Genomic DNA, 115,343 nt, shown 5'->3' on the forward strand with positions numbered 1-115,343 from the left:
GGTAGGGGAGCGTTCTAAGTGCAGTGAAGTCAGACCGGAAGGACTGGTGGAGCGCTTAGAAGTGAGAATGCCGGTATGAGTAGCGAAAGACGGGTGAGAATCCCGTCCACCGAATGCCTAAGGTTTCCTGAGGAAGGCTCGTCCGCTCAGGGTTAGTCAGGACCTAAGCCGAGGCCGACAGGCGTAGGCGATGGACAACAGGTTGATATTCCTGTACCACCTCTTTATCGTTTGAGCAATGGAGGGACGCAGAAGGATAGAAGAAGCGTGCGATTGGTTGTGCACGTCCAAGCAGTTAGGCTGATAAGTAGGCAAATCCGCTTATCGTGAAGGCTGAGCTGTGATGGGGAAGCTCCTTATGGAGCGAAGTCTTTGATTCCCCGCTGCCAAGAAAAGCTTCTAGCGAGATAAAAGGTGCCTGTACCGCAAACCGACACAGGTAGGCGAGGAGAGAATCCTAAGGTGTGCGAGAGAACTCTGGTTAAGGAACTCGGCAAAATGACCCCGTAACTTCGGGAGAAGGGGTGCTTTCTTAACGGAAAGCCGCAGTGAATAGGCCCAAGCGACTGTTTAGCAAAAACACAGGTCTCTGCGAAGCCGTAAGGCGAAGTATAGGGGCTGACACCTGCCCGGTGCTGGAAGGTTAAGGAGAGGGGTTAGCGTAAGCGAAGCTCTGAACTGAAGCCCCAGTAAACGGCGGCCGTAACTATAACGGTCCTAAGGTAGCGAAATTCCTTGTCGGGTAAGTTCCGACCCGCACGAAAGGTGTAACGATTTGGGCACTGTCTCAACCAGAGACTCGGTGAAATTATAGTACCTGTGAAGATGCAGGTTACCCGCGACAGGACGGAAAGACCCCGTGGAGCTTTACTGTAGCCTGATATTGAATTTTGGTACAGTTTGTACAGGATAGGCGGGAGCCATTGAAACCGGAGCGCTAGCTTCGGTGGAGGCGCTGGTGGGATACCGCCCTGACTGTATTGAAATTCTAACCTACGGGTCTTATCGACCCGGGAGACAGTGTCAGGTGGGCAGTTTGACTGGGGCGGTCGCCTCCTAAAGTGTAACGGAGGCGCCCAAAGGTTCCCTCAGAATGGTTGGAAATCATTCGTAGAGTGCAAAGGCATAAGGGAGCTTGACTGCGAGACCTACAAGTCGAGCAGGGACGAAAGTCGGGCTTAGTGATCCGGTGGTTCCGCATGGAAGGGCCATCGCTCAACGGATAAAAGCTACCCCGGGGATAACAGGCTTATCTCCCCCAAGAGTCCACATCGACGGGGAGGTTTGGCACCTCGATGTCGGCTCATCGCATCCTGGGGCTGTAGTCGGTCCCAAGGGTTGGGCTGTTCGCCCATTAAAGCGGTACGCGAGCTGGGTTCAGAACGTCGTGAGACAGTTCGGTCCCTATCCGTCGTGGGCGTAGGAAATTTGAGAGGAGCTGTCCTTAGTACGAGAGGACCGGGATGGACGCACCGCTGGTGTACCAGTTGTTCTGCCAAGGGCATAGCTGGGTAGCTATGTGCGGAAGGGATAAGTGCTGAAAGCATCTAAGCATGAAGCCCCCCTCAAGATGAGATTTCCCATAGCGTAAGCTAGTAAGATCCCTGAAAGATGATCAGGTTGATAGGTTCGAGGTGGAAGCATGGTGACATGTGGAGCTGACGAATACTAATAGATCGAGGACTTAACCATATAATATGAAGCAAATGTTATCTAGTTTTGAAGGAATATACCTTCATCAGTTTGGTGATGATGGCAGAGAGGTCACACCCGTTCCCATACCGAACACGGAAGTTAAGCTCTCTAGCGCCGATGGTAGTTGGGACCTTGTCCCTGTGAGAGTAGGACGTCGCCAAGCAAAAAACTAAGTCGATTCGACTTAGTTTTTTTGTGTTTATTTTTATTTACCAAATGTTAATATCTATAAGTTTAATGACCCTAAAGAAGAAAAAAGAATGAAAATGAGGCTATTTAAAGTAATAGCAATGATTTTTTGTTTTCTAGGTTTTCCGAGTGTTCCTAAAATAATCTTTATGATAGGAAACGTTATTTCTACCACAAGTATATATTTTAAAAAGTGGGATGATATAAATAAGTATTCAATCATTACAGCAATGACTGCGATACAAAGGAAGACAATAATGAAAAAGTGTAGTTCGTGTTTTCATTATTGTCTTCCTTATAAATAAAATGAATATAAACGATATGCTTTATATTAAAGCATACGGAATAAGTATACAAACCGTTATGTGTACAATAGATCTCTAGAAATATATATTCTAATTCCCCCTCCTTCTTGCATATAGTTGCAATTCTTCTTTTGAATATAACTAAAACACGAACGTTATTGGTGAGTAATAAAAAAACATTCGATTATTTGTTGACATTGTTTATGAAATATTGTTAATATAACCATAGAAAGAATAATATATAAGACCTCATATAATCGCGGGGATATGGCCTGCAAGTCTCTACCTAACGACCGTTATTCGTTAGACTATGAGGGAAAGTCACTCGGTATTTTTCTATTCACAAGGGATACGTATGCCTGAGTAGAGCGCTTTCTCTCATAGTAAAAGAGAAACTGTTCTATTTCAGGCTTTTTTTATTTGAATCGGGGGGATTCTAATATGAAATCACTAGTTGGAGTCATAATGGGAAGCACGTCAGACTGGAAAACAATGAAATATGCTTGTGACATTTTAGATGAATTAAATATACCGTATGAGAAAAAAGTTGTATCAGCTCATCGGACTCCGGATTATATGTTTGAATATGCAGAGACGGCTCGTGAACGTGGATTGAAAGTTATTATTGCTGGAGCTGGCGGGGCAGCACATTTACCAGGAATGGTTGCAGCGAAGACGAATCTTCCTGTAATCGGAGTCCCAGTTCAATCAAAAGCGTTAAACGGCTTAGATTCATTATTATCCATCGTCCAAATGCCAGGAGGGGTTCCTGTTGCAACTGTTGCAATTGGTAAGGCTGGTTCAACAAATGCTGGTTTACTTGCTGCACAAATACTTGGATCATTCCATGATGATATACATGATGCATTAGAATTGAGAAGAGAAGCAATTGAAAAAGATGTGCGCGAAGGTAGTGAGCTAGTATGACGAGAATCATTTTACCTGGAAAAACAATCGGCATTATTGGAGGCGGCCAGCTAGGAAGAATGATGGCATTGGCAGCTAAGGAGATGGGATATAAAATTGCTGTTTTAGATCCTACAAAAAATTCACCATGTGCACAAGTTGCTGATATTGAAATTGTTGCACCATATGACGATTTAAAAGCAATTCAGCATTTAGCAGAGATCAGTGATGTTGTCACATATGAATTTGAGAATATTGATTATAGATGTTTACAATGGCTAGAAAAACATGCTTACTTACCACAAGGCAGTCAGTTGTTAAGTAAAACACAAAATCGTTTTACAGAAAAGAATGCGATTGAAAAAGCAGGATTACCAGTAGCAACGTATAGATTGGTTCAAAATCAAGATCAGCTTACTGAAGCAATCGCCGAGTTATCATATCCTTCCGTCTTAAAAACGACGACAGGTGGATATGATGGGAAAGGGCAAGTTGTTTTAAGAAGTGAAGCTGACGTTGATAAAGCGCGAGAGCTTGCGAATGCAGCAGAGTGTATTTTAGAGAAATGGGTGCCTTTTGAAAAAGAAGTATCCGTTATTGTGATTCGTAGTGTAAGTGGTGAAACGAAAGTATTTCCGGTAGCGGAAAATATTCATGTAAATAACATTTTGCATGAATCTATCGTTCCAGCTCGCATTACAGAAGAACTTTCTCAAAAAGCAATTGCTTATGCAAAAGTGCTCGCGGATGAACTAGAACTTGTGGGAACACTAGCGGTAGAGATGTTTGCTACAGCTGATGGTGAGATTTATATTAATGAATTAGCACCAAGACCTCACAATTCAGGACACTATACACAGGATGCATGTGAAACGAGTCAATTTGGTCAACATATTCGAGCAATCTGTAATTTACCTCTTGGAGAAACAAATTTGTTAAAACCAGTTGTCATGGTAAACATTTTAGGCGAACATATAGAAGGGGTCCTAAGACAAGTGAATAGATTAACCGGGTGCTATTTACACTTGTATGGAAAAGAAGAAGCAAAAGCGCAGCGGAAAATGGGGCATGTTAATATTTTAAATGATAATATTGAAGTCGCTCTAGAAAAAGCGAAGAGTTTGCATATTTGGGACCATCAAGAACAACTGTTGGAGGGAAAAAGATGATTAGTCGTTATACACGCCCAGAAATGGGTGCAATTTGGACGGAAGAGAACAAATTTAAAGCGTGGTTAGAAGTTGAGATTTTAGCTTGTGAAGCATGGGCTGAGCTTGGCGATATTCCAAAAGAAGATGTTAAAAAAATTCGTGAGCATGCATCATTTGATATTGATCGTATTTATGAAATTGAAAAAGAGACACGTCATGACGTAGTTGCATTCACTCGTGCAGTATCAGAAACACCAACATTAGGTGAGGAACGTAAATGGGTTCATTACGGTTTAACATCTACAGACGTAGTAGATACAGCGTTATCTTACATCTTAAAACAAGCAAATGAAATCATATTAAAAGACTTAGAAAACTTTGTAAGCATTTTAGCTAACAAAGCGAAAGAGCATAAATACACGATCATGATGGGAAGAACACATGGTGTTCATGCAGAACCAACAACATTTGGTTTAAAACTTGGTCTTTGGTATGAAGAAATGAAACGTAACGTAGAGCGTTTCAAACAAGCTGCTGATACAGTTCGCGTCGGTAAATTATCTGGTGCGGTTGGTACATACGCAAATATCGATCCATTCGTAGAAAAGTATGTTTGTGAAAACTTAGGATTAGAAGCAGCACCAATTTCAACACAAACATTGCAACGTGATCGCCATGCTCATTACATGTCAACACTTGCACTAATTGCAACATCTATCGAAAAGATGGCAGTTGAGATTCGTGGTTTACAAAAGAGTGAAACACGTGAAGTTGAAGAAGCTTTCGCAAAAGGCCAAAAAGGTTCTTCTGCAATGCCACATAAACGTAATCCAATCGGATCTGAAAATATGACTGGTTTAGCTCGTGTTATCCGCGGTTATATGATGACAGCGTATGAGAATGTTCCATTATGGCATGAGCGTGATATTTCTCACTCTTCGGCGGAACGCGTAATTTTACCAGATGCTACAATCGCATTAAATTACATGTTAAATCGCTTTGGTAATATCGTTAAAAACTTAACTGTATACCCAGAGAATATGAAACGCAATATGACAAGAACATACGGCTTAATCTATTCTCAGCGTGTAATGCTTACATTAATCGACAAAGGTATGGTACGTGAAGAAGCTTATGATATCGTACAACCTAAAGCGATGGAAGCTTGGGAAACACAAGTACAATTTAAAGAGCTTGTAGAGGCTGATGAGCGTATTACGAGCAAGCTAACACAAGAAGAAATTAATGAATGCTTCAACTATGAGCATCATATGCAACACGTTGATACAATCTTTGAACGCCTAGGATTAAACGAAGCTTAAAATTTTATATGGCACAGAATAGAGTCATTCTGTGCCATTCTTTATAAAAATATTATTCACATTTTTCAAACTACAGGGGGCTTGCGAAATGCAAAAGCTAGAATTGCTGTATGAAGGTAAGGCAAAAAGAATTTATCGTACAGAATCAGCAGATATGGTTTGGGTAGAGTACAAAGATAGTGCGACTGCTTTCAATGGGGAGAAAAAAGAGACGATTACAGGAAAAGGTCGTTTGAACAATGAGATTACAATTTTATTGTTCAGAAAGTTACAAGAAGTAGGAATTAAAACACATTTTGTTGAGAAGTTATCTGAGACAGAGCAACTTGTTAAAAAAGTGAGTATTATTCCTTTAGAAGTTGTCACAAGAAATGTAATTGCAGGAAGTCTTTCAAAACGATTAGGAATGGAAGAGGGAACTGTACTTGCAGAACCCATCGTAGAATTTTACTTCAAAGATGATGATTTAGGAGATCCGCTTGTAACGGAAGATCATATTCGTGTATTAAAAGTTGCATCGCCAGAGCAAGTAAGTGTATTACGAGAAATGGCTCTACAAATCAATCAAGTGTTGATTGATCATTTCGCAAGCTGTCGTGTAAGACTAGTAGATTTCAAATTAGAGTTTGGTGTAACGGAAGAAGGAGAAATTATTTTAGCAGATGAAATTTCACCAGATACTTGCCGTTTATGGGATGAAACGAGCAATGAAAAGTTTGATAAAGACGTATTCCGTCGCGATCTTGGAAATTTAACAGATGCTTATGAAGAGATTTTAAAACGTTTAGGGGGAATTTCACATGTATAAAGTTAAGGTATATGTAACATTAAGAGAAAGCGTATTAGATCCACAAGGAACAGCAGTAAAAGGAGCACTTCATAGTCTTTCGTTCACAGAAGTACAAGACGTTCGAATCGGAAAATATATGGAATTAACAATTGATAAATCAGTATCTGACCTTGACGCAAAGGTAAAAGAAATGTGTGAAAAACTATTAACAAACGTTGTAATGGAAGACTTCCGTTATGAAGTTGAGGAGGTTGTCGCACAGTGAAATTTGCAGTCATAGTATTCCCAGGTTCGAACTGTGATGTCGATATGTTCCATGCAATTAAAGATGAGCTCGGTGAAGAAGTAGATTACGTTTGGCACGATAGAGAGAATTTAGATGAATATGATGCAATTTTACTACCTGGTGGATTCTCTTACGGTGACTATTTACGTTGTGGTGCTATTTCTCGCTTTGCTAACGCAATGAAAGCAGTGCAAAAAGCTGCTGAGCAAGGAAAGCCGATTTTAGGTGTATGTAATGGATTCCAGATTCTTGTTGAATCAGGATTACTACCAGGAGCGTTAATGAGAAACGAAAACTTAAAATTTATGTGCCGAACAGTTCAGCTGCGTGTTGAAAATAATGAAACGATGTTTACATCACAATATGAAAAAGATGAAGTAATCAATATTCCAATCGCGCATGGTGAGGGGAATTACTATTGTGATGAAGAAACGCTAAAAAGATTAGAAGAGAATAATCAAATCGCATTCCGTTACGTAGAAAATCCGAATGGAAGCGTTTCAGATATTGCTGGTATTGTAAACGAAAAAGGAAATGTACTTGGTATGATGCCACACCCAGAGCGTGCTGTAGATGAATTACTTGGCGGTGCTGAAGGGTTAAAAGTCTTTCAATCTATCTTAAAACAGTGGAGGGAAACATATGTCGTTAATGCTTGAACCAAATCCAACACAAATTAAAGAAGAGCGCATATATGCGGAAATGGGGCTAACAGACGAAGAGTTTGCCATGGTTGAAAAGATTTTAGGCCGTCTGCCAAATTATACAGAAACAGGATTATTCTCTGTTATGTGGTCTGAACATTGCAGTTATAAAAATTCAAAGCCAGTACTTCGAAAATTCCCAACGACAGGTGAGCGCGTTCTGCAAGGACCTGGGGAAGGTGCTGGAATTGTAGATATTGGTGATAATCAAGCGGTTGTATTTAAAATGGAAAGTCATAACCATCCTTCTGCTATTGAACCATATCAAGGAGCAGCAACAGGCGTTGGTGGTATCATCCGTGACGTATTCTCTATGGGAGCACGCCCGGTAGCTCTATTAAACTCACTCCGCTTCGGTGAATTACAGTCACCACGTGTGAAATATTTATTCGAAGAAGTAGTAGCAGGGATTGCAGGATACGGTAACTGTATCGGTATTCCGACTGTTGGCGGCGAAGTACAGTTTGATCCATGTTATGAAGGAAATCCACTTGTAAATGCAATGTGCGTAGGTTTAATTAATCATGAAGATATAAAAAAAGGGCAAGCGCACGGTGCTGGAAATACAGTAATGTACGTAGGAGCATCAACTGGTCGTGACGGTATTCACGGTGCAACATTCGCATCCGAAGAGTTATCTGAAAGCTCAGAAGCGAAGCGTCCAGCAGTTCAAGTAGGAGATCCATTTATGGAGAAACTTCTTATTGAAGCTTGCTTAGAACTTATTCAATCGGATGCACTTGTGGGAATTCAAGATATGGGTGCAGCTGGTTTAACATCATCTTCTGCAGAAATGGCAAGTAAAGCAGGTATGGGTATTGAAATGTACTTAGATGATGTACCACAGCGCGAAACAGGAATGACACCATATGAAATGATGCTATCTGAATCACAAGAACGTATGCTAATCGTCGTGAAAAAGGGTAGAGAGCAAGAAATAGTAGATTTATTTGAGAAGTATGGTCTTGCAGCCGTTACGATGGGGAAAGTAACGGAAGACAAAATGCTTCGCTTATTCCATAAAGGTGAAAAGGTAGCTGAAGTACCAGCAGATGCTCTTGCAGAAGAAGCACCAATTTATCATAAGCCATCAAAAGAAGCAGCATACTTTGCTGAATTCCAGGCAATGGAAATGGAAACACCAAAAGTAGAAAATTATAAAGAAACGTTATTCGCTCTATTACAACAACCGACGATTGCAAGCAAAGAGTGGGTTTATGATCAATATGATTATCAAGTTCGCACAAGCACAGTTGTTACACCAGGTTCAGATGCAGCAGTTGTACGTGTACGCGGTACAGAAAAAGGATTAGCAATGACGACAGATTGTAACTCTCGCTACATTTATTTAGATCCAGAAGTGGGCGGTAAAATTGCAGTAGCAGAGGCAGCACGTAATATCGTATGTTCTGGGGGAGAGCCACTTGCAATTACAGATTGCTTAAACTTTGGTAATCCAGAAAAACCAGAAATCTTCTGGCAAATTGAGAAATCAGTAGATGGTATGAGTGAAGCTTGCCGCACATTACAAACACCAGTTATTGGCGGAAACGTATCAATGTATAACGAACGTAGTGGTGAAGCGGTATATCCAACACCGACAGTTGGGATGGTTGGACTTGTACACGATTTAAAACATGTAACAACACAAGAGTTTAAGCAAGCTGGCGATTTAGTTTATGTAATTGGAGAGACGAAAGCTGAGTTCGGTGGAAGTGAATTACAGAAAATGATTTACGGCAAAATTTTCGGTCAATCACCAAGCATCGATCTAGATGTAGAATTAAAACGCCAAAAACAAGTACTAGAAGCGATTCAAGCTGGCCTTGTTCAATCTGCACATGATGTTGCAGAAGGTGGTTTAGCAGTTGCAATTACTGAAAGTGCAATTGGTGCACAAGGTTTAGGTGCTACTGTGAAATTAGATGGAGAAGCAACAGCAGCATTATTTGCAGAATCACAATCTCGCTTCGTTATAACTGTAAAACGTGAAAATAAGGAAGCATTCGAGAAAGCAGTAGAAGCAATTCAAGTTGGCGAAGTGACAAATACAAATGAAGTAACAATTCATAATGAAGAAAATGAAGTATTACTTACAGCAAATGTAGATGAAATGAGAAAGGCTTGGAAAGGGGCAATCCCATGCTTGCTGAAATAAAGGGGTTAAATGAAGAGTGTGGCGTTTTCGGAATTTGGGGGCATGAAAATGCAGCACAAGTTTCGTACTACGGATTGCATAGTTTACAGCACCGTGGACAAGAAGGCGCAGGCATCGTTGTAAATAATGGTGAGAAAATCGTCGGTCACAAGGGGTTAGGTTTAATATCAGAAGTGTTTTCAAGAGGTGAGCTAGAAGGCTTAAACGGAAAATCAGCAATTGGACACGTACGATATGCGACAGCTGGTGGAAGTGAAGTTGCTAACGTTCAACCATTATTATTCCGTTTTTCTGATCATAGTATGGCATTAGCTCATAACGGAAATTTAATTAACGCAAAGATGCTTCGTCGTGAGTTAGAGGCAGAGGGAAGTATTTTCCAAACAAGTTCAGATACAGAAGTACTTTTACATCTCATTAAACGTAGTACGAAAAATTCTTTAATTGAAAGTGTAAAAGAGGCCCTAAATAAAGTGAAAGGTGCGTTTGCATATCTTTTACTAACCGGAAATGAAATGATCGTTGCGCTAGATCCGAATGGATTCCGTCCTCTTTCAATTGGAAAGATGGGGGATGCTTACGTTGTAGCATCAGAAACATGTGCTTTCGATGTAGTAGGTGCAACATACATTCGTGATGTAGAACCAGGTGAATTACTGATCATCAATGATGAAGGAATTCACGTAGATCGTTTTACAAATGAAGTAGATCATGCAATTTGTAGTATGGAGTACATTTACTTTGCACGTCCGGATTCTAATATTGCAGGTATTAACGTCCATGCAGCACGTAAAAACATGGGAAAACGTTTGGCCGCAGAAGCTCCTATTGAAGCTGATGTTGTTACTGGTGTACCAGACTCTAGTATTTCAGCGGCAATTGGTTACGCGGAGGCGACAGGAATTCCATACGAGTTAGGATTAATTAAAAATCGTTATGTTGGACGTACGTTTATTCAACCTTCTCAAGAACTGCGTGAGCAAGGGGTTAAGATGAAGCTTTCAGCAGTAAGAGGCGTAGTTGAAGGAAAACGAGTTGTGATGATTGACGATTCTATCGTAAGAGGAACGACGAGTAAACGAATTGTTCGTATGCTTCGCGAGGCTGGAGCGACAGAAGTCCATGTAAGAATTGCTTCACCACCTCTTAAGTATCCATGTTTCTATGGCATTGATATTCAAACGAGAAAAGAATTAATCGCAGCAAATAATTCAATAGAAGAAATCCGTCAAATCATCGGAGCAGATTCTTTAACATTTTTAAGTGAAGATGGATTAGTAGATGCAATTGGACGTCCATATGAAGGGAAATATGGCGGTCTGTGTATGGCGTACTTCAATGGAGATTATCCAACAGCTCTTTATGATTATGAGCAAGAGCTTTTAGAAAGTATGAAATAAGAAGAAAAAAGCTTCTACTTCTTTTGATGTAGAAGCTAGCTTCTTTCTTAAAACGGCCGGCCCTGGATAGGGAGAAATTAAAAGACGAGGTGTAGATAACGATGGCGAATGCATATAAGCAAGCAGGAGTAGATATTGAAGCTGGATATGAAGCGGTATCTCGCATGAAAAAACACGTACAAACAACAATGAGAAAAGAAGTACTAGGCGGTCTAGGCGGTTTTGGAGGTATGTTTGATCTATCAAAATTTGCATTAGAAGAACCTGTATTAGTATCTGGAACAGATGGCGTGGGAACGAAATTGATGCTCGCTTTTATGGCAGATAAACATGACACAATAGGTATTGATGCAGTAGCAATGTGTGTAAATGATATTGTTGTCCAAGGAGCAGAGCCGCTTTTCTTCCTTGATTATATTGCTTGTGGTAAAGCTGAACCTAGTAAAATTGAAAACATCGTCAAAGGTATATCAGAGGGCTGTCGCCAAGCTGGTTGTGCATTAATTGGTGGAGAAACAGCTGAAATGCCAGGAATGTATTCTACGGAAGAATATGATTTAGCTGGTTTTACAGTTGGAATTGTTGATAAAAAGAAAATTGTAACAGGTGAAAAAATTGAAGCTGGTCAAGTATTAATTGGCTTAGCATCTAGCGGTATTCATAGTAATGGTTATTCTTTAGTACGAAAAGTATTACTAGAGGATGGAGAACTATCTTTAGATCGCATTTACGGACGCTTAGAACTACCTCTTGGTGAAGAATTATTAAAACCAACGAAAATTTATGTCAAACCTATTTTAGAACTATTGAAGAAATATGAAGTATACGGTATGGCGCATATTACAGGTGGCGGATTCATTGAAAATATTCCACGTATGTTACCAGAAGGAATCGGTGCAGAAATTGAATTAGGATCTTGGAAAATTCAACCGATTTTCAATTTACTTCAAGAAGTTGGAAAGCTAGAAGAGAAAGAAATGTTCAATATTTTTAACATGGGTATTGGTATGGTAGTAGCGGTGAAGGAAGAAGATGCAAAAGATGTTGTTCGTCTTCTTGAAGAGCAAGGAGAAACAGCTTGTATTATTGGACGTACTGTACAAGGCGCTGGTGTTACCTTTAATGGGGGCACAGCACTATGAGTAGATTAGCAGTTTTTGCTTCTGGAAGTGGATCTAACTTTCAATCTCTCATCAATGCGGTAGAAGAAAAAAGATTAGATGCAGATATTAGTTTATTAGTATGTGATAAACCAGAAGCACGCGCTGTTGGACGGGCACATTATCATCATATTCCATGTTTCGCTTTTTCAGCGAAAGCGTATGGATCAAAAGAAGCGTTTGAAAAAGAAATATTAAAGAAGCTAGAAGAGTATGAAATTGATTATGTTATTTTAGCTGGATATATGCGTTTAATTGGGCCGACATTACTAGAAGCTTACGGCGGAAGGATTATTAATATTCATCCATCACTACTACCGAGTTTTCCGGGTAAAGATGCTGTTGGTCAAGCGTTAGAAGCAGGTGTGAAAGTAACTGGAGTAACAATTCATTATGTAGATGCAGGTATGGATACAGGCCCAATTATTGCGCAAGAAGCAGTAGTTGTTTCTGAAGGGGATACGAGAGAAAACTTACAAAAGAAAATTCAACAAGTTGAACATAAATTATACGTAAATACAGTGAATCAAATTGTTCAGTCTGTGAAAGAACCAACTGTTAACTAACATACAACCAGGGGTGAAGGATAAATGAAAAAGCGTGCATTAGTAAGTGTTTCAGATAAAACAGGAGTAGTAGAATTTGTTAAAGGTTTACTAGAACAAGGGATCGAAGTTATATCAACAGGTGGTACGAAAAAATTACTAGAAGAAAACGGCTTACAAGTAATTGGTATTTCTGAAGTAACGGGGTTCCCAGAAATTATGGATGGCCGCGTAAAAACATTACATCCAAACATTCATGGTGGTCTATTAGCAGTTCGCGATAATGAAACGCATGTAGCGCAAATGAACGAGTTAGGTATTCAAGCAATTGACTTTGTTGTTGTTAACTTATACCCATTTAAAGAAACAATCGCTAAGCCTGATGTAACATTTGCTGATGCGATTGAAAATATTGATATCGGTGGCCCAACAATGATCCGCTCTGCTGCGAAAAATCATAAATTTGTATCGGTAATTGTAGATCCAGTAGATTATGATGTTGTATTAGCAGAGCTGAAAGAGAACGGTGAAGTAAAAGAAGAAACGAAACGTAAATTAGCAGCTAAAGTATTCCGCCATACAGCTGCATATGATGCGTTAATCTCTAACTACTTAACAGAGCAAATGGGTGAAGAAAGCCCAGAAACATTAACAGTGACATTTGAGAAAAAACAAGATTTACGCTATGGAGAAAATCCACATCAAAAAGCAACATTCTATAAAGCACCATTCGCTGTAACTTCTTCTGTTGCATACGCAGAACAATTACACGGTAAGGAATTATCTTATAACAATATTAACGATGCAGATGCAGCACTTAGTATCGTGAAAGAATTTACAGAGCCAGCAGTAGTAGCAGTAAAACATATGAATCCATGTGGTGTTGGAGTAGGAACTGATATTCATGAAGCATACACACGTGCTTATGAAGCAGATCCAGTATCAATTTTTGGAGGCATTATCGCAGCGAATCGCGAAATTGACAAAGCTACAGCAGAAAAGTTACATGAAATTTTCTTAGAAATTATTATTGCACCTTCTTTCTCAAAAGAAGCTTTAGAAGTGTTGCAAAGTAAGAAAAACTTACGTTTACTAACTGTAAATATTGAAAAGGCGACAAGTGCAAGCAAAAAACTAACTTCTGTACAAGGTGGTCTTCTTGTTCAAGAGGAAGATACGTTATCATTAGATGAAAGTACAATTTCAATTCCAACGAAACGTGAACCGTCAGAGCAAGAGTGGAAAGATTTAAAACTAGCTTGGAAAGTTGTAAAACATGTGAAATCAAACGCAATTGTTTTAGCGAATGATAACATGACAGTTGGTGTAGGTGCAGGACAGATGAACCGTGTAGGTTCTGCAAAAATCGCAATTACACAAGCTGGCGAAAAAGCACAAGGTAGCGCACTTGCATCTGATGCTTTCTTCCCAATGCCAGATACAGTAGAAGAAGCAGCAAAAGCAGGAATTACAGCAATCATTCAACCAGGCGGATCAATCCGTGACGAAGATTCTATTAAGATGGCAGATGCGTATGGGATTGCGATGGTGTTCACTGGCGTACGTCATTTCAAACATTAATAGAGGATGTTTAAAAAGTCCGGTCAAGATAACTGTCGCATGTCGTCGTTGCATGGCCAGTGCGGTACTCATGTAGGAAAACTACACTCCGTGTCCTCCTGTCAAATGCGCCTCGACCTGCTCGGTTCTCTAGATCCTCTTTTTTAAACTTTTATTGATATGAAAACAAACTAGGGGCATAGCTTCTAGTTTGTACTTATTTAATTATTGGGGGATGAAATATGAATGTTTTAGTAATTGGCCGCGGTGGTCGTGAGCATGCTTTAGCTTGGAAATTTGCACAATCTGAAAAGGTGGAGAAGGTGTATGTAGCACCAGGTAATGAAGGTATGCGAGATGTTGCAACACCAGTTGATATTGATGAAAATGATTTTGATGCATTAGTTTTATTTGCTAAAGAGAATAAGGTTGAATTAACTTTCGTTGGACCAGAAATTCCACTTATGAATGGAATTGTTGATCGTTTTAAAGAAGAGGGACTTCGTGTGTTTGGCCCAAATAAAGTGGCTGCTGTTATTGAAGGCAGTAAAGCTTTTACAAAAGAGCTTATGAAAAAGTATGATATTCCAACTGCAGCATATGAAACTTTTACAGACTATGAGGAAGCAGTACAGTACATTCAAAAAGTTGGTGCGCCAATCGTTATTAAGGCTGACGGCTTAGCTGCTGGTAAAGGTGTAACAGTAGCGATGACACTTGAAGAGGCATTGCAAGCTGCGAAAGAAATGCTACAAGATGTAAAGTTTGGCGAAGCAAGTAAGAAGGTTGTTATTGAAGAGTTTTTAGATGGACAAGAATTTTCATTAATGGCATTTGTGAATGGAACAACTGTGCATCCGATGGTAATTGCGCAAGATCATAAACGAGCTTTTGATGGTGATAAAGGTCCAAATACAGGCGGAATGGGTGCGTATTCTCCAGTACCACAAATTCCAGAATCAGCAGTTCAAGAGGCGATAAAAACGGTATTACATCCAACTGCTAAAGCGATGATTGCAGAAAACCGTTCGTTTACAGGAATTTTATATGCGGGACTTATTTTAACAAATGATGGCCCAAAGGTAATTGAATTTAATGCCCGCTTTGGCGATCCTGAAACAGAAGTAGTATTACCTCGCTTAGAAAATGATTTAGTTGACGTATGTAACGCTGTATTAGATGAAAGTGAGTTAACATTACAATGGTCAGAGGAAGCCGTAATTGGTGTTGTACTTGCTTCGAAAGGATATCCAGAAGCATATAAAAAAGGTGACATTATTAACGGATTAGATGCACTGCAAGATGTGATTGTTTTCCATGCTGGTACAGCAATGAAACATGGTGATTTTGTGACAAGCGGTGGCCGTGTACTATTTGTTGCTTGTAAGGCGAATAGTTTACAAGAAGCAAAAGATAAAGTATATAAAGAAATCGGTAAAATTGAGAGTGATGGTCTATTTTATCGAAGTGATATAGGATATCGTGCAATTGGGCATGAGATGACGAGAAGTTAATATGTAAAAAATCCCGCTGATTTCTCAGCGGGATTTTTTATGCATTGTTATCTTTTTTCAATTTTCCTTTTTGCTTTGCCATTTCTCGAAGTAAATACTCGATGTGTGCATTGACGCTACGAAACTCATCATTCGCCCATTTTTCGATGACTGCGTGTAATTCAGGATCAATACGTAATGGAAAGCTCTTCTTTTTAGCCATAATGATTTACAACCCTTTAGTATAGGCTTCCTGTATTAATAACTGGTTGCGCACCTTTATCTGAAACGATGGCAACTAATAAGTTGTTCACCATATTTGCTTTACGCTCGTCATCGAGTTCCAGTACGCCTTCCTCATCTAACATATGGATTGAATCTTTCGCCATCTTCACAGCACCTTCAACAATCTCTTTTCTAGCAGCTAATACTGCTTTTGCTTGTTGACGTTGGAGCATTGCATGGGCAATTTCTGTTGCGTAAGCTAAATGTGTTAAACGAGTTTCTAATACTTCTACGCCAGCGATTTCAAGGCGTGCTTCTAACTCACGTTTTAATTCTTCAGAGATTTCTTCCGTATTTCCGCGTAACGTGATGCAAGTTTCATCTTGGAAATTATCATAAGGATATTTTGTTGCAACGTGGCGGATTGCTGTTTCACTTTGAATTTCTACAAATCGATCGTAATGTTCAACGCCGAACATTGCTTTTGCAGAATCAACTACTTTATATACGATAACGGCTGCAATTTCAATCGGATTTCCCTCAATATCATTTACTTTTAATTTCTTACTATTAAAGTTTTCAACACGTAATGATACAGTTTGACGGAATGCGAACGGAATCGTTAAAAATAAACCATTTTGACGAATTGTTCCTAAGTAATTACCGAAAAACGTAATGACTTTCGCTTGGTTTGGTTGAACAATACCAATACCTGTAGCAAGAACCGCGGCTAAAATAATAGTTAATGCTGCTCCTATGAAAATTTCTTGTATAAGGAAAAATACACCGATAGCGGCTAAAATCAAAATTCCAATAATCCCAAGAAAACCATTAACATAAAATACTTGTTTTTTTTTCATATGATCGCCTCCTGATATAAAAATGATATCACTTTTATATCATTTTAAGCAAGGGGTTTACACCTAATTTTCTGAATTTTATTGATTGGACATCTCTTATGTATATTTTAAGGTCTGAAACGAGAATATATGTTCTGATTCATGGTAAAATAAAGAAGACTTAACCGCCCACTGCAGCAGCTAAGTCCCTTTGAGAGCATCTTGCATCGTGACAAATGATTCAAAGCGGTTTTGCCAGGATTATATCTTCAATCGCTGACTCAATCTCTTTGTCAGAAGCGTCAAAACTTCCATTTGACTGTGGTTTGTCGTGATTGGAAGTTTGATTCACTTCTTCTTTAGCATGTCCCTTTTCAGTAAAATTCATGCTAGGCATTTTAAATGCCCCCATATTCATGTATTTTCCGAATTTCCACATTTCAACAACAGGACAGAAACGAACAATTCCCTCTGCAATTTTCATTGCACCAATCCATAGCAAGACGTTAGATCGAGTGCACCACGGCTTGCGTACAAGTTTAGCGCTACTACAGCCGAAGAGGATAAGTCCGAGTGTAATTCGAATTAGGGCATTTATTGTACCGATGTTTTGCTTCATTAGAAAAACACTCCTTTTTATGAAAGTTGAAATAGATAATACTATTTCTCTTATTAGTATCCCGTGTGATTTTTGAGATATGTAATCCAACATTTGACGTTGAAAAAGATGTTGGAATGTGCGTGTGTGTAAGTAGCTTTTTTTGTTATAATGAAAGAATGCATAAAAGGAAGTTCAAAGTTAAATCCTCTCGTTTGAAAAACTATGGAAGAGGGAATTCCAAACTTAATTCTCCGTTTTAAACAAATATTTAAGATGAATTTAAAAAATCCTAATGAAAATAAACTGTTATTTTGAACAGAAATATATATAAATAGAGAAAAGAAAGGGTGTTTTCATGTACGATATTTCAGGGTGGAAACATGTATTTAAGCTTGATCCAAATAAGGAGCTAAGTGACGAACATTTAGAAATGATTTGTGAATCTGGAACAGATGCTGTTATTGTAGGCGGAAGTGATGGCATAACAATTGATAATGTACTACACATGCTAGTTAGCATTCGTAGATATGCAGTTCCTTGTGTGTTAGAGGTTTCTGATGTGGAAGCAATTACACCAGGATTTGATTTTTATTATATCCCAAGCGTTTTAAATAGCCGAAAGGTAGAATGGGTAACAGGCGTTCATCATGAGGCTTTGAAAGAATTTGGGGATATTATGGATTGGGACGAAATTTTCATGGAAGGGTACTGTGTTTTAAATCCTGAAGCGAAAGTAGCCCAGCTTACAGATGCGAAATGTGATGTAACAGAAGATGATGTGATTGCATACGCGCGTTTAGCAGACAAGCTATTACGTTTACCGATATTTTATTTAGAATATAGCGGTACGTATGGAGACAGTGAACTTGTTAAAAATGTAAAAGCAGAATTAAAACAAGCAAAGTTGTATTATGGTGGCGGTATTTCTAATGCAGAACAAGCGAAAGAAATGGCGCAGTATGCTGATACAATAGTTGTTGGAAATATTATTTATGATGATATAAAATCCGCGTTAAAAACAGTTAAAGCAGTAAAAGGAGAGTAGGTGCAGGCGTATATGAGTAGGACAGATAGGTTATTAAATGGTTTAAATCCGCAGCAACAAAAAGCAGTACAAACAACGAATGGCCCACTTCTATTAATGGCAGGTGCAGGTAGTGGTAAAACACGTGTGTTAACACATCGTATTGCGTATTTACTTGGTGAAAAAGGTGTAGCACCATGGAATGTACTAGCTATTACCTTTACAAATAAAGCTGCTCGTGAAATGCGCGAGCGTATTGATACACTTGTCGGACCAGAAGCAGAAGATATTTGGATTTCTACGTTCCACTCTATGTGTGTACGTATTTTACGACGTGATATAGACCGCATTGGTATTAATCGTAACTTTACAATCTTAGATTCAGGTGATCAGTTAACTGTAGTTAAAAAAATTATGAAAGAGCGCAATATTGATCCGAAGAAATTTGAGCCTCGTTCTATTTTAGCTGGTATTAGTAATGCAAAAAATGAATTGTTATCTGCAGATAAATATGCGAAAAAAATTACAATCGCTGATCCATATGAAAAATTAACGAGCGATGTATATACAGAATATCAAAAACGTCTTCTGAAAAATAATTCATTAGACTTTGATGATTTAATTATGACAACGATTCAGCTATTTGAACGTGTTCCAGAAGTACTAGAGTTCTATCAGCGTAAGTTCCAATACATTCACGTGGATGAGTATCAAGATACGAACAAAGCGCAGTACCTTCTTGTTAAACATTTAGCAGCACGTTTTAAAAATTTATGCGTTGTAGGTGACTCGGATCAGTCTATTTACCGCTGGCGCGGGGCTGACATTTCTAATATTTTGTCATTCGAAAAAGACTATGAGAATGCGCAAGTTATTCTATTAGAACAAAATTATCGTTCGTCACAAAATATTTTAAATGCAGCGAATGCTGTTATTGAAAAAAATTCAAACCGTAAACCGAAGAAATTATGGACAGATAATCAAGTTGGAAGCAAAATCTCATATTATCGTGCTGCGACGGAAAAAGACGAAGCGTATTTTGTTGCGAAAAAAATTCGTGACGATATTCAAATGGGAAAACGAAAATATACTGATTTTGCAGTGTTATATCGTACAAATGCGCAGTCTCGTATGGTCGAGGAAATTTTCCTGAAATCTAATATTCCTTACAAAATTGTCGGCGGTACGAAGTTCTACGATCGTAAAGAGATTAAAGACATTTTGGCGTATTTACGTTTAATTGGGAATCCAGATGATGAGATTAGTTTCGCACGTATTATAAACATGCCAAAGCGCGGAATTGGTGCGACTTCTATCGATAAAATTATTAATTACGGTGTACAAAATGGAATTTCATTAACGGCTGTATTTGATGAGATTGAGCATGTTGGAGTAAGTGCAAAAATTACAAAGGCAGTAAAAGAATTCGCAGGTTTATTACACAACTGGGTAAATATGCAAGAGTATTTATCTGTTACAGAGTTGGTAGAAGAAGTTATTGAAAAAACAGGCTATCGCGATATGTTGAAAAATGAGCGTACTTTAGAAGCAGAAGGTCGTCTAGAGAATTTAGATGAGTTTTTATCTGTTACGCAAACATTTGAATCTCAAAGCGAAGATAAGAGCCTTGTTGCCTTCTTAACAGACTTAGCACTTGTTGCTGATATTGATCGTGTAGATGAAGATCCAACGGCTGGTGAGGAAGTTATTTTAATGACGATGCACTCAGCGAAAGGATTAGAGTTCCCAGTTGTCTTTATTGTTGGGTTAGAGGAAGGAATATTCCCGCATACTCGTTCTCTAATGGAAGAAGATGAGATGCAAGAAGAGCGTCGCCTTGCTTATGTAGGTATTACTCGTGCAGAAGAAGAGTTATATTTATCCAATGCACAAATGCGTACTTTATTTGGTAGAACAAGTATGAATGCCGCATCGCGATTTATTACAGAAATCCCGGCAGAGCTAGTGGAATCGTTAAATGAAACAGCGCCAAAGCGTGAAACATCGTTTGGTGCAAAAGGAGGAATGGCGAGTAGCAGTAGAGCGACAACGACAACACGCTCTCGTTCAGCTTTCGCGCGTCCTGCAGCTAAGACGACAGGCGGCGAGCAAATCGGCTGGGCAGTAGGTGATAAAGCTTCCCACCAAAAATGGGGAGTCGGTACAGTTGTCAGTGTAAAAGGTGAAGGTGATGCAAAAGAATTAGATATTGCGTTCCCAAGCCCAATTGGTGTTAAGCGTTTATTAGCAAAATTTGCACCTGTGACGAAACAATAGGAAAGGAATGAGGATATGTCAAAAGAGATAGCAAAACAACGTATAGAAGAAATACGTGATTTGTTAAATACATTTAACTATCAGTATCACGTATTAGACAATCCTTCTGTTTCTGATGCGGAGTATGACCGTAATATGCAGGAGCTTATAAAATTAGAAGCAGAGAATCCAGAGTTTATGAGTGAAGACTCTCCCTCCATTCGCGTTGGGGGAACTGTTCTTGATATATTTGAAAAAGTAACACATAAGTCACCGATGTTAAGTCTAGGGAATGCATTTAACGAAGGAGATTTACGTGATTTCGACCGACGAGTACGCCAAGGAATTGATGATGTGAATGTAAGATATATATGCGAATTAAAAATTGACGGACTCGCTGTTTCACTTCATTATGAAAAAGGACGCTTTATTCAAGGGGCAACACGTGGTGATGGTGTAACAGGTGAAGATATTACCCAAAATTTAAAAACGATTAAAGCAATCCCACTTCGTTTAAATGAAGAAGTAACGTTAGAAGCACGAGGCGAAGCTTATATGCCGAAGCGTTCATTCGTTAAGTTAAATGAAGAAAAAGAGCAAAATGGTGAAGATGTATTTGCGAATCCGCGTAATGCAGCAGCAGGTTCAATTCGCCAACTTGATCCAAAAATTGCAGCGAAGCGTAACTTATCTATGTTTGTGTACGGTCTTGCGAATGTAGAAGAAAAAACAATTCCATCACATAGTGAATCGCTTGATTTCTTAGGGAAACTTGGATTTAAAACAAATCCAAATCGTCGCACATGTGAAACAATCGAAGAAGTTATAGCTTATGTAGAGGAATGGCAAGAAAAACGTCCGCACCTTGATTATGAGATTGATGGAATCGTTATAAAAGTAGATGATGTTGCTCTTCAAGAAAGTTTAGGAACTACAGCAAAGAGCCCAAGATGGGCAATTGCTTATAAATTCCCGGCTGAAGAAGTTGTAACAAGATTAACCGGTATTGAATTAAGTGTTGGTCGCACAGGAGTTGTAACACCGACCGCAGAGCTAGAGCCAGTGCGAGTGGCTGGTACTATCGTTCGTCGTGCTTCTTTACATAACGAAGATTTAATTCGTGAAAAGGACATTCGAATTGGTGACTACGTTGTTGTGAAGAAGGCCGGAGATATTATTCCTGAAGTTGTGAACGTTATTTTTGATAAGCGTACTGGTGAGGAAGAAGAATATCATATGCCAACGCATTGCCCAGCATGTGAGAGTGAACTAGTTCGTTTAGAAGAAGAGGTAGCACTTCGTTGTATAAATCCAACTTGTCCGGCTCAAATTCGAGAAGGATTAATCCATTTCGTTTCAAGAAATGCAATGAATATTGATGGACTTGGAGAACGTGTCATTACACAACTCTTTGATGCTGATTATATTCGTACATTTGCTGATTTATATTCATTGACGAAAGAGCAATTATTGCAGCTAGAACGGTTTGGTGAAAAATCAGCAACGAATTTAGTACAAGCAATTGAGAATTCTAAAGACAACTCATTAGAGAGATTATTATTTGGTCTTGGTATTCGCCATGTCGGAGCGAAAGCAGCACGTACATTTGCAGAGCATTTCGAAACGATGGATGCACTTGTGAAAGCGACGGAAGAAGAACTAAAAGCAATTAACGAGATTGGTGAAAAAATGGCTCAATCTATCGTGACATATTTTGATAATGAAGACGTATTAGAGCTATTACAACAATTTAAAGAGTATGGCGTGAACATGGCATACAAAGGGATAAAAATTGCTGATTTACAAAACGTTGAGTCGTACTTCGCAGGAAAAACTATCGTTTTAACAGGGAAATTAGAAGTTATGGGACGTAGTGAAGCGAAGAAGAAGATTGAGGCATTAGGTGGAAAAGTAACAGGAAGTGTTAGTAAAAGTACGGATTTAGTTGTTGCAGGTGAAGCGGCAGGTTCGAAATTAGCGCAAGCGGAGAAGCATAATGTTGAGGTTTGGAATGAAGAGAGGTTCTTACAAGAGCTAAATAAGTAAGAGGTGCAAACTTACCATGAAAAAAATAGCATTAGCGGTATTAAGCCTTGGCCTACTTATAAGTGGGTGTAGTGCAGGTGCCGATAAAGAGGAAAAAGTGGCTGAGAAATCGGGGAAAGCAAAAAATCAAGCAATCGTCCCAAAGTATTCTATTTCGGATGAATATTATAAGGCGACTATTCCATTTGAAGCAGGAGCTGCACGTGGGTTAGTTGTACAAGGAGTAAGTAATCGTCTTGATATAGATGAATTTGAAACAGGATTAATGCGTATTGCGAAAGAGTCCTTTAGTACGAAAGATCATTTCTTTAAAGGTGGAAGTGCTCTAGATGCTCAAAATTTGCAGATGCTTGTTAAAAGAAAGCGTACAGATGCTGAACAGAAGGAATTAGAGGACAAATTAAAAAAAGATGCAGTTAAATTTCCAAACATCGGGTTAAACCCAGCTTTAGGTGGAGGAACTGAATCATTAGAGGAAAAAAATAAAAAAAATCCAATATATATTTCAAATATTTTAGAGCATGATTATTATGTGAAAAAAGGCGAAAAAGATGAACTTCAAGGCATTGTAGTTGGTTTAGCGATGAATTCAGTTCATTATTACGAGGAAGAGCATGGTTATCCGCGTGAGGCTAAAATCGAGCAAGAGAAAATGTTAGCTGAAGGGAAAAAGATGGCGCAAGAAGTTTTGAAATTTATGCATCAAGAACAGCCTTACACAAAAACTGTCCCGATAACATTTGCGATTTATCGTCAGGCTCCAAAGTCTTCGCTCGTACCAGGTAACTTTGTCTCTTATGCGAATGTAGAAAAAGGTAGTGAAACGGTTGAAGATTGGAAACAAATTAATGAGAAATATTATTTGTTCCCATCTGAACAAGCGAAAACGGATAATAAACGTGAAGATCTGGCGAGAGTATCAAACTTTAAAGAGAAACTAAGCGATTATTTCCAAGGCGACTATACAGCTGTTATCGGTACTGGTATGTATAGAGACGATGAATTAAGAGAAATAAAGCTTGATATTCCTGTCCAATTTAATGGGAAAGCAGAAATAATTGGCTTTACACAATATGTAGCCGGACTTATTACGGAATACTTCCCGAATTATATGAAGGTGCAAGTAACGGTTAAATCTGTAGAACGCCCTGAAGCGATTATTATACGTGAAGCGAAGCAAGATGAACCATTTGTGAAAATTTTAGATTAAATAGAAAGGCCGTTCCTTTATGGAACGGCTTTTCTTCTCGAAGAATTTTGTTATAATTTAAAATGTTATAAACAATGGGGGTAAGGGGTAAAGCACATGGACGAATTAAGTTTTCAAGTCATTATTTTATTAATTGCATTCGGCTTTTTAGCAGCTTTTATTGATTCAGTTGTTGGCGGTGGAGGATTAATTTCGCTTCCTGCACTTATGTTTGTTGGTTTACCACCAGCTTCGGCAATTGCAACAAATAAATTAGCGGCAACGATGGGGACGTTTACGAGTGCAATTTATTTTATTCGATCAGGAAAGGTCGATTTTAAAATTGTAGGAAAGTTAATCCCGTTAACTATTATAGGGGCGGTCGCAGGCGCTTTAGTAGTAAAGTTTATTCCGCCGGATATTTTACGGCCGTTAGTGCTTGTAATGTTGGTGTTTATTGCCATTTATATTATTGCAAAAAAGGATTGGGGAAGTGCATCTACCTATAAGAAGATGACGAAAAGAAAAACATTAATATTTTTCTTTGTTATTTTAATGATAGGGTTTTACGATGGATTTTTTGGACCAGGGACAGGATCCTTTTTAATTTTTGCATTTTTATTAATTGGTTTGGATTTTATTCAAGCGGCAGCATCTGGAAAACTTTTGAACTTTGTTAGTAATATTGTATCTTTAATTACTTTTTTATTTTTAGACGTAATTCATTTTGAATACGGTATTATTATGGGATTGTCGATGATTTTTGGCGCTTATTTTGGATCGAAGTTTGCAGTCCAAAAAGGTGTTGGATATGTAAGGACTTTATTTTTGTTAGTAACTATTTTATTGATTGGAAAAAACATTTTGGAATATACTCATATTTTGTAGAGTTATACGTATGTATAACTCTATTTTTTTATTATATTTTAAAAATTAATTAATTTTTAAAATATAAGTCTAGGAATATTTGAATAAATCTAAATTATCGTGTAGAATAATGTTGTAAAATGTAAACGTTTTTCTAAGGGGAGGCTAAAAAGAATGGTAGTAGCATACAAACATGAGCCATTTACAGATTTTTCAGTGGAGGCTAACAAATTAGCGTTTGAAGAAGGTTTAAAGAAAGTAGAATCTTATCTTGGACAAGACTATCCATTAATTATTGGGGGAGAAAAAATCACTACAGAAGACAAAATTGTTTCTGTAAACCCTGCAAATAAAGAGGAACTTGTTGGTCGCGTTTCAAAAGCAAGCCGTGAGTTAGCTGAAAAAGCAATGCAAGTAGCGGATGAAACATTCCAAACTTGGAGAAAATCAAAGCCAGAAATGCGTGCAGACATTTTATTCCGCGCTGCAGCAATCGTTCGTCGCAGAAAGCATGAATTCTCTGCTATTCTTGTAAAAGAAGCAGGTAAACCATGGAATGAGGCAGATGCTGATACAGCGGAAGCAATCGATTTTATGGAATATTATGGTCGTCAAATGTTAAAATTAAAAGACGGTATTCCAGTAGAAAGCCGTCCAATTGAATATAATCGTTTCTCTTACATTCCATTAGGAGTAGGTGTTATCATTTCTCCTTGGAACTTCCCATTTGCAATTATGGCAGGTATGACAACAGCTGCTTTAGTTTCTGGTAACACAGTATTACTAAAACCAGCTAGTACAACTCCTGTAGTAGCAGCGAAATTCATGGAAGTATTAGAAGAAGCTGGCTTACCAGCTGGCGTAGTAAACTTCGTTCCAGGTAATGGTTCTGAAGTTGGTGACTACTTAGTAGATCACCCTCGTACACGTTTCGTGAGCTTCACTGGATCTCGTGATGTAGGTATCCGTATTTATGAGCGTGCAGCGAAAGTTAACCCAGGCCAAATTTGGTTAAAACGCGTTATTGCTGAAATGGGTGGTAAAGATACAATCGTTGTGGATAAAGAAGCAGATCTTGAATTAGCAGCTAAATCTATCGTTGCATCAGCATTCGGATTCTCAGGACAAAAATGTTCTGCATGTTCTCGTGCAGTAATCCATGAAGATGTATACGATTACGTATTAAATCGTGCTGTTGAATTAACGAAAGAATTAACAGTTGCTAACCCAGCTGTATTAGGTACAAACATGGGTCCTGTTAATGACCAAGCTGCATTCGATAAAGTAATGAGCTATGTTGCAATTGGTAAAGAAGAAGGTAGAATCTTAGCAGGTGGCGAAGGAGACGATTCTAAAGGCTGGTTCATCCAACCAACAATCGTTGCTGACGTTGCAGAAGATGCTCGCTTAATGAAAGAAGAAATCTTCGGGCCAGTAGTAGCATTCTGTAAAGCAAAAGACTTTGATCATGCACTAGCAATTGCAAATAATACAGAATACGGTTTAACAGGTGCTGTTGTTACTAATAACCGTGATCATATTGAAAAAGCACGTGAAGAATTCCATGTGGGTAACTTATACTTTAACCGTGGATGTACGGGTGCAATCGTAGGTTACCAACCATTCGGTGGCTTTAACATGTCTGGTACAGACTCTAAAGCTGGTGGCCCTGACTACTTAGCACTTCACATGCAAGCAAAAACTACTTCTGAAACTTTATAAGAAATAGTAGAAGAGATCTTCGCAGTCTGCGAAGATCTCTTTTTTTTTTTTTTTTGAAAAAATTTCTATATTTGGATCAAGATAGATATGAGTAGAAAAACTAATAAAGTAATAAGGTTTACTTCAGCAAATAAGATATATTATATTTGTTGAATAGATTCTCTTTAAGGACAAGAAAAGTAGGTGAACAAAGTGGGAAAATATCAATTGGATTACAAGAGTCAGGTAGCTGTGGCAAAGTTTCATGAAAAACAGACGCCTGCCAAATTTGATAAAAAGCAGCAAATTGAAAATTTGCGTGCGGAGTATTTGAAAAAGAAGCAAAAACAAACAGATAAATAATATGTTACGTTTTTGATAGGAGAAACTAGTTCTAAGTACCATATATTACTATTTGGTACTTAGAACTAGCTAAACCCTATTAATATCGGGATAAACATGTAAATAGAAACAAAACAACGAGAAAAATTGACTTATTAGTCATATTTTTTAGTATTCATTTTAAGAATTTCCTGTATAATACAATTTGAAAGAAAATCTATGGTTTGACAAGAAACACTCTTTTCGGTTTTGCTCACTGAAGGGAGTGTTTTTTTATAGCTAAAAACTCCTCTGTACTCATTACATTTGCATATACGCCATTTAAACTAGCTAAAATTGTGTTATGAATATAAACGGCTGGTATCGTAGCATTCTTAAAAGAAAGATCTTTTGTCGCACAAGCATCATGTATAACGGTACATGGAAAGCCAAAATCAAAAGCGGCCCTTACGGTAGCATCAATACACATGTGAGTCATCATCCCGCATATGACGACGTGCTCAATGTCTAAACGTTGCAATTGTTCTAGAAGATCGGTTTCGCGGAAACTATTTGGGTAATGTTTGAGTATAACGGTTTCTTCTCTAAGTGGACGTACGCTTTCATGAATATGCACACCTTCTGTATTGGGCAGGAAAAAAGTAGCATCATCTTTTATTGCAACATGTTGGATATGAAAAATAGATTCGTTTTTCTTTCTAAAGAGTTGTAGTAGCTGACTAGCATATGCGCTTGCTTCTACTGGATTCCGCAATTCCATCTTTCCGTGTGGAAAATAATCATTTTGAATATCAACGAGTAAAAGAGCTGTTTTCATATATTTATCTTCCTCCAAGTTTCATATTCAAATAAGGGTATTCAATTAGTAGAGAAGATTATCCTTTTTAAAAATATGCAGGAGGAGAATTTTACATAACTTTAAAGGTTACTATTTTATTATGAAATTCCATCTGAAAATTTTAATAAAGAAATAATTTATATTTTTCTAAAAAATGTATTGACTCTTATTATTCTGAGTTCTATAATGAGAATTAATTAAACGACAATTAAATCGATTCATTCTTATCCAGAGAGGTGGAGGGACTGGCCCTACGATACCTCAGCAACGGGTTTTTTAATACCGTGCTAACTCCAGCAAGCATATAAAAGGCTTGGAAGATGAGAAGATGTGACCGAGTACATACAAGTGCTCTCCTTCTTATCTTTATGTTTGATAAGAGGGAGAGCACTTTTTATTTTACCTCGAAAGCTCTACTTCAAGTTTTTACAGCATATAGGAGGGAAGAAAATGATTTCTTTTAAGAACGTAAGTAAAGTATATGAATCAGGTGGGCAATCTGTTCATGCGGTGGAGGATGTAACATTATCAGTTGAGAAGGGTGAGATATTCGGCATTATCGGTTTTAGTGGCGCTGGAAAGAGTACGTTATTACGCCTAGTAAATATGTTAGAGAGACCAACGGCAGGAACGATTTCAATAGATGATAAAGATATTACATCACTATCGACGAAAGAATTACGGAAGCTAAGACAAAGAATCGGGATGATTTTTCAAAGTTTTAATTTATTTAATTCAAGAACAGTGTTTGGGAATATTGCTTATCCATTAAGGTTAGCGAAAGTACCAAAGAATGAGATAAAAGAAAGAGTAAATGAACTGCTAAAGTTTGTAGGATTAGAAGATAAAGCAAACTATTATCCAGAGCAACTATCAGGCGGACAAAAGCAGCGTGTTGGTATTGCAAGAGCACTTGCAACATCGCCAGACATTCTTATATGTGATGAGGCAACATCAGCTTTAGATCCAGAAACAACGACAGAAATTTTGAACTTATTAAAGAAAGTAAATCGAGAATACAATGTAACGATTCTTCTTATTACACATGAAATGCATGTTGTGAAAGAAATATGTCACCGTGTAGCTGTAATGGAGAAGGGAAAAGTTATTGAAGAAGGAAAACTGTTTGACGTTTTCACACAACCGAAAACAAAGACGACTCAAAACTTTGTACGTTCTATTATTAATGATCATTTACCGGAAAGTGTTCTAGGTAAAATTCAAAATGGTGGACAGATTTATCGCTTAACATTTACTGGTGAAGAGACAGGGCAGCCAGTACTATCATATATTGCGAAAAATTATAACGTCGATGTAAACGTACTGTATGGAAATATTATTGAACTCCAAAATGTGCTATTTGGAAATCTTCTTGTAGAATTGCAAGGTGAGCAGAAGGAAATTCAAAAAGCATTACAACATCTAAGACTGCAAGTGCAGCTGAAGGAGGTAGAAGCTCATGCGAGTTGATTGGAGTATATTTTGGCCTCGCATAGTAGATGCGACGGGGGATACCCTCTTAATGGTAATCGTAACCCTTATATTTGCTACAATTCTTGGTATACCTCTAGGTTTACTTTTATATGTAACAAGGAAAGGGAACTTTTTAGAAAATAAATGGGTCTTTTCTATTCTTAATATCATTATTAATACAATTCGTCCGGTTCCATTCATCATCTTCTTAGTAGCTTTAAGTCCACTAACAAGAAGTGTTATCGGAACGACGATTGGAACAGCAGCAGCAATCTTTCCAATGACGTTAGTTGCATCAATCGGTATTGCTAGAATGGTTGAAACAAATCTTGTTTCAGTTCCAAAGGGAGTCATTGAAGCAGCGCAAGCAATGGGTGCTTCACCATTTAGAATTGTTTTTGAAATTCTTGTGCCAGAAGCATTAGCGCCATTGATTTTAGGTGTTACGTTTATGACAGTTGGTCTAATTGAATTTTCAGCAGTTGCTGGGCTTGTCGGTGGCGGTGGTCTTGGTGACTTAGCAATGACATATGGTTATCAACGTTTTGATACATCAGTTATGTTCGTAACGGTCGTTTTACTTATTATTCTCGTACAGGTAGCTCAAAACTTAGGAAACTACTTTGCGAAAGTCTTTTTACGCAGATCATAAAAAGGAAGAGGGGAAAAGAAAATGAAGAAAATTTTAGCATTTGCATTATCAGCAATTGTAGGGGTTTCAGCATTAAGCGGCTGCTCAAGTGGAGACACGGGGGCAGGAGCGAAAGAAAAAGTAGTTCGCGTCGGTGTAACTGGAACGGATGGAGACGCTTGGGAAATTTTAAAGAAAAAAGCTGAAAAAGAAGGAATTAAAATTAAACTGGTTGAGTTCTCTGATTACACAACGCCAAATAAAGCGTTAGCTGATGGAGATATTGAACTAAACTCATTCCAGCACGTTGCTTTCTTAGAGCAATTTAAAAAAGAGCATAAGTTAGATATTACAGCTGTTGGTACAACGCAAATTGCACCAATGGGCTTATACTCTGAAAAATATAAGAAGGCAAATGAAATTCCAGATGGTTCAGAAATTGCGATTCCAAATGATCCAACGAACCAAGCTCGTGCATTAAAACTTCTTGATGCAGCTGGATTATTAAAGCTTAAGAAAGACTTTGGCTTATTCGGAGATCCAAGCGGCATTGCTGAAAATCCGAAGAAATTAAAAATCACACCGGTTATCGCACAGCAAACACCTCGTGTATTAAAAGACGTTGCAGCTTCAGTTATTAATAACGGTGTTGCTGGTCAAGCTGGATTAGATCCAGCGAAGGATCCAATTTTCTTAGAAGATCCAAAGAATGAAAATGCGAAGCCATATATTAATATTTTCGCAGCTCGTACAAAAGATAAAGATGATCCAACACTGAAAAAAGTAATTGAACTATATCATTCAAAAGAAGTAACAGATGCAATTAAGAAAGAAACAAATGATGGTTCCATTTCAGTAGATCTTTCACTTGAAGAGCTTGAAAAAATTGTGAAATAATTATCGGGTTTAACGATTAACAGTAGGAACCCCTCCGCTGTTAGTTCGTTCAACATATAATCTACTTAACAAACAAAACCCTAATTCTGTACCTTCCAATTCTGTATAACGTAGAATCCAATGTTTGTTAAGTAGAGTGATGGACCAGGAGTTTTCCTGGTCTTTTTTTGTAGTTATTCAATTATAATACTTTTTAAATTATCTTCAGGATGCTCTTGCTCTTTCGGATAAGCAGCTAGCTCCTCTTGCAAAATATTTAGTATTTGCTTAGCTGATTGTTGGATTGGGGGAGGTAACTCTTCTAATATATGCATCCCGACTTTTATTTTTGTACGAATTACCCTGCGTAGTAATTCCTCATGCATGTACTACACCTCCAAACCGAATATTTAGTACATCTTCTTCAAATTTTGCTCCTTGAATAGAAAGGTGTGTTAATGTTTTTGGTAACGTGATATTCCGTTTAACAGAACCCGCTCGAATAATAAGTTCATCACCTTTTTGATTTAAGGAAAGTTCACTTTTGTTTGAGAAGGGAATGGACAGAACGAAAATATACTCATCGCCATCCTTTTTTACATATTGAGTGCGCCCATTAAATTTCACTTCTGTAGGGGAATGGTCAGTTTTAAATAAAGAATCTCCTACACGTTCTAACATAGTTAGACCGACAACTTCTTGTTCAAACATTGGAGCTTCGTAAATAGGAAGGGGGTGAAAACTATCTTGAATTAATGTTTTATATTTCTTTTGCGTATCTTTCCATGCTTGAAAATAAGGATCGGTGACAGTGTTAGGGATGACGCGATTAATCATAATGGCATCTACGTTATAATCGTACAAATTTAAATACGTAAAGCTGCGCTGTGCTTCTTTAATGACCATTTTTTCAGGATTTACAACGATGCGGATACTTGTTACTTCCCGGTTTGATAAAATATCTCTCATTTCTCCGAGCTGTTCAAGTGTATTTGTTAATTCGTCCATAATATCGTCGGTTGGAAGAGGGACACCAAGGAGTGGTTGAGCTACAGGACGAACGACTTTTAAAACTTTTCTTTTAATAGGAAATAATTTTTCCATCCACCAGCCGAGCATGTCTGGAAAACTTAGCATTGCTAATGTTTCTCCTGTTGGAGCGCAATCAATGATGATAACATCATATGTGTTTTGTTTATAATAATCGAGTACGCGCAGTAAGCTAATTAAATCTTCCATACCAGGAAACATCGTTAATTCTTCTGTTGTAATATCATCAGCTGCTTTGGAAGTGAATAGCAAGGTAATATACTTCTGTAACTTTCCCCATCCTTTTTCCATTTCATAAATTGTATTAATTTCTTGTGCCCATAAATTTTCACGGATTTCTAATGGCTCAGAAGATAGCTTTATACCAAATGAATCTCCTAAACTATGAGCAGGATCTGTACTCATTACTAAAGTTTTTAATCCTTGTTTTGCGCTTTGAAGTGCTGTTGCTGCTGAAATGCTAGTTTTCCCTACGCCGCCTTTACCTGTATACAAAATAATTCTCATCATTCTATCCCCTTTGTTTCGAGTATCGAATATTACGAGTTCCGAAATAAAATATTGAATAAAAACCCAACTAGGGTTTTATTCAATCGGAATGTTTTTCATTTTAGGTGTAGAAACCTTTTCTTCTGTTTTTTGCTGTGACGTAGCGATGTGATTCATGATTTTTTGGAAGATTTGTAGTAAGAATGCTTTTTCTTCTTCTGATAATGCTTCTGTCACTAGGTTAAAGTAATGGGCTGCATTTTGTTTTACTTCGTGGACGAGCATTACGCCGTTTTCTGTTAAACGAATTAATACAATGCGCCGGTCGTTTTCATCACGGTACCTTTCAATATATCCCTTTTTTACAAGGCGATTTACAACACCTGTCGTTGTACTCATCGGTATATCAAGAAGGTCAGCAATTTTTGTCATTGTAATATCTGTATTTCGCTCCATCCAAAGTAAACAAAATACTTCTGTTTTAGAAAGTGTTAAATCTAGGCTTACCCATTCTTCAGGATAAAAAAATTTCTTGGCGTTATCTAGCAGTAAGTCTAAAAAATGTTCATATTGCAACAATTATTTCCACTCCCGTATATTTCGAGATTCGTAATATTTGTTTTTATTTTATGCGGAATTGAAATAAATGTCAATGTGTTTAACTGTTTTTTCAGACTAGACAGAAAACTGTCTTTAAAATAGTATTCTTTTATGGTAGATTTATAAATATAAAACTAGAATTTACATAAAAATCCATCATGGTAAATATACTTATCTATAATGGATGTACAGCTAACGAGGGGGAGAACGATGAGAAGACGTAATACGCAAGCGTTCACGTTTTTAGCATGGACTTCATTTGTTTGCGCGCTTTCAGGTATGCTAATTGGAATTTATACGTTAGATGAAACGCTTAGTGTGAAAGGATATTATTTAATTGGAACATTATTTTTAACGATGTCTTGTTTTGTATTACAAAAAACAATTCGTGATAATGAAGAAGATAACGAGAGATTTCCGAAAAATGAACCGTTAGATAAAGACTAAATTGTAAAGAAAGGCATTTGCCTTTCTTTTTTTATGTAAAAATGCTGTAAGTGCCATGTGTTGACTTGCTTGAAGTACTGAAAATTTGGTATCATCAATAGTATTGTAGATTGAACGATATATTATGGAGGTGGCCTAGCCGTGTCAAGAATTTCCGTTGAGAATGTAAAGCACGTAGCACATTTAGCACGTCTTGCAATTACTGATCAAGAAGCAGAAAAATTTCAAAAACAACTAGATGCAATTGTTACATTTGCAGAACAGTTAAATGAATTAGATACAACAGATGTAAAACCAACAACTCATGTATTAACTATGAAAAATGTTATGCGTGAAGATGTACCAGAAAAAGGTTTACCAGTCGAAGAAGTATTAAAAAATGCACCGGATCACAAAGATAATCAAATCCGTGTTCCAGCAGTATTAGAATAGAGGAGGGGAATTTCGATGTCATTATTTGATCATTCGGTATCAGAGTTACATAAGAAGTTAAACAACAAAGAAATTTCCGTTACGGATTTAGTAGAAGAATCTTACAAACGTATTGCGGATGTTGAAGATAACGTAAAAGCTTTTCTTACATTAGATGAAGAAAATGCACGCGCGAAAGCGAAAGAATTAGACGCAAAGATTGGTGCTGAAGATAATGGATTATTATTCGGTATGCCAATCGGTGTAAAAGATAACATTGTAACTAACGGTCTTCGTACTACTTGTGCGAGCAAAATGTTAGCAAACTTTGATCCAATTTATGATGCGACAGTTGTGCAAAAGCTAAAAGCTGCTGACACAGTTACAATCGGTAAATTAAATATGGACGAATTCGCAATGGGTTCTTCAAACGAAAACTCAGGTTTCTACGCTACGAAAAATCCATGGAACTTAGATTACGTTCCAGGTGGATCTAGTGGTGGTTCTGCAGCAGCTGTAGCAGCAGGAGAAGTATTATTCTCTCTAGGTTCTGATACGGGTGGTTCTATCCGTCAGCCAGCTGCATATTGCGGTGTTGTAGGTTTAAAACCAACTTACGGACGCGTATCTCGTTACGGATTAGTAGCATTCGCATCTTCACTTGACCAAATCGGACCGATTACACGTACAGTAGAAGATAATGCATACTTATTACAAGCTATTTCAGGTATTGACCGTATGGATGCAACTTCTGCAAACGTTGAAGTAGGAAATTACTTAGCTGGCTTAACAGGCGACGTTAAAGGTTTACGCATTGCTGTACCAAAAGAATACTTAGGCGAAGGTGTTGGCGAGGAAGCTCGTGAGTCAGTACTAGCTGCTTTAAAAGTATTAGAAGGTATGGGCGCAACTTGGGAGGAAGTATCTCTTCCGCACTCTAAATACGCTCTAGCAACGTATTACTTACTATCTTCTTCGGAAGCATCTGCTAACCTTTCACGCTTTGATGGCGTACGTTACGGTGTGCGTTCTGATAATGTAAATAATTTATTAGATCTTTACAAAAATACACGTAGCGAAGGTTTCGGTGATGAAGTAAAACGTCGTATTATGCTTGGTACATTTGCGCTTAGCTCTGGTTACTATGATGCATATTACAAAAAAGCACAACAAGTACGTACATTAATTAAGAACGACTTTGAAAATGTATTTGCGAACTACGATGTTATTATTGGACCAACAACGCCAACTCCGGCATTTAAAGTGGGCGAAAAAGTTGATGATCCAATGACAATGTATGCAAATGATATTTTAACAATTCCAGTAAACTTAGCGGGTGTTCCAGCGATTTCTGTTCCATGTGGATTCGGTGCTAACAACATGCCACTTGGTTTACAAATCATTGGTAAACACTTCGATGAAGCGACAATTTACCGCGTTGCACATGCGTTTGAGCAAGCAACAGACTATCATACAAAAAAAGCAAGTCTGTAAGGAGGCGAGCATAGATGAATTTAGAAACAATTATTGGTTTAGAGGTTCACGTTGAGTTAAAAACAAATTCGAAAATTTTCTCTGCGAGTCCAACAGAATTCGGTGCGGAGCCAAATACACAAACAAGTGTAATTGACTTAGGATACCCAGGGGTACTTCCTACTTTAAATAAAGAAGCAGTTAACTTTGCAATGAAAGCTGCAATGGCATTAAACTGTGAAATCGCAACGGAAACGAAGTTCGACCGTAAAAACTATTTCTACCCAGATAATCCGAAAGCTTACCAAATTTCTCAATTCGATAAGCCAATTGGTGAAAATGGTTGGATTGAAATTGAAGTAGACGGTAAAAAGAAACGTATCGGTATTACACGTCTTCATTTAGAAGAAGATGCTGGTAAATCAACGCATACAGCTGATGGTTCATTAGTAGACTACAACCGTCAAGGTATGCCTTTAATCGAGATCGTATCTGAGCCAGATATGCGTACGCCAGAAGAAGCATATGCATACTTAGAGAAGTTAAAATCAATCATTCAATACACTGGCGTATCTGATTGTAAGATGGAAGAAGGTTCCTTGCGTTGTGATGCGAACATTTCCCTTCGTCCAGTTGGACAAGAGAAGTTCGGTACAAAAGCGGAACTGAAAAACTTAAACTCATTCACTTACGTACAAAAAGGTCTTGAGCATGAGCAAGTGCGCCAAGAGAAAGAATTGTTATCTGGTGGTATCATCCAACAAGAAACACGTCGTTATGATGAAGCAACGAAGAAAACAATCTTAATGCGTGTGAAAGAGGGATCTGACGATTACCGTTACTTCCCAGAGCCAGACTTAGTTGAACTTTACATCGATGATGAGTGGAAAGAAGAAATTCGTGCTTCGATCCCAGAACTTCCAGATGCACGTAAAGCTCGCTACGTTGCAGAAATTGGTTTACCAGCTTATGATGCACACGTATTAACATTAACGAAAGAAATGTCTGATTTCTTTGAAGCAACTGTTGCAGACGGTGCTGATGCGAAATTAACATCAAACTGGTTAATGGGTGAAGTGCTTGCATACTTAAACAAACAACAAAAAGAATTAAAAGATGTTGCATTAACGCCTGCTGGTTTATCTAAAATGGTTCAATTAATTGAAAAAGGTACAATTTCTTCTAAAATCGCGAAGAAAGTATTTAACGAATTAATTGAAAAAGGTGGAGACCCAGAGGAAATCGTTAAAGCAAAAGGTCTTGTTCAAATTTCTGACGAGGGTACACTTCGTAAAGTTGTAACAGAAATTCTTGATAATAATGAGCAATCTATCGAAGACTTTAAAAACGGTAAAGACCGTGCAATCGGCTTCTTAGTTGGTCAAATTATGAAAGCTACAAAAGGACAAGCAAATCCGCCACTTGTTAACAAAATCTTACTTGAAGAGATTAATAAGCGATAATAGTAGTAACTTTTAAAGATTAAGCAGAAAAACACCCGTACATGGGTGTTTTTCTAGGTTAATCAAACGTTTGTTTAAATGAGAGAAGATCGTTTAAACAAACGTTTGATTAACTGTCAAAAGTGGAAAAATGTTTGTATAGCAACTATGGTATGATAGTTGCAAAAAGGTGGGAATAATGATAAATCTAGACATAGAGGTTTTTTTCATCTCATGAAATAATAGATAATTATTATTCGTTATATGTAAATTGTTGTGAGGAAATAGATAGACATAAATTTTTTGTCAAATAAAACAAAACCATTGAAATGAATATTTACTTTTGATGGACTACACGAATCGGGTTCTTACTGCCTGTTTGAGCGAGATAAAAGAAGGATAGGAAGATGAGAGGAGGTAGGCATGGGAATACTGAATAGAAGTTCGGTATGTTCTTTTTCAATATATAAAGAAATTTCCTGTGCTAATAAATGATGAAGCGAGCAAGAATTATTTATAATCCTACTTCTGGGCGCGAGCTATTTAAGAAGAGCTTACCGGAAGTATTACAAAAATTAGAACAAGCTGGATATGAAGCGTCTTGTCATGCGACAACTGGTCCTGGAGATGCGACTGTGGCAGCGAGGCAAGCTGCGGATCGTAAGTTTGATGTTGTTATCGCAGCTGGTGGTGATGGTACATTAAATGAAGTGGTGAACGGTTTAGTAGGACATGAACATCGTCCGAAGTTTGGAATTATTCCAGTTGGAACGACAAATGATTTTGCGCGTGCGATCGGTGTACCTCGTGCTATTGAAGAGGCTGCGGATATTATTTGTGAAGGGAAAACAGTTCCGTTAGATCTTGGTAGAGCGAATGATACATATTTCATTAATATCGCTGGTGGCGGCCGTATTACAGAATTAACATATGAAGTGCCAAGCAAGCTAAAAACGGTATTAGGCCAACTTGCTTATTATTTAAAAGGAATCGAAATGCTACCATCATTACATCCAACATATGTTGAAATCGAGTATGATGGAAAGTTGCTACAAGAAGAAATTACGATGTTTTTAATTACGAATACTCGTTCAGTTGGTGGATTCGAAAAAGTAGCACCATATGCATCGATTAATGATGGCTTATTTGATTTATTAGTACTGAAAAAAGGTTCTATCGCTGACTTAATTAAAGCAGCAACACAAGCGCAGCGTGGTGAACATATTAATAACCCAAAAGTACTATACACACAAGCAAATCGAATTAAAGTGCATTCACCAGATAAACTAATGATTAACTTAGATGGTGAATACGGTGGAGATGCACCGATGGAATTCGAAAATATATATCATTGTCTTGAACTATTTGTTCCTGAACAACAAGAGGATGCCCTGTAAAGGCATCCTTTTTATTATATAGAGGAATTGTAAATTGGAAGTTAGTTTGATTTTCATGGTATTTTTACAATTCGTTTATTTTATATCCATACTTTATTGATACACTGGAGGAGATAAGAAACGAGAGGTAGGGTGCTATGGAGAAGGTAAAAGCAATACTATTTGATAAAGACGGGACGTTAATGGATTTTCATTCAATTTGGATAAAAGTAGCTGAAGAACTTGTGGCGGAATGTATAAATCTATATCAACTTCCAAAGTCAATGCAGCAGGATTTATTAAAAGAGATCGGTGTGGATGGGGCATTTGTGAACCCTCGTAGCGCAATAGCGGCAGGAACAAGCCTTGATGTTGCAAAGGGGCTTTGTAAGTATATTACGTCATCTAAGGAAGAGGAGATGCATGAGTGGGTAAGTGAAAAGTTATTTTCTCTTATGTACGAGCATCGTTCCTATATGAGAATGACTGCGGATTTACCGAGAATTTTACAAGGTTTAAAGGATAGAGGATTTATTTTAGGTGTTGTTACAGCTGATGATTTCGCACCGACAGAATTATTTTTAAAACAGTATCAATTAGAGTCTTATTTTGATTATGTTGTAGCTTCAGATACGTTTCCGGCACAAAAACCAGATAAAAGAATTGTAGAATCTTTTTGTGAGAAGTTTCATTTAGAAGCATGTGAAGTAGCCGTCGTTGGAGATACACCAACTGATTTACATTTAGCGAAAAACGGTGATTGCTATGCAATTGGGGTGCTATCTGGTACGGGAGACCGTCAAACATTAGAACCACTTGCGGATATGCTCGTACAATCTGTTGGGGATTTTATTTCTCATTCAGGTGAGTTGACTTGGGAACAAGGAAAGTCTAATGTGTAAGGAAAATAAGTCTATAAGGACTCTTAATGAGTCTTTATAGACTTATTTTTTATGTTCAAATAGAAGGTGTGTAGGATGAATGCTGGAAAAGAATGTTGGCATACATTTTGCAATGTAAAGAGAAAACAATGTAAAGAAAAGGATGGGGTACGTAATGAACATAAAAAAATTTGCTAAAGTAAATGAACAAATTCCTGGACCGAAAGCAGCGTCTTTATTAGAACGCCGCCAAAATATAGTACCAAAAGGAGTAAGTAACGGCATCCCAACGTTTGTACAATCTGCAAATGGTGCTCTTGTAACAGATGTTGATGGCAATCAGTACATTGATTTCGCGGGAGCAATCGGAACAATTAACGTAGGACATTGTCATCCAGCTGTTAAAGAGGCGCTCCATAAACAAGTAGATCAATACATTCATACTGGATTTAATGTCATGATGTATGAGCCATATATTGAATTAGCAGAAAAACTTGCGGCATTAGCGCCAGGAAGTTTTGATAAGCAAGTACTATTTTTAAATAGTGGTGCAGAAGCGGTTGAAAACGCGGTAAAAATTGCTCGTAAATATACAAAAAGACCTGGTATTATCGCATTTTCTAAAGGTTTCCATGGGCGTACATTAATGACGATGACGATGACAAGTAAAGTAAAACCATATAAATTTGGATTTGGCCCATTTGCGCCTGAAGTCTATAAAGCACCATTCCCGTACGAATATCGCCGCCCAGAAGGATTAACGGAAGAGCAGTACGATGACTTTATGGTTGAAGAGTTTAAGAATTTCTTCATATCAGAAGTAGCGCCAGAAACAATTGCAGCTGTTGTAATGGAACCTGTTCAAGGGGAAGGCGGATTTATTGTCCCAAGTAAGAAGTTTGTGCAAGAAGTGCGCAATATTTGTTCAGAACACGGCATCTTATTTGTAGCGGATGAGATTCAAACAGGATTTAGTCGTACAGGAAAATATTTTGCTATTGATCATTATGATGTCGTTCCAGATTTAATTACGGTATCTAAATCATTAGGCGCTGGTGTACCGATTAGTGGTGTTATTGGGCGCAAGGAAATTATGAATGAGTCTGCGCCGGGAGAGCTTGGTGGAACGTATGCAGGAAGCCCACTAGGATGTGCAGCAGCATTAGCAGTGCTTGATGTAATAGAAAAAGAGAATTTAAATGATAGAGCGATAGAATTAGGAAAAGTCGTAATGAATCGATTCGAAGAGATGAAAAATAAATATAATTGCATCGGTGATGTGCGTGGTTTAGGAGCAATGTGTGCATTCGAGCTTGTTCAAGATCGGAAGACGAAAGCACCTGATAAAACGTTAACAGCTAATTTGTGCGCAGAGGCAAATAAACGTGGATTACTCCTACTATCAGCAGGGACATACGGTAATGTTATTCGTGTGTTAATGCCATTAGTTATTACAGATGAGCAGCTTGAAGAAGGATTAACAATAATTGAAGAATCATTGCAAGTCTGTTATGAGAAAGCAAATACTGCTCGTGTTTAAAAGTTAAATAATAAATCGCAAACATTCTAGCTGACTCTATATAAAAGGCAGAAAATTCACTTTATAATAAAGGTAGTGAAGTGAATCGATGTATTGGAAGATAGGGGTGGCTAGGATGGTTGGAGAAAAGGAACGAGTGTTAATGGATTTACAAGATGTATTTGAATATGCGTTTGACGAAATTTTTGTGACTGACGAAAAGGGAATCGTTGTGCGTGTAAATAGTACATGTGAAAGGCACTATCAACTAGCTGCTAAAGAGTTAGTCGGTAAACATGTGAAAGAATTGCAAAAGGATGGTATCTTTTATCCATCGGCAACGTTAGAAGTAATTGAAAAAAAGAGACCGATTGAACTCGTTCAAACGACAAAATCAGGGGAGTATTTACACGTTCGTACAAGGCCTGTTTTTGATAATGAGGGAAATTTAAGAAGAGTAATTAGTTATTCTCGTGATCTTACAGAACTTTACCAATTACGTCAAAAGGTAGAGGAAATGGATAATCAGTTAAAAACATATAAAAAAGAATTAAGAGAAACATATGAACATGAAGGACTTATTTTTAAAAGTATCGCTATGCAAAAAATAGTCGAGACAATCAAGAAAGTATCCGTGGTAGATAGTACAGTTCTCGTTTTAGGTGAGACAGGAGTAGGGAAGAGTCGATTAGTACGTCATTTACATGAAGTGAGTAACAGGAAGAATGAAAGTTTCTATGAAATTAATTGTGCGGCATTGCCAACGAATTTAATTGAATCAGAGCTTTTTGGATACTCAGGTGGATCTTTTACAGGTGCGAATCGTGAAGGGAAAAAGGGACTATTAGAATCAGCGCACAGAGGAACTCTTTTCTTGGATGAAATTGGCGAAATGCCGCTTGAAATTCAAGCGAAGCTTTTGCAAGTGTTGCAAGAAAAAACGTTTCGTCCTATTGGCGGAAGAGAATTAAAAAAGGTGGACGTTAGAATTGTAGCGGCAACAAATCGAGATTTAAGTATGATGGTGAAACAAGGAACATTCCGGAAAGATTTATATTATCGTCTGAATGTCATTCCAATTTTGATTCCGCCACTTCGGGAAAGAACAGAAGACATTTTGCCACTTATTTATCATTATTTACAGCACTTTAACGAGAAATATGGTCGGAATGTAAAATTAGCGCCTAGCACATTGCAAATGTTTGTTGGTTACCCGTGGGAAGGAAATAATAGAGAAATTGAAAATGTGATAGAGCGAATTGTTATAACTGTTGATGATATCGTTACGATAGAAGATTTGCCAATAGCGATGCAAGAATCAACGGTTGAACAGTCCGGCCAAAGTCTCTATAAAATGTTAGAAGAAGTAGAACGGAATATTATTTTAAAAGCATATAAAACATATGGATCGAGTTATAAAGTAGCGGAGTTTTTAAAAATAAGTCAATCTGCTGCCACTAGGAAAATAAAGAAACTTATAGAGGAGGAAGAAAACATTGGATAAAAAAGCGACGTTTGTAAATGTAGAGAAAAAGGCGATGTATATAAATGGTGAGTGGATTACATTGCAAGAACAAATCGAAGTAAATAATCCAGCAACGAAGGAAATATTTGCGACGGTACCAAAGGGCGGAGTAACAGAGGCAAAGCAAGCTGTTGATGCGGCCCATGAAGCTTTTCAATCATGGTCTAAGTTAACAGCAGCAGACCGTGCAGTGAAGTTAAAGAAATGGTTCACGCTTATCGATGAAAATAAAGAAGAGATTGCAGCGATCATGACGAAAGAACAAGGAAAGCCGTTTGCAGAAGCACTTGGTGAAGTGAATTATGCAAATAGCTTTGTTGAATGGTATGCAGAAGAAGGAAAACGCGTATATGGTGAAATGATTCCTGCTTCTCATCCGAATAAACGTATTTTAGTTATGAAACAACCAGTTGGAGTTATGGCAGCTATTACACCTTGGAACTTCCCGGCGGCTATGATTACAAGAAAGGTAGCCCCGGCGCTCGCAGCAGGATGTACAGCAGTTGTAAAACCTGCAAGTCAAACGCCGTTAACTGCGCTGAAATTAGCTGAATTAGCCCATGAAGCAGACATTCCAAAAGGCGTAATAAATATTGTAACAGGTAGTGCGAAAGCAATTGCTGATACGTGGATGGAAGATGGACGTGTTCGAAAAGTTTCTTTTACAGGATCAACGGAAATTGGGAAAGAGTTAATGGCTAGTGCTGCACAAACGATGAAAAAGGTTTCACTTGAGTTAGGTGGTCATGCGCCGTTTATTGTTATGAATGATGCGGATTTAGATAAAGCGGTAGAAGCGGTAATTGGTTCGAAATTCCGTAACGCAGGACAAACGTGTATATGTACAAACCGAGTATTTGTTCAGGAAGAAGTGTATGAAGTGTTTGTAGAGAAGTTCCAAAAGGCAGTAGGGCAATTAAAAGTAGGAGACGGTTTCGGTGACGGAACGACTGTAGGACCACTTATTGACGAGAATGCAGTTTCGAAAGTACAAGGACATATCGAAGATGCTATTCAAAAGGGTGGAACAGTTTTATATGGTGGCCAAAAGGTTGCCGAGCTAGACGGACACTTTATGCAACCAACTGTAATTGGATTGGCGAATGATACGATGCTTTGTATGAATGAAGAAACATTTGGTCCAGTTGCACCAGTTGCGGAATTTAAAACAGTGGAAGAAGTAATCGAAAGAGCAAATAATACACCATACGGCTTGGCTGCGTATATTTTCACGAAAGATATTAGTCAAGCGTTCCAAATTAGTGAAGCACTAGAGTATGGTATTATCGGTTTAAATGATGGACTTCCATCAGTTGCACAAGCACCGTTCGGTGGCTTTAAAGAGAGTGGCATTGGCCGTGAAGGAGGCCATTTCGGTATCGAGGAATATTTAGAAATTAAATATATTTCATTAGGACTATAAGTAGTATACTAGAATCTCTATAAGGTAACAGAGAAGGAGATTCTAGTATGGTATATTGGCTATTATTACTCGTAACAATTATTTTTGAAGTAGCTGGAACAATTGCGATGAAATTATCAAACGGTTTAACAAAGCTCGTTCCAAGTGTACTGATTTTCGTATTTTATGGAATTTGTTTCAGCGTGTTCGCCATCGTTGTCAAAAAAATTCATTTAAGTATTGCTTATGCCATTTGGTCTGGCGTTGGAACATTACTTATTACAATCATTAGCGTGTATTTCTTTAAAGAGCACATTAGCTTATTCCAAGCATTTTGTATTCTCTTTATTGTTTTAGGAGTAATTGGACTTAAGGTTTCATCGGCATCATAAGTAGTAGTTTCGTTTTATGACATTGCTTAGGGACGGTACGTTGGTAAATGAATTATATCAGCGATTTTTTTGATATATCGACCGTAACTCAATTTATATCAGCGATTTTTGAAATATATCGATTTACCGACAAAAATGACAATATAAAAGGAGGCTATCCCTGAGGATAGCCTCCTTTTATATTAAAATGCCCAGTTACCTTTACGGAAGATTGGTTCATGTCTGCCATCAGCTGTAATACCGTCGATATCAAGCTCAGCTGATCCAATCATGAAGTCGTTGTGTGTAATACTAGTGTTTGCCCCATTTTCAGCAAGTTCTTCTTTGGACATTGTTTTTCCGCCAACTAAGTTAAATGCATAAGCGCTTCCGATTGCAAGGTGGCAAGATGCGTTTTCATCAAATAGCGTATTGTAGAATAAAATATTTGTATTTGAAATTGGTGAATCATGAGGTACTAAAGCTACTTCTCCTAAGAAGTGAGAACCTTCATCTGTTTCTACTAAATGTTTTAAAGCCTCTTCACCAGTTTCAGCTTTATAATCTACGATACGTCCGTTCTCAAATGTTAACGTGAAGTTATCGATAATGTTACCTGCAAATGCTAACGGTTTTGTGCTAGATACTTGGCCGTTTACACCTGTTTTAAGTGGCATTGTAAATACTTCTTCAGTTGGAATGTTCGCCATAAATGGTACGTTCTTTTCATTTAAGCTACCAGCACCAGCCCATACATGCTTTTCTGGAAGTTCGATTGTTAAATCTGTTCCAGGACCTGTATAGTGAAGAGCTTTATAATGCTTTTCGTTTAAGTAATCAACTTTTGTATGTAACGTTTCATCGTGTTCTTTCCATGCTTCCACAGGATTTTCTAAATCAGCACGAGTCGCTTTAAAGATGGCATCCCATAGTTTTGCTTCTTGTTCTTCTGGTGCAACGTCAGGGAATACCTTTGCAGCCCATTCTTTCGTAGGAACAGAAATGACACACCAGCTTACTTTATCAGCTTGTACGTAATCACGGTATACTTTCATTGCTTCACCAGCTACTTTATGAGCTGTTGCGATACGCGTTGATTCTACACCTTTTAATAAATCAGGATTTTCTGCATAAATAGACATAAATGCAGCACCTTCTTTTGCTAATTCTTCACGAGCGTGTGCTTTCCAAGATGGGAACTCAGCGAATGCTTCTTCAGGAGCTAGATCGAACTTTAAGCGTGTTAACGTCTCATCATTCCAATCCACATATACGTGTTTTGCACCAGATTTATATGCTTTTTCTGTAACGAGGCGTACAAATTGTACAGCTTCAAGAGGTGCACTAATTGATAATGTTTGTCCTGGTTGAATATTAACACCAACATTGACTGCAAGGGCAGCATATTTCTCTAACGTTTGTTCAAATGACATATGTATAATCTCCTTTAATTTGAAAGATTTCTTACTATATATAATACAAGAAAATTCAAAAAATATATATAAATAAAGCGTAAAAAGAGAGCTCAAAATATATTGAGCTCTCATCGTTATTTTATCGAAGAAGCAAATTGCTCTACGGTCGTCGTATTGTGTATGCGAACACGTTTCATTTTTAATAATTCATCGGGTTCACTTTTTGTGATGAACTTTCCGGATTTTGTTGTCGTCGCAAATTGATAATATTTCTTCGTTTCTGCAACGACTTTATCATCTACATGACCGAATGGGTAAGCAACTGCGATAATAGGTTTACCTGTTATTTTTTCTAGTTTTTCTTTCGATCCCTTTAATTCTTCTTCATAGTTTGTAATCTTTGGTAAGTCTGCATGTGTTGCAGTATGAGATTGCATGGAGAAAATGCCGGAATCAACCATTTCTTTTATGTCAGATGTAGAAAGAGATCCTTCAGCATCAACATTATTAACAATCATATATTCTGTTGCCGTTGGCTTAAACGTATCGTCTTTTAGTTTTTGCAGAATATGAAATGCATTCATATTATTTTTCATACCGTCATCAAATGTAACAAAGATAGGTTTATTCACTTTATTAATATCGCTCCAACGTTCAAAAGTTAGTAATGTATAGCCATGGTCCTTTAAATATTTCATTTGGCCTTCAAAGTTGGCGGGGGATACGAATAAATCTTTAATGCCTTGTCCATGATAATCATCGATTGCATGGTACATAAGAATGGGAACCTTTTGCTCGAAAGTAATTGCAGATTTTGTGAGTGGAATGGTTTTCCCATCTTCTTTCATTCCTATTGCTTCGATTTGAAACTCACCACGTTTTCCTTCAAATTCTTTTATATCAAAAGGAAGTGTAAACTGTTTCTCCTTTTCTTTAGAAGAAAAAGATTTAGTGTGGTCCTTTCCGTCAGCTGTGCGCCAAATTTTATATTGTACCTCAGTTAAAGTATCCTTTACATCTGTCATATGAATAGTAGTATTTGTAGATTCGTGCGTAATTGGAGTATAAGAAATTTTACCTTGTTCTTGTACGGTCACTTCTTGTTTCTTAGTCTCTTGAACCTTTTTCTCTTTTTTAGGTTCAGGACTTACATTGCTACTGTTACAGCCAGCTAAAATGGCAGACGTACATAAAGCGATTGCTGCGTATTTTCTCATAAAATCACCTTCTATTGTGTATTATGTTGCATGCTTATATTTAAAATCCCCACCACTGTAAGAGAGGTGGGGACATACCCTTGTTCATCATATCATTTTAGTAATGAGATAGGTTTTTAATAGAGCTATTTCTACCATCTTTTAGTAAGGTTTACTTTATAAGAGATATGAATTTTTCCATTGATGTATTAGGCCCTACAAAATGGCGTTTAATTAAGTATTGTTCGTTTGGCATCCCTTTTGTAATGTGATTACCGTGATCGGTAGTTACTGCGAACTCATAATGTTTTTTTGTTTCTTGAACAGCTAAGTCATTATAAGAACCTACTGGATAGGCGAGGGCGATGACCTTTTTACCAGTAAGGGCTTCGATTTTTTCTTTCGAACTACGTAATTCCTCGTCATAATTACTTGAATAAGCCATCATCGTATGATTAGCAGTATGCGATTGAATAGAAAAAATGCCTGAATCCATCATTTGCTTTATCTCATCTGTTGATAGACGATTTGGTTTGTCTATCTCATTTGCAGTAAGAAATTCAGTAGCCGTAGGTTGAAATCTATCATCCTTTAATTTTTGTAAAATATGAAGGGCGTTCATATTATTTTTTCGACCATCATCCATCGTTACAAAAACAGGTTTATTTACACGATTTATATCATTCCAACGTTCAAATGTGAGCATCGTATAACCGTTATCTTTTAAATACTGCATATGTTTTTCGAATTGCTCAGGTGGTACGTATAAGCCGTAATCCCCATCACTTGGTCCAGGGTATTTTTCAATTGCATGGTACATTAATACGGGTACACTTTGCTGGAATGTAATTTTAGATGTTACTAGATTTGTTTCAGTATGATCTTCTTTGATTCCTACTGTTTCAATTTGGAATTCGCCACGTTTTAAATGAAATGATTTTAAATGTAGTGGGAGGGCGAAGTCACGTTCTTTTTCTTGTGAAGTAAAAGTTTGTTTGCTTTCAGGACCATCAGCAGTACGCCAAATATTGTAACGTACTTGTGTAAATGAATCTCTTAAATCCTTTGTATAAAGCGTGGTGTTTTGTGCGTTATATTCATACGGATCCCATGTAATAGTTCCTTGTGTTAAAGGAAGTTCAACTGCTTCCGCTTTTTTTGGTTCAACTGCTTCCGCTTTTTTTGGTTCAACTGCTTCCGCTTTTTTTGGTTCAACTGTTTGTTTCGCCGTTGCTTCTTTTATTTGTTTATCACTAGTGCTACTAGTGTTACAACCTACGAGAATAGCAGAAGAAAGTAAAGCGATATATGTATATTTTTTCATTCTATCATCCTTCTATTGTGTTTTAATTATCATTCGTATAAGTGACACTAACTCAAATTTTTGATTTTAAAGATTTGAATTATACCCTTGTCCATCATATCACTATAGAATATATAGGGGAATACATTTTTGGGATAATTAGGAAAAGATAGCTTATATTTTTCTGGTGAGGTTTACATAAAAATACATATAGAAGAAAGTAAAAAAACTCCACCTAAATTTCCTTTTGAAAAAGGAGAAGTAAGGTGGAGTTTTTTATTAAATAAACAATCCAGCGATTGTTGCAGATAAAATAGAAGCAAGTGTTGATGCAAATAGCATTTTCCAACCAAATTTTGATACGACGCTTCCTTGTTTTTCAGAAAGGGCACGGATTGTACCAACAATCGCACCAATTTGGCTAATACTTGCGAAGCTAATTAAGAATACAGTAACGATTCCAACTGTACGTGGATCTAATGTTGCAGCAGCGCCCTTTAAATCAAGGATTGCTACGAATTCATTTAAGACAATCTTCGTACCCATAATACCACCAGCTGGGATAATATCATGAGTTGGGATACCCATTAAGAATGCGAATGGAGCAAGTATATAACCGAAGATTTGTTGTAAAGTAATAGCATGTCCCATTGCACCTGAAGCTGCGCTAATTACGTAGTTTACAACTTCCATCACACCGATGAAGGCGATCATTAACGCCGCAACGATACCAGCTACTTTTAAACCATCAAGCGCACCGTTAATCATTGCACCGATAAAGCTGTCTCCGAATAGAGTTTTATCAAATTTTTGAATTACTTCGTCTTCTTTTTTCGTATCAACTGGTGTTAATAACGAACAAACGATTAAGCTTGAGAATAAGTTTAGCGGAAGAGCTGCAAGTACGTATTTTGCATCTAGCATCATTACGTATGATGCTGTAACAGAAGCAGAAACTGAGCTCATCGCAGAACAACAAATGATAAACATACGGTTTTTATTGAAATGTTGTAAATCATTTTTAATAACGATTAACGCTTCGCTTGAACCGAAGAATACAGAGTTTACTGCGTGGAATGATTCGACGCGTGGTAAACCAGTAATTTTTGAAATGGCACCGCCGACAATGCGAACGATGAATGGTAAAACACCTAAATAACTAAAGATTGAAAGTAGTGCTGAGAAAAATACGATAATTAATAATACATTTAAGAAAAAGACAAAATCTCTTTGAATTCCATTAAAGAGAAAATCGACACCTGTCGTACCAAGTTTAATTAGTTTGTTGAAAACTTTACCAATGAAAACAATGATTTGTTGACCAATCTTTGTGCCAAACATAAACCAACCGATTAAAATTTGAAAACCAATCATAATAGCAATTGCACGGAAGTTGATTTTACTTTTGTTGTTTGACAAAGCAAAACATAAACCTAAAACGACAAGAATGCCGATAATGCTCATTACGTATTGCATGTAGTTGCCCCTTTCAGAAGTTCGTATAAAGTTTGTACATAAAACGCTCGTTATATTACTAAAAATAAAACAAAGAGGTTTTATGTCATACGTAAGATGTCTGACCTTTTAGAAAAATAAAAATAAAAAAAGACCCATATGGATTCACTTTCATCTATGAGAGAAAGCTAATCAATATGAGTCCTTTTTTGCACATAGGCTAATATTCATTAGTTTTCCCCATAGTCCAGCAATTTAAGGTTGCCGGGTAGAAACTCTCGATCCATATTATCGAATATATATGAGGTAACATCGTCCGTATTAAATTAGTAGTAGCGTAACATTAACAGAGAACTATCGTCAATAGCTTTTTTTCTTCCGATAGAAATAGACCATATAAGTATGATAAAATGTAACGCAGTGTTATGAAAAAGAGAGGTCGGAAAATGAGTACAAAAATGACGCCACCAGTTGAAAAAAATGATTTTATAGATGTAGTATTTGAAGATTTAACACATGATGGTGCCGGTGTTGCGAAAGTAAAGGGCTATCCTATTTTCGTTAAAAACGGATTACCAGGTGAAGAAGCACAAATTAAAATTATTAAAGTGAAGAAAAACTTCGCATTCGGTCGTTTAATGAAGCTTCATACAGAGAGCCCATATCGTAAAGATGCAGAATGCCCAGTGTACAATCAGTGCGGCGGTTGTCAGCTTCAGCATTTAACATATGAAGGACAATTACAAGCGAAAGAAAAACAAGTACGTGACGTTATGCAGCGTATTGGTGGATTAAGCGATGTTCCTGTGCACCCTGTACTTGGCATGAAAAACCCATGGGTATACCGCAACAAAGCACAAGTACCAATTGGAGAACGTGAAGGTGGACTTGTCGCTGGTTTCTATCGTCAAGGAACACATGACATCATTAATATGGAATCATGTTTAATTCAGGCAGAAGAAAACGATACATTAATCCAGGAAGTAAAACGTATTTGTGAAAAACACGGTATTTCGGCATACAACGAAGAGCGTAATAAAGGAACACTTCGCCACGTAATGGCTCGTTACGGACAAGTAACAGGGGAAATTATGCTTGTCTTCATTACTCGTACAGCAGAATTACCAAACAAGAAAGCAATCATTGAAGAAATTGCTGCGAAATTCCCAGAAGTAAAATCAATTGTTCAAAACGTAAATACGAAACGTACAAACGTAATCTTCGGAGACACAACGACAGTACTGTACGGATCAGAATACATTTATGACTTTATCGGTGACATTAAATTTGCAATTTCAGCACGTTCATTCTATCAAGTAAACCCAGAGCAAACGAAAGTGTTATACGATAAAACGTTAGAGTACGCAAAGTTAGATGGCAACGAAACAGTAATTGATGCTTATTGTGGAATTGGATCAATCTCCTTATTCCTAGCGCAAAAAGCGAAAAAAGTGTACGGCGTTGAAATCGTTCCAGAAGCAATCGAAGACGCAAACAGAAACGCAGCACTAAACAACATGACAAACGCTGAGTTTGGCGTAGGAGAAGCAGAAGTAGTTATTCCAAAATGGTACAAAGAAGGCATAATCGCCGATACAATTGTCGTAGATCCACCGCGTAAAGGTTGTGATGATGCACTACTAAACACAATCATCGACATGAAACCAAAACGCGTCGTATACGTATCATGTAACCCAGCAACATTAGCACGTGACTTAAAAGTACTAGAAGAAGGCGGATATAAAACGCAGGAAGTACAACCTGTTGATATGTTCCCGCATACGACTCATGTGGAGTGTGTGGCTTGGCTGAAGTTGGTATAATAGGAAAGCAGTTGATATAGGAAAATCTATACCATCTGCTTTTTGATTTATAAAAATACCATTCATAAGCGATTTTAGTTAAAATAAATATTGCTGATTTTCACAAATTATAAATTGAGAGTTTGAAATTGCATTCATATTGAGAGGATTTGAATTTGAAATGATAGATAATTTTTGGCGTGATTTACCACGACCATTTTTTGTACTTGCACCAATGGAAGATGTGACAGACGTTGTTTTCCGTCACGTAGTAAGTGAAGCTGGTCGCCCAGACGTATTCTTCACAGAGTTCACAAACTCGGATAGCTATTGTCATCCAGAAGGTATGAAAAGTGTACGTGGCCGTTTAATTTTTACAGAAGATGAACAGCCAATCGTGGCGCATATTTGGGGAGATAATCCTGAATATTTCCGTCAAATGAGTATTGGTATGGCAGAGTTAGGATTTAAAGGCATTGATATTAACATGGGTTGCCCTGTACCGAACGTAGCATCAAGAGGAAAAGGTAGTGGTCTTATTCTACGTCCAGACGTTGCGGCAGAACTTATTCAAGCAGCCAAAGCAGGCGGGCTACCTGTCAGCGTAAAAACAAGACTTGGCTTTAAAGAGTTAAGCGAATGGGAAGATTGGTTAACGCACATTTTCAAACAAGATATTGCGAACCTTTCTATTCATTTACGCACAAGAGAAGAAATGAGCCAAGTAGATGCACACTGGGAGCTAATTCCGGAGATTAAAAAATTGCGTGATCGCATTGCACCAAATACGCTTTTAACAATCAATGGTGATATTCCTGATCGTCAAACTGGAATGGAACTTGCTGAAAAATACGGCATTGACGGTGTTATGATTGGACGAGGTATCTTTAAAAATCCATTTGCTTTCGAAAAGGAGCCAAGAGAGCATAGCAGTAAAGAACATCTCGATCTTTTAAGACTACAACTTGATCTTCAAGATCAATATGCAGAAGTATTACCACGCTCTATCACAGGACTACATCGCTTTTTCAAAATTTATGTAAAAGGCTTCCCTGGAGCTGCTGAACTAAGAAATCAATTAATGAGCACAAAATCAACTGATGAAGTACGCGCATTACTTGATAAGTTTGAGGCGAGTGTTAATGTAGTAGAAGGTAGTGAAACAGTGTAGCTCCCTGAAGTAGAGTGGCTGGATTCTATTTATTTAGTTTTAAGTTCTTTTGTAGATTGCAACGGAAAGAAAACAGTTTTAGAAACGCATTGAACCAACCATCATATTTGTGTTCTCGTGTATACTCTGTGTATGTGGAGTTTGTGACTGGCGTGTAGAGATAGTTTGAATAGACAGATGGGAATCTTGACTCAGATGAGTAAGGACTCCCATCTGTTTTTTTGTTTTAATATATTAAAAAGCAATAAGTAATATTGTACATTGTTACCTGAATGGAGTGGTATTTGTTTCATTTTAGGTAAGCTGATTTATATTATAAGTAAATGAATTTTTGTGGCTGTATGACCTTTAGTAATGAAGACGTATTTATCTCGCAACTGAGTAATAAAAATATTAAATGATTATGCAAATAATTCCTATATTAAATCTATAAAAAACATTATAATAGTGAGAAATATGAAATATTTTGTCGAATTAGTAATAATTGCATAGTAAAATGATAGTAATGATTGGTTTTAAATGAGAATTTAAATTTGGATATAAATAGATATTTTCAATGAAATGGAGTTCGTTTTTATGTTGAAGGAACAAACGAGGTATTCTCGACTTGCGAATATAACTAAAATGATTAATACAAAGCTGGATTTGCGTGAAGTTTTAGAGCAAGTCACAATAGCAATTTCTGAAGAAATCGTTCAATGCGATTCTGTTGGTATTTATTTGCCACAGGAAGATGGGACTTTTAGAGGGTATGTAGGAAAACCGGAAGTTATTAACGGATGGACATTGGATATGCATGTCATTGATACAGACATTGACCTGCTGGCGAAAGAAGTAATTGAAACCAAAAAAGCCATCTATATACCTGATACATCTAAGGATAGCCGGCCAGATCCGAGAGCAGTGGAAGGGTTCCGAATTAAATCTTTATTCGTTCTTCCTATCTCTTTTGAAGAAGAGTTATTTGGTCTAGTTTTTTTATTTGATTATGGAATTCCCATGAATTTAACAGAGTCAGAAATTCAAACAGTTGAGGCATATGTGAATATGGCGGCTGTTGCCATTCAAAATGCGAACAATTTAACTCATAAGGTAAACCTTATTGCTGAAAAACAGCTCTTATTAGATGTGACACGGGATTTATCTATGTGTTCTTCCATGCAGGAAAGTCTTGATACTTGTTTTTCCTATTTAGGAAAAGTTTTAGACAATTATAATATTGGAGTTCATTTACTGGATCCTTTAGCTAAGAAAAAAATTAGACCGGTGAAGTTAAGTAAGGATTCAGAATGGAAAGAAGAAGATTGGATTAAGACACATGATAAGATAAAATTTGATAAAAGTAATGATAGAGTCACGCAAGAGGTCATTGAAACAAAAAAGCCAATCTGGATTCCAGATGTTTATGCAGATCCGCGCCCCAACCATGATGTTTGCCGTAATTTTGGCATGAAGGGACTCTTTATGTTGCCATTGGTTTCAATGGGAGAGGTATTAGGACAAATATCTGTGGTCAATCTAGGAGATAGTAATTTTAGTTATTCTGAAGGGCAGATACAGCTGTCACAATCTATTGTCGATGCAACTGCCTCCACGCTATCAAACCTTTTATATATGGAAAAGCAGGAAATTATTATCGAAGAGAGGACCTCAGAAATTACGGTTAAAAATAAGGAACTGGAACGAGTAATAACTGAATTACAACAGCTTAGCCGTGAGAAGGAATTGATTCTCAATTCTGCTGGAGAAGGAATTTTCGGTTTAGACCTTGATGGAAATATTACCTTTTGTAACCCAGCTGGTGCCTCCATGTTAGGCTATGATATAAAAAATGAATTAATAGGAAAACCGTCCAGTATGGTTTTCAACGGAATTGAAGCAGGAAAGAAAAAGCAGGTGGCCTCAGGTTGCAATGGGAATTGGAATCTTTACGATAAAACTGAGCAGTTTTTTAGAAAAGATCAATCCTGTTTTCCGGTGGAGTATGTCATTTCCTCTATAAAAGAAGGGGATGAAATTGTCGGAGAAGTCGTTACCTTTAAGGATATAACCCAAAGGAAACAAATGGAGGAAGAAATAAAATACCATGCTTATTTTGATAGTTTAACAGACCTACCTAATAGAGTTCTACTAAAGGACAGACTAACTCAAGGGCTGACATATGCTCAATTACATGCTGAAAAATTAGCAGTTCTGTATTTAGATTTAGATAGGTTTAAGTTTGTGAATGATACGCTCGGGCATAGCTTCGGTGATCTGTTGTTGCGAGAAGTTGCAAATCGATTAAGTGCTTGTATTCCTAAAAGTGCTACGGTCTCGAGGCAGGGTGGGGATGAATTTACTATCTATTTACCGAATATCAAAAGTGAAAAAGAAGTGTTAAAGGTAGTAAATCGTGTCATTGATTCTTTTTCAAGGCCATTTCAGTTAGTAGACAATGAAATCTATATGAAAACGAGTATTGGTATTAGTATATTTCCTGATAACGGTGATACGACTGAAATCTTAGTTAAAAATGCAGACACAGCTATGTACAAATCGAAAGAAATATCAGGAAGTAGCTATCATTTCTTCAGTGAAGGAATGGATACTAGAACTTTTGAAAGCATTAAGCTAGAAAATGATTTGTATAAGGCATTGGAACAAGAAGAACTTGTAATCTATTACCAACCGCAAATAAATGGCAAAACGAATGAGATTGAAGGTTTAGAGGCTTTAATTAGGTGGAACCATCGAGAACATGGGATGATATCGCCTGATAAATTTATCCCAATAGCTGAAGAAACTGGATTAATAGTCCCGATAGGTGAATGGGTTCTAAAAGAGGCCTGCAGGCAATTAAAGAAATGGCACGATCAAGGTTTCCCATTAATTAGTATGTCCGTGAATTTATCTGCGCGTCAATTTGAACAAAGTGATTTATTTGCTGTGGTCAAAAGTGTTCTAGAGGAAGTAGAGTTATCTCCGAGGTATATACAACTAGAACTCACTGAAAATTTAATTGTTAAAAATACAGAATCAACTTTAAAAACAATGAAGAAATTAAAAGGTCTAGGAATCAACCTTGCTATTGATGATTTCGGGACTGGTTATTCATCTTTAGGTTATTTAAAAAAATTGCCTATTTCAACGTTAAAAATTGATAAATCCTTTGTACAGGATATGACAAAAGATGATGCAGCTATTACAAATACTATTATTACGCTGGCTAAGAATTTGAACCTTGACGTTATTGCTGAAGGTGTTGAGACAAAGGAACAGGTCGAATTTTTATCTGCACGAAATTGTTATTTGATGCAAGGGTATTTTTTCAGCCGTCCTATGGCAGCTGAAGACATCGAAAAAAATTTTTTATAGAGAAATAAATTAAAAATGAATGGAGCATACACATGAGAGCAGCCCGAAATGTATTAGAATATTTAATAGCTAATGAAGTTAAACATATATTTGGTATCCCAGCTGGTTCTGTAAATGCGTTTTTTGATGAACTTTATGATATGCCTGAATTAACACCAATCGTAGCAAAGCATGAAGGGGCAGCATCCTATATGGCTGCCGCTTATGCGAAATATACAAATCAGCTAAGTGTATGTATTGGGTGTAGTGGACCAGGTGCGACAAATCTTGTAACAGGTGCTGCCAATGCTATGAGGGAGCATTTACCTGTTTTATTCATTACAGGTGCTGTACCTCTTAGTACGGTAGGTTTGAATGCATCACAAGAATTAGATGTAGAACCAGTCTTCAGGCCTGTTACAAAATATAGCGTTACAGTTAATGATGTAAAGGATGTACTTAAAGAAGTCGCACTAGCAATTGAAATTGCTATATCCGGAGTACCAGGACCTGTACATATTGCGATACCGATTGATATTCAACACGAAAATATAGAAAGTGTTGAAATGCCGCTACTTCCAAAAAGACTTCCTGTTGTTCCTGGCCTAGACAAAATAAAAGAAACAGCTAGAGAATTGGTAAAAAGAGATAAGGGGTATATTTTTGCAGGACAGGGTATAAGAAACTCTGTTGAGTCATTAATAGAGCTGGCAGAACTGCTGAATTGGCCAATTATAACAACTCCACAAGCAAAGGGGTATATCCCTGAGGAACATCCGCTTTTAGTCGGAGTGTTTGGATTTGCCGGTCATGAGGCTGCCTCTGCATTGATTAATGAAGGTGATGGAAAAGCATTATTAATTGTGGGCTCCAGCTTAGGGGAAACTGCGACAAATAATTATAATGGAAACTTAATAAAAGATCGCTTCTCTGTTCAAATGGATTTTGACCAATCTGTTTTTAATCGGAAGTACAAAGTGGATATTCCAGTACTAGGCGATATCAATTTAAGTTTATTAATGTTAATAGAAGAATTAAAGACTTTAGGGTTGCAAAAGGATAGTGCTGAACTTACCGTTGAAAAGAAGAAAGAGGAAGAGAATACAGAGGAATATAATACGAAAAATGTTCTCCTGAACCTTCAAAAATGTTTACCGTCAACTACTAGATATACCATTGATATTGGTGAATTTATGGCGTATGTTATTCATCACATGGAGGTTATAGATTTTGATTCCTATAATATTAATGTACATTTTGGCGCAATGGGAAGCGGAATTGGTTCTGCGATTGGTTCAAAACTGGCTGAACCGGAGCGTCCGGTTGTATGTATTACTGGTGATGGCTGCTTTTTCATGCACGGGTTGGAAATATTGACGGCGAAGGAATATAATTTACCTATTTTATTTGTTGTGATGAATAATGCCCGTTTAGGAATGGTATATCATGGGCATTCGTTACAGTTCCGTAGGACTCATCCATCCTTTGAACAAGAATCAATCAATATTAGTGCGATGGCCGCGGCTATGAATATACCAAGTTATAGAATCAATGAATTAGAAGATATCAATCAAGATGTTATAAACAGCTTAATGAATTTAAATGGGCCAGCAGTTCTAGAGGTTGCTTTAATTGATAATAATACTCCTCCTATGGGAGATAGAGTTAAATTTTTATCGTCTTTTGGAAAATAAGGTTGTTTTATTCACTAACTAAAAAAATCATATAGGGATTCCCTATATGATTTTTTTTATAAAGATTGATATGAATCGTGAATTACCTTAAGAATTGTTCCGATGACCTGCCCTTTAAATTCATCTGGAATTGCTTCTCCAGATGGATTTGAGTAATAGTAACATCCGGCTCTTTCATCGCAAGAGAACCCAAAGTTTGTTAATGATTGCTGTAGGTCCTTCGGCAATTCTTCTATTCCAGTTTGTTCAGTGAAATAGTCAGTAGGAAAAACCTTTACATCGACATCCCCTAATCCAGTATGAACAACAAATAAGTCTTGTTCATCCCGAACAACCCACTGATCTTTAGAAAATAAAGAAATTCTTGCCCCTTCTAAAGAGGATATTGCATCTAAGTTAATACCAAAAATTTGATTGATAAGTTGGCGGATTTCTATTCCTGTGGCCTTTCTTCCGTAATGGATGAGGGTAGAATCTATGGCCTTTATAGCAATATTCTCAGTTGAGGAACCTGCTCCTGTCAGTATCCATTTTTTTGATAGGACAGGTTTAGTTGTTAAATCAAATTTGAAAATGGACATTACAATGTTACAAATCTCGGTACTGGTTATTTTTCCTGGGTGAGAATCAAGATGTTTGTCCATTAATTCTACTTTTTTCACTCGGTCTACACCTTTTTCTAACATTTACAACAAACTCCAATCATAAAAATAAAGTATGTTTTTTATTAATAACATAGAAAGAGTTTAAAAAATTCTTGCCCTTCCGCTAAAAATATAGACTAGATATTCTCCACTTAACTGAAAGCCCTTAAAATGCTGTTATTCTATTATACTAATTAATACCTGTGTATTGTTATAAAAAAAATTAAGATATATTTTATAGAAAAAAGGGAACTAAAAAGCATTCGAATCTCTTCCTAGATTTAATCCTAACTAGCATTAATCCACCTAAGACTACAAAACCTCCCCCTAAAATGTTAAAGTAGTAACTTAACGACATTCATTTATACATGCTAAAAGCATTACTATAATCAACATTTCAGGAGGAAAAACAATGGCAATGAGCAACAACGATATATTAAAAAGAGTAAGATATGCTTTAGATATAAGAGATATAGATATGGTAGAAATCTTTAAACTTGGTGGTATGGAAGTAACGAAAGAAGACGTAGTTGATATGCTTACAAAAATAAAGAGAGCGCCTCAGCATGAAGCTGAAAATGATGATGTAATCGAAGATGAGTACGTACTAACATGCGACCTGATGATGTTAGAGGCATTTCTCAATGGATTTATCACTTTAAAAAGAGGGAAGCAAGATCCGAAGCCAGGACAACCGGCACCTGTACAAAGCAAAGAGAGTGCGAATAACCTTCTTCTAAAGAAAATGAAAATTGCACTATCTTTAACGAGTGAGGATGTACTTGATATATTAGATAGCGTAGGTGTTACGGTAACAAAGGGAGAACTAGGCGCCCTATTAAGAAAAAAAGGCCATAAAAATTACAAAGAGTGCGGCGATAGATACGCAAGGAATTTCATTAAAGGATTAGGTGTAAAGTATAGAGGATAATAAGTCCGTTAAGGCAGTAAATGATATAATAGGTAGAGTAGGACGTTCGTGTCCTATTCTTTTTTATTTGTAAAATAATACATTAGGTGATGAAATGGTACATACATATTTAGGTGAGACGATTCATTTTCATATAACTTATAAAAAGAAAAAATCGGTGCGTCTTTTTGTAGATTCGTACGGAAATGTGGAAGTGCAGGCTCCAAAGGGAACACCTGTTGAATACTTAGTCCAGTTGCTAGAGGAGAAATGGGATTGGATTCAGAAAACACGTAAGGAAATGCAAGAGCGAGCGCTTGGACCACAGGAAAAGGATTATGATCAAGGAGAGGGCTTTCTGTATTTAGGAAATACGTATCCGATACAGATTTCTCAAGATGCAAGTATTATGCAAGACAGTGCAGTGTTTGAAGGAGATAAGTTACACATTTATGTGAAGGAGCTTAAGGATGAGAAAATCCAGCAAGCTTTAAAACGATTTTACTATAAGCAGTGTAAGTCATTAGTAGAGAAGAGTATTAAAGCACATCAAAGTAACTTCAAAACAAAACCGCGTTCTATTCGTATTACAGATAGTAGCCGAACATGGGGCACTTGTGATTCAAATTTACAGCTAACATTCAATTGGAAGCTAGCGATGGCACCACAGCGAGTAATTGATTATGTAGTTGTTCATGAAATGTGTCATATGGTTCATTTAAATCATGATCGCTCTTTTTGGCGCCTTGTCGGGAAGATAATGCCTGATTATAAGGAAATGGAGAATTGGTTAGCATTATCTAGTTGGAAGATGACGGTTTAGTAGGTAGTGGTGCGCTTTATAGAGGTTGCGATTATTGTAAATAATTGTCGGTAAGTTGATATGTTTCAAAAATCGCTGATATATTTGGAGTTGCAATCGATATGTTCAATGAAGAGAAAGTAAAGGGAGATGTCACAGCAGACATCTCCCTTTTTTCTTACGTAGCAATCATCGCCCAAACGTCACAACAAAATCTCCATCTACTTTCTCCATCTCATACCCACGATAACCGTCCGAAAGCAAAGCCTGCTGTCCGCCAGCATCGCTCATCGGAACGCTTCTAACATCCTTCCAATTCTTTTCTATGTTCCCACGTAATTCTTTCACAAAAACATACCGCATACTACCGCCATACTTCTCCTTCAGCGCAGCAATTTCTATTCCTTGCGCAAACTTATCCTTTAAACTAGGAATGTTGAAAGGTGCAACGGTGCAGCAAACGTAATCGTATTTGCTATCTTCTTTTTGTAATTCATCCATGATGACTTTTGCTAATATTTTTTGCATACCATTTCCGCGGCAGTTTGGATGAACGTTTGAGATTTCTTGATAGATGACGCGATGTAGTTCGCTTTCGGGCAAACCAATATCAAGTCCTAAATGTTCATCGTCGATAGGAGGGACGAGTAGAGCGCGAAATGCGATGAGTTCGTTTTCGATAAATGCTCCGATCATCATGCCATTCCCTTCTAGAATGTATTGAAATTCTTCTTGTGAGAGTGGTTGTAAGCGACTTTTATCTTCTAATGCTTCAACTATAATATTTTGTAGTGATAAAATTTGTTCGATGTCCTCTAGTGATAGTAATGTAACGTGAAATGGATCGTTATTTTGTTTTAATGATCCTTTGTATAGAACTTTCATGCGTTAGTCCTCCTTTAGCGTACAATGTCTTGAAAGACGGTTAGTTCTTGTAATGTATCTTCATTTATTTCAATGCCTAATCCCGGTTTTTCGTTTAAGCGAATAAATGGTACGTCGTAATGTAGGTTTCCGATGTCTTTTGTGAATTTTAATGGCCCTGTTAGCTCGACGCTAGTAATGATTTTTTTTGAGAAAGCGACATGGAATCCTGCGGAAGAGGCAACAGATGATTCGACCATGGATCCAACTTGGCATTCAATGCCTGCCATTTCAGCTTGATGAGCGAGTTTTACAGCTGGATATATGCCGCCGCATTTCATTAGTTTTATATTTACTTTATCAGCTGCGTCTAATTTAATAATTTGACGCATTTCACGAGAGCCCTTTAATCCTTCATCAATCATAAGTGGAAGATCTGTTTTAGAACGAATATGAGCCATTGCGTCAATATCGTCTGCGACAACAGGCTGTTCAATCCAGTCGATGTTTAAATGTCCTAATGAACGAAGTGCTGTTAATGTGTTTGCACTATTTTTCCACCCTTGGTTTACATCAACGCGAATCGCGATATCATTTCCTACACGTTTACGTACAGCTTCAATACGTTTTACATCCTCTTTTACATTTGTACCGACTTTCATTTTGAAAGATTGGTAACCTTTCTGAATCATAGAGGCAGCTTCTTCTGCCATGTATTCTGGATTAGCAATACTTAAGACGTGAGTGAAAGGAAATTCTTCATGGTAGCGCCCGCCAATTAATTGATATACAGGTTGATTTAATTTTTTGCCCATTATATCAAAACAAGCAATATCAATCGCGGCCTTCGCAGTAGGCACACCGTAAATTATATTGTCCATCATATCGTGTATTTTCTCGATATGCATTGGGTTTTGCCCGATGAACGCAGGAGCAAGTGTATGTTTTAAAGTATGGAAAGTACTTTCCCATGATTCGCCTGTAACGTGATCATCAGCAACGCCCTCACCATAACCGATAATACCTTCATCTGTTTCCATTTTGACGATAATAGAAGGCATATCAGAATAAGAACCATAACTAATAACAAACGGATCGCGAAGCGGTAAACGAATTGCGTAAAGATGAATAGCTGTAATTTTCATTAGGTAGAGACCCCTTCCTGTTTACAATAGTTTTGTACATTTGATATAGTTGACGTTAAATAGTCGTTAATTAAGGGTAAGGAGTTAGAGAAATGATGATAAAAATTGCAGTTGTCGGTTCAAAAGAGTTTATGGAGACACTTTTACCTGTCGCTCATAAACTAGAAGAAATAGAGATTGATCCATATATTTACCTTCATCCGGCGGAATCTTCTGAACTATTAAAGCGTTTAAAGCCTTGTGATTTCATCTTTTTCTCAGGTGCTTTACCTTATTATATGGCAAAAGAAATAAGAGAACAATTACGAATTCCAAGTACGTACTTACAGCAAGACGAGACAACTGTCGCATCTTCCATTCTTTCTGTCATGTATCACCAAGGTATTCAACCACATAAAATTTCAATTGATTTAGTAGACCGCTCATTCATTACAAATGTGTTCCATGATATCGGTATAAAAGAAAGTCCACAAGTGTTAGATTATAAAAATATGCTGTGGAGTAAAGATGAAATAAATAGAGTTATGGATTTTCACATAGCTAAATATCAATCTGGAGAGGCTCATTTAGCTTTAACTAGTATCCATGCTGTCTATGATGCACTTCAAAAAATAGGTATTCCTTCAGAGCGTATGATAGATCCGAAGCAATCGATTATACATGGTTTACAAGATGCAAAAATAAAAGCTGAGTTAGCAAAAAGCCATTCAGCTACTGTTGGTGCTTGCATGATTACTTCTTTAGAATTACGAGAAGGTTTGCTTGAGCAATTAGATTTCATTTCAAAAGAACTGCGTGGTTCATTTAAAAAAGTTGATGAAATGACGTTCATTTTGTATACGACTCGTGGTGATATTGAATCGATTATAAAAACAAATATGATAAATAATTTATTTGCGAGTATAGAAGGAACGATAGCTATTGGATTTGGTTACGGAAAAACTGTGAAAGAAGCGGAGCAAAATGCTAAAATCGCTCAAAGTTTCGCGAAGAATAATCCAATAGACCACTGCTTTTATATACTAACAAGTGATAAAGAACTATTTGGTCCGTTCCCGAAAGAACAGAGAGTACAAAGTTTGAAGAATGACAACCCAGAACTAATGAAAATAGCGAAGGAAACGAAACTTAGTCCAGCAAACTTGTCAAAAATTATTCAATTTAGTCAATCACATCCGTCATTGAAGTTTACAGCAGCAGACCTTTCTGAATACTTACAAGTGACTCGGCGATCAACAGAAAGGTTATTAAAGAAACTAGTTGATTATGGGTATGCTCATATTTGCGGCGAGGAAATGCCCTATCAACAAGGGCGTCCTCGCGCAATATATGAACTGAATTTACCGTTATCGTTAAGCTTCTAGTTGAGCCTGTTGTTTTTTTAGTAGTTCTGCTTTTTCAATGTCTGATAGTTTCGTAATTGTGAGACCAGTTATGCCGTAAAGGATTGAAATAATAGGTACGATGAAATTTAATATAGCATAAGGAGCATATTCGAATGCGCCAACTCCAAGTGTTGCGAGTATAAATACACCACATGTATTCCAAGGGACGAACACAGAAGTTAATGTTCCGCCATCTTCTAATGCTCTGGATAAATTTTTAGAATGTAGTCCTTTTTCTGTGTATGCATTTGCGTACATTCTTGAAGGAACAACGATCGAAATATATTGTTCAGAGCAAGTAAGGTTTGTCGCAAAGCAAGATGCGATAGTAGAAGCGATAAGTCCTTTTGCGGATGTCGCTAATTTTAAAATTTGATTTACAATTGAGCGAAGAATGCCAGTATGTTCAAGTACTCCTCCAAAAGTCATAGCGACAATTGTCATAGAAACTGTATTCATCATCGAATCTAAGCCACCGCGGTTAAAGAGTTCGTCTACTAGTTTGTTTCCTGTGTCTATAACAAATCCAGTTTGGAGTGCACCGACAGATGCAGAGACAGAACCACCTTGAATAAAGACTTGTGATAAAAACCCTAAAATAATACCTACGAGAATAGCTGGGATAGCAGGAACTTTTTTAGCGACCAATACCATAACGACTACAGGTATGATTAATAGGAAAGGCGAGATAACAAAGTTTTGTTGTAATACTTGTAACGTTTGATCGATACTTTTTGCATCAATATTGTTAGCGCCGAAGCTTCTTCCTAAGAACGCATAAACGATAAGAGTAATAATTAAACCTGGAATTGTAGTAAATAACATGTGACGAATATGTGTGAATAAATCTGTATTTGTTAATCCTGCGGCTAAGTTTGTTGTGTCTGAAAGCGGTGACATTTTATCGCCGAAATAAGAACCGGAAATGATAGCACCGGCAACCATTGGAGCTGGGATTCCCATACTTAGGCCAATTCCCATTCCTGCAACACCAATTGTCCCCATTGTAGACCAAGAGCTACCGATAGCTAATGCAACAATAGAACAAATAATTGTAATTGAAACTAAAAATAGTGATGGAGTTAAAAGATTTAAACCGTAATAAATCATTGTTGCGACGATTCCGCCGCCAATCCAAGCACCGATCGTTAAACCTACTAGAATAATGATAACGATAGCGGGTAATGCGAGGCGAATTCCTTTATACATTGCTTCTTCAATATCGTGCCATTTGTAACCGTAACGCCAAGCGACGATAGAAGCAACGGTAGTACCGATAATAAGTGGGACGTGAGGGCTTTGTTTTAATACAACAATTGTAACCATCATAACTGCAACTGTAATGATAATAGGGATTATTGCTACGCCAAAAGGTATTTCTTTTTTCATAAACTGCCTCCTCATTATGTATGTTTGTATTTTTAGAATTGTCGCAAAATAGACGTTATTAAATTATAATAACTAAAAATTGATATGAGCGTCAATAAAAAACAGAAAATAAGGAATGTTCTATCGTTATGGAGTGGGTGGAAATAAGTTGTCGATCGTATTTAAAAATAAACAATTGACTTTTTTCTTAAAATTCAATATGTTCATAAAAACATCTGTTTTTCATAAGTATAATTAACCTGAATGGTTTTGGAATTTGGGAAGGAGAATGTAGCTTTGAAAACATTAGAACTACAAGAGCGTTTAACTGAAATTTTTCAGCATTTACATGAAAATCCTGAAGTGAGTTGGAAAGAGTATGAAACGACAGCGTATATTACTAACTTTTTAAAAGAAGAAGGAATTTCATATAAAATATTTGATGATTGCCCAGGCGTGATTGCTGAAATTGGAAGCGGAAATCCAGTTATTGCAATTCGTGCCGATATGGATGCACTTTGGCAAGAAGTGGACGGAGAGTTTAAAGCGAATCATTCATGTGGTCACGATGCTCATATGACAATTGTGATGGGGCTTATTTTACAATTGAAAAATAGGAGATGGGACAGTGGAACGGTTAGGTTTATTTTTCAGCCGGCAGAGGAAAAAGGAAATGGTTCTTTAAAGATGGTAGATAAGGGTGCTGTGGATGATGCGGACTTCTTATTTGGTGTTCATTTAAGACCGATTGAAGAACTGCCTTTGAAACAAGCTGCCCCGTCTATTCGTCACGGAGCGGCAAGATTTTTAGAAGGTACGATTCATGGGGAAGATGCACATGGGGCACGCCCGCATCAAGGGATAAATGCCATTGATGTCATTTCCATGATTAATATAGGTTTGAAAAATATATGGCTACCACCGCAAAGTTCATATTCAGTGAAGATGACAAGGTGCCAAGCAGGTGGAGATAATTTAAATATTATTCCGGGGAACGGCCATTTTAGCTTGGATGTTAGAGCAGAAAATAACATATTACTAAATGAATTGAAGCAAAAAATAGAGCGAGTAATTCTGTCGGCTGAATCAATGGGATCTAAAGTATCTTATGAGTGGATCGATCTCGCACCAGGAGCTGAAGTGTCAGAAGAAGCTGAGCGCTTTATGCGAAAAGGCATTCTTGAAGTATACGGGGAAGAGGGATGCACTGGACCACTGTATACGACAGGAAGTGATGATTTCCATTACTACACAGTGAAGAGACCACATTTAAAAGCTGTCATGCTTGGACTAGGTGCAAACTTACAACCTGGATTACACCATCCGCATATGAAGTTTGATCATAGTTGTATTATGGATGGAGTAGAAATATTGAAACAAACTGTATTGAAAGTATTAGAGGACAGGGGCTAGAGAGCTCCTGTTTTTTTTTGTAGGAATTTGTCGTTAAGTCGATATATTGAAAAAATCGTTAATATAATTTCATGTACCAGTTAATCCAATAAAAAAATGAGTCTCCAATACATGGTGTATAATAATAGGTACCATTTTCTAATAGGAGAAGACGAATGAACGAACAATATTATGATGCTGTATTACATATAAAAACTGTCGGTGAGCAAAAGGGCTTTAATAAGTCTATGCACTATCACCGTTATGAACCGACGCCATATAGCGGATTAGATGAGTTATTAAATCAATATGAAATAAGAAGTAGTGACCGGGTTGTAGACTTTGGATGCGGAAAAGGACGATTAAACTTTTACATGCACCATAAGTGTGGCGCTTCAGCGGTTGGAATTGAAATGAATGAAGAGTTTTATAAAGAAGCAATGGATAATCTTGAGTGCTATGCACGAAAGGTAAGAAACAGTAAAGATAAAATTGGGTTTGAATGCTGTTTAGCGCAGGAATATGAGATTGATCCACGTGATAATCGGTTTTATTTCTTCAATCCATTTTCTGTACAAGTATTTATGAACGTAGTAAATAATATTTTACTTTCGGTAGAAGAGGCGGAGAGAGAAGTGGACATTATTTTATACTATCCTTCTGAAGATTATATTTTCTTCTTAGAGAACCAGACTGCGTTTGAATTGAAGAGAGAAGTAAGGTTGCCTGGGGCTTATGAGAAGAATGGGAATGAGAGGTTTTTAGTGTATACATTAAGATTATAAAAAAGCAGGTGCCTTGGCACCTGCTTTTCTTTACTCACGTCTATATAATTAGTTACGGATTAAGTAATCAAATGCACCTAAAGCTGCGTTTGCACCTGAACCCATAGAGATGATGATTTGTTTGTACGGATTATTTGTACAGTCACCTGCAGCAAACACTCCTGGTACGTTTGTAGCGCCGTGCTTGTCTGTTACGATTTCACCGCGAGCGCGTTCAACTGTTTCGCCTAACCAGTCTGTGTTTGGCACAAGACCGATTTGTACGAATACACCTTGTAATTCAACGTGATGAACTTCTTCAGTTTCACGATCGATGTAAGAAATACCGTTTACTTTATCAGTACCAGTGATTTCTTTCGTTTGAACGTTTTTCAGAACAGTTACGTTTGGTAAGCTGTTAAGACGCTCTTGTAATACAGCATCAGCTTTTAATTCTGGCATGAATTCAAGAACAGTTACGTGCTTAACAATACCTGCTAAGTCGATAGCTGCTTCAATACCAGAGTTACCTCCGCCGATAACTGCTACGTCTTTTCCGATGAATAATGGACCGTCACAGTGTGGGCAGTATGCTACACCTTTATTTTTGAACTCAGCTTCACCTGGTACGCCAACGTTACGCCAGCGAGCACCTGTTGAAACGATTACGCTTTTACTTTTCAGAATAGCGCCGTTTTCAAGTTCCACTTCAATAAGTTCTTTTTTCTCTAAACGTTTTGCACGTTGTAGATTCATTACATCGATGTCGTATTCTTTTACGTGCTCTTCAAGGCTTGCTACTAGCTTAGGACCTTCAGTGCGTTTTACGCTGATGAAGTTCTCAATACCCATAGTATCCATTACTTGACCACCGAAGCGCTCAGCAACGATACCAGTGCGAATGCCTTTACGTGCTGCATAAATTGCTGCACTTGCACCAGCAGGGCCGCCACCAACAACAAGAACATCGTATGGATCTTTATCAGAAAGCTCTGATGCATCTGGACCGTTACCCATTTTAGCTAAAATTTCTTCAAGTGTCATACGACCGCTTCCGAAAGATTCGCCATTTAGGAAAACTGTTGGTACTGCCATGATGTCTTTGCTTTCTACTTCCTCTTTGAATGCAGCGCCATCAATCATAGTATGTGTAATACCAGAGTTTAGAACGCTCATTACGTTAAGAGCTTGTACAACATCAGGACAGTTATGACAACTTAGGCTGATATAAGATTCAAAATGATATTCGCCTTGAATGTTTTTAATTTGATCGATTAATTTTTGTTCAACTTTTGGAGCGCGTCCACTTACTTGTAGTAAAGCTAACACTAATGAAGTAAATTCGTGTCCTAATGGAATACCAGCGAATACGACACCAGTGTCTTCACCAGGGCGATTTACGCTAAAGCTTGGTGTTCTCTCTAATTCAACTTTTTCTACTGTAATCTTAGATGACATAGTAGCTAATTCGTCTACTAGAGCTAACATATCTTTAGATACGTCGTCGTCTCCAGCGCTTACTTTAAGTAAAATATCGTTCTCCATTAACTGAAGGTATTGGGATAGTTGTGTTTTTATATCTGCATCTAGTATCATTTTGATCGAACTCCTTAGATTTTGCCTACAAGGTCAAGGCTTGGTTTAAGTGTTGCAGAACCCTCTTGCCATTTAGCTGGGCAAACTTCACCTGGGTTGTTACGTACGTATTGAGCTGCTTTAATTTTGTTAACAAGAATGCTTGCGTCACGGCCGATACCGTCAGCATTGATTTCCATAGATTGGATAACGCCGTCTGGATCGATGATGAATGTACCACGAGCAGCAAGACCTTCTTCTTCCATTAAAACGTTGAAGTTTGTAGTGATTGTGCGAGTTGGGTCACCAATCATGATGTACTCGATTTTGCCGATAGTTTCTGAGCTATCATGCCATGCTTTGTGAGTGAAGTGAGTGTCTGTAGATACAGAGTATACTTCAACGCCTAAGTCTTTAAGAGCTGCGTATTGGTTTTGTAAGTCTTCAAGTTCAGTTGGACAAACGAATGTGAAGTCAGCTGGGTAGAAACAAACTACACTCCATTTTCCTTTTAAACTTTCATCAGTAACTTGGATAAATTCTCCATTATGGTAAGCATTAGCTTTAAACGGTTTTACTTCTGTGCCGATTAATAACATATTAAAATTCCTCCTAAATGTTGGTTGTGAGCATCAAAAAATAGTGTGCTCATAAAATATATTTTTTAATTAACTATAATAATTCTAATTCGATATTAATTATCATATAGAAGTGGTTATTTTGTCAAGTGAATAAACCAACTTTATATCAATTTAATTAATATTTATTCTCAATTGAGATGATGAAGCAGTTTGGCAATGATAGAGTAGAAAATTTAGTTGTAAATGAGTCAGTATAGTCATAGGTGGAAGGTTGTTTAAATTTAAGCTTGAAACATGTAGATGATAATTAAATGTTTTGAGGAAAGATTTTTTTAGTAGGTTATGTGGTTGAAAAGTAACTTCTTACTTTATTGTACAAAGAATGATGAGATAAATAAAACAAAATGAATCGGAATCTTTTTGAAAAATTCTTCTTATTTTAATTGTTCATTTATTGGACATATATTGAAGCGTAAACTGTTTCGCGAGGAGTTAGGGAAAAAGAAATAACTCAGCTTCTTTCGTAAAATTAAAGTATTAAAAAATCCCCTATCCAGCGTAAGATTACTTGATAGGGGATTTTTTTAATGGGTGTAGGGCATTATGTATATTGCTGTTCAGTGTTTCGAAAAATGTACGTAATTTAGAACTTAAATGATTGTTTTGATGGATAAATAGTTTTTCAGCAACGAGTAGTTCACCATGTATACCAAAACATTGCATGTGTACGGAAATTTCTTCGTTATTTTCATGAATGGTTGGGAAAACGTAATGGAATGCTGAGCTTGGAATCATGTACTCTTTGATCGTATAAGTGTCAGAATCGCAATTTGGTGTATGCTTTATGTAAATCTTTACACTGTCTTTTGTGACGATAAATTCTAACATGGTGCATTTTATAAGGTTAGGATTGAAAGCATTGGATTCTTGTAAATATAAATTAAAATTGGTCCTGTCGGAAATGGATTCAATGTTTGTAAGCATAATGTCTTGATTAGTGTGAGTGCTCATTTTGTTCTCCTTAATATAGATAGTAAGAAAATAGTTTTGTGAAATGGGATAATACTTTAAATAGGATTTATTTCTATTCATTAATGTATCAAACGTTTCTCTCAAAAATCTCTCAAGGTATTTTTTATAAAATAAGAAACCTGTTTCAGCTTAGAAATAGGTTTCTTAAAGTTGTATATTTTGAAGTTTGTAAGCCCATAAATATCCTTTGGACTCTAATAATAGGTCGTCGGTATTGTGTGTTTCGATAAATTGAACTGTTTGGTTAATCTGCATTTCATAACCATCAGTTGTACGCTCGATTTTGAGAGGGATATTTAGCTCACTAAATAGTTGGCGTATTCGGTAAATAGTATTATACAAATTTGCTAATGCACGTTTTTCATCTGTGTTAGGCCAAATATCATCAAGAATCTTCCACTTTGAAACAGCTTTTTCTTTATGGAGAAGGAAGTAATAAAAAAGCTCTTCGGTAACACGGGTAGGCCACTTTAGTGATTGATGGTCTTTTTTTATAAATGTATTACCGTACAGTTGTACTTGAAGAGTATTTGAACTTCTTTGTTGATTCGTAACACCGTAATATTTTTTTAGGCGGTAATCTACATCCTGTACAGCGCTAGGTGTTAATGGTTTTAATATATAATCGAGAGCTTGTACCCGAAACACTTCTAAAGCATAAGTGGGGTAGGCAGTAGAAAAGATAATCGGAACATCGATACCGTCATCTACTAATTTCTTAGCGAGTTCAATTCCTGTCATTTTAGGCATTTCAATATCTAGTAAAATAGCGTCTAATGTGTAATGAGGAAGCATGTTAATTGCCTCTAATGGTGACTGGAAAGTATCAACAATTTGAAATCCGCCATGTTTTGTTAATAAATGACTATGTAAATCTAAAATAGGCTTTTCATCTTCTATTATTACTATTCGCCACACTACATTCTCTCCTTTAATGGAATCGTTACATTAATAGTTGTTCCTTTACTTTCAATAGAATAAATTTCTACAGTTCCATTAGAAAACTTTCGAACACGACGTAAAACATTGGAAAATCCAATTCCTTGGTTCTGAAGAGTTCCGTTTAACAAATTGTGTATGGTTGTTTCTGACATCCCAATACCGTTATCTATTACTTGTATAAATAAAATCTCTTTTATTTGTTTTATATTAATTTGTACATGACCGTTTCCTTCTTTCTCAAATAGACCGTGGCGTATTGCATTTTCCACAAGTGGTTGTACGAGTAAATTAGGTATATATATTTCATCTAAAGATTCAATAGTGTCAACTTCATATGAAAAAGAAAGACGTTCGCCAAATCGTGCCTTTTCTATTTCTACATATGCTCGAATGATGGAAATTTCTTTTTGTAATGTAGAGTAATTTGTTTCGTTTCCGGATTCAAATATATAGCGTAAGTAGGAGCTTAGCATCGTTAGGAGATGTGCAGCACGTTCGCTATCTGTATAACAAAATGAAATAATATTACTCATTGCATTATATAAGAAGTGCGGTTTAATTTGTGCCTGTAGAAAGGCCATTTCATTTTCAAATGCTTGCAGTATCGCTTCTTTTGTTTGGAAAATAGTATGTAATCTAGCTAATAGTACTTGCTTTGTATAAGGTTTGACTAAGTAATCATTTATTCCACTTGCAAATAAATGATCTACATGCGTTGGATAATCTTTTGAACTTAACATTAGAATAGGTAATTCTAGTACTGATGTTTTTTTGCGTATATGTTTAGCAAGTTCGACTCCTCCAATCTCAGGAAGAGTTTCATCTATGATAAGAAGCGCGAAATCTTTCATGCTCTCTAATAAGAAAATAGCATCTTGAGCCGAATGCACAATGGTAATATTGTATGTTTCTGCTAGTAAAGATTTTAGCACCTCTGTATGTATGACATCATCATCTACAATTAAAATTGTTGGCTGCTGACTAGTGTTTGCTGGGGAAACTTCTTTAAAATTATATTGTTCCTGTAAAATAGTATGTATTTCTTTATATTCATAAAAAGGAACTTGGATTTTAAATAAGATAGAAGCTTTATAGTAATCTACCTGCAAATGTCCATCCATACGTTCTAGCAGTTCTTTACTTATTAATAAACCGATTTCAGTGCGAGTATCTTCATAAGTAACAGTAGAGTTGCTAGTTGCTTTAAAGGTTAAATGAATATTTTTTCCTATATGCTGAGCATCAATAACAATTTTCCCATCTACTGCATAGTAACAACATTCTTCTAAAATACGGTAAAGGACTTGTGTTAACCGGTCTTCATCTACTAGTCCGTGTAAATTATTTGGTACATACTCTTGATATGTAATATGTTTTCTTGAGAGAGGTAGTTCCATTAATTTATAAACATGATTCACAACCATTTTTATATTTGTTGATCTTGCTGTAAAAGAATAATCATGAAATTTAATTCTTGTGAAATCTTGTAGATCATTAGTAAGGTATAGTAAACGTTCTGTAAGTTGTTCTAATAAGTGTAGCTCATTTGAATGCTTCTCTTTTTTATCATTAGCTTTTACGGATTTAATTAAATTAATTGCATGGTATAACGGATCTTTTAATTCTTGTGTTGTTACTTTTAAAAAAGAATCTTTTGTTAAATGAATCGCTTCTAATTTTTTTGATAAGTGCTCGGCCTCTTCGGTACGATTAATAAAACGTGTGCCTAAAAAAACATTCATCATAATAATGAATCCAAGTAACCCGAAGCGGTTAAATATATTACGACCTGATGCAAAAAGTTGTTCGAGTGTACCGCTAAAAAGAAACATAAATAGAGTAAGTAGCATCAGGGTGAAAATTAAAATTTCGTTCTTACTAATAATCCACTTTTTTTGTATGATGAGCTGAATCATTCTCAGGATAATCCACAGCAACATGATATTCATATAAAAAAAGAATGGGGTTTGTAGATTTGATAGCGATCGAGCAGGAAATAAGATTATTCCTACGCTATAAATAAAGAAAGGTGAAAATAATAAAAACAGTTGTTTTTTATTTATAATAGTCGGCATAGTTTTTGAAATAAATAGTGGTAATAAAATAGCACTAAAAAATGTAATAGAGTCCTGTAAGCGAAAATAAAATTCAAAAGGGATATTAGGAACCGCACGAAGTAATATACGTTCTCCTCGTGTCATAACAATTAGTGCTAGGCTTAGGAAATAACAACCACTATAAAAAAAGCCATCATCTTTTTTACGTAACAAAAAGATAGTGAGATGAAAAATACTAAAAACTAATAAGATGGAAACGGCTGTCCATTCGATATTTGTATCTTCAGCTACGTCTTCTTGCATTGCTTTAGCATCACCGAAATCGATTGGAAAAATAATACCTCCGCGTACATTGTAAAAATTCGAAACGTGAATTGTTAGGAGTAATTCTTTTGTTTTTGGTTTTAAATACATTTCATATGATGGATTTTCAGGTTTTGTAGCTTCTTTTGATTTTCCGATTTGACCTATTGCAGAAACTTTTTCGCCGTTTACATAAATGGTATGGGCGGACCAAATGTTTCGAATGCGAAAGCCAACTTCAGAAAAATGCTTAGGTAGCTCGATTTTTAATTGATAAGAACCATATTGTGTTTTGGATTCCCACTGTCCTGGCACAATTTGATTTAAAGCTTTTTCTTGAAATTGGTTCACATCTACAAATTCATTTGGGGTGAATTTCCATTCGCCTGCTAAAGATAATATTTTCGCATTTGAAGGAAGATCACCTAAGTTAATTGTCCCATTTTGTGCACGTGTTTGAATGAGATTTGTATCACTATCTCGAAAGTTAATATGTATCATTAAAAATATCATCATAGTGATGAGAAACCAACCAATGGTTTGTTTCCACATGGAGTAATCACCTCTTCTTCAATAATATATAATAAAATTTCTAATAATTAAATTGTATATATCAAATATAAGGATTTAATGTATTGGCATGTTATGAAATCCATAGTTTTTTAACCAATTCGCCTGTAATGTATAGGGGAAAATGTTCCGGATGAAGGTTCAAAAGTAAAGAAAGGCGTTAGCTGAATACAGCCATTGTAAATATTGAAGTGGTGCAAATGAATTATCAGTAGGACTGAAATTTTCCTTTATTTAGAGAGGATAAACTAAGAAAATAGAAGCATTGACTCCCATTTTTAACAAGATATAATAAAACCTAGATATATCTTTCAAAAAGAAGAAGATATAATATAGGATGAAAAAAATTTAACCTATTATTTTTTATAGCTTTTAGAAAACGCTTACAATTAGTGTGGAGGGGAAACCATGTCTAAGTTCACGAAGTATTTTTTAATGGAAGCTAACGATGTGATTGCATATGTGAAAGAGAAAGTGCCTAAGTTTGAACAGGCAAAGGGGTTACAGTGTAAAGAAATAGGTGATGGCAATTTAAATTATGTGTTCCGCGTTTGGGATGAAAAGGAGAACATTTCCATCATTGTAAAGCAGGCTGGGGATACAGCACGTATTTCAGATGAGTTTAAGTTGTCGACGAATCGAATACGTATAGAATCGGATGTTTTACGATTAGAGGGTGAGTTAGCACCTGGACTGGTGCCAGACGTATATTTGTTTGATAGTTTGATGAATTGTTGCGTCATGGAAGATTTATCGGATCACACCATATTACGTACAGCACTTATAAATCATCAAATGTTTCCAAAGCTTGCAGATGATTTAACTACTTTTATGGTAAATACTCTTCTATTAACATCGGATGTTGTAATGAATCATAAAGAGAAGAAGGAACTTGTGAAAAATTATATAAATCCTCAGTTATGTGAAATTACAGAAGACCTCGTCTACGCTGAGCCATTTATAAATCATAATAAGCGTAACGAGTTATTTCCGTTAAGTGAAGGATGGATTAGAGAGCATATTTATAGTGATAAAGAGCTTCGTATGGAAGTAGCAAAACTTAAGTTTTCTTTTATGACGAATACACAGGCGCTTATTCACGGTGATTTGCATACTGGTTCTGTCTTTGTGAAAAATGATTCTACAAAGGTTATTGATCCTGAGTTTGCCTTTTATGGACCGATGGGATATGACGTTGGGAATGTAATGGCGAATTTAATGTTTGCTTGGGTGAATGCAGATGCAATCATGCCGTCTGGAGCTGAAAAAGATACGTATATGGGTTGGCTACAATCGACAATGGTAGAGGTAATTGATTTATTTAAGAAGAAGTTTTTAGACGCTTGGAATATTCATGTGACCGAGATTATGGCGAAGGAAGAAGGCTTTAGCGAAGTATATTTACAATCTGTATTAGAGGATACGGCTGCAGTGACGGGACTTGAGTTAATTCGTCGTATTGTTGGACTAGCGAAAGTAAAAGATATTACTTGTATTGAGAATGAGGAAGCACGTGCTAGAGCAGAACGCATTTGTCTTCAAGTAGCAAAGAAATTTATTTTACAGGCGAATCAATATAAAACAGGCACAAGCTTTGTAGAAACGTTAAAAGAACAGTCAATGCACTACGTGAAGTAGGGGGAGAAGATGATGGAAGAGCAATTAATACCAATTCAGTGGAAAGAAGATGCTTTAGTTTTATTAGATCAAACATTATTACCGAATGAAGTTGTCTATGAATCTTTTAAAACAGCCGAAAGTGTGTGGGATGCCATTCAAGTAATGAAAGTACGAGGAGCGCCAGCGATTGGTGTTTCAGCAGCTTATGGTGTGTATTTAGGAGTCAAGGAAGTGACTCAAAGCTCGGTGGAAGAATTTATAGAGGAAGTCAAAAAGGTATGTGCATATTTGGCAACATCAAGACCGACAGCAGTAAACTTATTTTGGGCACTTGAAAGAATGGAGGCAGTCGCGACAGAGAATGCACACTTATCAATAGCCCATTTGAAAGATAGATTACTAGAAGAGGCAAAAGAGATTCATAGAGAAGATGAAGAAATTAACCGTCAAATTGGAGAACATGCATTAACATTATTCCATGATGGAATGGGAGTATTAACACACTGTAATGCTGGTGCGTTAGCGACGACTAAGTATGGTACTGCGACAGCTCCAATGTACTTGGCGAAAGAAAAAGGATGGGACTTAAAAATCTACTCAGATGAAACACGCCCTAGGTTGCAAGGTTCAACGTTAACAGCATTAGAACTACAGCGAGCGGGAATTGATGTTACTGTCATTACGGATAATATGGCAGCTATGGTCATGTCACAAGGGAAAATTGATGCTGTAATCGTTGGATGCGACCGTGTGGCAGCAAACGGTGATGTAGCAAATAAAATTGGGACATTAGGCGTATCCATTCTAGCGAAATATTACAACATTCCGTTTTATGTAGCGGCACCAACGCCGACAATTGACTTGAAAACACCGACAGGGAAAGAAATTCCGATTGAGGAAAGAGATGCTTCTGAAGTAATTAATCGCTTCGGACAATATTCAGCTCCGAAAGAAAGTAAAGTATATAATCCGGCATTTGATGTCACACCATATGAAAATGTAACAGCGATTATTACGGAAAAGGGGATTGTAAAAGCACCGTTTACGGAGAATTTAAAAAAGCTATTTCAATAAGTAGATAGATTTAAAAAGTCAGTCATCATAAGCTTCATACTTAGGGGGATGTATATGTTATTACAAAAAGAAAGAGAAGAAATTGTAGCGTATGGAAAGAAAATGATCTCTAGCGGTTTAACAAAGGGGACAGGCGGCAATATTAGTATTTTCAATCGCGAGCAAGGTCTTGTTGCAATTAGCCCAAGTGGTTTAGAGTATTATGAAACAAAACCTGAAGATGTAGTTATATTGAATTTAGATGGTGAAGTGGTAGAGGGAGGGAGAAAACCGTCAAGCGAGCTCGATATGCACCTTATTTATTATAGAAATCGTGAAGATATAAATGCGCTTGTACATACACATTCACCTTATGCGAAGACGATTGCATCATTAGGATGGGAGCTTCCTGCCGTTTCATATTTAATTGCTTTTGCAGGCCCGAATGTACGCTGTGCACCGTATGAAACATTCGGTACGGAGCAATTAGCAGAGGCTGCTTTCGAGGGAATGATTGATCGCCGTGCTGTTTTACTTGCGAACCACGGTTTAATTGCAGGTGCAAATAGCATAAAAATGGCATTTACTGTTGCGGAAGAAATTGAGTTTTGTGCGCAAATTTACTATCAAACAAAAAGCGTCGGAGAGCCGAAGCTATTGCCAGAAGATGAGATGGCGAATTTGGCGAAGAAGTTTGAAGGGTATGGGCAGCAGTAGAATGAAACAAAAACACCCTCAAGAAAAAATCTTGAGGGTGTTTCTTATGCCTTCTTAAGCAACAAATACATAAAGTAAGGGGCACCAATTAAAGCAACGACAATACCTGCTGGGATGCCGTTAGGTTCAATGATATTTCGTCCAATCGTGTCTGCTAATAGTAATAGCCATCCACCGATTAAAACAGCGATAGGCATGAAGATTTGATGCCTTGGACCCACTAAAGATTTTGCGATGTGAGGAGCCATTAGTCCGATAAAGCTAATTCCTCCTGTTACAGAAACAGCTGCAGCAGCAAGTGCAACGGCTGCAACTAATAAGTATCTGCGTTCTTTTTCAATTTCAATTCCAATACCGATTGCGACTGGCTCGTTTAATGCTAAAATGTTTAATCGATTTGCTTTATAGAAAACGAATGGAATTAATACGATTAACCATGGTAGCATTGCGAAAATGAAGACCCAATCATCGCCCCAAATGTTTCCGGCGATCCACTTAGCGATAAAGTCCACTTTCATACGATCAGCGGATGAAATAAGGACAATCATCATTCCAGATAGTGCAAATGAAAAACCGATACCAGTTAATGTTAGTCGTATTGGCTGAAGTCCTGTTGATTTACTATATGAAAATACGTAAATTAGAACAGCTGTAAGAAAAGCACCGATAAATCCAACGACAGGTAGTAAGTAAAGAAATGAACCTACATCTATTGGAAAGTATAAAAAGAAAATAGCAACAGCAACACCAGCCCCAGAGTTGATTCCGAGAATACCAGGTTCCGCTAAATCATTTCGGGTAATTCCTTGTAGGATAGCACCTGATAAAGCGAGAGCCATACCAGCTAGTAATGTAATAACAATTCTAGGTAGTCGTAAAGAGTATAAAACAAACTCCTCTTTAAAAGTCCCTTGTCCCATTAATGTTGGGAGTAGTCGATCATAAGATAAAGATGCTGAACCAAGTCCCATTCCAACTACAATTGTGGTGATGGTCAGTATTAGTAAAGCGAGTATAATAAGACGTTGTTTTCTTAAAATAGATGGCATCATGAGAACGTTTTTCCTCCTTTACGTACAATGAATAGGAAGAATGGTAATCCTACAATTGCGACAATAGCAGCAACTGGTGTTTCGTACGGAGCATTAATTGTACGTCCAATTGTATCTGCAAGTAGCATAAAGGATGCACCAGCAATTGCTGACATCGGTATGACAAAACGGTAGTCCGGCCCAACAATTGGACGTACCATGTGAGGGATCATTAATCCGATAAATGCCATGTTCCCAACAAGCGCTACAGAAGCACCAGCAAGTAAGATGATAATGATAAATAAAATGGTTTTAATGACAATAATTTTTTGACCAAGTCCAACAGCAACTTCTTCACTGAAACTAAGGACTGTCAATTTTCTTGCAAATAAGATAGCGATAAATATACTTACTGAAATGACTGGAATAATAATTTTCAATTGGCTCCAAGTCGTTCCAATTACGCCTCCAGCAGTCCAAAGTGATACATCTTGTGAAATTTTAAAGTAAATGCCGACGCCTTCTGAAATTGCAAGTAGAAATGCTGAAACGGCAGCACCAGCTAATACAATTCGAAGGGGAGAAAGTCCGCCTTTTTTCACCATGCCAATGCCAAATACCATAAGTGCGCCAATTGCAGCACCGATAAAGCAAGCAAATGTTAAGTAAAGATAGCTGATGGAAGGATTGAAAGCCAGCGTTAACGCGAGCGCAGCATTTGCGCCACCAGTTAGCCCCAGTAATCCAGGATCAGCAAGTGGATTTCGTGTTAAACCTTGCATAATGGCTCCAGAAACGGCTAGTCCAGCTCCTACAAAAATAGCAGCTACTTCACGTGGTAAACGAATTTCTCGAATAATAGATATTTTGTCCCCTTTAGCAGAAGAAGTGAGTGCCAACCATACATCTTTGATTGAAGTATCCGCAGCCCCTACCACCATTGCCACCATAAAAATAAGAAAGAATGCAATTATGCTCAAAATGAGTTTGTATGTAAAAGCTATAGAACGTGGATTGTCGTGATCTTTTGTCATTCGTTTCACATCTTTTCTGTTCATAGAATAAAGGAAGAGGAATTCTTAATTTAAGAATTCCTCATGTTTGTATTATTTACCAAGAAAGCTCTTCTTGAAGAAGTCTAGTTGGAAATCTAATGTAAGTGGATCATTGAAATAGAATTCCATCATGTTTGCTTCGTATACGCGATTATTTTTTACTGCTGGGATGTTTTTATATGATTCTGTCTCTTGGAATGAGTTATCAGTATCTTTGTTTTTACTTACGATTAAGTAATCACCAGCAAACTCAGGTAATACCTCAGTAGATAATGCGTAGTAACCTTCTTTTAATGCTTTTTCTTTTACTTTTTCAGGCATTTTTAATTTCATTTCTTGGTATAGAATTTCTGTTCCACGGCCCCAGTTTTCGCCGTATACATAAAGCTGTTTGTTGAAGTTTTCTACAACAGAAACTGTTGCATCTTCACCGATTTTTGCTTTAATTTCTTTACCAGCGTCTTGTGCACGTTTCTTGAAGTCATCAACCCAAGTTTTTGCTTCTTTTTCTTTGTTTAATAACTTACCGATTTCTAAATGCTGTGTTAAGTAATCAACCTTTCCGTAAGTGTATGTTACAGTAGGAGCGATTTTCTTTAACTTATCGACATTTTTAATATTTGATAAACCAATGATTAAATCTGGATTTAGCTCAGCGATTTTTTCAACGTTTTCATCTGATACTTCAGCAACATCTTTCAGTTTGCTATCAAAACGTGGGTTTTGCTTAGACCATGAATCTACCCCAACAAGATTTACATCTAATGACATTACATTACCAGCGAATGATGATAAGACAACAACGCGTTTTGGCTTTGCAGGAACTTCTACTTTACCATTTTCAGATTGGTATGTAATTGTTTCTGATTTACTACCTTTTGCATCGTTCTTTTTGTCTGTAGAGCCATTGCTACAAGCACTCATAACAAGAACGAAAAGAACTGTTAGTGAAATAAATAACTTTTTCATCGTCTTTCTCCTTTAACATAGATGATATGTGTATACAATAATTTGTTTAACTGCAATCTGTTTGAAAGAGTAGTGGTAATGCAAAATACGTATTAAAAATCTTGAATATGAGATTTTACAATATAGTATTAACCATATTAGTGAAAGAAGATGTAATCTCAAATTTGCTAATTATTAACAAAATGATAATGATTATCACTATTGATTCTTTAAATACTATAATTTTATATAGGTGTATTGTCAATAGTGATTTTGATTGTAAAATTTATAAAAACAAGTTATATTTTATTGAGAATGATAATCAATTATTAGTAGCTGAGGAGTGACACGAATGAATCAAGAAGAATTGTTTGATGTAACTGTGATAGGCGGAGGACCTGCAGGGCTTTATTCAGCTTTTTATAGTGGACTAAGAGAGATGAAAACGAAAATAATAGAATTTCAACCACAGTTAGGTGGTAAAATACATGTTTATCCAGAAAAAATGATTTGGGATATTGGCGGATTGTTACCAGTTACTGGTGAGAAATTAATTGAGCAACTTGTGCAACAAGGATTAACATTCCAGCCAGAAGTTGTATTGAATACAAAAATAGAATCAATTATTCGTAATCAAGATGGGATTTTTACATTAAAAACAAGCTCTGGGGAAGAACATTTTTCAAAAACAGTGATCGTCGCAACTGGGAGTGGTATATTGAATCCACAAAAGTTGTCGATTGAAGGTGCGGAGAGATTTGAAGTCTCGAATTTAAATTATACAGTTAAATCGTTAAAACGTTTCAAAGATAAAACGGTAATTATTTCAGGTGGAGGGAACTCTGCAATTGATTGGGCAAATGAATTAGAACCAATCGCGAAAAAAGTGTACTTAACATATAGAAAAGAAGAATTATCTGGTCACGAAGCACAAGTAAAACAACTTATGAATAGTTCAGCAAAATGTTTCTTTAATACATCGATTACAAAATTAATTGCTGGTGATAACCATGAAGCGATTGAATATGTAGAATTAACAAACCATGAAACGGGAGAGATTTCTCAGTTATCTATCGAAGAAGTTATTATTAATCATGGATATGAACGTGACATTACATTATTGGAAAATAGTGAGCTAGATGTCGCAATTGTAGATAATTACTTTATTGCAGGGAATGCGAATAGTGAGTCCTCTGTAGATGGATTATATGCTGCGGGAGATATTTTAAAGCATGAAGGGAAATTACATTTAATTGCAGGAGCGTTCCAAGATGCTGGAAATGCTGTAAATAAAGCGAAACAATTTATTCAACCAGATGCAAGTGAGTATGGAATGGTTTCGTCGCATAATGAAGTATTTAAGAAGAGAAATCGTGAATTGATCAAGCAGATGATGAAATAATAAAAAAACAAGTATACCCCCATTTACTTCTCTATTCGAGTGATAAGAGAGGCAAATGGGGGTTTTCCTGTTTACTATATTTTCAATCATTATAATGACACCGGTTTCATCAGTTCATGTAATATGAACGTTTTATTTGTAAATCTTCCTAGAAAACAATGAATCTATGTTTTGCTGACGCAGAACAGTATTACATTATGCTGTCCCTTTAGCTCGTTCGTTAGGAAATGGCATATTTAATATAGACGCAATGTACTGTTTTCCATGCATTCGAGCTAATGATTCTAATATTTGACGGACGCGTTTTGTAAGATGTCCTTGTCCCTTTATAGCTTCACAATATGCATCATAGAAAGCGTATTTAGCCCAAAGGAAATCATCTTGTTGGAATAAAAAATGATTTTTGTACCATTCCCCAATTGTATGGTAACAATTGTTTTCATGTATTACTGAGCTTTGAGAAAGAATACGATCAGATAAAGATGTAGTTAAATGAGAAATTGTGTTTTCTGTTTCAACCTGTAATGTTTTTTCTAACATTGTAATGATGTGACGAGTAGCCATATGTTAACTCTCCTTTGTGTAAATGGGTAATACCATTCTATATTTAAAAAATCCTTACTATATTATTATACAATATATGGAATGCATCCACCTTCTTTTTAAATTGCATTTACAAAATCTTTTTTATTTGTTTACAAAAATAAAGTAAGATACAGTATATAGGAAAAAACAATAAAGGAATGAACGCGTTGTATATAACAGTAGAAGAAGCTGCGGAGTATTTGAATTTACCAAAGTCGTATATTGAAGAGCTAATTCAGAAAAAGCAAATTCGTGCTCTATTCGATGGAGAGCAATATTTATTAAATAAAGAACAATTCAATACACATTTAGAACAAATGGAGAAATATAAGCAATTAGTGGAAGAAATATTGAACGAACCAATTCCAGAAGATATGGATGTTAAAGACGAAGATTAAACTATAGGAAATCCCGTATGAAGATATGCAGAAATGTATCTTCATACGGGATTTTTTTGTCTCAAAATATCAAAACTTTAAGGGGAATTTAGGGTTTTTCGGGAGTTTGATAGGTAATAGTCTACCATGTTAAAAGCATATTTTTTTCTAGCTAGGACAAACATAGAGAACGTAACCTGTACAGATACATATACTATCAGTGCAAAAGCTTATAAATTAATGGAAGGGGTTTTCTCGTGAGTTTATTTCATTGTGATTTTCTGAAAGATTTAATTGGATCTTTTGTAAGAGTAAACAGGGGTGGTCCAGAATCTCAAAAAGGGACAATAGTCGCAGTATGTTCAGATTACTTTGTATTGAAGAATGAAAAAGGAGAGCTCTATTACTATCAGATTCGTCATCTGAAAAGTGTTACAAAAAATGCGAAAGATTGTAAAGCAGATGATTGCGGATGGTTTGAATGTGAATGTGAAGATGACTTTGAAAAGCTACTTCAAAGCTTCAAATATCGCTGGGTGAAAATTAATCGTGGTGGTCCAGAGAAAGTTGAAGGTATTTTACAAGATGTTTCTTGTGAATTCGTGACATTAATTGTAAAAGAAGAAGTTATATTAGTTGCAGTATCCCATATTAAGAGTGTCACAGTAGAGTGCGGAGAGAGCGAAGAAAGTAATAGTGAAAGCACTTGTTCAGGTCGAGATCGCGCACAAAGACAATCAAGTAGAGGAAGATAATAAGAAAGGAGGATATAAATTTGGAGAGTGTATTATGTTGTGAGCAAATTAAGTGCTTAGTCGGTGAGACTGTGAAAGTAAATCTGCGTGGACCAGAGAGTCGAGTGGGGGTACTTGTATCGTTAGGAAGAGATTACCTCACATTACAACTTCCTCTTGGTGAATTAGTATATTACCAATTGAAGCACGTGAAGAGTCTAGTTAAGAAAGTGAAAGAAAGTAAATGTGGCGATTGCTATGTTTCATGTTTCTGCTCTGATGATGATACTTTTGTCGATGTATTACGTGACTTGAAGTATAAGTGGGTAAAGATTAATCGTGGCGGCCCAGAGTGTGTGGAAGGTTTATTAAGTGAAGTGCATGAAGAATGTATTACGCTAGTAAACGGTGATGAAGTCATTTATATCATTAATTATCATATTAAGAGTGTGAGTCAAGTAGTGAAATGTAAAAAGAATGAAGATGAATAATGTTTAATAAATAAGAGGGGCATTATGAGGGAAAGAGAAGAACAATTTCTTATTTCGATAGTATGAAAAGGAATTACTTACTATTAAGACAGAACATTGCCCTGATTATTTTTTTAAAATGGAAGATAGTAAAGTTGAAATTCATAGGAAGGAGGATATAGATGAATGAGTTAAACAAAAGTATTGGAGAAAATATATATATTAAATTAATCGGTGAAAAAAGGTTTAAAGGTGTATTAATAGACGTAGGGAATGATATTGTTGTTCTTTACAATGGACAAGACTACGTATATATATCTTTATACCATGTACAATATTATAAATTTTTAAGACCATATGATGAAGAAATATCAAAACCAGATGTTGATTCTGTAATTAAGAGAGAATCACCTTCCATTTCTTTGAGAAAAGTATTAAGTACTTCTAAAGGAATTTTTACAGAAGTTTATGTAGCAGGAAATGCTCCAATACATGGTTATGTTACAAGTGTAATGAACGATTATATTGTTTTTTATAGTCCAGTTTATAAAACAGTATATATATCTTTAAAGCATTTAAAATGGTTAATTCCGTATAAAGAAAATCAAGTTCCTTATGCCCTCAATAAAAATGAACTCCCCGTGAATCCGCTAAATATTACGTTAGCTAGAACGTTTGAAGAACAGCTTATTAAAATGGCTGGGAAAATTATGGTGTTCGATTTAGGTGAGGAATCTAATAAAATCGGAAAGATGGCGAAGATTGATGAGGGGCATATTGAAATATTAAAAGCACGTGATGCAAAAATGTATGTAAATATTCAACATGTAAAATCTGTCCATTGTCCGTAGAGTAGACTAGTTGAAAGGCTGGCTTTTTCTTTTATATATGCAAAAGAAAAGGTCGAGCCTATTTATTTAGTTTGATTTGGATGTGAGGGGAAAAATGAATTGAATATAATTGTGTTAGTTGTATCTATGAAGAGCTAATCTTGTGCAAAATTATAAAATGAAACTTTAATCAGTGGGGGGCATCTCTCACCGATAGGGTTTTTACGGGCAGTTGATCCTTTGCCTAACTTTTTTGCTTTCGCTGGATTTTGAGTTTTGGGTCTTACTGCCCAGCAAATAGCGGGATAAAAAATATGTACGAGCTATCTTTTGATATATTCAATTTATTTTTTGGAGGGAGAACTGTTCAACTACTATATTAAAGGGGTTTTGTTGGTGGAACAGTTTTCAAATTCGTTATCGATTACATTACTTGGTAGTGCTGGTGGAGCAGCAAAAGCAGTTTTAGCAATTTTAAATCAAGCGATAGTAAATGAAAAAGACCTGATTTATGAAACGATAAAGAATGTTCAATTTCATTTGGTTGATATAAAACAAAAAGATAGGACTTATTACGATGAGTTGTTTCCAAATTTGAAAGATCAATTGTTTTTATATGAAATTGATCTTCAAGATGTAGTGAAATTCAAACAACATTTGAAAGAAAAAAGCACGAGTGTTGTTATTGATGTTTCGGGGGCAGATACGATCAGAGTGTTAAGCTGTTGTAATGAACTTGGAATTTGTTATATTAATTCAGCTTTGGAAAATGAGGCAGTAGATCAGGACGATAGTTTAATCGGTTTTCAGCTTACGGAAAGATATACGAGATTTGAGAAGGAAAAAGAGAAATTTACAAATACAAAAGCAATTATAGGCTCAGGTATGAATCCAGGTGTTGTTCAATGGATGGTTGTTGAACTTATGAAGGAACGCCCGAATGAAAAGCCAAGAGCATGCTATATAGTAGAACATGATACGTCATTTTTGAATGATACAGCACTTATAAAGCCTGATACACTTTATGCTTCATGGGCAGTAGAGCGATTTCTAGATGAAGCGATATGGAGTTATCCGATGTATATGAGTCATCATCGTCCTCTTTACTTTTATGAAGATGTATATGCTTCAGAGTATAAAGTAAAGTTGGGAGAGAAAGAGTTTTATGGTTGTTTAATGCCACATGAGGAAGTTTTAATTTTAGGGAAAAACTTTAATATGGAAGTTGGGTTTCTTTACCGAATTAACGAGTATACAACAAATATAATTAGACAGAATTTAGATAAGGTAGAAGAACTATGGAACTGGAATCGTAAAGTATTTAATCCAGCCGAAGAAGAGATTGCGGGCGAGGATCTAGTCGGTGTATTACTCGTTTATGAAAATAGGGAGACATATATGTATAATGTGATGAATAGTAGCCAAGTTTTTCATAAATATAAAACGAATGCGACTTACTTCCAAGTAGGATGTGGAATTTATGCTGGCTTGTGTAGTTTACTGTTCGATAACTTTAAACAAGGTGCCTATTATGTAGAGGAATTATTATTAAATACAGAAAGTAAGTACGGAGAATATTTGAATTTATATATGAAGGATTTTGTGGTGGGGGAAAATGATTTTACGGATGGATTGCTACATGATCGGGTAAGATGGATATAAGTTGTGACGAAAAGGGAGGGGGAAATTTCCTTCCTTTTCGCGTTATAAGGTTACATATTGTTCTGAAAGTAATTTCATACTTATAATTTAATGAGATAATATGTAGAGTTTTTGTATGGATCATGAGGAGTATTTATATGAACAAATTTAAAAACTTAATTTATGAGAAAAGAGAAGCTTTAAAAGTATTTAAAAAAATTAACGGATTTGCTAGGAAAACCGAAACCAACGAATTATGAATGGTGTAATATACAGGAAATCCTTTTATATGTTGTACAGCTAATGGAAAGTTATGCAGCGCAATATAGAGTGAGATTTCATTTGCAAGTAGATGGGAATCTACCGGTTATAAATAGTGATGATAAACAATTAAAACAAGTGTTATTAAATATTATTAAAAACGGAATAGAATCAATGCCAGAAGGTGGAGATATTCATATCTGTACATATCAAAAAACTGAAGGGCATTTATGTATTTCTGTTGAAGACCAAGGCTTTGGTTATAGAGAAGGAGAAGTTAGAGAAGATTGGAAAGGCTTTTTACACAACAAAGGAGAATGGTACGGGACTTGGATTAATGATTACATAGAAACTTATTAAGGAACATCAAGGAAGTATCGCAATTCAAAGTAATGTGGGAATAGGAACGAAAGTGGAGATTTTTTTACCAACAGTATCATGTGCTAGAGAAAATATTTTTCAGAAAAGTGTTCTTGTTGCGTAAATATAAACATTTTATAAAATGTTTCAAGAAGGGTTTTTTTTATAAAACACTTCGTTTATAATGGAGGAAAATATCGACATGAGATTTATTATTCATGTTACGGTTCGGTAGTAGGGGTGCACACGCATCCTTTTTTCTATGCAGATATGATGAAAGAGGTGGTATGATGGAATTAACATTAAATTCGACTGTACGTTTACACACGATTCAATTTCGAAAAGAGCAAAATAATTATATTGTAAAAGATACAATTACAGGAGAAAAATATGAAATGCCGCCACTTTGGATTGATGCATTGGCAATGATGCGTGACGGTTTTTCATTGGGGGAAATTGAGGAGAAATTAAAAGAAGAGTATCCGGTCGAAGAAATAAATATGTTAGCATTTACGAGGCAATTGTTAGAGCTAGAGCTTGTCGAAATGGTAGATGGGGAAGAAATAGCATGTACAAAGAAGAAAGAGAAAGATTATTTAGCTTGGTTACGTCCTCGTGTTGAGCAATTCTTTCTTAGTTTAAATAGAAAAAATAGAAGCAAAGGTCAATAAATGATCTTTGCTTTTTTGTATAGTTTGTTTAAAAAATTACAGCGAATGCCCTTGCAAAAGCACCGTCGCTATCTTTAATTTTTAAAGGTGCCGCTGAGAAAAAGAAACGTTTCGTATTAATGGCATCTAAGTTTGTTAAGTTTTCGATTAAATAAATATTATTCCCAAGTAGTATGTGATGAATCGGTGATGTTTCTGTTGTTACCTCATCAGGAGAGATGAAATCTAAACCGACAGATTTTACTTTTAATTGAACTAGTTCTTCAGCTAATTCTTCAGAAAGATAAAAAGCTTCTTTCTCATATGCTTCTGTGTTCCATTTAGTAGATAGATTGGAATGGAAAATGACAATATCCCCTTCTTTTATGTCAGCGTTGTGTAATACTTCTCTAGGTAGTTTTCGTTCTTTTACATGAGTTACATCAATAAGAACAGCGTCGCCTACAAATTGATTTAGGGGTAATTGATCAATAGTCGTTGCACCTGAAATGAAATGAGCAGGAGCATCACAATGTGTGCCAACATGAACAACAGAATGAAAGTCTGTAACTTGATAGCCTGCCTCTTCAACGCTTGTAATGGCTCCTAAATTGATTTTTGGTGTTCCAGGGAATTGGGACATGTTGTTTTCAAATGTTTGTGATAGGTCAATTACTTTCACTTTAAATACCTCCAATATATGTTTTGAAATAAAAAAACTCACCTTTCATAATCAAGAAAGATGAGTTTTGCACACAATAGTTACGTTTTATCTTTCAAAATGCAATGCATTTTGCAGGAATTAGCACCTATTCAGTTTTTATAAACTGAGGTTGCTGGGCGTCAAAGGGCCGGTCCCTCTGCCTCTCTTGATAAAGACATATTAAGTTTTTAGTTCTGAATATTCACTGTATTTAAATTGTAATTCATTTCCTTTTTTCGTGCAATACAAAATAGGTATTCACCCAAATAAAGTTGCTCGCATATTGTAGCTTATGTAAATAGAATGCTGCGAAGGAGTGAGTGCAGTGACAGGGAATGTATTGAATTATTATGCTGGTGGAAATACAGCTAGAGGGTTTCATAATTTATACGAAGAGAACTTAAAAGGACTAAACAGGTTATTTATTTTAAAGGGTGGTCCTGGAACCGGGAAATCTTCTTTAATTAAGGCAATAGGTCGCGAATGGGTTGAAAAAGGATATGATATTGAATTTTTACACTGTTCTTCTGATAACAAATCAGTTGATGGTGTAATTATTCCGAAGTTAAAAGTAGGAATTGTTGATGGAACATCACCGCATGTTATTGAACCGAAAATGCCAGGAGTTGTTGAGGAGTATATTAATTTAGGGGTTGCTTGGGACTCAGATAAATTAAGAAAGCATAAGGTGGAAATTGAACGATTTGTTTCAGAAGCAAGTAAAGCTTTTCAAACTGCTTACGCTTGTTTTAACGAGGCGCTAATTATACATGATGAGTGGGAGAAAATATATATTAATAATATTGATTTTAATAAAGCAAATGTACTAACCGATCAGCTGATTCAGAAGTTATTTACAGATAAAGGCGGGAAACAATCGCTTGTGAAACATCGTTTTTTAGGAGCAGCTACACCGAAAGGAGCAGTTGATTTTGTTCCTAATTTAACAGAAGGATTACCACATCGTTATTTTATAAAAGGACGCCCAGGCTCTGGGAAATCAACAATGCTCAAAAAATTAGCTAAGGCAGCAGAAGAAAAAGGATTTGAAGTTGAAGTATATCATTGTGGATTTGATCCGAATAGCCTTGATATGGTGATTGTAAGAGAATTAGGGTTTGCAATTTTTGATAGCACCGCACCACATGAATATTTTCCGAGCCGCGAAGGTGATGAGATTATAGATATGTATGCCCTTATCGTGACACCAGGGACAGATGAGAAGTATGCGACAGAAATTCGCGACGTGTCGATTCAATATAAAGCAAAAATGAATGAGGCGATGTCTTTCTTAGCGAAAGCGAAATCAGTTCGTGATAAATTAGAACGAATTTATATTGCTGCTATGGATTTTTCAAGAGTAGACGCATATAAAGAGGAGATTCAAAAAGAGTTTGAACGAATTGCGGTTAGTGTAACAGAAAAGAACAAGTAAAAAATAAGTTTTTTGGCAGGCTGTCGGGAGTTTTCTGACAGCTATTTTAGTATGTAGTAAACTTAGTGGTATATTTGTCGAATTTCCAAGGAAATAATCAAAAGATGGAGAGGGTATGAAATGAGAGAGAAAATTAGGTTGGAGTTAGAAAGAATTGAAAAAGAGAATGAAGTGAAAATTTTATTTGCAGTGGAATCAGGGAGTCGTGCTTGGGGCTTTCCATCGAAAGATAGTGATTATGATGTTAGATTCGTTTATATGCATCCGGTAGAATGGTATTTATCAATTCATGATAAACGAGATGTAATTGAGTATCCGATTAGTGATGATTTAGATATAAGCGGCTGGGATATTAAAAAAGCGTTACAACTATTCGCAAAGTCAAACCCAGCTTTACTTGAATGGATTCGATCACCGATTTTTTATTCGAAAAACTCTAATTTTCCAGAACAGCTTCAGCAAATGAGTGAAAAGCATTTTGATCCAAAAGCAACGATATATCATTACTTACATATGGCTTCAAAAAATTATCGTGAATTTTTGCAAGGTGAGAATGTAAAATTGAAAAAGTACTTTTATGTATTACGTCCTATTTTAGCTTGTAAGTGGTTAGAGGAGAAAACAACTCTGCCTCCTGTAGAATTCGATCGATTGATTACAGAATTATCATTAGAACGTAGTGTATTAGCTGAAATTGAACAGTTGTTAATAAAGAAAAAGGCAGGTACTGAATTAGATATTGGATTAAAAATTGAGGTGTTGAATCAATTTTTAGAAGATCAAATTCATTACTATCAGCAATATGTAAAAGGAATTGAAAAGGGATCAGGAATCGATATTGAGAGTTTAAATACATTGTTTCGAGATATGTTGTTTGCAGTATATGAAAAAGAGCACAAGTGAGTTTGTGCTCTTTTTCATTTTGTAGGAATAAAGAAAACAGATATAGCTGCGAGAAGACCTGCGAATGAGAATAAGTAAAAATTCCATGCTAAGTCATATTGCATTGTCATAATGATACCGACAAGAATAGGGCCAGCAATTGCACCAACTCGGCCGAGTCCAAGTCCCCAGCCTAAGGAAGTAGCTCGGATATGGGATGGGAAATATTGTGTTACATATGCATTTAATATTTGAGTAATACCGACTGATCCAATTCCAGCAAGACCGATTAAAAGATAAATGATTGTAACAGATGGTTTAATTGTTAATAGTCCAATACATATGGCTGCCATAAGATAGGAGATGCTAATAACAATTTTAGCTCCTATACGATCTGCGATTGCTCCAGCAAATAATGCCCCGATAGCGGCAGTAATATTTAGCATAAGTAAAAATGATAAACTAGATCCAAGAGGGTATCCTGCTTGGCGCATCATTTGAGGTAACCAAGTATTTAAACCGTATATTAAAAACATTCCCATTATATAAGTGATCCAAAAAAGCAGTGTTGCTTTTATGTATTCTTTTGAGAATAACGTAAGAAACCCATTTTTCTTTCGTATATTAGAGGGGGCTTGATGAGTTTCCTCTTTTGCATTAAATTCAATTTGGAAACGATTAAGAATTTGGTCCACTTCTTCTTGGCGATTACGTGATAATAAAAATTGAATGGATTCAGGTAAATAACGAATGATGAAAGGAATGAGGAGTAGCGGAACCATTCCGATGCCAAACATAATTCTCCATCCGAAATCTTCTAACATAAACATAGACAAAATAGCACCTAACACGATACCTAAAGGATAGCCAGTAAACATAAGAGCATAAATAAAAGATTGTCGCTTTTTGGGTGAATATTCAACAGTAAGTGCTGAAGCTGTTGGAATAACACCGCCTAATCCGATTCCTCCGATAAATCGAGATAAACCAAATAATTCAGGGGAAGGAGCAAGTGCAGCAAGACCCATTGTGATAGAAAAAAGTGCTAAACAGCATATAAGCGTCCATTTTCGCCCAATTAGATCTGTAATGGTTCCAACTAGAATAGCGCCAATAAACATCCCAAATAAAGCATAGCTAGCAATTGTACCAGCGTGTGCTGGTGAAAGTGCCCAACTTTTGTCTTCTAGGAGCTTTGGCAGAACGGCACCGTAAATACCTAAATCATATCCATCAGCTAGAATGGCTAGCCAACAAATAAAAACAACAAGTTTTGTAATAGAGCTTGAAAAGATAGTTTCTGTAGATTCTAGATGAGGTGGAGCTGAAGGTTGCATAGTATTCCCTCCTTTTATTTATAGATAAATATATTATTTCATTTGATGTTAATATTTCCCTTCTTATGTCGAAGTTTATCTGAAAAGGTTTTATAACAAATAAAGAAGTTCAACAGGAATCCTGTTGAACTTCTTTATTTGTTTACTCATTATTAACTCGTTTTAACGGTTGATCTGCTGGACCTTCCAGAACATCTCCCTCAATTGAAAAGCGGGAACCGTGGCAAGGGCAGTCCCAAGTACAATCGCCATTATTCCATTCAACTTCGCAGCCGAGATGTGTACAAGTTGTATCGACAATATGTAATTTTCCATCTTTGTCCTTATAAGCACCTGCTCGTTTCCCGTTAACATGCACGACAGATCCTTCACCAATTTCGAGGTCTTCTGGTTGACGTAATGCGGTTTCCATCTTTCCTTCAATTAAATGTTTCGCAACATCAATGTTCTGAGAGAGGAACGTTTTTATATCTGTATTTGCATGGAAGCGTGATGGTGCATACAGTTCTTTATATGGACTGTGGACTTTTAGAATGGAGTCCTTCAGTAAATGAGCGGCAGCAGTTCCAGTTGTCATTCCCCATTTACGATATCCAGTTGCAACAAATATATTTGGATTCCTTTCGTTAATATGTCCAATATAAGGAAGCTTATCTAGCGTAATTAAATCTTGTGCTGACCATCTATAGGGAACTTCATCTATTCCAAATGTTGCTTCCGCAAAAGAAAACAGAGCTTCATAATGAAGCATTGTATTTATTCCTTGTCCTGTTTTATGACTTTCTCCGCCAATTAAAATTAATTTTTCCCCATTGTTTGTTGTATAGCGTAAGGAGCGTTTTGGGTCATCAATACTTAAATACATGCCACCTGGATAATCTGTTTTTGCTTTGATTGCAAGAGCATAAGAGCGTTCAGCATACATTCGCGTAAAGAAAAAGCTATTTGCATCATAAAAAGGAAAATGCGAGCAAGAGACAACATATTTACAAGTGATGCGATGGCCCTCCTTTGTAATGACTTGTGGAGAATCCCCCTTTTCCACATCCATAGCTGTTGTTTGTTCGTAAACTTTTCCACCCATCTCCACAAACTTTTCTAGAAGTGTTTTCAAATAAAGGAGGGGATGGAATTGTGCTTGATTTTTCATGATAAGTGCAGATTGCACTGGAATCGGAATCGATAGAGATTGAACATAGTCACAAGGTATATTTAATTTTTGATAGGCTTCATATTCTTTCGATAAATTTCTTAATCCATTATCAGTAGTTGTATATAAATATGAATCTTCATTTGAGAAATTACAGTCGATTTTATATGTTTGCACAGTTTTATTAATAAATTTTAGAGCATGATTATTTGATTCATAGTAAAGCCCGGCCTTTTCCACACCGAAATGATTTATTAATTCGTCATAAATAAGATCATGTTGCGCTGTTACCTTTGCTGTTGTATGCCCAGTCGTTCCATTTAAAATAAGACCAGAATCAATTAACACAACATCGATGCCTTCTTTTGCAAGTAAATAGGCAGTAGTAATACCTGTAATACCAGCACCGATAACAGCAACTTTGGTCTTTATATTTTCGGATAAACGAGGGAAAGTAGGAAACTGAGTAGATTCAATCCAATAAGATAGTGGTAGTTGTGGAAATGTATCACTTGTCATTGTGGAAACCTCCTGATTTTAGAACAATTTTCCTTTTAATATTTCCATATTATATGAAATTCATGTGTGCTTTTTTAGAAGGAGTCTATTTTGTTAAAAGAAAGATAAAATTATTTTAATATAATTATTAAATATTGTCGGTATGAAGAGGTAGAGATTGTGTAAAGCTAGATTTAGGTGAGTGTATTTGTCATTTACACCGAGAATTCTTGAACAAGATAGAGTCTATAGCATGTCAAGGTACGTATATGCATAATGGGTGAAACCTTATAAAATCTATGTTTTTTCTTTAGTGAAATAGAGTATGATTATAAAAATATAACCAATTTTTATTACTAGGTCATAAAAGTTGTTGACAATATAGAAATTCTATTGATATGATTCATCATGTGGAAAGGTTGATAGAGAGTAAAAAGAGAAATGTTTTTCATTGATAATAAAAGCGAAAAAATAAGTGACGATAGAGTGAGTATATTTTCCTTATAATAGATGCTTTTTGAATCACCTAGTAAAATCAATCTGGAAGCAAGAATTGATATATGTAAGTTGCGCAAGGCGCGGCATAAGAAAGGGGCAAAAGGATGAAGGAGCTTCATACGTTTGGGTGGTATGCAGCACGTGTATCACCACATTTGCCGAAAAAAGCGTTTAAACCAGTTCCTACTCGTTTATTTGGTGGACTGGCTTATTTGCTTGTGGCATTGGCGGGGTTAATATCGATTGGTGTATTTGAATTGAATGTGTGGGCGAATCTAGGAATTGCGATTGTTCTTGGATTATGTTTTGCTTCACTTGGGTTTTTAGGACATGAAATTTTACATGGAACTGTTGTAAGAAAGGCATGGCTACGTGATTTTTTAGGCGCGATTGCATTTATGCCATTATCAACAGGCCCTAAACTTTGGAGAAAGTGGCATAATGCAACGCATCATGTTCATACGCAACATGAAGAGAATGATCCAGATGCATGGCCGACACTTGAGAAACTGAAAAAGAGTAAGTTTTTAAGCTGGGTATATCGCATGCCTCTTCATGTTCGTTCATTCTTTAGTTTTCTGTCACTAACCATTCAATTTACGTTACATTCGACTCGAATGTTCTTTCATTTTATAAAGGAATTTAAGTCATCCAATCAAAAATCTGTATGGCTTCAACTTCTTTTGCCTTGGACTGTTTGGATTAGTCTATTGTTTATTATGGGACCTGGAAAATGGTTATTTGCATATGTAATTCCGTTGTTAATTGCTAACTTTATTGTAATGGCATATATCGCAACAAATCACCGCTTAAATCCAATTGTTCCAGTAAATGATCCGTTAGCAAACTGTTTATCAGTAACAGTGCCGCGCTGGGTAGACGTTTTACATTTCAATTTCTCATATCATACAGAACACCATTTGTTCCCTGCTATGAGCTCTAAATACTATCCGTTAGTAAAAGAGAAAATTAAAGAAATGTGGCCGGAACGCTATCATGAGATGCCAATGACAAAAGCTTTGGCAGCGCTATGGAATACACCACGTGTGTATTATCAAGGAAGTGAATTAGTAGATCCGCATAGAGAGCATTTCTATGGATCTTTAGGGAATGGACTAGATCCGCATAATATTTCATATCGTGAGGATCATATAGAGGAAGAAGAGAGTATTAAAAAAATAAATCAGTAAACATAGATATATGTTGCAGTAAAAAAGCAAGCCATCTTAGGCTTGCTTTTTCTTATAAAGAGACTTCTTTTTTATTCTTTGCCCTAACTTGAACTGAATTTGTTTCTTTTCTTTGTAATCGTTTCTCTAAAAGATTAACAAAATAAGTAAATAGAAGAACAAGTACGAGGTAATATAGACCAACGATTATGTATGTTTCTAATTGTTGGAAGTTACTTGCAGCAATTGATAAACCTGATCCCCATAATTCGGACAATCCTACATATGCAACGAGGGAGGAGTCCTTTAATCCAATAATAAACTGATTTCCTAAAGGAGGAAGAGATTGACGAAATGCTTGCGGTAATACGATACGGCGCATCGCTAAAGGATACGGCATACCTAGAGAGCGAGCAGCTTCCAATTGTCCACGGTCGACAGATTGGATGGATCCACGGAAAATTTCAGTAATATATGCACCGTTATGGATTGCTAAAGCAATTGCTCCTGCCCAAAAAGGAGTGAAAACAATAATAGATGTAATACCGAAATAAAGAATGGCGATTTGAACAATTAAAGGTGTACCACGAATAATAGCGATGTATACATGAGCAATACTATTTAGAATTTTATTGTTAGAGATTCGAAAAAAAGCGAATAGTAATCCAATTAGTGAACCGAGTAATAGGGATGTTAGTGTTAATTGTAATGTTATAATAGTAGCCTTTAAGAGTGTGGGATAAGTAGACATAAAAATTTCAAACATATGTGTCACCTCATATTGTATGGATTTTGGTAGGGAATGAAATACCCCACTAATTATTAACCCATACTAATTGGGAGTTTTACTGCCCATAAATAGCGGGATAAAAAGTGGGGCATAATTCATGAAACATTTGACTAGCTAATTTACTTCGTTTTTTCTTCTTCACCAAGAATATTACGCCCAAACCATTTTTTACTGATCTTTTCATACGTACCATCTTTAATGATTTCATCTAAAGCTTTATTTACTTTCTCAACCATTTCCTTATCATCTTTACGAATAGCAATTCCCATTTCATCAAGGTTTAATGGTTTTCCAGCTTCTTTTATATTCGATTTACCTTCTTTGATCATGCGTAACCCAACCATTTGATCTGTGATTACTGCGTCAATACGTCCAGGCTCTAAGTCCATAAGGGCAGTAATATCGCTATCGTATTCTGTAATTTGATCTGTGTGTTTTGCAACAAGGTCTTTAAAAGTACTAGCTTTTACAACACCAATTTTCTTACCTTTCAAATCTTCTGGAGAAGAGATTGATGTATTCTTTTTAGCCACAAAAATTTGGGCACCAGAACGGTAATAAGGATTTGAGAAATTAACAGCTTTTAAGCGTTCTTCTGTAATTGCCATACTACCCAATATTGCATCATATTTTTTCGCTTTGAGACCTTGGATTAGCGTTTCCCACGGATTTGTAATAGGAGTGGGTTTCATATTCATTTTTTTCGCAAGTGCCTCACCTATTTCTACATCAAAACCAGCAAGCTTTCCGTCATTTTCTTTGTAGTTAAAAGGTTTATATAAGCCACTCATTGCATAACGAAATTCTTTTTCACCATTAGAAGAAGTAGTAGCACTTTCCTTGCTACAGGCTCCTAGTATGAAGGATGTACATAATGTAATACTAGCAACAATGGTTAATAATTTTCTTTTCATAAAACCCCTCCTATATATTGATCATACGGATGGTTTTAAGTATGTTATTGAGATATTTTATTTAGATGATTAGTTGTGCACCGTATGAATGTATTTCTTTTCGTTTGAAACAGAAGTTACATTTATAAAACGTTGCGTAAAAATTGTTTTGCTCGTTCATGTGATGGGGCTGAAAAGAATTGCGCTGGCGGAGCGTCCTCTACAATCTTTCCACCATCCATAAAAATGACGCGATCAGCTACATCTCTTGCGAAATTCATTTCATGAGTAACAATAACCATGGTCATTCCATCTTCAGCAAGTTCTTTCATAACTTGCAATACTTCTCCAACAAGTTCAGGGTCTAAGGCTGAGGTAGGTTCATCAAATAGCATAATTTTAGGATTCATAGCAAGAGCTCTTGCTATGGCAATGCGCTGTTTTTGACCACCTGAAAGGAGGTGTGGAGTTACATCTGCTTTATCTTGTAGGCCGACTTTTTGCAAAAGCTGATTTCCAATCTCCTTTGCGTTTGCCGTTTCTAATTTTTTTACATGAATAGGTGCTTCTATGATGTTTTCTAGTGAGGTCATATGGGGAAAGAGGTTAAAGTGCTGAAAAACCATACCGACATTTTCACGGACTTTGTTTAAATTTGAATGCTTTGGATCAATTCGTTCACCTTGTAAGTGAATTTCACCTTCATCGTACATTTCTAAAAAGTTAAGACAGCGAAGTAATGTACTTTTACCGGAACCACTGGCACCAATTAAAACAACAACTTCTTTTTCTTTTACTTCTAAATCAATTCCTTTTAAAACATCAAGTGAGCCGAATGATTTTACTAGATTTCGAACCTGAATCATACAAAACCCCCAGTCAAAAATATATTTTACAAATGTTGCCCCTTATTTCTGTTATTAGCCATAAATTGTCAGAATCCTTTATTTTTTTGGGAGGACAGTTCATATATAAGTAAATCTGAATGTATAATTCAAATAGAAAAACCCCCTAAATTAGGTGGTTTTTTTATATACTTACAAGTTTTTAATTTTAAATTGAGTTGCGAACGCTTCTAATTCTTCAACAAATTTTTGCATTTGAAGAGACATATTTGTAATATCCTGTACTGATACCGATTGGGCTTGTGAAGATTGGGAAGTATAATTAGTCTCAGAAACTATATTTTGTGAAATTGAAGAGATATTAATAAGTGCGCTATTTATCTCTTCTGAGCTTGCTGACATTTCTTCTGCACTTGCTGTAATATCTTGTATTTGATCTGTAACTTCATTAATATGATTCACAATATTATGGAATGCTAATTTTGCATTTTGAACGGCATGAATGCCTTCTTGAATTTCTTGTTGGCCTTTCCCCATAACGTTGACTACATCTTTTGTATCATCTTGTACGAGTAAGTTTAGTTTTGTTATATCTGTAGCGGCTTGTTTGGATTGTTCAGCAAGCTTACGAACCTCTTCGGACACGACTGCAAATCCTTTTCCGTGTTCACCGGCGCGAGCAGATTCAATTGCAGCGTTTAAAGATAATAGATTTGTTTGTTCAGAAATGTAAGTAATAGTTTGTAATGCTTTATCGATATCTTGTGTACGAACAACTAATTGATCTACCACTTTATATATTTCATCCATGACAGTATGGATAGTTGTCATTTGAGAAATAGATTTCTCAATGATTTCGCTTCCTACATTCGCCTTATCAGAAGTAGAGATAGCTAAGTTTGAGATCGTTGTAGAAGATTCAGCTATGCTTTGCACGCCATTTGCTATTTCATCCATTGCTGTAGAACTATCTTTAATATTTGCAGATTGATCATTAATATGGTGAGACAACTGTTTCATTGTATTTGCAATGTTATCCATAGTAGAAGAGGAGACAGTTGCTGTTTCAACAATGTGATTTGTAGAGCCTTTTACTTTTGCACTTGTTTGAATCACATTGTTAATAATTTGCTGTAAATTTAATATCATTTGATCAAAACTATTAAACATATGACCAAATTCATGATGATATTGTTTTGGTACAGCAACGGTTAAGTCTCCTTTTCCAGCTGTATTCATTATGCTCCGTAATGAATTGATTGGATTAATAATAGATTTAGCAGTAAATAAGGAGATAAGAATGCAAAGAACTAAACATGCAATGAATAAAATAATTGTTACGCTGATCACTTTTTTATAAGAGTGCTCGCTGTCGTTGTACACACTTTCAGCTAACTTTTCGTTATAATCACTAAGATTTTTTAAAGCACCTACTGTAGCCGATAAATTAGGTTCAACTGTAGTTAGGTAAAATGAATATGCTTGATTAAATTTATTCTCTTTAATGAGATCAAGCATTTGAACCCGATGCTTTTTATAGTTTTCTAGTTTTTCTTTAAATTGGCTAAAGAGCTTTTTTTCTTTGCCTGTTATGTATGTATTTTCGTATTGGGCTTGTAATTTTTCGGTTTCTTTATTTGTATCATTTAATTTATTTAAAATTGTAGTGCGTCGATTTTCATCTTCAGTAATAATGAGTTCCTTTACATAACTAAACTCTTGGTACATGCTGCTCTCAATAGAGCCTAGCCATTTAATGGGTAGTAGACGATCCACATATACTGTTTGAATTTGTTTGTGCATGTGTTGTAAATTTATATAATTTACAACACTAATAACTAATATGGAAAGAATCGGTACTGCCACTAACAATATCAATCTGTTTATAACGTTTAAACGATTTAAAATTTTTAACATAGAATCACCTAACCTTAAATTATTTAGTTGAATATATAATTGGCATCCAAATAAAAGTATACATTATTTTCATTTATATACTGAAAAAGTAATGTAATGAATATGTAAATAAAAAAATAAAAATCGATATATCTTTCTATAAGGAAAATATGGATAATAATATATAGATAGTATGTATATTACTTATGAGGAGGAATGAGAAATGGAAAAGGAGAAGAAAACTTTTTCCTTTGGTTTACGTACACAACTTATGCTATTTACTACAGTTTTAGCTTTTATTACATATTCAACAAGCATATTTTTTATTTACGTGATATACGATTATTTTCAAAGTTATGTAAGTCAAACTGTCTATAATATTATCGTTATGTTATTAGGTGTAGTATGGTCTGGGATTTTAGCATATGGAGCAGCAAACTTTTTAATTAAACCACTTCGGAAATTGGAGGAGGCTGCAAGGAAGGCTGCCGATGGTGATATTCGTGAAGATGTCCCATTACCAAAAACAGATGATGAGATTAAATCTTTAAGTGTTGCATTTAATATGATGCTAGGGAACTTAAGAGGTATGGTAAAAAATATTGATACTACATTTTCGTATACAAATAATCAAGTTCAGCAAATTAGAAAGCAAACAGGGGAAGCGACAAAACAAGCGCGAGGTGTTTCTGAAACTCTTGCAGAGATTTCTTCTGGCGCTGAGCAATCAGCTGCTTCCATTCAGGCAATTGTTTCTACCGTTGATACAACAACTTCTATTGCGAGTGAAGTAGAAGAAAAAGCAAAGCAGTCTGACGAGTTGTCTTTAGAAATGGTTCAAGCTTTAGGGCAAAGTACACGTGTCTTTACTTCTTTAATTCAAGGTATTCAAACATTGGCAAAAGAAAATGAAGATTCGATGCAAAATGTACAGAAGTTAGAAGAACGAATGAAACAAGTAGAACATATTGTTTCTGTTGTGAGTGAGATTGCTAGTCAAACGAATTTATTAGCACTGAATGCTTCTATTGAGGCAGCTCGTGCTGGAGAGCATGGAAGGGGATTTGCGGTTGTTGCGGAAGAAGTACGGAAACTTGCCGATGAAAGTGATCATTCTGCAAGAAACATATCGCAGTTATTACGAAATATGCAAGATGAAGTGCAACAAGTCGCATTGAAAATGACAGAGCAAGTGAAAATAGCTAAAGAAGAGGCAGAACGTGGGGCAGCTACGGAATTAATTTTAAAAGAAATGTCATCAAGTGTTATGGAAGTAGCCGATGCAACGAAGCAAATTAGTAGCTATATGAACGAACAAGTGAGTCACATTCATCAAACAGGGGCACAGACGAAGGCTGTAGCAGCAATTGCTGAGGAAACATCAGCTGGTTCACAAGAAGTGGCACGTGTGACGTTGCAACAATCTAAAAATATGGTAGTAATCGATCAATTGTTAAAGGATTTAGAGAAGCAAGCAGCGGACTTGAAACAAACAATTGAACGATTTTCAATGTAAAAAGGAAGAACAGCATGCTGTTCTTCCTTTTTACGTATGAAATGGTGGAATACTTTGTTGAAAACGAAAAACATTGCATGGGTCATAAGCTGTTTTCACCTTACGTAGTCTATGAAAGTTAGAACCATAATAACTCGTTTGCCAATTTTTAATGTCGATATCGGGCCAATTGACATAGTCACCTAGTGTATATGGATCTAAGCTTTCTCGTAAATCTTTAACCCAGCGTATGTTACGATTTTCTTCAGCATCGCATTTCCAAGCGGTAATGTACTCTTGCGCAATAATTGCCTTACGATGAAAATAAGCTGTTTCAGTAGGTGAAATATTTTCGACAGCACCTATGAGCGATTGGTGCCAAATACTCGCATCTTTATTAGGAGCATGAGAAAGAAAATGTTGCATAATTTGAATTCCTTTAAGAGGGATAGGTTTATACACGTAGGAACCAGAACGCTTAAAGTTTTCAGGAATATTACCACTATTAAAGAATTGAACAGCTTTTATATACGGAACTTCATCTATAAAAAGTGAAGGGGTACCAGTTTCAAGAAGAGGAGATAATAAGGAATGGAGTTCAGAGGGAGGGCCAACAAATTCACCTTTTACTTCAATTTTATTTCGTTGCTTTGCGAATAATTCAATTGATGAAGTGAGACGTTCGTCTATATAAGGCGCCCAGTTTTGCCACGCTTGAAATGCAGCGATAAAATCTTCCCATTCCCATGTAATTGAGAAGATTGATACATTCTTTATAGGATGCACTCGAAAAGTTAAAGAAGTAACAATTCCGAAGTTTCCACCACCACCACCGCGGCATGCCCAAAATAAGTTATGGTTTTCATGCTCGTTTGCACGAATGATGTTTGCTCCAAATTTACCGCACGCTTGTACCATTTCAATTTCTACTAATTGATCACATGTTAATCCAAATAAGCGTGAAAGCATACCGATGCCACCGCCAAGTGCTAATCCAACAATTCCAACGCTTGCGCTTGTACCAGCCGGTATTGTCACACCATAATTCCAAAGCTCTTTATAGACAGTGTCAAGATTTGCACCAGCTTCAATTGTTGCTGTTAATGTATCTGAATTAACAGTAATGCGATGCATTTCACTCACGTCAATAATAAGCCCACGATTTAAAAGAGAGAAATTTTCATAGCTATGACGGCCGCTTCTTAAGCGAAATGGTACATGACGTTCGCGTGCCCATTTTAAGGCGTTACACACATCATTTTTATTTTGACAAAAAACAATAATACAAGGGAGTTTTGGAATACTTAAATTTAAATTCATTCGGGCTACGTCATAGTCAGGATCTGAGGGAACAACAATACGACCTGTTAATTTTGTTTGTTTCAATTTATCACTCCTTTCTAAAAATAAACAGTGCTTTTTATTAATATATGAAAAGCGCATGTAACGTGTGTGGACAAGAGCAGGTGAGGAATGAGATTTGCTTTTGTGAGAAATAAATAAAGCATAAGAATAAGGAATCTACATAGAGTTCAATGAAAACAGTTGCAAACTATTCATATTTTGTTATGATAGTGTTACGAAAACGTTTGCATAAATTTTCCGATGGGATGCAAAAGGAGAGAATGACTATGAATAAGACATGGTGGAAAGAAGCGGTTGCTTATCAAATTTACCCACGTAGCTTTATGGATTCAAATGGTGATGGTATTGGAGATTTACAAGGTATTATTGCGAAATTGGATTATTTAAAAGATTTAGGTATAGATGTAATTTGGATTTGTCCAATGTATAAGTCACCTAATGATGATAATGGTTATGACATTAGTGATTATCAAGATATCATGGATGAGTTTGGTACGATGGAAGACTTTGATGCTTTACTAGATGAAGTTCATAAGCGTGATATGAAGCTTATTATTGATTTGGTTATTAATCATACAAGTGATGAACATCCATGGTTTATTGAGTCTCGTTCATCTAAAGACAATCCGAAGCGTGATTGGTATATTTGGCACGATGGTAAAGATGGTGCGGAACCAAACAACTGGGAAAGTATTTTTAATGGTTCGGCATGGGAATATGATGAAGAAACAGAACAATATTATTTACATTTATTCTCGCGTAAACAACCAGATTTAAACTGGGAGAATAAAGAAGTTCGCGAAGTGCTATACGATACAGTTAATTGGTGGCTTGATAAAGGAATTGATGGTTTCCGAGTGGATGCAATTAGCCATATTAAAAAAGAAGATGGCTTCAAAGATATGCCGAATCCAAAAGAACTAAAGTATGTACCATCTTTTGATAAGCATATGAATGTGGATGGTATTCAACCTTTATTAGAAGAGTTAAAAGAAAATACGTTTTCTAAGTACGATATTATGACTGTTGGTGAAGCGAATGGCGTTAAGATTGAAGATGCTGAGCTTTGGGTTGGAGAAGAGCAAGGCAAGTTCAATATGGTATTCCAATTCGAGCATTTAAGCCTATGGGATGCAGAGAAGAAGAAAGATCTTGATGTTGTAGGGTTGAAAAAGGTGTTAACGAAATGGCAAAAAGGGTTAGAAAATAAAGGATGGAATGCTTTATATATTGAGAATCACGATAAGCCACGTATCGTTTCAACTTGGGGAGATGATAAACAATATTGGCGTGAAAGTGCAACGGCTCTTGGAGCAATGTATTTCTTTATGCACGGTACACCGTTTATTTATCAAGGACAAGAAATTGGGATGACAAATGTTCAATTCCCAAATATTGAAGATTACGACGATGTAGCAATTAAAAATTTATATCGCGAGAAGATTGCAGAGGGTGTATCACATCAAGATATGATGGAGATTATATGGGCTTCTTGCCGCGATAATTCACGTACACCTATGCAGTGGAACGATGAGATGAATGCTGGCTTTACAACAAGTACACCTTGGTTTGGTATGAATCCAAACTACAAAGAAATTAATGTTGAAAAGCAAAAGAATGAAGAGAACTCTATTTTCAGCTTCTATAAGAAAATGATTGCCCTGAAAAAAGAGCATGATGTACTGAATTACGGTACGTACGATTTACTTTTAGAAGATGATCCGCAAATTTATGCATATACTCGTACATTAAACGATGAAAAAATCGTTGTAATTAGTAATATCACAAAAGAGGAAGCGGTATATAATGAGGGTTCATTTGCACTAGAACGCAAACGTTTGCTTTTAAATAACTATGAAGTTGCGGAACATGAACAAGTGACTACAATTACGTTAAAACCTTATGAAACAAGGGTTTATCGCATTTCATAATAAAAAAGGATGCTCTTAGAGCATCTTTTTTTATGAAAAAAAATAAATTTCTATTGCAAAGTGAAAACGCTTTTATTAAAATAGATTTATGAAAACGGTTGCGTAAAGGATAAAAATAAAGTTACATAAGGAATCGTTTTCATGAGAGAAACAGAAATTATAATTTAAATCATTATGTTGTTATAAATAAAGGGGAGGAAGAACAGATGAAAATTACGTCTTTTGATTTTTGGCAAAAGTTCGGGAAAGCATTATTAGTTGTTGTAGCTGTAATGCCAGCAGCTGGTTTAATGATTTCTATTGGTAAGTTAATTGGGATGTCTGCTGGGGATATTAACGCAGTTCATACAATCGCTCGCGTAATGGAAGATATCGGTTGGGCAATTATTACAAATCTGCACATCTTATTCGCAGTAGCAATTGGGGGATCTTGGGCGAAAGATCGCGCAGGTGGTGCATTTGCAGCACTATTAGCATTCGTCTTAACGAATAGAATTACAGGAGCTATATTTGGAGTAAACGCTGAAATGTTAGCGGATTCAAAAGCGACAGTTTCTTCAGTATTAGCAGGAGATTTAGTTGTAAAAGATTACTTTACTTCTGTACTTGGTGCACCAGCATTAAACATGGGAGTTTTCGTAGGGATTATCACAGGTTTCTTAGGAGCTACTCTATATAACAAATATTATAACTATAACAAACTGCCACAGGCATTAGCATTCTTTAACGGAAAACGATTCGTACCATTCGTTGTAATTGTTTGGTCTACAGTCACTGCAATTGTATTATCACTTTTATGGCCATTCATCCAAAGTGGATTAAATGAATTTGGTCGCTGGATTGCAGCTTCAAAGGATAGTGCACCGGTTGTTGCACCGTTTGTATATGGAACGTTAGAGCGTTTACTATTACCATTCGGTTTACACCATATGTTAACGATTCCGATGAACTACACAGAGCTAGGCGGAACATATACAATGTTAACTGGCTCAAAAGTGGGACAAATTGTAGCAGGACAAGATCCATTATGGCTTGCATGGATTACAGATTTAAATAACTTATTAGCAAGTGGAGATACGAAAGCATATAACGATCTATTAAATAATGTTGTACCAGCTCGTTTCAAAGCTGGACAAGTAATCGGTTCAACAGCAGCGTTAATGGGTATTGCTTTCGCGATGTTCCGTAATGTTGATAAAGAAAAACGTGCAAAATATAAACCAATGTTCTTATCAGCAGCATTAGCAGTATTCTTAACAGGTGTAACAGAACCAATTGAATTCATGTTCATGTTTATTGCTCCAGTATTATATGTTGTATATGCAATTACAACAGGACTTGCATTCGCATTAGCAGATTTAATCAACTTACGTGTTCACGCATTTGGATTTATTGAGTTAATTACTCGTACACCGATGATGGTTAATGCAGGATTAACTAGAGATTTAATCAATTTCGTTATCGTTTCATTAGTATTCTTCGGTCTGAACTTTACATTATTCAATTTCTTAATTAAAAAATTCAATTTACCAACACCAGGACGTGCAGGTAACTATATTGATAATGAAGATGAGTCATCAGAAGGAACAGGAAATGTACAAGATGGTTCATTAGCAACAAAAGTTATTGATTTATTAGGTGGTAAAGAAAACATTGCTGACGTAGATGCTTGTATGACGCGTTTACGTGTAACAGTAAAAGATTTAGATGTTGTTGCACCAGAAGCACAGTGGAAACAAAATGGTGCTTTAGGACTTATCGTAAAAGATAAAGGTGTACAAGCAGTATATGGTCCGAAAGCTGACGTATTAAAGTCAGACATTCAAGATATGTTAGGTGCGTAATAATATGAAATTGCTAACTTTAAACTGTCACTCTTGGCAAGAAGAGAATCAAATGGAAAAGATAAAATATCTTGCTAAAGTCATTCAAGAAGAAGAGTACGATGTCATCGCATTGCAAGAAGTAAGTCAGTCGATAGGGGCTAAAAATGTATGCGGTAACAAGAAAGAAGATAATTTTGGACTTTTACTATTAGAAGAGTTAAAAGCTTTACATGTAAAAGATTACAATATTACTTGGGATTTCTCTCATATTGGTTATGATGTGTATGAAGAAGGATTAGCGATTCTAACGAAACATAATGTTATAAATGAAGATACGTTTTTTGTATCAGAAAATAAGGATACAACGTATTGGAAAACACGCAAAATTGTAAGTGTAACAATTGCTTATAATGGTAAGAACATCACGTTTTACTCTTGTCACCTTGGTTGGTGGAATGATGAAGAAGAATCATTCAAAGGTCAAGTTGATCGTTTAATGGAGCATGTAAATCGCAATGAATTTTCCTTCTTAATGGGTGATTTTAATAACAATGCTCGTTTGGAAGGCGAAGGTTATGAATATATGATACAAAAAGGTTTGTATGACACATATGAACTAGCAATAGAGAAGGATGAAGGAACAACTGTCCAAGGTGAGATTGCTGGTTGGGATGAAAATAAACATAATTTACGAATCGATTTAATATTGTGTAACCAAAGTGAAAAAATTCGTTCTTCAAAAGTCATTTTTAATGGTACGAACCGAAATGTAATTTCAGATCATTTCGGTGTAGAAGTACAAGTAGGTATATAATAGAAGAAATCCTCACAGATGATGAAAAGCTGTGAGGATTTTTTTGAGGAATACAAGTATTTCCAAGAGAAAATACTTGTATTTTTTATGACATTTCCTATATATTTGTTATTATTGAATGTAAAACTAATTTGGTCATTTTGTATGCATACTTTTTTTACTTCGTTATATAATGAAGTAAGTGAAATATTTAATGGGAAAAATAGTGTGTTTTCGTTTAATCCACGATGTAGAAAGTGATATAATTGCAAAATGTATGTATCATTTTCTAAAGAAGGAAAAATATATAATTAGGTGATAACTTCTATGAAACAAATTTGGCGTATTTATAAGACAGATTTACGGAATGTAGCTAAACATTGGGCTGCGATTGTTATTGTTTTAGGATTAATGATTTTACCATCGTTATATGCATGGTTTAACATTAAAGCTTCCTGGGATCCTTACGGAAATACGAAAGGAATCCAGATTGCAGTTTCTAACCAAGATGCTGGATCAAATTTAAGAGGGAAAGATATTAACATCGGGAAAGAAATTGTAGATTCACTTAAGAAGGACAAAAATTTTGGGTGGAAGTTTGTTGATGAAAAGCAAGCGATTTATGGGGTAGAACGTGGAGATTATTCTGCAAGTATTACTATTCCAAAAGATTTCTCTGAAAAGATTGCAACAGTCTTGGATGAAAATCCACAGAAACCAGAAATTGAGTATTACGTAAATGAAAAGGTAAATGCCATTGCGCCGAAGATTACAGCTAAAGGTGCATCGGGTCTTACAGAAGAGATTAGTAAAAACTTTGTTAAAACAGCAAACGGCGAGATTTTTGAAATCTTCAACGATCTTGGAATCGATTTAGAAACGAACTTGCCGAGTATCGAGAAAGTAAAAGACCTTGTATTTAAGTTAGAAGCGCAGTTCCCAGAAATGAATACATTGATGGATAAGGCGTTAGATGATGCGACTCGAGCAGAAGATGTTGTGAAGGTAGCACAGAAAGAATTGCCGGTTGTGGAAAGTGTTATTAATGATGGTCAGGATACACTTAAGAGCTTAGATGCATTCTTTGCGAGAAACGATGAAACATTGAATCGTGCTCCAGGAACTATTAAGAATAATTTAATCGCAATGCAAACAGGTTTGAATAGTGCGGCGGCGATTACGGATTTCTTAAAAAATCCATCTGTTGATTTCAATATGGCACTTCCAGATCCATCTAAATTCCCAGTGTTACCTAATATAACTATTCCACAGATACCAGAATTACCGCAGGTGAATGGTCAATTATATAAAGATATAGCTAAAAATATTGATCAAACTGTAAATAATGTATTCGGCTCAATACGTGTTGGAACAACTTATGCACAGGGAGTTATAAACGGTTTACAAAATGGTAATTTTGATCCAGAAAAAGCGAAACAAGATCTTAATAAGGTTTCTGAGAACCTTCAAGGGCGTGTGGATAGTGTTTCATATTTAATTGATGTCTTTACTAAATTTAAAGAATCCGCACCAACTGATTCTGGAAAAGACTTCTTCCAAAAACGAATAGATAAATTAACGAATCTTAAATCAGCTATAGAAAATGCAAATGGCGGCGTTAAAGATATCGCTAATATTATTGGTACAGGGCAAGAAGTGAAACAAGATGTAAGAGATGCTACTAATAAAAAGTTAGATGCAATCAATAATTTGGTAAACCAAGCGGAGGCAGATTATAATGCGACGTTTGTAGCGGATTTTGAAAAAGCGGTAAGTACGGCTGAACAATTAAAAGATAAAGCTGGAAATGCGCAACAGAATTTAAATCAAGAAATAAAAAAAGTTAACGAGATATTAGACAATGGTAGAGAAGGCTATGATCAGGCTGTAAATAATTACAGCAGATTAAAAACAGAGCTTGAAAAAGCCAGAGAAGACTTAAGTAATAAAGGTGTCAACGGACTAGATTCTACAAAAGTAGCTTTAAATGATCTAAATGGCCAGTTCAAAGCCGGGTTAAATTTAGTTAACGATATGATTCCTGTTATGGAAAATGCGAATAAAGTTTTAGCAGATGTAAATAGTGATAAGAACACGAATAACATGATTTCTAACTTGAATAAAGTAAAAGATGGTCTTCAAAAAGGAATCGATTTAACTGATAAGGGAATTGACGCTATTAATAAAGGTCAAAAACCGGCGGCAGATGTTATTGAGAGTATTAATAAAGTATCTAAAAATGTTTCGGGTCAAATAGGTGATATCTTAGCTAAATACGATACAGAAATCGTTCCAAACTTTAATGAAGCAATTGCTCGTACAAAAGAGATGTCTAAAAACACATCTCAAATTTTAAAAGAAGCAGACAAAAAGCTTCCGGATGTTAAAAAGTTACTAGAAGATTCATCAAAAGGCTTAGTAGACGGTAGAAAGAAATTAGCAGACATTAAGGCTGACATGCCGGAGACTGAGAAAAAGATTAAAGACTTAGCAAATAAAATTCGTGATTTTGAATCAGAAGAGGATATAAAAGACATCATACGCTTATTGAAAAATGATGTTGAAAAGCAAAGTGATTACTTCGCGAATCCAGTAAATTTAAAAGAGAATAAGTTATTTGCAATGCCGAACTACGGTTCAGCAATGTCACCATTCTACACAGTGCTTGCATTATGGGTAGGCGCATTATTAATGGTTTCATTATTAACGGTAGAAGTACATGAAGAGGGCGCGAATTATAAGAGCCATGAAATATACTTTGGACGTTTATTAACATTCTTAACGATAGGTCTTTCACAGGCGTTTATCGTATCAATGGGGGATATATTCTTACTCGGTACGTACGTAGTCGATAAATTCTGGTTTGTGTTATTTAGTTTATTTATTGGCGGAGTATTTGTTTGTATCGTGTACTCACTTGTTTCTATTTTCGGAAACGTTGGGAAATCGATGGCAATCATTTTACTTGTGCTTCAAGTAGCAGGATCGGGCGGAACATTCCCAATTCAAATGACACCACCATTCTTCCAAGCGATTTATCCGTTCTTACCATTCACATATGCAATTAGTGCAATTCGTGAAACGGTAGGTGGAATGCTTTGGGATATAGTTATTAGAGATTTACTTGTACTAAGTGTTTTCGTAGTAGTCATCGTTATTGCTGCGTTATTATTGAAAACACCAATTAACAAATCGAGTGAAAAGTTTGTTGAGAACGCAAAAGGAAGTAAAATTATTCATTAATAATAAAAGGTTCCTACCGAGAGTGGTAGGAACCTTTTTATTTAATCGAATTTTAATTTCTTTAAAGCTTCTGCGAACGGATTATTTAATGGTTCTTCTTCTTTGTTCTGTTGTTTCATATATTTTTGAACGTCGCGCTTATCAGCCTTGCTTCCAGATTCTTTTTTACGTCTTTCTTGGAATGTGGATAATTTCTCGCGATAGCCACATTTACATGCAAAGATTTGTCCTGCACCTTCACCACGTAATTCTAACTTCTTCTTACATTGCGGACAACGAGCGTTTGTTGTACGAGATACATTTTTACGATGACCACATTCACGGTCTTGGCATACAAGCATCTTTCCTTTTTTACCGTTTACCTCTAGCATTGGTTTACCACAGTCTGGACAAGATTTTGTAGAAATGTTGTCATGTTTATATTTTTTATCACTCGATTTAATTTCAGAAACAATTTCTTTCGTATAGTTCTTCATTTCTGAAATGAATACTTCTTTTTTCAGTTTACCCTTTGCAATTGCCTCTAGCTTTTGTTCCCACTCACCAGTTAGTGTAGGTGATTTTAACTCTTCTGGCACTAAATCAAGTAACTGACGGCCTTTTGAAGTAATGTGAATATCTTTACCACGTTTTTCAATTAAGAATGAATTGAATAGCTTGTCGATAATATCAGCACGCGTTGCTACAGTACCTAATCCACCAGTTGATTTTAGTGTATCGGCAAGTTGTTTATTTTGCGTATCCATATATTTTGTAGGGTTTTCCATTGCTGAAAGTAAAGTCGCTTCGTTAAATCGTGCAGGTGCTTTTGTTTGACCTGATGTTTGCATAATTAACTTTACAGTTAATGCATCGCCTTTTTCAATGTGAGGTAGAAGTTGTTCTTTTACATCATCCGTTACATCATCATCTTCAAAGCGATTTTCATATACTTCTTTCCAACCGGCATGCAGAATAGTTTTTCCGCGTGCAATGAACGTTTCATTACCAACTTTTGTGCGTAACGTTAGTTGCTCGTATTCGAATGCTGGGAATAAAACAGCTAAGAAACGTTTTACAACTAAATCATAAATTTTACGTTCTTTATCTGTGAAGGCCGAGAAGTTAACGTATCCTTCTGTCGGAATAATTGCGTGATGATCACTTACTTTACTATCGTCAACAAATGACTTATTAGATTTGATAGGTTTTTGTAATACTTTATGTGCTAAAGGACGGTATTCTCCAACTCCGCAAGCCTTTAGACGTTCTGGAAGTGTTCCAACGATATCAGATGAAATATAGCGTGAATCTGTACGAGGATACGTTAGCACTTTATGTTGCTCATACAATTTCTGCATAATGTTTAATGTTTCTTTTGCAGAGTAACCGAACTTTTTATTTGCATCACGTTGTAATTCAGTTAAATCGTAAAGACCAGGAGAGAATGACTTCTTCTGTTTTTTATCAATTTCCACAACAGTAGCATTATGCTTATCTAAACCTTTTACAATGCCATCAATTTTTTCTTTATTAAAACTGCGGCTATTACCGTTAGCATCTTGCCAAGTTAGCTTTAACTGATTCGCCGTTTGTGCTTCGATGCCGTAGTAAGTTTGAGCTTTGAAGTTCTTTATTTCATCTTCACGATTAGCGATCATAGCGACAGTAGGTGTTTGCACACGGCCACAATTGAGCTGAGCATTAAAACGAGTTGTTAAAGCACGAGTTGCGTTAAGACCGATATACCAGTCAGCTTCTGAACGTGCAACTGCTGAAGCGTATAAATTGTCATATGCTTTACCTGGTTTTAAATTAGCGAATCCATCTTTAATCGCTTTATCAGTAACGGATGAAATCCATAAACGCTTAATAGGCTTATTCAGTTTAACTTTATCAATAATCCAACGTGCGACTAATTCGCCTTCACGACCAGCGTCTGTCGCGACAATAATTTCATTTACATCTTTTCTAAGTAGCTGACTTTTCACAGCATTAAATTGCTTCCCTGTTTGTTTAATAACCGTTAATTTCAAACGCTCAGGTAGCATCGGTAAATCTTCTAAATTCCACTTTTTATATTTCACATCGTAGCTTTCTGGATCTGCTAATGTAACAAGATGACCTAAAGCCCAAGTTACAATATATTTACTACCTTCAAGGTAGCCATTTCCTTTTTTATCGCACTTAAGTACACGCGCAATATCACGTGCAACGGAAGGCTTTTCAGCGATTATAACGCTTTTTGACATATTTAAAACATCCTTTCAAATTTCCATACGTTAACTATAGCATACATTTTCTTGAGATTCAGTTTCGCTCCAGGTTTGAATGCTTTTTAGTGGAGTGAACAACATCTGTTTGAAATCAAATGATGGCGATAGAACATAATTTGCACGATGATGAGACTATGAAAAAAGATACTTATTTATTATGCTTATTGTTTTATCAGTTGCTTCTATATTAAACAGAAAAGTAAAGAACTTGTTATTTTAGTAGAATAAGAGTAGACTTTGAAGTAGATGAATACTAAACACATGGGAGTTTGTGGATGCAAACTGAGAGTATGACTAATCCGTCATTGACCATTTGAACCTGTTGGATAATGCCAGCGTAGGGAGAGTGTAAAAGCACATGTTCAGGCACTTTGCGTACGCGCAAAGTGTCTTTTTGTGTATCTCCCATCACTATAGTTAGGGGATGAGAAGGATGAATATGAAAGAAATTAGTAAAGTAGTGGATTTGGTGAGAGAATCTAATCCGCTCGTTCATAATATTACAAATGTTGTTGTAACAAACTTTACAGCTAACGGTTTGTTAGCGTTAGGAGCATCGCCTGTAATGGCGTATGCAAAAGAAGAAGTAGCAGAAATGGCTAGCATTGCTGGAGCGCTAGTATTAAATATGGGGACACTACGTCCTGAAGAAGTAGAAGCGATGTTACTTGCGGGTAAATCAGCAAATGTGAATAATGTACCAATATTGTTTGATCCAGTTGGTGCAGGAGCAACATCGTATCGAACAGAAGTTGCGAGACATATTCCGGCCGAAATCGATTTAGCAATTATCCGCGGAAATGCAGCTGAAATAGCGAACGTTATTAATGAGAGATGGGAAATTAAAGGGGTAGACGCGGGTGCTGGAAATGGCAATGTCGTAAGTATTGCAAGGCAGGCAGCAGATGAATTGAATACAGTTGCGGTAATTACTGGAGAAGAAGATGTTGTTACAGATGGAGAGCGAACGATTCTTATTCGAAATGGTCACTCTATTTTAACGAAAGTTACGGGAACTGGTTGTTTACTAACTTCTGTAATAGGAGCATTCGTAGCAGTAGAAAAGGATTATGTAAAGGCAGCAGTAGCTGCATTAACGTTTTATGGTGTAGCTGCGGAACTGGCAGCTGCTAAGACAGTGGAGCAGGGACCTGGTAGTTTCCAAATTGAATTTTTAAATCAGTTAGCAAATACAACTTCAGATGATATGGAGAAGTATGGGAAGATTGAGCTTATATAGTAAGGAGGGGGATTAGATGTCACGTATTACAAAGGCTGAAATGTTTAGATTGTTATCAGTATACTTTATTATGGGAAGTAACAATTGTACGAAGGAGCCATTACAAGTGTTGAGAGATGCACTTGAAGGCGGTATAACAATTTTTCAATTCCGTGAAAAGGGGGAAGGGGCTTTAACGGGAGAGAAACGTATTTGTTTCGCAAAAGAACTACAAGTAATTTGTAAGGAGTACGGTGTCCCATTCATTGTAAATGATGATGTGGAGCTAGCAATCGAGTTAGATGCAGATGGCGTGCATGTTGGACAAGATGATGAAGGAATTACTTCTGTTCGTGAAAAAATGGGGGATAAAATTGTTGGTGTATCTACACATACAATTGAAGAAGCACGCTGGGCAATTGAAAACGGAGCTGATTATTTAGGTGTTGGCCCTGTTTTTCCAACGAGTACGAAAAAAGATACGAAAATAGTTCAAGGAACGAAAGGTTTAGCTCATTTTAGAGAACAAGGAATTACAATACCGATTGTTGGGATTGGTGGCATTACAATTGAAAATACAGCTTCAGTTATAGAAGCAGGTGCGGACGGTGTTTCAGTTATTTCTGCGATTAGTTTAGCAGAATCTGCGTATGAAAGTACGAAGAAGCTAGTAGAGGAAGTCAGTAAGAGTTTGTAGAAAAAAGCTATGTAGTATTAAAATGCTACATAGCTTTTTTGGTATTAATAATTAGAAATAGGGGGGATTATTTGAAACGGAATAGGTTTGTAGAGTTGCAAAATGAGTTGTTTCGTTTATTTGAAAAAGGAGAATTTGATGCAATTTATAGATGCATAGGTGAAGCGGAAAGAGAATTTCCTGAAAGAATAGATAAAACGAGTTTTTGGAAAGCTTGTGCATATTCAGTAGAAGGCAAGGATGAAGAGGCGATTGCTATTTTAAATGGGGCTATGCAAAAAGGGATATGGTGGAATCCCCATACACTTATGTATGATGAAGACTTAAAGGGGCTACAAGATAAAGCGGATTTTAAAGTAATAGTAAAAAGGTGTGAAGAAATATTTAAGAAACAGCAGTTAACAGCTAACCCGGAGCTATGCAGTTATGGAAATGAAAAAGCAAAAACTGGACTATTTTCTTTACATTGGAGAGGATCAAATATAAATGATTTTGCACCATATTGGTGTGAAGAAAAAATACTAAGTGAGTACATGTTAGGTTTTTCTCAATCCTCGCAAATATATGGAATGAACTCTTATAGCTGGGATAATCATGATATAGCTATAAAAGATGCTATGAAAAATTTTAATGAGTTCACAGATAAGTATAAATTGGAAGACATCATTATCGCTGGAGCTTCTCAAGGTGGGAATATAGCAATAGAGTTGGCGTTAAAGAATATGTTAGGGACTCAAAAATTTATTTCTGTTATACCTGCTATTCGAAATGTAGAGGCGATTGAAAGTATGGTTGTATCAAGCCAGGTAACAAATATGAAAGGATATATTATTACGGGAGATAAAGATCCATTTTATGAAAATACACTTCAATTAATGTCTATGTTTGAAAAATATAATGTGGACTGTAAATTAATTGTGAGAGAAGGCTTAGGTCATCTTTTCCCGGAGGACTTCACACAACTATTAAAGAACATAATGGAAGAATGGACGGTTAAAAATATTTAAACAAACGTTTGATTAAAAAAGCACAAACCCTTTACAACTGTAGGTTTGTGCTTTTTCTTTAAAACATAATTGATATTAAGAGCATTCCAATTCCGATAGAAGTGAATGTTGCGATTAGGCCTGGAATCATAAAGCTATGATTTAAAACATATTTACCAATGCCAGTTGTACCAGTGCGATCAAAGTTAATGGCAGCAACGATTGTTCCATAGTTTGGAATGAAGAAATATCCATTTACTGCAGGGAACATCGCGATTAGTAGTGCTGGTGGAATACCGAGTGATAATCCAAGAGGCATTAAAGCACGTACTGTTGCGGCTTGGCTATATAGTAAAATAGATAGAATGAATAATGCGATGGCAAATAGCCATGGTGCACTTGTTACTAGGTGCTGAATTGATCCTTGAATCATATTTAA

Annotated in this window: 96 protein-coding genes, 2 rRNA genes, 3 pseudogenes and 5 riboswitches (2 of these 106 only partly in view); of the genes and pseudogenes, 66 read left to right on the forward strand and 35 right to left on the reverse strand. The window is 36.3% G+C overall.

Annotated elements, in window-relative coordinates; genetic code table 11:
* Window positions 1–1,692 (forward strand): 23S ribosomal RNA (locus tag KZZ19_RS01685); it begins 1,230 nt to the left of the window's first position.
* A gap of 50 nt (window positions 1,693–1,742) precedes the next feature.
* Window positions 1,743–1,858: ribosomal RNA gene (gene rrf, locus KZZ19_RS01690) — 5S ribosomal RNA — on the forward strand.
* A 63-nt stretch (window positions 1,859–1,921) separates the two neighbouring features.
* Here the strand turns inward: rrf and KZZ19_RS01695 are convergent.
* Window positions 1,922–2,168 (reverse strand): annotated as a pseudogene (locus KZZ19_RS01695) (hypothetical protein).
* Window positions 2,169–2,418: 250 nt separating this feature from the next.
* A riboswitch (purine riboswitch) is annotated at window positions 2,419–2,520 on the forward strand.
* 110 nt (window positions 2,521–2,630) lie between these two features.
* Between KZZ19_RS01695 and purE the strand changes: the two are divergent.
* From purE to purD, 12 genes are all read left to right on the forward strand, one after another.
* Window positions 2,631–3,116, forward strand: a complete 486-nt coding sequence (gene purE, locus KZZ19_RS01700; protein WP_237981910.1) for a 5-(carboxyamino)imidazole ribonucleotide mutase — start codon at window positions 2,631–2,633, stop codon at window positions 3,114–3,116.
* Window positions 3,113–4,264, forward strand: coding sequence for a 5-(carboxyamino)imidazole ribonucleotide synthase (gene purK, locus KZZ19_RS01705; RefSeq protein ID WP_098341952.1), 1,152 nt, complete (start codon window positions 3,113–3,115; stop codon window positions 4,262–4,264). The genes purE and purK overlap by 4 nt, the downstream gene beginning before the upstream one ends.
* Window positions 4,261–5,568 carry an adenylosuccinate lyase gene (gene purB, locus KZZ19_RS01710; RefSeq protein WP_000625687.1) on the forward strand — a complete coding sequence of 436 codons (1,308 nt, stop codon included), beginning with the start codon at window positions 4,261–4,263 and terminating at the stop codon, window positions 5,566–5,568. The genes purK and purB overlap by 4 nt, the downstream gene beginning before the upstream one ends.
* 88 nt (window positions 5,569–5,656) lie before the next feature.
* On the forward strand, window positions 5,657–6,376 hold the full coding sequence (gene purC, locus KZZ19_RS01715; protein WP_237981911.1) for a phosphoribosylaminoimidazolesuccinocarboxamide synthase: 720 nt from the start codon (window positions 5,657–5,659) through the stop codon (window positions 6,374–6,376).
* The gene (gene purS / locus KZZ19_RS01720) at window positions 6,369–6,623 is read left to right on the forward strand and encodes a phosphoribosylformylglycinamidine synthase subunit PurS (RefSeq protein WP_000278821.1); all 255 of its coding nucleotides are present in this window, start codon (window positions 6,369–6,371) and stop codon (window positions 6,621–6,623) included. The genes purC and purS overlap by 8 nt, the downstream gene beginning before the upstream one ends.
* Window positions 6,620–7,303, forward strand: coding sequence for a phosphoribosylformylglycinamidine synthase subunit PurQ (gene purQ, locus KZZ19_RS01725; protein WP_088094913.1), 684 nt, complete (start codon window positions 6,620–6,622; stop codon window positions 7,301–7,303). The genes purS and purQ overlap by 4 nt, the downstream gene beginning before the upstream one ends.
* Window positions 7,287–9,506, forward strand: coding sequence for a phosphoribosylformylglycinamidine synthase II (gene purL / locus KZZ19_RS01730; RefSeq protein WP_237981912.1), 2,220 nt, complete (start codon window positions 7,287–7,289; stop codon window positions 9,504–9,506). The genes purQ and purL overlap by 17 nt, the downstream gene beginning before the upstream one ends.
* Window positions 9,491–10,906, forward strand: a complete 1,416-nt coding sequence (gene purF, locus KZZ19_RS01735) for an amidophosphoribosyltransferase (protein ID WP_237981913.1) — start codon at window positions 9,491–9,493, stop codon at window positions 10,904–10,906. The genes purL and purF overlap by 16 nt, the downstream gene beginning before the upstream one ends.
* 101 nt (window positions 10,907–11,007) lie before the next feature.
* Window positions 11,008–12,048 carry a phosphoribosylformylglycinamidine cyclo-ligase gene (gene purM, locus KZZ19_RS01740; RefSeq protein WP_237981914.1) on the forward strand — a complete coding sequence of 347 codons (1,041 nt, stop codon included), beginning with the start codon at window positions 11,008–11,010 and terminating at the stop codon, window positions 12,046–12,048.
* Window positions 12,045–12,632 carry a phosphoribosylglycinamide formyltransferase gene (purN, locus tag KZZ19_RS01745; RefSeq protein ID WP_088094916.1) on the forward strand — a complete coding sequence of 196 codons (588 nt, stop codon included), beginning with the start codon at window positions 12,045–12,047 and terminating at the stop codon, window positions 12,630–12,632. The genes purM and purN overlap by 4 nt, the downstream gene beginning before the upstream one ends.
* Window positions 12,633–12,656: 24 nt before the next feature.
* Window positions 12,657–14,192, forward strand: coding sequence for a bifunctional phosphoribosylaminoimidazolecarboxamide formyltransferase/IMP cyclohydrolase (gene purH, locus KZZ19_RS01750; protein ID WP_088094917.1), 1,536 nt, complete (start codon window positions 12,657–12,659; stop codon window positions 14,190–14,192).
* A gap of 221 nt (window positions 14,193–14,413) precedes the next feature.
* Window positions 14,414–15,685 carry a phosphoribosylamine--glycine ligase gene (gene purD / locus KZZ19_RS01755; protein WP_237981915.1) on the forward strand — a complete coding sequence of 424 codons (1,272 nt, stop codon included), beginning with the start codon at window positions 14,414–14,416 and terminating at the stop codon, window positions 15,683–15,685.
* Window positions 15,686–15,722: 37 nt separating this feature from the next.
* Here the strand turns inward: purD and KZZ19_RS01760 are convergent, their stop codons facing one another.
* The 3 genes from KZZ19_RS01760 to KZZ19_RS01770 all read right to left on the reverse strand — a co-directional run bounded on the left by KZZ19_RS01760 (window position 15,723) and on the right by KZZ19_RS01770 (window position 17,347).
* Window positions 15,723–15,887 (reverse strand): toxin-antitoxin system HicB family antitoxin, encoded by a 165-nt coding sequence (locus tag KZZ19_RS01760; RefSeq protein ID WP_088094919.1) that lies wholly within the window; start codon window positions 15,885–15,887, stop codon window positions 15,723–15,725.
* 16 nt (window positions 15,888–15,903) lie between these two features.
* Entirely contained in the window at window positions 15,904–16,749 is an 846-nt protein-coding gene (locus KZZ19_RS01765) for an SPFH domain-containing protein (RefSeq protein ID WP_237981916.1), read from the reverse strand.
* Window positions 16,750–16,969: 220 nt separating this feature from the next.
* The gene (locus KZZ19_RS01770; protein ID WP_237981917.1) at window positions 16,970–17,347 is read right to left on the reverse strand and encodes a YgaP family membrane protein; all 378 of its coding nucleotides are present in this window, start codon (window positions 17,345–17,347) and stop codon (window positions 16,970–16,972) included.
* Between the two features lie 337 nt (window positions 17,348–17,684).
* Between KZZ19_RS01770 and KZZ19_RS01775 the strand changes: the two genes are divergently transcribed.
* From KZZ19_RS01775 to KZZ19_RS01805, 7 genes are all read left to right on the forward strand, one after another.
* Complete coding sequence (locus KZZ19_RS01775; RefSeq protein ID WP_237981918.1) at window positions 17,685–18,374, forward strand: heptaprenylglyceryl phosphate synthase; 690 nt, start codon at window positions 17,685–17,687, stop codon at window positions 18,372–18,374.
* Between the two features lie 12 nt (window positions 18,375–18,386).
* Complete coding sequence (gene pcrA / locus KZZ19_RS01780) at window positions 18,387–20,630, forward strand: DNA helicase PcrA (protein WP_237981919.1); 2,244 nt, start codon at window positions 18,387–18,389, stop codon at window positions 20,628–20,630.
* 15 nt (window positions 20,631–20,645) lie between these two features.
* The gene (gene ligA, locus KZZ19_RS01785) at window positions 20,646–22,655 is read left to right on the forward strand and encodes an NAD-dependent DNA ligase LigA (RefSeq protein WP_237981920.1); all 2,010 of its coding nucleotides are present in this window, start codon (window positions 20,646–20,648) and stop codon (window positions 22,653–22,655) included.
* 16 nt (window positions 22,656–22,671) lie between these two features.
* On the forward strand, window positions 22,672–23,865 hold the full coding sequence (locus KZZ19_RS01790; RefSeq protein ID WP_237981921.1) for a CamS family sex pheromone protein: 1,194 nt from the start codon (window positions 22,672–22,674) through the stop codon (window positions 23,863–23,865).
* A 96-nt stretch (window positions 23,866–23,961) separates the two neighbouring features.
* Entirely contained in the window at window positions 23,962–24,732 is a 771-nt protein-coding gene (locus KZZ19_RS01795) for a TSUP family transporter (RefSeq protein ID WP_088094926.1), read from the forward strand.
* Between the two features lie 153 nt (window positions 24,733–24,885).
* Entirely contained in the window at window positions 24,886–26,433 is a 1,548-nt protein-coding gene (pruA, locus tag KZZ19_RS01800; protein WP_000259558.1) for an L-glutamate gamma-semialdehyde dehydrogenase, read from the forward strand.
* Between the two features lie 192 nt (window positions 26,434–26,625).
* Window positions 26,626–26,775 carry a hypothetical protein gene (locus KZZ19_RS01805; protein WP_000521652.1) on the forward strand — a complete coding sequence of 50 codons (150 nt, stop codon included), beginning with the start codon at window positions 26,626–26,628 and terminating at the stop codon, window positions 26,773–26,775.
* A 232-nt stretch (window positions 26,776–27,007) separates the two neighbouring features.
* Here KZZ19_RS01805 and KZZ19_RS01810 read toward each other — a convergent pair whose 3' ends face one another.
* Window positions 27,008–27,571: a cysteine hydrolase family protein gene (locus KZZ19_RS01810; protein WP_098341949.1), complete on the reverse strand. Its 564-nt coding sequence runs from the start codon at window positions 27,569–27,571 to the stop codon at window positions 27,008–27,010.
* Window positions 27,572–27,813: 242 nt separating this feature from the next.
* Window positions 27,814–27,919, forward strand: a riboswitch (SAM riboswitch).
* A 123-nt stretch (window positions 27,920–28,042) separates the two neighbouring features.
* Here KZZ19_RS01810 and KZZ19_RS01815 point away from each other — a divergent pair.
* From KZZ19_RS01815 to KZZ19_RS01825, 3 genes are read left to right on the forward strand one after another with little or no spacing between them, the layout of a single operon-like run.
* Window positions 28,043–29,062 (forward strand): methionine ABC transporter ATP-binding protein, encoded by a 1,020-nt coding sequence (locus tag KZZ19_RS01815; protein WP_098341948.1) that lies wholly within the window; start codon window positions 28,043–28,045, stop codon window positions 29,060–29,062.
* Window positions 29,052–29,717: a methionine ABC transporter permease gene (locus KZZ19_RS01820; protein WP_001261880.1), complete on the forward strand. Its 666-nt coding sequence runs from the start codon at window positions 29,052–29,054 to the stop codon at window positions 29,715–29,717. Before KZZ19_RS01815 ends, KZZ19_RS01820 begins: the two co-directional genes overlap by 11 nt.
* 21 nt (window positions 29,718–29,738) lie before the next feature.
* Window positions 29,739–30,593: a MetQ/NlpA family ABC transporter substrate-binding protein gene (locus KZZ19_RS01825; RefSeq protein ID WP_088094930.1), complete on the forward strand. Its 855-nt coding sequence runs from the start codon at window positions 29,739–29,741 to the stop codon at window positions 30,591–30,593.
* Window positions 30,594–30,766: 173 nt separating this feature from the next.
* On the opposite strand, the gene KZZ19_RS01830 is transcribed toward KZZ19_RS01825, so the two are convergent.
* The 3 genes from KZZ19_RS01830 to KZZ19_RS01840 all read right to left on the reverse strand — a co-directional run bounded on the left by KZZ19_RS01830 (window position 30,767) and on the right by KZZ19_RS01840 (window position 32,690).
* Entirely contained in the window at window positions 30,767–30,958 is a 192-nt protein-coding gene (locus KZZ19_RS01830; RefSeq protein WP_237981922.1) for a DUF3926 domain-containing protein, read from the reverse strand.
* Window positions 30,951–32,132 carry an ArsA family ATPase gene (locus tag KZZ19_RS01835; RefSeq protein WP_237981923.1) on the reverse strand — a complete coding sequence of 394 codons (1,182 nt, stop codon included), beginning with the start codon at window positions 32,130–32,132 and terminating at the stop codon, window positions 30,951–30,953. Before KZZ19_RS01835 ends, KZZ19_RS01830 begins: the two co-directional genes overlap by 8 nt.
* A gap of 75 nt (window positions 32,133–32,207) precedes the next feature.
* The gene (locus KZZ19_RS01840; RefSeq protein ID WP_237981924.1) at window positions 32,208–32,690 is read right to left on the reverse strand and encodes a MarR family winged helix-turn-helix transcriptional regulator; all 483 of its coding nucleotides are present in this window, start codon (window positions 32,688–32,690) and stop codon (window positions 32,208–32,210) included.
* Window positions 32,691–32,921: 231 nt separating this feature from the next.
* On the opposite strand from KZZ19_RS01840, the gene KZZ19_RS01845 reads away from it, so the two are divergent.
* The 10 genes from KZZ19_RS01845 to KZZ19_RS01890 all read left to right on the forward strand — a co-directional run bounded on the left by KZZ19_RS01845 (window position 32,922) and on the right by KZZ19_RS01890 (window position 43,579).
* Window positions 32,922–33,158 (forward strand): YiaA/YiaB family inner membrane protein, encoded by a 237-nt coding sequence (locus KZZ19_RS01845; protein WP_001254392.1) that lies wholly within the window; start codon window positions 32,922–32,924, stop codon window positions 33,156–33,158.
* A 141-nt stretch (window positions 33,159–33,299) separates the two neighbouring features.
* Window positions 33,300–33,590, forward strand: coding sequence for an Asp-tRNA(Asn)/Glu-tRNA(Gln) amidotransferase subunit GatC (gatC, locus tag KZZ19_RS01850; RefSeq protein ID WP_000086999.1), 291 nt, complete (start codon window positions 33,300–33,302; stop codon window positions 33,588–33,590).
* Window positions 33,591–33,605: 15 nt separating this feature from the next.
* A complete protein-coding gene (gene gatA, locus KZZ19_RS01855) occupies window positions 33,606–35,063 on the forward strand; it encodes an Asp-tRNA(Asn)/Glu-tRNA(Gln) amidotransferase subunit GatA (RefSeq protein ID WP_000051449.1) in 1,458 nt (485 codons plus the stop codon).
* A 14-nt stretch (window positions 35,064–35,077) separates the two neighbouring features.
* Window positions 35,078–36,505 (forward strand): Asp-tRNA(Asn)/Glu-tRNA(Gln) amidotransferase subunit GatB, encoded by a 1,428-nt coding sequence (gene gatB / locus KZZ19_RS01860; RefSeq protein ID WP_046958896.1) that lies wholly within the window; start codon window positions 35,078–35,080, stop codon window positions 36,503–36,505.
* Window positions 36,506–36,975: 470 nt separating this feature from the next.
* Window positions 36,976–37,881 carry a diacylglycerol kinase gene (locus tag KZZ19_RS01865; protein WP_000977669.1) on the forward strand — a complete coding sequence of 302 codons (906 nt, stop codon included), beginning with the start codon at window positions 36,976–36,978 and terminating at the stop codon, window positions 37,879–37,881.
* A 137-nt stretch (window positions 37,882–38,018) separates the two neighbouring features.
* Window positions 38,019–38,762 carry an HAD family hydrolase gene (locus tag KZZ19_RS01870; protein ID WP_098275632.1) on the forward strand — a complete coding sequence of 248 codons (744 nt, stop codon included), beginning with the start codon at window positions 38,019–38,021 and terminating at the stop codon, window positions 38,760–38,762.
* Between the two features lie 154 nt (window positions 38,763–38,916).
* Entirely contained in the window at window positions 38,917–40,281 is a 1,365-nt protein-coding gene (gabT, locus tag KZZ19_RS01875) for a 4-aminobutyrate--2-oxoglutarate transaminase (protein WP_237981925.1), read from the forward strand.
* 115 nt (window positions 40,282–40,396) lie between these two features.
* Complete coding sequence (locus KZZ19_RS01880; RefSeq protein WP_237981926.1) at window positions 40,397–41,764, forward strand: sigma-54 interaction domain-containing protein; 1,368 nt, start codon at window positions 40,397–40,399, stop codon at window positions 41,762–41,764.
* Entirely contained in the window at window positions 41,757–43,208 is a 1,452-nt protein-coding gene (gene gabD / locus KZZ19_RS01885) for an NADP-dependent succinate-semialdehyde dehydrogenase (RefSeq protein WP_237981927.1), read from the forward strand. Before KZZ19_RS01880 ends, gabD begins: the two co-directional genes overlap by 8 nt.
* A 47-nt stretch (window positions 43,209–43,255) precedes the next feature.
* On the forward strand, window positions 43,256–43,579 hold the full coding sequence (locus tag KZZ19_RS01890) for a DMT family transporter (RefSeq protein WP_000263262.1): 324 nt from the start codon (window positions 43,256–43,258) through the stop codon (window positions 43,577–43,579).
* Between the two features lie 182 nt (window positions 43,580–43,761).
* Here the strand turns inward: KZZ19_RS01890 and KZZ19_RS01895 are convergent, their stop codons facing one another.
* The 4 genes from KZZ19_RS01895 to KZZ19_RS01910 all read right to left on the reverse strand — a co-directional run bounded on the left by KZZ19_RS01895 (window position 43,762) and on the right by KZZ19_RS01910 (window position 48,948).
* Complete coding sequence (locus tag KZZ19_RS01895; protein ID WP_237981928.1) at window positions 43,762–44,991, reverse strand: aminopeptidase; 1,230 nt, start codon at window positions 44,989–44,991, stop codon at window positions 43,762–43,764.
* Window positions 44,992–45,107: 116 nt separating this feature from the next.
* Entirely contained in the window at window positions 45,108–46,190 is a 1,083-nt protein-coding gene (locus KZZ19_RS01900; RefSeq protein ID WP_237981929.1) for a polysaccharide deacetylase family protein, read from the reverse strand.
* 151 nt (window positions 46,191–46,341) lie between these two features.
* Window positions 46,342–47,493: a polysaccharide deacetylase family protein gene (locus KZZ19_RS01905; protein ID WP_237981930.1), complete on the reverse strand. Its 1,152-nt coding sequence runs from the start codon at window positions 47,491–47,493 to the stop codon at window positions 46,342–46,344.
* A 258-nt stretch (window positions 47,494–47,751) separates the two neighbouring features.
* Window positions 47,752–48,948: a NupC/NupG family nucleoside CNT transporter gene (locus tag KZZ19_RS01910; protein WP_237981931.1), complete on the reverse strand. Its 1,197-nt coding sequence runs from the start codon at window positions 48,946–48,948 to the stop codon at window positions 47,752–47,754.
* A 202-nt stretch (window positions 48,949–49,150) separates the two neighbouring features.
* A riboswitch (purine riboswitch) is annotated at window positions 49,151–49,252 on the reverse strand.
* Window positions 49,253–49,373: 121 nt separating this feature from the next.
* Between KZZ19_RS01910 and rlmD the strand changes: the two genes are divergently transcribed.
* From rlmD to KZZ19_RS01930, 4 genes are all read left to right on the forward strand, one after another.
* Complete coding sequence (gene rlmD / locus KZZ19_RS01915; protein WP_237981932.1) at window positions 49,374–50,750, forward strand: 23S rRNA (uracil(1939)-C(5))-methyltransferase RlmD; 1,377 nt, start codon at window positions 49,374–49,376, stop codon at window positions 50,748–50,750.
* Between the two features lie 160 nt (window positions 50,751–50,910).
* Window positions 50,911–51,900: a tRNA dihydrouridine synthase gene (locus KZZ19_RS01920; RefSeq protein WP_237981933.1), complete on the forward strand. Its 990-nt coding sequence runs from the start codon at window positions 50,911–50,913 to the stop codon at window positions 51,898–51,900.
* Between the two features lie 576 nt (window positions 51,901–52,476).
* Window positions 52,477–55,257: an EAL domain-containing protein gene (locus tag KZZ19_RS01925; protein WP_237981934.1), complete on the forward strand. Its 2,781-nt coding sequence runs from the start codon at window positions 52,477–52,479 to the stop codon at window positions 55,255–55,257.
* Between the two features lie 32 nt (window positions 55,258–55,289).
* Window positions 55,290–56,930, forward strand: coding sequence for a thiamine pyrophosphate-binding protein (locus tag KZZ19_RS01930; RefSeq protein ID WP_237981935.1), 1,641 nt, complete (start codon window positions 55,290–55,292; stop codon window positions 56,928–56,930).
* A 56-nt stretch (window positions 56,931–56,986) separates the two neighbouring features.
* On the opposite strand, the gene KZZ19_RS01935 is transcribed toward KZZ19_RS01930, so the two are convergent.
* Complete coding sequence (locus KZZ19_RS01935) at window positions 56,987–57,616, reverse strand: hypothetical protein (RefSeq protein WP_237981936.1); 630 nt, start codon at window positions 57,614–57,616, stop codon at window positions 56,987–56,989.
* A 370-nt stretch (window positions 57,617–57,986) separates the two neighbouring features.
* On the opposite strand from KZZ19_RS01935, the gene KZZ19_RS01940 reads away from it, so the two are divergent.
* Together KZZ19_RS01940 and KZZ19_RS01945 are read left to right on the forward strand one after the other, a co-directional pair.
* Window positions 57,987–58,505, forward strand: coding sequence for a DUF1456 family protein (locus KZZ19_RS01940; protein WP_237981937.1), 519 nt, complete (start codon window positions 57,987–57,989; stop codon window positions 58,503–58,505).
* A gap of 94 nt (window positions 58,506–58,599) precedes the next feature.
* Window positions 58,600–59,307 carry a M48 family metallopeptidase gene (locus KZZ19_RS01945; RefSeq protein WP_237981938.1) on the forward strand — a complete coding sequence of 236 codons (708 nt, stop codon included), beginning with the start codon at window positions 58,600–58,602 and terminating at the stop codon, window positions 59,305–59,307.
* Between the two features lie 168 nt (window positions 59,308–59,475).
* Here KZZ19_RS01945 and KZZ19_RS01950 read toward each other — a convergent pair whose 3' ends face one another.
* Together KZZ19_RS01950 and KZZ19_RS01955 are read right to left on the reverse strand one after the other, a co-directional pair.
* Window positions 59,476–60,171, reverse strand: a complete 696-nt coding sequence (locus tag KZZ19_RS01950; RefSeq protein WP_237981939.1) for a GNAT family N-acetyltransferase — start codon at window positions 60,169–60,171, stop codon at window positions 59,476–59,478.
* 14 nt (window positions 60,172–60,185) lie between these two features.
* Window positions 60,186–61,295: a mandelate racemase/muconate lactonizing enzyme family protein gene (locus KZZ19_RS01955; RefSeq protein WP_237981940.1), complete on the reverse strand. Its 1,110-nt coding sequence runs from the start codon at window positions 61,293–61,295 to the stop codon at window positions 60,186–60,188.
* A gap of 92 nt (window positions 61,296–61,387) precedes the next feature.
* On the opposite strand from KZZ19_RS01955, the gene KZZ19_RS01960 reads away from it, so the two are divergent.
* Window positions 61,388–62,659 carry a transcriptional regulator gene (locus KZZ19_RS01960; protein WP_237981941.1) on the forward strand — a complete coding sequence of 424 codons (1,272 nt, stop codon included), beginning with the start codon at window positions 61,388–61,390 and terminating at the stop codon, window positions 62,657–62,659.
* Here KZZ19_RS01960 and nhaC read toward each other — a convergent pair.
* A complete protein-coding gene (gene nhaC / locus KZZ19_RS01965; protein WP_237981942.1) occupies window positions 62,648–64,069 on the reverse strand; it encodes a Na+/H+ antiporter NhaC in 1,422 nt (473 codons plus the stop codon). The genes KZZ19_RS01960 and nhaC overlap by 12 nt on opposite strands.
* A 276-nt stretch (window positions 64,070–64,345) precedes the next feature.
* Between nhaC and KZZ19_RS01970 the strand changes: the two genes are divergently transcribed.
* Window positions 64,346–65,461, forward strand: coding sequence for a M20 peptidase aminoacylase family protein (locus KZZ19_RS01970; protein WP_237981943.1), 1,116 nt, complete (start codon window positions 64,346–64,348; stop codon window positions 65,459–65,461).
* A 155-nt stretch (window positions 65,462–65,616) separates the two neighbouring features.
* Window positions 65,617–66,225 carry a class I SAM-dependent methyltransferase gene (locus tag KZZ19_RS01975; protein WP_237981944.1) on the forward strand — a complete coding sequence of 203 codons (609 nt, stop codon included), beginning with the start codon at window positions 65,617–65,619 and terminating at the stop codon, window positions 66,223–66,225.
* A gap of 48 nt (window positions 66,226–66,273) precedes the next feature.
* Here the strand turns inward: KZZ19_RS01975 and ahpF are convergent, their stop codons facing one another.
* The 5 genes from ahpF to KZZ19_RS02000 form a co-directional block, all read right to left on the reverse strand.
* Window positions 66,274–67,800 (reverse strand): alkyl hydroperoxide reductase subunit F, encoded by a 1,527-nt coding sequence (gene ahpF, locus KZZ19_RS01980; RefSeq protein WP_000599491.1) that lies wholly within the window; start codon window positions 67,798–67,800, stop codon window positions 66,274–66,276.
* 14 nt (window positions 67,801–67,814) lie between these two features.
* Entirely contained in the window at window positions 67,815–68,378 is a 564-nt protein-coding gene (gene ahpC / locus KZZ19_RS01985; protein ID WP_000924417.1) for an alkyl hydroperoxide reductase subunit C, read from the reverse strand.
* Between the two features lie 546 nt (window positions 68,379–68,924).
* Window positions 68,925–69,371 (reverse strand): DUF3978 family protein, encoded by a 447-nt coding sequence (locus KZZ19_RS01990; RefSeq protein ID WP_237981945.1) that lies wholly within the window; start codon window positions 69,369–69,371, stop codon window positions 68,925–68,927.
* Window positions 69,372–69,536: 165 nt separating this feature from the next.
* Window positions 69,537–70,310 carry a response regulator gene (locus KZZ19_RS01995; protein WP_237981946.1) on the reverse strand — a complete coding sequence of 258 codons (774 nt, stop codon included), beginning with the start codon at window positions 70,308–70,310 and terminating at the stop codon, window positions 69,537–69,539.
* A complete protein-coding gene (locus KZZ19_RS02000; RefSeq protein WP_237981947.1) occupies window positions 70,310–73,246 on the reverse strand; it encodes a histidine kinase in 2,937 nt (978 codons plus the stop codon). Before KZZ19_RS02000 ends, KZZ19_RS01995 begins: the two co-directional genes overlap by 1 nt.
* Before the next feature lie 426 nt (window positions 73,247–73,672).
* Here KZZ19_RS02000 and mtnK point away from each other — a divergent pair, with 426 nt between their 5' ends.
* Genes mtnK through KZZ19_RS02015 form a run of 3 tightly spaced genes read left to right on the forward strand, consistent with a single transcriptional unit; the run spans window position 73,673 to window position 76,654 of the window.
* Window positions 73,673–74,902 carry an S-methyl-5-thioribose kinase gene (gene mtnK / locus KZZ19_RS02005; RefSeq protein ID WP_237981948.1) on the forward strand — a complete coding sequence of 410 codons (1,230 nt, stop codon included), beginning with the start codon at window positions 73,673–73,675 and terminating at the stop codon, window positions 74,900–74,902.
* A gap of 12 nt (window positions 74,903–74,914) precedes the next feature.
* Window positions 74,915–75,958, forward strand: coding sequence for an S-methyl-5-thioribose-1-phosphate isomerase (gene mtnA / locus KZZ19_RS02010; protein ID WP_237981949.1), 1,044 nt, complete (start codon window positions 74,915–74,917; stop codon window positions 75,956–75,958).
* A 54-nt stretch (window positions 75,959–76,012) separates the two neighbouring features.
* Window positions 76,013–76,654 (forward strand): L-fuculose-phosphate aldolase, encoded by a 642-nt coding sequence (locus KZZ19_RS02015; protein WP_237981950.1) that lies wholly within the window; start codon window positions 76,013–76,015, stop codon window positions 76,652–76,654.
* A 44-nt stretch (window positions 76,655–76,698) separates the two neighbouring features.
* Here KZZ19_RS02015 and KZZ19_RS02020 read toward each other — a convergent pair whose 3' ends face one another.
* From KZZ19_RS02020 to KZZ19_RS02030, 3 genes are read right to left on the reverse strand one after another with little or no spacing between them, the layout of a single operon-like run.
* Window positions 76,699–77,706: a FecCD family ABC transporter permease gene (locus KZZ19_RS02020; RefSeq protein ID WP_237981951.1), complete on the reverse strand. Its 1,008-nt coding sequence runs from the start codon at window positions 77,704–77,706 to the stop codon at window positions 76,699–76,701.
* On the reverse strand, window positions 77,703–78,743 hold the full coding sequence (locus KZZ19_RS02025; protein ID WP_237981952.1) for a FecCD family ABC transporter permease: 1,041 nt from the start codon (window positions 78,741–78,743) through the stop codon (window positions 77,703–77,705). Before KZZ19_RS02025 ends, KZZ19_RS02020 begins: the two co-directional genes overlap by 4 nt.
* Before the next feature lie 48 nt (window positions 78,744–78,791).
* A complete protein-coding gene (locus KZZ19_RS02030) occupies window positions 78,792–79,709 on the reverse strand; it encodes an iron-hydroxamate ABC transporter substrate-binding protein (RefSeq protein WP_237981953.1) in 918 nt (305 codons plus the stop codon).
* A 331-nt stretch (window positions 79,710–80,040) separates the two neighbouring features.
* Here KZZ19_RS02030 and KZZ19_RS02035 point away from each other — a divergent pair, with 331 nt between their 5' ends.
* Window positions 80,041–81,090: an NAD(P)/FAD-dependent oxidoreductase gene (locus KZZ19_RS02035; RefSeq protein WP_088094960.1), complete on the forward strand. Its 1,050-nt coding sequence runs from the start codon at window positions 80,041–80,043 to the stop codon at window positions 81,088–81,090.
* Between the two features lie 195 nt (window positions 81,091–81,285).
* Here the strand turns inward: KZZ19_RS02035 and KZZ19_RS02040 are convergent, their stop codons facing one another.
* Window positions 81,286–81,654, reverse strand: coding sequence for a hypothetical protein (locus KZZ19_RS02040; protein ID WP_048541984.1), 369 nt, complete (start codon window positions 81,652–81,654; stop codon window positions 81,286–81,288).
* Window positions 81,655–81,833: 179 nt separating this feature from the next.
* Here KZZ19_RS02040 and KZZ19_RS02045 point away from each other — a divergent pair, with 179 nt between their 5' ends.
* The 7 genes and pseudogenes from KZZ19_RS02045 (at window position 81,834) to KZZ19_RS02075 (ending at window position 87,019) form a co-directional block, all read left to right on the forward strand.
* A complete protein-coding gene (locus KZZ19_RS02045) occupies window positions 81,834–82,073 on the forward strand; it encodes a helix-turn-helix domain-containing protein (RefSeq protein WP_237981955.1) in 240 nt (79 codons plus the stop codon).
* Window positions 82,074–82,309: 236 nt separating this feature from the next.
* Complete coding sequence (locus KZZ19_RS02050; protein WP_088094963.1) at window positions 82,310–82,807, forward strand: spore coat protein; 498 nt, start codon at window positions 82,310–82,312, stop codon at window positions 82,805–82,807.
* A gap of 20 nt (window positions 82,808–82,827) precedes the next feature.
* Window positions 82,828–83,277 carry a spore coat protein gene (locus KZZ19_RS02055; RefSeq protein WP_088094964.1) on the forward strand — a complete coding sequence of 150 codons (450 nt, stop codon included), beginning with the start codon at window positions 82,828–82,830 and terminating at the stop codon, window positions 83,275–83,277.
* Window positions 83,278–83,438: 161 nt separating this feature from the next.
* A complete protein-coding gene (locus tag KZZ19_RS02060; protein ID WP_088094965.1) occupies window positions 83,439–84,107 on the forward strand; it encodes a DUF2642 domain-containing protein in 669 nt (222 codons plus the stop codon).
* A 375-nt stretch (window positions 84,108–84,482) separates the two neighbouring features.
* Window positions 84,483–85,748: an S-adenosylmethionine decarboxylase related protein gene (locus tag KZZ19_RS02065; RefSeq protein WP_237981956.1), complete on the forward strand. Its 1,266-nt coding sequence runs from the start codon at window positions 84,483–84,485 to the stop codon at window positions 85,746–85,748.
* A 207-nt stretch (window positions 85,749–85,955) separates the two neighbouring features.
* Window positions 85,956–86,472: pseudogene (locus tag KZZ19_RS02070) on the forward strand (ATP-binding protein); the annotation flags it as partial.
* Window positions 86,473–86,638: 166 nt separating this feature from the next.
* Complete coding sequence (locus tag KZZ19_RS02075; protein ID WP_237981957.1) at window positions 86,639–87,019, forward strand: hypothetical protein; 381 nt, start codon at window positions 86,639–86,641, stop codon at window positions 87,017–87,019.
* A 28-nt stretch (window positions 87,020–87,047) separates the two neighbouring features.
* Here the strand turns inward: KZZ19_RS02075 and KZZ19_RS02080 are convergent, their stop codons facing one another.
* Window positions 87,048–87,680 (reverse strand): cyclase family protein, encoded by a 633-nt coding sequence (locus tag KZZ19_RS02080; RefSeq protein ID WP_237981958.1) that lies wholly within the window; start codon window positions 87,678–87,680, stop codon window positions 87,048–87,050.
* Window positions 87,681–87,764: 84 nt separating this feature from the next.
* Window positions 87,765–87,877, reverse strand: a riboswitch (SAM riboswitch).
* A 149-nt stretch (window positions 87,878–88,026) separates the two neighbouring features.
* Between KZZ19_RS02080 and KZZ19_RS02085 the strand changes: the two genes are divergently transcribed.
* Together KZZ19_RS02085 and KZZ19_RS02090 are read left to right on the forward strand one after the other, a co-directional pair.
* Window positions 88,027–89,136: a PRK06851 family protein gene (locus KZZ19_RS02085; RefSeq protein WP_237981959.1), complete on the forward strand. Its 1,110-nt coding sequence runs from the start codon at window positions 88,027–88,029 to the stop codon at window positions 89,134–89,136.
* A gap of 120 nt (window positions 89,137–89,256) precedes the next feature.
* Window positions 89,257–90,039 (forward strand): nucleotidyltransferase domain-containing protein, encoded by a 783-nt coding sequence (locus tag KZZ19_RS02090; protein WP_237981960.1) that lies wholly within the window; start codon window positions 89,257–89,259, stop codon window positions 90,037–90,039.
* Window positions 90,040–90,053: 14 nt separating this feature from the next.
* Here the strand turns inward: KZZ19_RS02090 and KZZ19_RS02095 are convergent, their stop codons facing one another.
* Window positions 90,054–91,355, reverse strand: coding sequence for an MFS transporter (locus KZZ19_RS02095; protein WP_237981961.1), 1,302 nt, complete (start codon window positions 91,353–91,355; stop codon window positions 90,054–90,056).
* A 142-nt stretch (window positions 91,356–91,497) separates the two neighbouring features.
* Window positions 91,498–93,024, reverse strand: coding sequence for an FAD-dependent oxidoreductase (locus KZZ19_RS02100; RefSeq protein WP_237981962.1), 1,527 nt, complete (start codon window positions 93,022–93,024; stop codon window positions 91,498–91,500).
* 581 nt (window positions 93,025–93,605) lie between these two features.
* On the opposite strand from KZZ19_RS02100, the gene KZZ19_RS02105 reads away from it, so the two are divergent.
* Entirely contained in the window at window positions 93,606–94,691 is a 1,086-nt protein-coding gene (locus KZZ19_RS02105; RefSeq protein WP_000661222.1) for a fatty acid desaturase family protein, read from the forward strand.
* Between the two features lie 52 nt (window positions 94,692–94,743).
* Here KZZ19_RS02105 and KZZ19_RS02110 read toward each other — a convergent pair whose 3' ends face one another.
* The 4 genes from KZZ19_RS02110 to KZZ19_RS02125 all read right to left on the reverse strand — a co-directional run bounded on the left by KZZ19_RS02110 (window position 94,744) and on the right by KZZ19_RS02125 (window position 99,115).
* The gene (locus tag KZZ19_RS02110; RefSeq protein ID WP_088094973.1) at window positions 94,744–95,436 is read right to left on the reverse strand and encodes an amino acid ABC transporter permease; all 693 of its coding nucleotides are present in this window, start codon (window positions 95,434–95,436) and stop codon (window positions 94,744–94,746) included.
* Between the two features lie 143 nt (window positions 95,437–95,579).
* Complete coding sequence (locus KZZ19_RS02115; protein WP_088094974.1) at window positions 95,580–96,374, reverse strand: ABC transporter substrate-binding protein; 795 nt, start codon at window positions 96,372–96,374, stop codon at window positions 95,580–95,582.
* Window positions 96,375–96,496: 122 nt separating this feature from the next.
* Window positions 96,497–97,219 carry an amino acid ABC transporter ATP-binding protein gene (locus tag KZZ19_RS02120; RefSeq protein WP_237981963.1) on the reverse strand — a complete coding sequence of 241 codons (723 nt, stop codon included), beginning with the start codon at window positions 97,217–97,219 and terminating at the stop codon, window positions 96,497–96,499.
* 171 nt (window positions 97,220–97,390) lie between these two features.
* The gene (locus KZZ19_RS02125) at window positions 97,391–99,115 is read right to left on the reverse strand and encodes a methyl-accepting chemotaxis protein (RefSeq protein WP_088094976.1); all 1,725 of its coding nucleotides are present in this window, start codon (window positions 99,113–99,115) and stop codon (window positions 97,391–97,393) included.
* A gap of 367 nt (window positions 99,116–99,482) precedes the next feature.
* Between KZZ19_RS02125 and KZZ19_RS31130 the strand changes: the two are divergent.
* Together KZZ19_RS31130 and KZZ19_RS02130 are read left to right on the forward strand one after the other, a co-directional pair.
* Window positions 99,483–99,668: pseudogene (locus KZZ19_RS31130) on the forward strand (HAMP domain-containing protein); the annotation flags it as partial.
* A gap of 15 nt (window positions 99,669–99,683) precedes the next feature.
* On the forward strand, window positions 99,684–100,610 hold the full coding sequence (locus tag KZZ19_RS02130; protein WP_423779779.1) for a methyl-accepting chemotaxis protein: 927 nt from the start codon (window positions 99,684–99,686) through the stop codon (window positions 100,608–100,610).
* A gap of 30 nt (window positions 100,611–100,640) precedes the next feature.
* Here KZZ19_RS02130 and KZZ19_RS02135 read toward each other — a convergent pair whose 3' ends face one another.
* The gene (locus tag KZZ19_RS02135; RefSeq protein ID WP_237981964.1) at window positions 100,641–101,975 is read right to left on the reverse strand and encodes an FAD-binding oxidoreductase; all 1,335 of its coding nucleotides are present in this window, start codon (window positions 101,973–101,975) and stop codon (window positions 100,641–100,643) included.
* A gap of 245 nt (window positions 101,976–102,220) precedes the next feature.
* On the opposite strand from KZZ19_RS02135, the gene KZZ19_RS02140 reads away from it, so the two are divergent.
* The 4 genes from KZZ19_RS02140 to KZZ19_RS02155 all read left to right on the forward strand — a co-directional run bounded on the left by KZZ19_RS02140 (window position 102,221) and on the right by KZZ19_RS02155 (window position 109,747).
* Window positions 102,221–103,885: a glycoside hydrolase family 13 protein gene (locus KZZ19_RS02140; protein ID WP_088094979.1), complete on the forward strand. Its 1,665-nt coding sequence runs from the start codon at window positions 102,221–102,223 to the stop codon at window positions 103,883–103,885.
* A 206-nt stretch (window positions 103,886–104,091) separates the two neighbouring features.
* Window positions 104,092–105,729 carry a PTS transporter subunit IIBC gene (locus KZZ19_RS02145; protein ID WP_097817915.1) on the forward strand — a complete coding sequence of 546 codons (1,638 nt, stop codon included), beginning with the start codon at window positions 104,092–104,094 and terminating at the stop codon, window positions 105,727–105,729.
* A 4-nt stretch (window positions 105,730–105,733) separates the two neighbouring features.
* On the forward strand, window positions 105,734–106,525 hold the full coding sequence (locus KZZ19_RS02150) for an endonuclease/exonuclease/phosphatase family protein (protein ID WP_237981965.1): 792 nt from the start codon (window positions 105,734–105,736) through the stop codon (window positions 106,523–106,525).
* Between the two features lie 306 nt (window positions 106,526–106,831).
* Window positions 106,832–109,747 (forward strand): YhgE/Pip domain-containing protein, encoded by a 2,916-nt coding sequence (locus KZZ19_RS02155; RefSeq protein WP_237981966.1) that lies wholly within the window; start codon window positions 106,832–106,834, stop codon window positions 109,745–109,747.
* A gap of 41 nt (window positions 109,748–109,788) precedes the next feature.
* Here the strand turns inward: KZZ19_RS02155 and topB are convergent, their stop codons facing one another.
* Window positions 109,789–111,978, reverse strand: a complete 2,190-nt coding sequence (gene topB / locus KZZ19_RS02160) for a DNA topoisomerase III (RefSeq protein WP_237981967.1) — start codon at window positions 111,976–111,978, stop codon at window positions 109,789–109,791.
* Between the two features lie 275 nt (window positions 111,979–112,253).
* A riboswitch (TPP riboswitch) is annotated at window positions 112,254–112,363 on the forward strand.
* A 63-nt stretch (window positions 112,364–112,426) separates the two neighbouring features.
* Here topB and thiM point away from each other — a divergent pair.
* The 3 genes from thiM to KZZ19_RS02175 all read left to right on the forward strand — a co-directional run bounded on the left by thiM (window position 112,427) and on the right by KZZ19_RS02175 (window position 114,925).
* On the forward strand, window positions 112,427–113,242 hold the full coding sequence (gene thiM, locus KZZ19_RS02165) for a hydroxyethylthiazole kinase (protein ID WP_348638021.1): 816 nt from the start codon (window positions 112,427–112,429) through the stop codon (window positions 113,240–113,242).
* A gap of 16 nt (window positions 113,243–113,258) precedes the next feature.
* Complete coding sequence (gene thiE, locus KZZ19_RS02170; protein WP_237981969.1) at window positions 113,259–113,918, forward strand: thiamine phosphate synthase; 660 nt, start codon at window positions 113,259–113,261, stop codon at window positions 113,916–113,918.
* A gap of 71 nt (window positions 113,919–113,989) precedes the next feature.
* Complete coding sequence (locus tag KZZ19_RS02175; protein WP_237981970.1) at window positions 113,990–114,925, forward strand: alpha/beta hydrolase; 936 nt, start codon at window positions 113,990–113,992, stop codon at window positions 114,923–114,925.
* A 58-nt stretch (window positions 114,926–114,983) separates the two neighbouring features.
* Here KZZ19_RS02175 and KZZ19_RS02180 read toward each other — a convergent pair whose 3' ends face one another.
* Window positions 114,984–115,343, reverse strand: partial view of an anaerobic C4-dicarboxylate transporter family protein gene (locus tag KZZ19_RS02180; RefSeq protein WP_000498713.1) — the 3' portion only. It continues 954 nt past the right edge of the window; the window shows 360 of its 1,314 coding nt (coding positions 955–1,314); its start codon lies off the right edge, out of view; the stop codon is at window positions 114,984–114,986.

The organism is Bacillus thuringiensis, assembly GCF_022095615.2.
Taxonomy (GTDB): domain Bacteria; phylum Bacillota; class Bacilli; order Bacillales; family Bacillaceae_G; genus Bacillus_A; species Bacillus_A cereus_AG.

What these genes read in the sequence shown, in the direction of transcription:
- KZZ19_RS02130 (WP_423779779.1), top strand. Translation starts at nt 99,684, where the DNA reads ATGGTAAAAAATATTGATACTACATTTTCGTATACAAATAATCAAGTT.
- KZZ19_RS01890 (WP_000263262.1), top strand. Translation starts at nt 43,256, where the DNA reads ATGGTATATTGGCTATTATTACTCGTAACAATTATTTTTGAAGTAGCT.
- KZZ19_RS02115 (WP_088094974.1), bottom strand. Translation starts at nt 96,374, where the DNA reads ATGAAAAGAAAATTATTAACCATTGTTGCTAGTATTACATTATGTACA.
- KZZ19_RS02035 (WP_088094960.1), top strand. Translation starts at nt 80,041, where the DNA reads ATGAATCAAGAAGAATTGTTTGATGTAACTGTGATAGGCGGAGGACCT.
- purN (WP_088094916.1), top strand. Translation starts at nt 12,045, where the DNA reads ATGAGTAGATTAGCAGTTTTTGCTTCTGGAAGTGGATCTAACTTTCAA.
- KZZ19_RS01815 (WP_098341948.1), top strand. Translation starts at nt 28,043, where the DNA reads ATGATTTCTTTTAAGAACGTAAGTAAAGTATATGAATCAGGTGGGCAA.
- KZZ19_RS02120 (WP_237981963.1), bottom strand. Translation starts at nt 97,219, where the DNA reads ATGATTCAGGTTCGAAATCTAGTAAAATCATTCGGCTCACTTGATGTT.
- gatA (WP_000051449.1), top strand. Translation starts at nt 33,606, where the DNA reads ATGTCATTATTTGATCATTCGGTATCAGAGTTACATAAGAAGTTAAAC.
- KZZ19_RS01905 (WP_237981930.1), bottom strand. Translation starts at nt 47,493, where the DNA reads ATGAAAAAATATACATATATCGCTTTACTTTCTTCTGCTATTCTCGTA.
- KZZ19_RS01940 (WP_237981937.1), top strand. Translation starts at nt 57,987, where the DNA reads ATGGCAATGAGCAACAACGATATATTAAAAAGAGTAAGATATGCTTTA.
- ahpF (WP_000599491.1), bottom strand. Translation starts at nt 67,800, where the DNA reads ATGATACTAGATGCAGATATAAAAACACAACTATCCCAATACCTTCAG.
- KZZ19_RS02045 (WP_237981955.1), top strand. Translation starts at nt 81,834, where the DNA reads ATGAACGCGTTGTATATAACAGTAGAAGAAGCTGCGGAGTATTTGAAT.
- KZZ19_RS01975 (WP_237981944.1), top strand. Translation starts at nt 65,617, where the DNA reads ATGAACGAACAATATTATGATGCTGTATTACATATAAAAACTGTCGGT.
- pcrA (WP_237981919.1), top strand. Translation starts at nt 18,387, where the DNA reads ATGAGTAGGACAGATAGGTTATTAAATGGTTTAAATCCGCAGCAACAA.
- KZZ19_RS01950 (WP_237981939.1), bottom strand. Translation starts at nt 60,171, where the DNA reads ATGAAAGTTCTATACAAAGGATCATTAAAACAAAATAACGATCCATTT.
- KZZ19_RS01870 (WP_098275632.1), top strand. Translation starts at nt 38,019, where the DNA reads ATGGAGAAGGTAAAAGCAATACTATTTGATAAAGACGGGACGTTAATG.
- purB (WP_000625687.1), top strand. Translation starts at nt 4,261, where the DNA reads ATGATTAGTCGTTATACACGCCCAGAAATGGGTGCAATTTGGACGGAA.
- purM (WP_237981914.1), top strand. Translation starts at nt 11,008, where the DNA reads ATGGCGAATGCATATAAGCAAGCAGGAGTAGATATTGAAGCTGGATAT.
- KZZ19_RS01825 (WP_088094930.1), top strand. Translation starts at nt 29,739, where the DNA reads ATGAAGAAAATTTTAGCATTTGCATTATCAGCAATTGTAGGGGTTTCA.
- KZZ19_RS01835 (WP_237981923.1), bottom strand. Translation starts at nt 32,132, where the DNA reads ATGATGAGAATTATTTTGTATACAGGTAAAGGCGGCGTAGGGAAAACT.
- KZZ19_RS02150 (WP_237981965.1), top strand. Translation starts at nt 105,734, where the DNA reads ATGAAATTGCTAACTTTAAACTGTCACTCTTGGCAAGAAGAGAATCAA.
- KZZ19_RS01895 (WP_237981928.1), bottom strand. Translation starts at nt 44,991, where the DNA reads ATGTCATTTGAACAAACGTTAGAGAAATATGCTGCCCTTGCAGTCAAT.
- KZZ19_RS02110 (WP_088094973.1), bottom strand. Translation starts at nt 95,436, where the DNA reads ATGTTTGAAATTTTTATGTCTACTTATCCCACACTCTTAAAGGCTACT.
- purE (WP_237981910.1), top strand. Translation starts at nt 2,631, where the DNA reads ATGAAATCACTAGTTGGAGTCATAATGGGAAGCACGTCAGACTGGAAA.
- pruA (WP_000259558.1), top strand. Translation starts at nt 24,886, where the DNA reads ATGGTAGTAGCATACAAACATGAGCCATTTACAGATTTTTCAGTGGAG.
- KZZ19_RS01900 (WP_237981929.1), bottom strand. Translation starts at nt 46,190, where the DNA reads ATGAGAAAATACGCAGCAATCGCTTTATGTACGTCTGCCATTTTAGCT.
- ahpC (WP_000924417.1), bottom strand. Translation starts at nt 68,378, where the DNA reads ATGTTATTAATCGGCACAGAAGTAAAACCGTTTAAAGCTAATGCTTAC.
- KZZ19_RS02040 (WP_048541984.1), bottom strand. Translation starts at nt 81,654, where the DNA reads ATGGCTACTCGTCACATCATTACAATGTTAGAAAAAACATTACAGGTT.
- KZZ19_RS01910 (WP_237981931.1), bottom strand. Translation starts at nt 48,948, where the DNA reads ATGCAATACGTAATGAGCATTATCGGCATTCTTGTCGTTTTAGGTTTA.
- KZZ19_RS02095 (WP_237981961.1), bottom strand. Translation starts at nt 91,355, where the DNA reads ATGCAACCTTCAGCTCCACCTCATCTAGAATCTACAGAAACTATCTTT.
- KZZ19_RS01775 (WP_237981918.1), top strand. Translation starts at nt 17,685, where the DNA reads ATGTACGATATTTCAGGGTGGAAACATGTATTTAAGCTTGATCCAAAT.
- mtnA (WP_237981949.1), top strand. Translation starts at nt 74,915, where the DNA reads ATGGAAGAGCAATTAATACCAATTCAGTGGAAAGAAGATGCTTTAGTT.
- KZZ19_RS01760 (WP_088094919.1), bottom strand. Translation starts at nt 15,887, where the DNA reads ATGGCTAAAAAGAAGAGCTTTCCATTACGTATTGATCCTGAATTACAC.
- KZZ19_RS02015 (WP_237981950.1), top strand. Translation starts at nt 76,013, where the DNA reads ATGTTATTACAAAAAGAAAGAGAAGAAATTGTAGCGTATGGAAAGAAA.
- rlmD (WP_237981932.1), top strand. Translation starts at nt 49,374, where the DNA reads ATGAGTACAAAAATGACGCCACCAGTTGAAAAAAATGATTTTATAGAT.
- KZZ19_RS02105 (WP_000661222.1), top strand. Translation starts at nt 93,606, where the DNA reads ATGAAGGAGCTTCATACGTTTGGGTGGTATGCAGCACGTGTATCACCA.
- thiM (WP_348638021.1), top strand. Translation starts at nt 112,427, where the DNA reads ATGAGAAGGATGAATATGAAAGAAATTAGTAAAGTAGTGGATTTGGTG.
- KZZ19_RS01810 (WP_098341949.1), bottom strand. Translation starts at nt 27,571, where the DNA reads ATGAAAACAGCTCTTTTACTCGTTGATATTCAAAATGATTATTTTCCA.
- KZZ19_RS01770 (WP_237981917.1), bottom strand. Translation starts at nt 17,347, where the DNA reads ATGAAGCAAAACATCGGTACAATAAATGCCCTAATTCGAATTACACTC.
- KZZ19_RS01845 (WP_001254392.1), top strand. Translation starts at nt 32,922, where the DNA reads ATGAGAAGACGTAATACGCAAGCGTTCACGTTTTTAGCATGGACTTCA.
- purH (WP_088094917.1), top strand. Translation starts at nt 12,657, where the DNA reads ATGAAAAAGCGTGCATTAGTAAGTGTTTCAGATAAAACAGGAGTAGTA.
- KZZ19_RS01945 (WP_237981938.1), top strand. Translation starts at nt 58,600, where the DNA reads ATGGTACATACATATTTAGGTGAGACGATTCATTTTCATATAACTTAT.
- KZZ19_RS02125 (WP_088094976.1), bottom strand. Translation starts at nt 99,115, where the DNA reads ATGTTAAAAATTTTAAATCGTTTAAACGTTATAAACAGATTGATATTG.
- KZZ19_RS01880 (WP_237981926.1), top strand. Translation starts at nt 40,397, where the DNA reads ATGGTTGGAGAAAAGGAACGAGTGTTAATGGATTTACAAGATGTATTT.
- KZZ19_RS01920 (WP_237981933.1), top strand. Translation starts at nt 50,911, where the DNA reads ATGATAGATAATTTTTGGCGTGATTTACCACGACCATTTTTTGTACTT.
- KZZ19_RS01925 (WP_237981934.1), top strand. Translation starts at nt 52,477, where the DNA reads ATGTTGAAGGAACAAACGAGGTATTCTCGACTTGCGAATATAACTAAA.
- thiE (WP_237981969.1), top strand. Translation starts at nt 113,259, where the DNA reads ATGTCACGTATTACAAAGGCTGAAATGTTTAGATTGTTATCAGTATAC.
- KZZ19_RS01790 (WP_237981921.1), top strand. Translation starts at nt 22,672, where the DNA reads ATGAAAAAAATAGCATTAGCGGTATTAAGCCTTGGCCTACTTATAAGT.
- KZZ19_RS02030 (WP_237981953.1), bottom strand. Translation starts at nt 79,709, where the DNA reads ATGAAAAAGTTATTTATTTCACTAACAGTTCTTTTCGTTCTTGTTATG.
- KZZ19_RS02060 (WP_088094965.1), top strand. Translation starts at nt 83,439, where the DNA reads ATGAATGAGTTAAACAAAAGTATTGGAGAAAATATATATATTAAATTA.
- KZZ19_RS02000 (WP_237981947.1), bottom strand. Translation starts at nt 73,246, where the DNA reads ATGTGGAAACAAACCATTGGTTGGTTTCTCATCACTATGATGATATTT.
- KZZ19_RS01990 (WP_237981945.1), bottom strand. Translation starts at nt 69,371, where the DNA reads ATGAGCACTCACACTAATCAAGACATTATGCTTACAAACATTGAATCC.
- purK (WP_098341952.1), top strand. Translation starts at nt 3,113, where the DNA reads ATGACGAGAATCATTTTACCTGGAAAAACAATCGGCATTATTGGAGGC.
- KZZ19_RS01960 (WP_237981941.1), top strand. Translation starts at nt 61,388, where the DNA reads ATGATGATAAAAATTGCAGTTGTCGGTTCAAAAGAGTTTATGGAGACA.
- KZZ19_RS02025 (WP_237981952.1), bottom strand. Translation starts at nt 78,743, where the DNA reads ATGAACAGAAAAGATGTGAAACGAATGACAAAAGATCACGACAATCCA.
- ligA (WP_237981920.1), top strand. Translation starts at nt 20,646, where the DNA reads ATGTCAAAAGAGATAGCAAAACAACGTATAGAAGAAATACGTGATTTG.
- KZZ19_RS02090 (WP_237981960.1), top strand. Translation starts at nt 89,257, where the DNA reads ATGAGAGAGAAAATTAGGTTGGAGTTAGAAAGAATTGAAAAAGAGAAT.
- nhaC (WP_237981942.1), bottom strand. Translation starts at nt 64,069, where the DNA reads ATGAAAAAAGAAATACCTTTTGGCGTAGCAATAATCCCTATTATCATT.
- mtnK (WP_237981948.1), top strand. Translation starts at nt 73,673, where the DNA reads ATGTCTAAGTTCACGAAGTATTTTTTAATGGAAGCTAACGATGTGATT.
- KZZ19_RS01865 (WP_000977669.1), top strand. Translation starts at nt 36,976, where the DNA reads ATGATGAAGCGAGCAAGAATTATTTATAATCCTACTTCTGGGCGCGAG.
- gatB (WP_046958896.1), top strand. Translation starts at nt 35,078, where the DNA reads ATGAATTTAGAAACAATTATTGGTTTAGAGGTTCACGTTGAGTTAAAA.
- topB (WP_237981967.1), bottom strand. Translation starts at nt 111,978, where the DNA reads ATGTCAAAAAGCGTTATAATCGCTGAAAAGCCTTCCGTTGCACGTGAT.
- KZZ19_RS02155 (WP_237981966.1), top strand. Translation starts at nt 106,832, where the DNA reads ATGAAACAAATTTGGCGTATTTATAAGACAGATTTACGGAATGTAGCT.
- KZZ19_RS02140 (WP_088094979.1), top strand. Translation starts at nt 102,221, where the DNA reads ATGAATAAGACATGGTGGAAAGAAGCGGTTGCTTATCAAATTTACCCA.
- KZZ19_RS01930 (WP_237981935.1), top strand. Translation starts at nt 55,290, where the DNA reads ATGAGAGCAGCCCGAAATGTATTAGAATATTTAATAGCTAATGAAGTT.
- KZZ19_RS01765 (WP_237981916.1), bottom strand. Translation starts at nt 16,749, where the DNA reads ATGAAAAAAAAACAAGTATTTTATGTTAATGGTTTTCTTGGGATTATT.
- purL (WP_237981912.1), top strand. Translation starts at nt 7,287, where the DNA reads ATGTCGTTAATGCTTGAACCAAATCCAACACAAATTAAAGAAGAGCGC.
- KZZ19_RS01795 (WP_088094926.1), top strand. Translation starts at nt 23,962, where the DNA reads ATGGACGAATTAAGTTTTCAAGTCATTATTTTATTAATTGCATTCGGC.
- KZZ19_RS02020 (WP_237981951.1), bottom strand. Translation starts at nt 77,706, where the DNA reads ATGATGCCATCTATTTTAAGAAAACAACGTCTTATTATACTCGCTTTA.
- gabT (WP_237981925.1), top strand. Translation starts at nt 38,917, where the DNA reads ATGAACATAAAAAAATTTGCTAAAGTAAATGAACAAATTCCTGGACCG.
- purF (WP_237981913.1), top strand. Translation starts at nt 9,491, where the DNA reads ATGCTTGCTGAAATAAAGGGGTTAAATGAAGAGTGTGGCGTTTTCGGA.
- KZZ19_RS01830 (WP_237981922.1), bottom strand. Translation starts at nt 30,958, where the DNA reads ATGCATGAGGAATTACTACGCAGGGTAATTCGTACAAAAATAAAAGTC.
- purS (WP_000278821.1), top strand. Translation starts at nt 6,369, where the DNA reads ATGTATAAAGTTAAGGTATATGTAACATTAAGAGAAAGCGTATTAGAT.
- KZZ19_RS01955 (WP_237981940.1), bottom strand. Translation starts at nt 61,295, where the DNA reads ATGAAAATTACAGCTATTCATCTTTACGCAATTCGTTTACCGCTTCGC.
- purC (WP_237981911.1), top strand. Translation starts at nt 5,657, where the DNA reads ATGCAAAAGCTAGAATTGCTGTATGAAGGTAAGGCAAAAAGAATTTAT.
- KZZ19_RS02100 (WP_237981962.1), bottom strand. Translation starts at nt 93,024, where the DNA reads ATGACAAGTGATACATTTCCACAACTACCACTATCTTATTGGATTGAA.
- KZZ19_RS01820 (WP_001261880.1), top strand. Translation starts at nt 29,052, where the DNA reads ATGCGAGTTGATTGGAGTATATTTTGGCCTCGCATAGTAGATGCGACG.
- KZZ19_RS02145 (WP_097817915.1), top strand. Translation starts at nt 104,092, where the DNA reads ATGAAAATTACGTCTTTTGATTTTTGGCAAAAGTTCGGGAAAGCATTA.
- purD (WP_237981915.1), top strand. Translation starts at nt 14,414, where the DNA reads ATGAATGTTTTAGTAATTGGCCGCGGTGGTCGTGAGCATGCTTTAGCT.
- KZZ19_RS02075 (WP_237981957.1), top strand. Translation starts at nt 86,639, where the DNA reads ATGGAATTAACATTAAATTCGACTGTACGTTTACACACGATTCAATTT.
- KZZ19_RS01935 (WP_237981936.1), bottom strand. Translation starts at nt 57,616, where the DNA reads ATGTTAGAAAAAGGTGTAGACCGAGTGAAAAAAGTAGAATTAATGGAC.